The organism is Dysosmobacter sp. Marseille-Q4140, from assembly GCA_018228705.1.
GTDB lineage: Bacteria > Bacillota > Clostridia > Oscillospirales > Oscillospiraceae > Oscillibacter.
The window spans coordinates 1-114,617 of sequence record CP073694.1 but is presented as its reverse complement, the minus strand read 5'-3'; the positions used below and the strand labels follow the sequence as shown (position 1 = coordinate 114,617).

Here is a 114,617-nt window from a genome sequence, read left to right as displayed (position 1 = left end):
CTCCCGGCGCAGACGCTGGCGCAGGCGGTAGAGCCTGCCCTCTGCGGCGCGCTCCGTCATACCCATCTCCGCGGCGATCTGGGCTACGGGCTGCAAATAGTAGTAGCGGCGGTAGAAGAGTTTCCGGTCCGTCTCGCTGAGGCGGGCGATGGCCCCCTGCAGCCGCTCCGCCTGCTCTTGGCGGAGCAATGCGTCCTCGGGGGTGTCGCCGTGGACCGTCTCCGCCTCCGGCTCCGCCAGATGCCGCTGGCGGCGGAGCTTGGCCTTCAGGTGGTTCAGCGCGGTGTTCCGGGCCAGGGCGGTGAGCCAGGCGGTGAGGCTGCCCCGGGCCGGGTCGTAGTCTCCCAGGCGCCGCCAGAGGAGCTCCGTCACGGCGGAACAGCAGTCCTCGGCGTCCTGGGGATCCCGGAGGACGCCGCCCACCACGTACCGCAGCAGGGGACCGTAGCGGACAAGCAGGGCCTCCATGGCGGCATTCGGGTCCCGGTCCAGCAGGTCCAGCAGCGTGCGGTCGTCCATGGGCAGCCCTCCTCTCCGTAAAATCGCTTCTATGATACCATACAACGGGACAGGGGGAAAACCCACGAAAAAATCCCGGAGGAGCGGAAAAAAGCCGCTCCTCCGGGAAGCCGGTCCGGCAGGGGACCGGTCAGTTCTCGCTCAGGATCTCGCCCAGGTCCGCCAGCAGCTGCTCCACCGCCTCCGGGGGCGTGGCCCAGCTGGTGACGAAGCGGACGCAGGTGTGCTCCTCATCCACGGCGTGGTCCGCCTCGAAGCCGTAGCCTTTGGCCTCCAGGGCCGCCACGGCGCCGTTGGGCAGCACCGGGAACTGCTGGTTGGAGGGGGAGTGCACCGGGAAGGGAACCCCCACAGCCGCCATGCCGTCCCGCAGGCGGACGGCCAGGGCGTTGGCATGCCGGCCCAGGTCGAAGTAGAGGCCATCTTTGAGCAGCGCCTCGAACTGGATGCCCAGCAGCCGCCCCTTAGCCAGGACCGCGCCCCGCTGCTTCATGTGCCAGCGGAAGTGGTCATGGGGCCGGGCGAGGATCAGGGCCTCGCCGAAGAGGGCGCCGTTCTTGGTGCCGCCGATGGTGAAGGCGTCGGTCAGGGACGCCAGATCCGGCAGCGTCAGGTCATTGCCCTCCGCCGTGAGCGCCGAGCCTAGCCGGGCGCCGTCCAGATAGAGGAAGAGGCCGTGGCTGTCGCAGCAGCGGCGCAGGGCCGCCAGCTCCGCCCTGGTGTAGATGGTGCCGATCTCCGTGGTGTCGGAGATGTAGACCAGCTTGGGCGCGACCATGTGCTCCGTGCCGTTGTGCTGCGCCAGAACGGACTCCACCAGTTCCGGCGTCAGCTTGCCGTCGGGGGCGTAGGCGGTGCAGACCTTGTGGCCGGTGGCCTCGATGGCGCCGGTCTCGTGGACGTTGACGTGGCCGGTGTGGGCGGCGATCACCGCCTCGTAGGGCGCAAGATGCGCGGCGATGGTGATGAGGTTCACCTGGGTGCCGCCCACCAGGAAGTGGACGTCGGCCTCCGGCGCGGCGGTGAGGCGGCGGATGGTGTCCGCCGCAGCGGCGCAGTGGGGGTCCAGGCAGTAGCCCACGGTCTGGGTCAGGTTGGTTTCGGTCAGGGCTTCCAGGATGGCGGGATGGGCCCCCTCGCTGTAATCGTTGCGAAAGCTGTGCATGTTTCGTTCCTCGCTCTCCGGGGCGGAGGCCCCGCGTGTGTGGGCGGCCCGGCGGGCCGCCTCGTCTATCGTACCGCCGGGCGGAGGCAAAAGCAAGCCCAGAGGCGGCGGAAAAACCGTTAAAAGAAAAAATTTTGGAAATACTGTTGGGGAGAGGGGAACCTTTTGGGACGCCCCTGCGTCTGCATATCCGGAAAACAACAAGAGCGCCTGACGGCGCGGAAGGAGATCAAGATGATGAAAAGAATGACCCTGTTCCTGCTGGCCCTGTCCATAACGGTGGGCCTGCTGGCCGCCTGCGGCAGCAAGACCGACGAGTCCGGCGCCGCCGGCACCGACGTGGACCTGGAGGCCCTTTACAATGGCTGGGCCGAGACGTACAATTGGACTGAGGACGCCCAGAGCGGCGGGGAGAACACTCTGCTGCTGATGAACGTGGAGGGGGAGACCCTGGAGGGCTATTACCCCGGCCTGTCCGAGCTGGCCACAAAGCAGCTGGTGGCCAAGGCGCCCATGATCAGCACCGTGGTCAATGAGATCGTGCTGGTCCAGTGCGAGACCGAGGCCGACGCCGCCAAGGCCGCCGCCATCCTCCAGGAGCGCTCCGACGCCCAGGCCGAGGGCGGCGCCTTCTACCCCGAGTCCCTGGAGGCCTGGGGCCGGGCCACCGTGCTCCAGCAGGGCACCTATGTGGCCCTGATCGCCTCCTCCGAGCACCAGGAGGACCTGGAGACCTCTTTCAACGAGCAGTTCGCCTGATCCCATCACAACGACACGACTCCGCCGGGGGCCGCGGCCTGCGCCGCGGCCCCTGTGACGGAGCGGAAGGAGGACCGGAATGGTTTTCAGCAGTCTGACCTTTTTATTCGCCTACCTGCCGCTGACGCTGCTGGTGTACTTTGTCTCGCCGCTGCGGTGGCGCAACCTGGTGTTGCTGGTGGTCAGCCTGATCTTCTACGGCTGGGGAGAGCCGGTGTACATCACCATCATGGTCCTCTCCATCCTCATCGACTACTCCCACGGCCTGTTGGTGGAGAAGTACCGCCACAACGACAAAAAAGCCCGGTGGTTCGTGGCCCAGTCGGTGATCTTCAACCTCTTGCTGCTGGGCTTTTTCAAGTACGGGACCTTCCTGGCGGAGAACCTGTACCTGCTCACCGGCATCCAGATCCCCCAGAGCGTCACCGTGGCGGGGCTGACGATCCCGCTGCTGGGTATCCCGCTGCCCATCGGCATTTCCTTTTACACCTTCCAGACCATGAGCTACACCATCGACGTCTACCGCCGCGACGCCCCGGTGCAGCGGAACATGGTGGATTTCGGTGCCTTCGTCACCATGTTCCCCCAGCTGATCGCAGGCCCCATCGTCCGCTACAAGACCGTGGCGGCGGAGCTCAACCGCAGGACCCACGCCTCGGAGCAGTTCGCCCTGGGGGCCAGGCGCTTTTGCGTGGGCCTTGCCAAGAAGGTGCTGCTGGCCAACGCCGTGGGCAAGCTCTGGGACGAGTGCCTGGCGGCCCAGGGGGCCGGGACGCTGACCGCGGCGGCGGGCTGGCTGGGCCTCGTGGCCTTCGGCTTTCAGATCTACTTCGACTTCTCCGGCTACTCCGACATGGCCATCGGCCTGGGGCGGATGTTCGGCTTCACCTTCTGCGAGAACTTCGACCACCCCTACTGCGCCGCCTCCGTGACGGAGTTCTGGCGGCGGTGGCACATGTCGCTCACCACCTGGTTCCGGGAGTACCTGTATATCCCCCTGGGGGGCAACCGGTGCGGCGCGGCCAGGACGCTGCGCAACATCCTGATCGTGTGGCTTTGCACCGGCTTCTGGCACGGGGCCAGCTGGAACTTCGTACTGTGGGGCCTGTACTTTGCCGCCTGGCTGATTTTGGAGAAATACGTGTTCCGCGGCTTGCTGGAGCGGACCCCGGCGGCGGTGCGGCATCTCTACACGCTGCTGGTGGTGCTGGTGGGCTGGGGCCTCTTCGCCATGGAGGACCTGAGCATCTGCGGCAGTTACCTCGCCGCCTGCTTCGGCGCCGGGGACCTCTGGAGCGCCGCCGACGGCTTCCGCCTGCGCAGCTACGGCCTGACCTTGGTCGTGCTGGCCCTGGCGTCCACGCCCTGGGGCGGGCGCCTGTGGGCAAAGCTGCCCAAAAAGGCGGAGCTGATCGCCGCACCGGTCCTCATGCTGGCGGCCCTGGTGCTCTCCACCGCGTATCTGGTGGACGGCAGCTACAATCCCTTCCTGTATTTCCGGTTCTAAAGAGGAGGCAGAGACCATGACAAAAGCATACAGCCGCGCCGTCACGGCGCTGTTCTGCCTCTTTCTGGGGGGGCTTCTGGTGTGGCACGTGCTGCTGCCGGACCGGGACCGCTCCGAGGTGGAGAACCGGACCCTGGCCCAAAAGCCGGAGTTTTCCTGGGCGGCGCTGAAGGACGGCAGCTACACCGCCGCCGTGGAGGAGTACTTCGCCGACCAGTTCCCCCTGCGGGACGAGTGGACAGGCCTGAAGGCCCGGGCGGAGCAGCTGATCGGAAAGCACCTGTTCAACGGCGTCTACCTCTGCGGCGACACCCTGATCTCCAAGGTGGAGGCCCCCTCCGACGGCCTGGACGAGAAGAACCTGGGGTACGTGGCCCAGCTGGCGGACAAGACTGATGCCCCGGTGTACCTGGGCCTCATCCCCTCTGCGGCGGAAGTCTGGTCCGATTTACTGCCGGAGGGCGCTGAGAACTTCGACCAGGCGGCATACCTGGACCGGGCGGCGGAGCTGGGCCTTCCCATGGTGGACTTCCTGGGCGCCCTGGAGGCCCACGCCGGTGAGCCCGTTTTCTACCGCACCGACCACCACTGGACCACCCTGGGGGCCTTCTACGGCGCCAACGCGGTGCTGGAGGCGATGGGGAAGGAGCCCCTCTCCCAAGGGGACTTCGCCCCGGAGACCGTGACGGAGGACTTCAACGGCACCCTTTACTCCACCTCCGGCGTCCACTGGCTGACGCCGGACACCATGGAGTTCTGGGTGGAGGACGCGGGTCTGGAGATCACCTCCTGGCGCACCGGCGCGCCGGAGCCCGGCGTCCTCTACGACCGCAGCTACCTGGAGCAGAAGGACAAGTACTCCGCCTTTCTGGGGGGCAACCAGCCCCTGTGCGTCATCCGCAACGAGGCGGCGGCAGGGCAGGGGAAGCTCCTGCTGATCCGGGACTCCTACTCCGACGCTCTGGCGCCCTTCCTGGTCCAGCGGTTCGAGGAGGTCCACCTGCTGGACGCCCGGTACTACCGGGCCCCGGCCTCGGCGTACGCCGCCGACAACGGCATCGACGCCGTGGCGGTGGTGTACAGCGTCCCCAACTTCATCACCGACCGGAATCTGGTCCTGCTGGGCCAGTGACCGCAATGACAACGCCGCTCGCGCTTTTGGCGCGGGCGGCGTTTACTGTGTGTGCGGCGCGGACAAAGCCTGTCCGTTGGGGCGGCCTCAGTCGGTGACGGTCTCCCCGTCCCAGGCCAGGATGCCGCCGGCGAGGTCCGTGATGTCCTCGTAGCCCAGCTCCGAGAGGATCTGGGCTGCCTCGGCGCTGCGGTGGCCTGTGCGGCAGTAGACCACCAGCGGCGCGTGCTTGTCCGGCAGCAGGACGGTCAGGTCCCCGTCCGTCAGGGTCTCCACCGGCAGGCACACGGCCCCGGCCAGATGGCCCTGGTCGAACTCCTCCTGGGTCCGCACGTCCAGGATCACGGCGTTTTCCGCCGCCAGCAGGGGAGCGGCCTCCTGAATGGGGACGGTGCGCCAGGGCTCCCGGTTTTTCGCCGGGGCGGCGTCCCGGTGCTCGGCGGTGCGGAAGCGGTTTCCGGCAAATTTCAAAACGGCCGCGCCGAAGCAGATCACGGCGGCCAGCAGCAACAGCTGTTCCATAAAAAGACCTCCTGTTTCGGGTATGTCTGACAGTATACCCGAAACAGGAGGAAAAGGGAAGTCCCTTTCAAAGGTTCAGCTCTCCAGCACCGTCAGGGAGACGGTCCGGGCGGCCAGGTCCACCTCATAGCAGTAGGTGCCCGCCAGGTGGAGCAGGGTCTGCCCCTCGTTGGTCACCGCCAGGTCGGAGAAGGTGACGGTGTAGACGAAGGTCCCGCCGGTGAACTCCATGGTGTCCGGCCTGGCAATGTTCACCTCGTTGGACCGGGGCAGGGGCAGATCCGCCATGGTCCCGTCGGGAAAGCGCAGGCACAGGCTGTACTGGTCCGCGTGGGGCGTGCCCACCCACTGGCCCAGGGCGGCCAGGCAGTTCTGGCCCTCCAGATACCGCCCGGTGGAGACGAAGGCCGTGCCCTGGGGGATCCCGGTGTCCGCCGCCCACTCCAGCCGCTCGTCGTAGGTCATCTCGTCGGCATAGGACTCCAGGGCCTGCCCGGAAAACTCCACGTCCGAGGGCTGGAAGGCCGCGGCGGGCACGGAGCCGGTGAGGGCGGTGAAATGCTTCACGGCGTCTTGCCGGCACTGCTCCATCAGCTCGTCCGCGATGGCCGTCACGGCGTCGGCGTCCAGCTCCTGCTCGGCGGCCTCCGGGGGGAACTTCTCCCGCAGGTCCCGGCCATAGGACGCCCCGTCGCCGGGGGTCCAGTACTCCGTCAGCCGCCAGGCCCCGCCGTCCCAGGTGAAGGTCAGGGCGGTGGGGATGCGGTCGCCGCCGGCCATGTCATACCGGCCGTCGGTCAAGGTAAAGGTGGCGCGCCAGGCCGTGAGATACACGGTGCAGGTCTCGCTGCTCTCCTCCCGGGCCAGGACCCGGTGGGCCTCGGTCTGGTAGACCAGGGAGTCCTCCGTCTCCTGGGCCGGATTGACCCGGGCGTAATCCGCCAGCAGCGCCGCGCGGATGGCGCCGTCCGTCAGCTCCTCCGCGGGAGCGGCGGGATCCGCCTCCTCCACGGGCTTCTCCGGGGTGACGATCAGGGCGCCGGTGTAGCGGTAGCAGCCGTCGGCGTCAGGGCAGAGGGGATTGGGGGCGATGTCATTGCGGACCAGGAAGTCCTCCAGCACCTGCTGGGACTGGGCCTTCAGGGTGGCGTAGGCCACGCAGCTGTTCAGATCCTCCTCCAGGAACTGCACGTCCGTGGGGGTGGAGAGCAGGTACAGATACGCCTCGTCGGAGCCGATGAGATAGCTGGAGGCCCCCAGGACCCCGGAGCCGTCGGCACCGGGCCAGTTGTGTTCAAAGGACTCCCGGGTAAAGGCCGACAGGTTCCACACCAGCCCCATGCCCGGGCTCTGCCCGTGGGCCGTCCGCTCATAGAGGGAGAACACCTGGACCGGCGTATCGGAGGAACCGCCGGAGTAGACCTCCGCCAGCTCCTCCCAGCCGGCGGGCGCCTGAAGGGAGAGGCCCAGCCGGGAGTTGGTCAGGATACTGCCGCCGGATGCCGTCCAGCTGTCCACAGCAGTGCAGAGAGCCGCCCACGCTCTTTGCGCCTGTGCCGACAGCGTCTCCGCCTCCATCTCCGAGGCGCAGGTCTCAAACTGTTCCCGGGCCGACGCGGCGGCCTGTGCCAGGGCGGCGATGGCCTGAGCCTGTTCCCACACGGCATGCTGGCCCAGCCGCTCCAGGAAGGCGGCGCGCTGGACCTCCAGCATCTCCAGCAGGGTCTGACCCGGCAGATACGCCAGGGACAAAATGCCCAGATCCGAGAGGGTGTTGATGAGGTCGGAGCGGAACAGCTCCGTGCCGGGGGTCCCCACCGGCCGGGACTCGTGGAACAGATAGGTCAATCCGCCGTGCTCCTCCACCCGGAAGTAGAAGTAGTCGCTGTCGGGATACCCGGCGCTGACCCAGCCGTCCTCGGTCATGTAGCGGCTGCCCGCCAGCACCACCGCGTCCGGCGTGGTGGTGTGGAGCTGGCAGTTCAGCCGCCAGATCTCCACCAGCAGCCCCGCCGTCTCCTCATAGTAAGGGCCGTCCACGGACAGGATGCGCCAGTCGTCGTACACCACCGGCGCGGGTTCGAACTCGCCGTCCACCAGCAAAAAGCCCTCCTCCGGCGTCTCGTAGAGGCCCCTGACATAGATTTTGCACCGCTCCAGCACCTCCGCCGGAATGTCCACGTCCTCGGCCACATGGTCCGTATAGGTCCGCTCGTCCCGGTAGACCAGGAAGCGGTCCCCGTCAAAGAACAGCCAGCGGAAGGCAGTGCCGCTGCGGCTGTCCGCGCCGGGAATGGGTACGTCGGCCCAAAGGGGCAGGAACCGCCCGGCGGCATCCCAGCTGTCAAAGGCCAGCTGCTCCGCCTCGGGCCAGGCCTCGCCCAGCAGGGCCGTCAGATCCGCCTGATACAGCCTGCCGCCGCGGCGGAAGAACACCTGGGCCGTGGAGCCGGAGGAGGCGCACAGCTCCATCTGGCCGTCGCCGTCCAGATCGATGTAGGAGGCGGTGCCGTAGACCCGCGCCAGCAGGGCGGGCCCACCGCCGGAGAAGAGGCCGTCGTCAAAGATATAGTAATCGCTGACGGTGACGGTCTCACTGCTCCCCGGCAGCTGGTCGGGGTAGGAGATCACCACACCGTCGTAGCCCAGCACGTCCCGGAAACCGCCCAGGGTGATGCCCTCCTCACCCGGGAAGGTGAAGAAGCAGCGCTTTTCCCCGTCGTACACCGCGTCCAGCAGGGAGGAGACGGGGGCATAGGAAGCGAGGACGCTGCCGTCGGTGGCGCGGTAGATCTCCACCGTCACCTGGTCCCACAGGTAGAAGTCCAGTCCCTCGTCCAGGTCCCCGGTGCGTACGCTCACCGCGGCCGCCTGGGGCTCATAGGCCGTGAGGTCCGACACCGGCAGTGTCAGCGCCGGGTCCCAGGCTGGGTAGGCCGTGGGGATGGCGGGCATATCGCACAGCCGGTGGGAGACGAAGTGATAGCTGCCGTCGGCCTGCTCCTCCAGGGTGACGCAGGCCCAGCTGTCCACCAGCTGATCGCCCAGGAAGGACCCGTAGGCGTCGTAGTAGAGGCGGACGGTGTCGCCCCGCCGCTCTCCGGCGGAGAAGGTCACCGTCAGGGCGTTGGTGTCGCCGTGAAAATCGTAGTAGGCGTCGGTGCTCTCCAGATAGGCAAACTGGTCCAGCCCCACCTCCCGGGTCCGGGAGAGGGTCAGCCCGGCGTACTGCTCCAGCACCGCGTCGGCCCCGTCTGCGGAGACCTTGATGAGGTCCGTGCCGGGATCACCGCCGGCGGCCTCCGCCGCCATCTGCCGCTCCGCCTCGTCCACACCCTCGGTCTCGCCGGTGCCGTTGTAGAACAGCTGGTAGAGGTCGATCTCCTCCGGGGCGTCGTACAGGGAAGTGAGGAATTGGTTGGGAAGGCAAAGGGCCTCGTCCTGATTGAACCACTCCTGGTTAAACCAGTCCAGCTCCTGGCTGGTCAGGGACCGGAACCCCGCGCTGCTGTCGGCGCCGGTGAAGGTCACGGCGCAGATGCCCGCCGCCAGGGCCAGCACAGCCAGCACGGCCGCCGAGCGGGTCTGGCGGTCCTCCGCGATCCGGGCCACCCGGTCCCGCAGCTGCCGCTTTCCCGCCGTCATGGTGGTGGCGGAGAGCAGCGGTGCGCCGGGCCCCCGGCGCACCGGGATCAAAGCCAGCAGGGTCTGACCGTAGGACACCCGCTCCCCGGGGCCCAGAGCCGCCAGGGCCGCCTCGTCGCAGGCCAGCTCCCCGTCGGTCTTGGAGACCGCCGCCGCCAGCCACACCAGCGGGTCAAACCAGTACACGCTCAGGCACACTCCCCGCAGAAGGGCCCACAGGGGGTCCAGGTGCCGGGCGTGGGCGCTCTCGTGGGCGGTCACGTGGCGCAGCCGCTCCGGCGCGGCCGCGGCGGGGGTGAGATAGATGGCCGGCCGCAGCAGGCCGAACAGGCAAGGGGAAGCCAGGCCCGTCTCCACCAGGTACACGGGGTATTTACAGCCCTCAACACTGTAAGGCGTTCTTGCTTTACGAAGTTTGCAGCTGAAGCGCAGGTTGACAGCCAACAGCCAAACCGCCATGACCGCCATGCCGCCGTACCACACCCAGCGCAGCAAGTCGGCAAGGTCCACCTGCCGCGCGTATTCCACCTCGTGGATGACGTCGCTGCCGTCTGTGAACACACGGGTGTTGTCCGGGGAGGACTGACCGACAGCCAGAGGGGCGTTGGGCGCGGGGGTGCTGTTCAGGATCTCGCCCCCCTCGGGCCCGATCACGGTCTCCCGAACAGGGGAGAGATAAAGCGCACGCTCCACCTCCAACTGCTGCACCACCGGCTCCGCCGCGGCCAGCAGGGAGAACTCCGCCTCCGGCAGGCTGGCGGGGATCAGCAGCCGCGCCAGCACCAGCAGCCACAGGGCGTACTGGACCCGACGGGAGATCCGGTTCCGGAAGAGCAGCCGCAGCACCAGCAGCGCCAGGATCAGTGCAGAGGAGGTCAGCAAAATCTCCTTCATCTTCCGTCACCTCCCGCACGCTCCAAAATGGCGGCCAGCTCCGCGATGTCCGCCGCAGTCAGGGCCCTCGTCTCCACCAGGTTGGACACCATCAGTCCCAGGGATCCGCCGTAGACCTTGGAGAGGAAACTCTCCGTCTCCGCCCGGGCGGCGGCGCCGCGGTCCACGGCGGGGAAATACAGCCGGGCCCGGCCGCCCTCCTGGTGGCGGACGGCTCCCTTGGCCTCCAGCCGGCCCAGCATGGTGATGACGGTATTCTTGCTCCAGCCGGTCTCGTCCTTCACCGCCGCGGTCAGCTCCGTGATGGTCCGGGGCGCGGACTGCCACAGCCGGTTCATCAGCTTCCACTCGCTGTCAGAGAGATTGACAGACACAGGATCGCCTCCTTTTTTGGTATACGCATGTCTACCTATACAGCCTCACCATACCAGAGAGGTAGACATTTGTCAACCGCAAAATGGTTACAAAAAAGAGACGATGGCGGCCTGCGGCATCGTCTCACGGCAAAAAACGCTCCCCCCGGACCGGAGCGGACCGGGGGGAGCGCGGGGCGATCACTGGGCGTCCAGATAGGCCCGGCGCAGGTTGCGGAGGGTGTGCTTTCCGATCTCCACATAGTCCCGGCCCTGGAAGCCTTTGAAGAAGTAGAATGTCTCGGCGAAGATCCAGCCCTGAAAGCCGATGTCGTGGATGGCGTCCACGGCCTCGGCGAAGTGGGAGTCACCCTCGCCCAGCACCGTCACCAGCTCCTCCTTCCGGGTGAGGACGCCGAACTCGTTGGCCCGGCTCTCCTTCATGTGGAAGTGGTCGATGCGGTCCCTTCCAAGGGCGCGGATCATGTCGGGGGAGTACCCCGTGCCGTAGAAGATGGGGTTGTTGGTGTCGAAGCAGGCCTTGAGACCGTGACCCACCTCGTCCAGGAAGGGGATCAGCTGCTCCACGGTCATGTCGTTTTCGATGGTGAGGCGGACGCCGTGCTGGGCGCAGATCTTCACGTACTCCTTGAAGTTCTCCTTGATGTTGTTGCGCTCGTTGGCGTCGCGGATCACCGTGGTGCCGATCATGATGCGGGGGATGCCCATGGCCTCGCAGGCCTCGGCGGCCCTGCGGACGGCGGTGCGGCCCTTTTCGGCCTCCCGGCTGTCGGGGTCGAAGTGGTCGTAGCGGCCGCGCAGGTTGCTCATGCTGAACAGCTGAAAGACTTCCAGGGAGACGTTGTACTTTCTGGACGCCTCCAGATACTGCTGCTGAATACACTTCTGGTTCAGCGGATAATTTTTCTCGCACCCGTAGAGATCGCCGATGCAGATCCCGTCAAACCCCGCCTCGCCGGCCAGCCGGATGGCCGGCGGGCCGGGGAAGGGGTAGCAGAAATCGAAGGTGCCAAACTTGTACTGCAATTTACTCATATCGGTCGTGCTCCTCTTTAGGGAAGTTCCGGGGCCGGATAGTCCAGCGGCCCGCGGCGGCGCCGTGCCCTTCACCGCCGCGGCGAAGGCAGGGGACTGCCTCCGGAGAACGGTCAGCTGAGATAGGCCCTGCGCAGCGCGGCCACGTCGCTCTTGCCCAGGGCGATGTAGTCCTGTCCCGCGAAGCCGTCCAGATACACCACGCTCTTGGCGAAGATCCAGCCGTCGTAGCCGATGTCCCGAACGGCCCGGGCGGCCTCCTCCAGCCTGGAGTCCCCCTGGCCCAGAGGTGCGGCCAGGTCGCTCCGGGCGGTGATGTAGCCGTAGCGGTTCATGCGGCTGTCCTTCATCTGGACCAGACCGATCCGCTCCCGGCCCAGGGAGGTGATGACCTGGGCCGGATCACCGGTGCCGTAGCGCAGGATGTCGCTGGTGTCCACGCAGGCCCTGAGGCCGTGGCCCACGCTGTCGAGAAAATCGCACAGCCGCGTCAGGGTCATATCCGTCTCGATCAGCAGCCGGATGCCGGCGTCCTCACAGATGCGGGCGTAGGCCTTGTAGTTTTCCAGGACGTTGCGCTTGTCGTCGCCGTCGAACATCCCCGTGGTCTCGATCTTGACGAAGGGGATCCTCATGGCCGCGCAGATCTCCGCGGCCCTGGAAACGCTCAGCCGGCCCAGCTCGCCCTCCGGGGAGCCGGGGCTGAAATGCTCATAGCGCTGCTTGGGGTGGTTCATCTGGAGCAGCTGGTAGCCCTGGATCGTCACGCCGTACTGCCGGGCCGCCTCCAGGTACATCTCCTGGATCCGCTTTTGCAGAAGGGGGAAGTTGCGCTTGGCGCCGCCCAGGTCGCAGATGCAGACGCCGTCGTATCCGGCGGCGCCGGCCAGCTCAAAGGCGGCCGGTCCGATCACCGGATAGCAAAAATCGTATGTGCCGAATTTATATCCGCTCATTTCCGCTTCCTTTCTCGGTTCGTATCAGGCTGTGTGCCGGAAGGGGCGTTCAGTCCTCGCCGAAGGCGGCTTTCAGCGTCTCCACGTCCCGCTTGGCGGAGGAGACGTAGTCCATGCCGTTTTCGTTCATGTTGCGGCGGTTGTAGAAGGTCTCGGAGATGATCCAGCCCTCGTAGCCGATGTCCTTGATGGCCTGGACGGACTCCTTGAAGAACGTCCCGCCCTGGCCCAGCAGCACGATGGGAGCCGTCTCCTTGGTGACGAAGCCCTCGGCGTCGGGCTGGGACTCCTTCATGTGGAAGTGGTCGATGCGGTCCTTGCCCAGGGCCCGGATCATGTCGGGGGGATAGCCGGTGCCGTACATGACGGGGTTGTGGGTGTCGAAGCACAGCTTCAGCTTCCCGTCGAACTGATCCAGGAACTTGAAGTGGTTTTCCAGGGTGACGTCCGTCTCCATGGCGATCTGGACGCCGTAGTCCCCGGCCACCTGCACGGCGTACTTGTACATGTCCAGCACGTGCTGGTGCTGGGCGGCGCCGTACATGCGCATGCCCTCGATCATGACGGTGGGAATGTGCATCTCGGAGGCGGCGATGATGCCGTTTTTGATGCTCTCCATGCACTCCTGCCCCTCCGGGGAGCTCTGGCTGTACCGGATGAAGTTCTGGCGGACCAGGGTGTAGAGGTGGATGGACTGGAGCTGGATGCCATATTTGGCGGAGGCCTCCAGATAGCTGTCCTGGACCCGCTTGTTGTTCAGGGGATAGGCGTTGGTGGAGCCGCCGGCGTCCGCCAGCTGCATCCCCGTATAGCCCGCCTCGTGGGCCATCTGCAAGGCCAGGGGACCCCAGCAGGGGAAGCTGAACTCACAGACGCCGAATTGAAATCTGCCCATGGTATTTCCTCCTTGTCAAATCAGCGCTCACAATTCCGGCGTGACCACCGCGCGGATGACCTTGCGGTCGGCCACCATCTGCATGCCCTCCTCCAGCTGGTCCAGGGTGTAGGTGCCGGTGGAGAACTCGTCGAAGGGGTACTTGTGCTGGAACTTGTCCAGGAACAGCAGGGACTTGTGCAGATACTCCGGCAGATACCGGGCCACGCCGGTGACCGTCAGGCTCTTGCGGGTAATATAGCCGGGGGAGAGGGTGGCCTTGGCGGAGAGGACGTTGGTGCCGATGATGACGTACCGGCCCATGGGGGCCAGGTGGTGGAAGCCCTCCTCCACGGCGGCGGCCACGCCGGTGACCTCCACGGCCACGTCCGCGCCGCGGCCGCCGGTCAGCTCCCGCACGGCTCTCTCCCGGTCGGCCAGCTCCGGCAGGTCCGTCATGTTGATGACGTGGTCCGCGCCGAAGCGCTTGGCCATCTCCAGCCGGTCGGCGACGCTGTCGATAACGATGGTGGTGGCGCCGGCCTCCCTGGCGATGGCGGCGGCGTAGAGGCCCATGCTGCCGGCGCCCTGGATCAGCAGCGTCTCTCCGGCGGCCAGGCCCACATGCTCCAGACCGTAGTAGATCTGGGAGAAGCGGCAGTTGGCGCCGGCGGCCAGGGAGTCGGGCAGGGTGTCGGGCACCTTGTAGAAGTGCTGCTTGGGATGGATGTAGTAATGGGTGGCGAAGGTGCCGGAGAAGTAGGGGAAGTCCTCCGGGGACTGGCCCAGGTGGATGTAGGCGTTCTCGCACTGGTCATACCGGCCCATCTTGCAGGCCCGGCACTCGCCGCAGGTGATGTAGTAGGCCGCCACGATCCGGTCGCCCACCTGGATGGGCTGTCCGGCGTAGTCGGTGGTCACGCCCTCACCCAGCCGCTCGATGCGGCCCACGAACTCATGGCCCTGGCAGGTCTTTTCCCCGCCCACGCCCAGGGACACGCCGCTTTTCCAGTTCTTCACATCGGAGCCGCAGATGTTGCTGCTCAGCACCCGGGCCAGGAGAGCGCCGGGACCCGGCTCAGGGAGCTCGTGGCTCACGAAGCCCACCTTGCCGTCTTTTCCGAAATACGCGATCTTTCCAGTCATATTTTCGCTCCTCCCGTGGTCATTTGCGCTGCATGGAGGCCGTCTGGGCCGCCTGCATGGCGCGGGTGCCGCTGTATCCGCCGTCCACGGAGAGTACCTGAGCGGTGATCTGGCTGGCGCCGTCGGACACCAGGAACAGGCAGGCGTTGGCGATGTCCTGGGCCACGGTGATGCGCTGGGTGGGGGTGATGGCCAGGAAGTTCTCGTCGATGGAGGCGGGGACGTGGCCGTTGTTGTTGGTGCGGGTGAAGCCCGGAGCCACGCAGTTGACGTTGATGCCGTAGGGCCCCATCTCCAGGGCCAGGGCCCGGGTGAAGGCCATGATGCCGGCCTTGGTGGCGGAGTAGATGGTGGAGTTGCGCTCGCCCTGGAGGGCGGCGGTGGAGGAGATGTTGACGATCCGCCCGCCGGTACCCTGGGCCACCATCTGGGCGGCCACGGCCTGGGTCATGAAATAGGTGCCCTTCAGGTTGAGGTTGATGGAGCGGTCAAAGCCCTCCATGGTGGTCTCCAGGAAGGACGTCTTGCAGCCCCAGCCGGCGTTGTTGATGAGAATGTCCACCTTGGAATAGGCGTTCAGCGTCTCCCGCAGGACCGCCGTCCGGCCCTCCTCCGTGGTCAGATCCGCCGCCACCGGCAGAACAGTGCCGCCCTGGGTGGCGATCTCCGCCGCGGCCTTCTCGGCCGCGGTGCGGTCCGTGCCCACCATCACCACGCGGGCGCCCTGGGCGGCCAGCGTGCTGGAGATGGCGTATCCAATGCCCTTGGTGCCGCCGGAGACGATGGCGACCTTGCCTTCAAGTTGTTTCATGGTATCCTCCTTCTGTATCCTGCGGCGGCCGCCGGCCGCCGTCTTGTTTGTTGGATGGGAGCCCGGCGCTCAGACGGGCTTTCCGCCCCGGTCCCTGTAATAGGCCTCCGCCATGGGGCCCACCACCATCTCGCCGACCTCCGCGATGAAGCCGAACTGGCTGCGCAGGTCATAGAACGAGTAGCCCTTGTCCCGCATCTTGGCGCTGTGGAGCACCGGGACGCCCAGCTGCTCCATGTTCTCCACCAGGCGCTCCCGGTTTTCAAACTTCACGTTGATGTGGTGGATGCCCTCGCCGTGCTCCAGCAGCCAGTCGGAGAAGGGGTCCCCGCCGGCCTGATTGAGGGGCTCGATGTACTCGAAGTCGATCCCGCCGAAGCTCAGGCGGATGGTCTTGATGTAGAACTCCGCGGGCTTGCCCAGGTACTGGTTGTCGTGGAAGATCCCCTGCTCCGTCATGGTGCGGGTGTCCTTGACCACGATGCTGTCCTCTTCGAAGTCAAACCACTGTTTCAGGGCCCGGACCTTCTCCTCCGCGTCCCGGACCACCATACCTACCTGAAAGACCACTTCCGGTTTTGCTTTTTTCATGATCTCCGTCCTTTCCGTCTGTTCAAGCGCCCTGCGGGCGCCGCATTTTCTTACTTGGAATTATAGCCCCAACCGGGGGAATTTGTATAATAGCTCTCGCTTTGCCGCCGCCATTCCCGCCGGTTATACCTCCGGCCCGGCGGCGGAGAAAAGGACCGGGCCCGGCGCCGATGGGGCGTCAGACCCGGTCTTTTGGAAGGGAACGTCCTGATGGACCGGACCTCAGTTGAACAGGCTGGGCATCCAGGTGGACAGCCCGGGGATGAAGCACATCAGCAGCAGCACGATGATGCAGCAGAAGAGATACGGCCAGATGTAGTGGATCACATCCACGAACTTGACGTTTTTCAGCTTGGTGGTCACGAACACGTTGATGCAGAACGGGGGAGAGATGGCACCCACGCACAGGTTCACCAGGATGATGCCGGCCAGCTGCACCTGGTCGATGCCGTAGGCATCGGCGATGGGGGTCAGCAGCGGGACGAACAGCAAAATGGCGGCGTTGCTGTCGATGAACATGCCGCAGATCAGGAAGATCACGTTCACGATCAGCATGAACACGATGGGGGACTCGATGTGGGTGGTCATCCAGGTGACCAGCTCCTGGGACACGCCGGAGAAGGCGATGGCCTTGCAGGCGATGTTGGCGGTGGTCATGATGAAGAGGATGATGCCCGTGAGGCTGATGGTGAACTTCATCATGTCCTTGACGTTGCCGCTGACGGCCTCGGGCCGGACCCGCTTGCGGATCACATAGTACACAAGGCCGTACAGCGCGGAGATGGCGCCGGCCTCGGTGGCGGTGAATACGCCGCCGTAAATGCCGCCGAAGATGATGACCGGCATCATCAGCGCCCAGAAGGCGTTCTTGGTACTCACGCCGATGTTTTTGACGTAGGCGCCGGCGTGGAAGGGCTCGGTGACCTTCGGCTCCACCTTGCGGCGGTGGAAGAAGTTCACCACAGAGTACATAATGGCGATGAGGATGCCCGGCAGCAGGGTGGACATCCAGGCGTCGGCGATGCTGATGTTGGAGGCGGTGGCATAGACGATGCCCGTCATGCTGGGGGGGATCAGCACGCCCAGGAACCCGGCGGAGGCCATCAGCGCGGCCTGGTAGGCGGGCTCATAGCCCCGCTTGTCCATCTCCGGGAACACGATCTTGCTGATGGAGGCGATGGTGGCCTGGGTGGAGCCGGTCAGGGCGCCGAAGGCGGCGCAGGCGAACACGGCCACGGTGCCGGTGCTGGCCCGGAAGCGGCCCACAAAGGAGTCCACGAAGGCGAAGATGCTCCGGGAGATGCCGGAGTACTCCATCACCGCGCCGGCGAACAGGAAGAAGGGGATGGCCAGCAGGGAGAAGTTGTTGGTGCCGTAGAAGGCGGACTGGGCCATGGAGGTGGTGGAGAAGCCGTAGATCAGGAAGGCGCCCACACCGCCCAGGCCGATGGAAAAGCCCACGGGCATCCGGAACAGGAGGGAGGTGCCAAGGAAAATCACCAGAAATACAAGCAAGACTTCCATTAGTTCTCCTCCTCCTTTTCAGCGGTGTCCTCCTGCTGCTGCCCCTCCCAGTACTTCTTGGGCAGGATGGCATAGCAGAGGCTGTGGACCAGGATCAGGACGCCGCCGATCAGCACCAGGCTCATGGGGACCCACATGTCGCAGGGCAGGGTGGAAGAGGGCGTGCCCGTCTCATACATTTTAATGACAAAAATGGTGTAGAAATACAGAAATACCAGCAAAAACGCCAGGGACAAAATCTGGGAGATCCGGTCGGCCACCGCCAGGATCTTCTCTGGATTTTTGGACCGCTTCTGGACCACGGTGCTGATGATATCGATGTTGAGGTGATCGTTGTGGGAGGAGGCAAAGGCTGCGCCCATCCAGCCCAGCAGGATCAGAAAATACCGCGCCAGCTCATCGGCCCAGGGGGTGGGGATGTGGAAGATGAAGCGTGCGGAGATGAACACGACGCACACAATGATCAGCAGCCACAGGGTGATGATGGAGAGGATCTCCTCGATCTTTCCGAACACCCGGTTGAGTTTATAGACAAACTCATACAGCTTGTTGTCAAATTTCATTTGATTCACAGGGAACCTGCCTTTCTCTCAAAGGGGGGTGCTGACGGAAAGCGGCTCCATCAGCACCCCGGTCAGATTGCTCAGTCCGCAGGATAGAACTCCTCGAAGATCCGCTCCATAGCCACGGGATCGAACTTGTCGCGGTACTCCTCCCAGATCTGATAGCCGATCTCCTGCATCTCGGCCTTCATCTCATCGCTGATGTCGATGACCTCGATGTCGGGATTGTTTCTGCACTCCTCGACCCAGGTGTCGTTGACCTCGCGGTAGGTGTCGCGGATGTACTGGGCGGCCTCCTCGGCGGCGGTGTAGATGATCTCACGCTGGGCGTCTGACAGGGAGGCGGTGAAATCGCCGTTGGCGACCCAGAAGTTGTTGCCGTACATATCCCAGGTCAGGGTGATCCAGTCGATGACCTCCTCCAGCTTGAACAGCTCGGAGGCGGGGATGTTGTTCTGGACGGCGTCCATGGTGCCCTGCTGCAGGCCGGTGTACATGTCGATGCCGCTGACGGGCATGGCGCCCAGGGCCTCGATGTAGTCGTGGTGGAACTGCACGTCGGGGATCCGGATGATCTTGCCCTTGAAGTCGTCCATGGTGCGGATGGGCTCGCCGGTGCCCATGTAGACCTTCAGGCCGAACTCACCCGGGCAGATCAGGTCCACACCGTGCTCGGCGGCCACTTCCTTGTGGCGCTCGAACATCCAGCCGTTGTTGTAGTACTCGTCCACTTCCTCATAGGAGGTCAGAAGACCCGGCAGGCAGATCCAGGACATGCCCACGTCGGGGACCAGCCAGTCCAGACCGTCGATGGAGAACACGCCCATGTCGATGTCGCCCATCAGCAGCAGCTGGGTGGCCTCGCGCTCGGCGCCCAGGGTGCCGGCGGGAGTGATGTTGCAGGTGATCTTGCCGCCGGACAGCTCGGACACCTTGTCGGCAAAGATGGTGTAGGAGGTGTCGGTGACCTCGCCGGCCACGGGGTTATAGAGGTTGATGGTCAGTTCTTCCACCTCGGCGGCAGCGCCGTCGTCCGTGGTCTCGGCGGCAGCGCCGTCGTCGGTCTGCTCGGTTTCGCCGCTGTCGGAAGATCCGCAGGCAGCCAGGGACAGTGCCATTGCAAGGGCCAGGATCAACGCATACAATCTTTTCATAAATTCCTCCTAAAATCGCATATTTTGCACATTTGCATTGTGTTCCAGACGTCTTGGCATAGTCAAATTGTAGCAAATATTCGCGTAATTTCAAATTTCAAAAAGTTATTGCGGCACATTCCAAAAAATCATGTATTTTTCCATCAACATTATCGAGGCATTTAGAGACACACATCTGATTCAGTGAACTTTCGACAAAAAATTAACAGAGTTAACAGCTTCTTGACACCGCCCTTTCAGCAGATCCGATCCGCCTTCACAGCGCAGGCGGCGGCGATGCCGGCGGCCTATGCTTTTCTGGAATACAGCGGTATAAAAGCTGTGTATTTGAAAAAACCAAAAACTTGGCATACCATGAAATCCAAAGGGACGCACAGGGTCTCTCCGCATTTGTGCGGCCCTGTGTGCTTGATGCGTGCGTCTGCGGCGGGAACGACCCCGCAGGCGGAACGGAGAAGGAGGTATGGATGCCGATGGAAGAATTCGGCACAGCGCTGCAGCTGAAATTTTATGAGAATATGTACAAAAGCCGCCGCTTCGACGAGCGGCTGTGGGATGCGTATACCAGCGGAAAACCCCTGGGCATGACGCATCTGGGCATCGGGGAGGAGGCCTGCGGCACGGGGTCCATGATGGCCTTCCGGCCGGGGGACATCGTCTGTCCCCACCATCGGTCCCACGCCCATCAGATCTCCCGGGGCTGCGATCTCAAGACGCTTTTGTCTGAGACTCTGCTCAAATCCACCGGCACCTGCAAGGGCAAGGCCGGCGAGCCCCACTTTGTCGATGTGTCCAAGAATCTCTACGTGCTGGGCGGCACCCTGGGCCCCTGCTACACCGTGCCCGTGGGCTTTGCCTATCACCTCAAGCACGAGGGCAAGGGCAACATCGCCGTGGCCTATACCGGCGACGGCTCCGCCTGCGAGGGCGCCTTCCACGAGGGACTGAACATGGCGGCGGCCTTCAAGCTGCCCATGCTGGTCATCATCCAGAACAACTTCTTCGCCATCTCCGAGGACTTCCGGAAGATGACGGGCCTGGACCATCTCAGCACCCGGGCCAAGGGCTACGGCATCCCCGGCGTCACCGTGGAAAACGGCAACGACGTGGAGGCGGTCTATTCCGCCACCATGGAGGCGGCGGAATACGTCCGCAGCGGGAAGGGACCCATGATCCTGGAGCTGATGACCTGGCGCCAGATGGGCCACGCCCCCAACGAATCCGGCGTGAAGTACAAGGACCCGGCGGAGCAGGCCTTCTGGATGGCCCGGGATCCCCTGAAGGTCTATCCGGAGAAGCTCCGGACGGAATACGGGATCCGGGACGAACAGCTCAAAGAGATCCAGGACGCCGTGGAGCGGGAGCTGGACGAGGCCTGGGCCTTCGCGGAAGCGGCGCCTTACTCCGAACCCGAGGTCGCCCTTCAGGGAATCTACGCGGGCTGCTGAAGTGGAGGAGAGCAAGATGGAACAGACCAAGAAAATGACGTATATGCAGGCCATCCGCCTGGCGCTGGACGAGGAGATGGCCCGGGACGAGAAAGTGGTCATGATGGGCCAGGACATCGGCATCCTGGGCGGCGCCTACGGCGTGACCGGCGACCTCTATAAGAAGTACGGTCCCGACCGGGTGATCGACGCGCCGCTGTCGGAGAACGCCATCGTGGGCTGGGGCCTGGGCGCCGCCATGTACGGCTGGCGGCCCATCATGGACATCATGAAGATGGACTTCAGCATGGTGGCCCTGGACATCATCTGCAACCACCTGGCCAAGTACCGGTACATGTCCGGCGGCCAGATCAAGCAGATCCCCGGCGTGGTGCGCACCGCCATCGGCGGCGGCACCCGCAGCGGCCCCCATCACAGCCAGTCCATCTACCACCTGTTCGCCGGCTTCCCGGGGTTGAAGGTGGTCTGCGCCTCCTGCCCGGAGGACGCCAAGGGCCTTCTCAAGGCCGCCATCCGGGACAACGACCCCGTGTTTTTCTGTGAGGAGACCGCCGCTTACCGCCTCAAGGGCGAGGTCCCCCTGGACCCCGACTACCTGGTGCCCATCGGCAAGAGCCGCAAGGTCTGCGAGGGCGACGCCATCACGGTGGTGGGCTTCGGCACCGCCATTTTGAAGGCCACCAGGGCCGCCGAGCTGCTGCGGGAAGAGGGGATCCACATCGATCTGATTGACCTGCGGTCCCTGCGGCCCCTGGATCTGGACCCGGTTGTGGAGTCCGTGAAGCGGACCGGCCGGCTGCTGATCGTGGACGAGTTCACGGAGACCTTCGGCATCACCGGCGAGATCGCCTTCCAGGTCACCCAGAAGGCCTTCTCCTATCTGAAGGAGCCCGCCCAGCGCTACACGCTGCCGGACACCATCATCCCCGCCGCCCCCACCATGGAGGACTTCGTCATGCTCTCTCCCGAGAAGATCGCGGAGCGGGTAAAGGCGTGCATCCACGCCTGAGCGGCGCGGCGGAGGCCCCTGATACATCTGACAATTCACAAAACAAAAAGAAAGGGAGATTTTCATTATGGCAAGAGTCGTTGTAATGCCCAAGATGGGCGAGGCTATGGAAGAGGGCCAGGTGACCCAGTGGCTGTTCAAGGAGGGCGACAAGGTGGAGAAGAACCAGCCCCTGTTTGAGCTGATGACCGACAAGACCACCATGGAGTTCCCCTGCCCGGAGGACGGCACGCTGCTGAAGATCCTGGTGGAGTGCGACGAGGACTATCCCTGCGGCACCCCCATCGCCATCATCGGCCAGCCCGGCGAGGACATCTCCGGCCTGGTCTGAGGCGGGAGGCTGAGCGATGCTGCAAGTATCTGAGGAGATCGCCTACAAAGGCGTGCGCAAGATGATCGGCAAGCGGATGGAGATCAGCGGCGCGTATCCCATGACCTATCAGGGCATGTACGTGGACGTGACGGATCTGCTGGCCTTCCGCAAGCAGCTCAACGCGGAAAAGGGCTGCGGCCTGACGGTGAACGACTTCATCATCAAGGCCGTCAGCATCGCCCTTCAGCGCACCCCCATCATGAACTCGGCCTTCAACGAGGACATGACCAAGATCAACGTTTACAGCTCCTGCAATATCAGCGTCATGACCGCCTCCGACCACGGTCTGGTGGCCCCGGTCATCAAGGACGCCCAGTCCAAGGACCTCTACCAGATCTCCGCGGAGATGAAGCAGATGGTGGAGAAGGCCAACGCCGGCAAGCTGATGCCCGACGACTACTCCGAGGGCACCTTCGGCATCACCAACCTGGGCAAGCTGAACTCCTTTGACTCCGTGCCCCTGCCGCAGCCGCCCCAGCCCGCCATCATGGCCGCCTGCACCGCCAAGAAGATGCCGGTGGTCATCGAGCGGGACGGGGAGGACGTGATCGCCGTGCGGATGATGATGAAGCTGGTCATCGGCGGCGACCACCGGATCCTGGACGGCGTGCCCCTGGCCGCCTTCCTCAACGACATGAAGCTGCTGCTGGAAGATCCGAAAGCGCTGGTCTGAACAAGACCCAAGGTCCCCGGAAACTGTGGTTTTCGGGGACCTTTTGAAACCACGAAAGGGGGAGAACCCATGAAGCTCTATGTGCTGGACCTGGGGAAGATCGTCATGAAGGGGGCCAATCCCGTTCTGGATGAGCCGGACGCGGAGGCCGCCATCCCCATCCACGCCTTTTTGCTGGATACGCCGGAGGGCTGTATCCTCTTTGACGCCGGCTGCCACCCCAAGGCCATGGAGGGCGCCTGGCCGCCGGAGCTGTGCGGCAACCCGTATGTGACCGGCCCCGGCGAGAACCTGCCGGACCAGCTGGCCCGGATCGGAGTGGACCCCGGCCGGATAACCAAGGTGGTGCTGTCCCACCTGCATCTGGACCACGCCGGCGGCGTCCACCTGTTCCCCCAGGCCGACGTTTACGTCCACCAGCGGGAGCTGGAGCAGGTGATGTCCGACGCCGCGGCGGGCACGCTGGACCTGTTCCACGTCCAGTGCGACGTGGACAGCTGGAAGGCCGCCGGGACCCGCTGGGTGCCGGTGCCCGCGGACGCGGGGGAGACGCCCCTGTGTCCCGGCGTGACCATTCTGAACCTGGGCCCGGGCCATTCCTTCGGGATGCTGGGATTGTCCGTGGAACTGGACTGCGGCACCTTTTTGCTGGTGGCCGACGCCGCCTACTGCCGGGAGCATTTCGGCCCGCCGGCAAAGCTCTCCGGCGCGGTGGTGGACCAGGAGGGCTACTTTGCCGCCATGGAGTACCTGCGCCGGTACGCCGCAGAGCACCATGCCCAGATCCTCTTCGGCCACGACATGGAGCAGTTCCGCACGCTGAAAAAACCGCCGGAATATTACGCATGATCCAGCGTAAAATCAAGTTTTCCGCTGGAAATACTTGACTTTGGCGGCAGAAAAATGAGAGCCGGCGTCGGCCGGCTCTCATTGCGTTACCGGAGAGGGGAGTCACACAGTAAAGGGGTGATCGCCCATCTGCTCCATAACAAAGCTGATGAAGCAGTTGACGCTGCGGGAGATGTAGCTGTCGTGCTTGGTGACGAGGCCCAGCTCCGTGGAGCTCATGGGATCCTTCACCTCCAGCAGGCGGATGTCCGGGAAGGAGAACCGCCGGAACACGGACAGCGGAAGAAAGGCGATGCCGAAATTCCGCCGCACCATCTGGACCACGAAGTCCCACTGGGAGGACAGCAGCACGATGTTGGGCTCGAAGCCCGCCTGATGGCAGGCGGAGATGATGTCGTGATGGGTGGCGAAGTCCCGGCCCAGCAGGACGAAGGACTCGTCCTTCAGCTCCGCCAGGGAGACGATCTTCCGGTCGGCCAGGGGGTGGTTCTCGCTGACCGCCAGGCAGGAGGTGTCCCGGATGAAGGGCACATAGTCGAAATTCTGGGTCTGGACCGGTCCCACCACGCAGCCCACATCCAACGCCCCAGCCTCCACGCCCGCCAGGATCCGGTTGGCGCCCCGCTCCTCGATGTGGAGCTTGATGCCGGGGTATTCCTTGGCGAATTTGGCGATCAGATCGCAGAAATAGCACGTCCCGGCCACCGGGGGGAAGCCGAAGAACACCTGTCCCTTGTAGATGGCCTTGCCCGGAGGCGCGGTCTCCATCAGGCCCTCGTACTCGCTGACCACCCGGACGGCCTTTTCATAAAAGGCCATGCCCAGATCCGTCAGATTCTGGCGCTTTTGGAAGGTGTAGAAAAACTCGAAGCCCATCTCCTCCTCCAGCTTGTGGATGACCTTGCTGAGGGCAGGCTGGGAAATATACAGTTTTCTGGCGGCCACGGAGTAATTTCCGTCCTTTGCCACCTGGATGAAATATTTCAGCTCCCGAATATCCATTGTCTCTCTGCTCCCTGAAATCCCTGCTTCTGGCAAGCGGCGTCACGCCGCTGTTTCTATTATCATCAACCCCGCGGAGATTGTCAAGCAAAAAACAAACTTTTTGTCGCATTGCCGGAACTTGCAAAAAACTGGAAAATCCTTGGAAATTCGCAAGGTTTTATGAGAATTCTACGCGCAAAAAAACAGGAAAAACAAAACGGAGGACCCCCCGGGGCCCTCCGTTTTCTGCTTCTGCGCGCTTGCCAAACCTGCTGCGCCAGTCTCACACCGCCCGCCACAGCAGGCGGTTGTCATCAAATTCCGCCGCCGCGGCGCCCCGGTCCAGCAGGTAGGCCAGGTACGAGCGCACGGTGCTGCCCACCAGCACGTACTGGTTGAAGTCCATGGTCAGCTGATAGCGGGCGAACACGCCCTGCAAAATCTCCTCGAACATCTTCGGCTCCCGGCACAGCTCCAGGATCACCCCGGCGATCTCCAGCACCTTGGCCCGGTTCAGCTTCGCCAGGGGGCGGATGTCCTCCGCCGCCTCGGCGTGGGCGGGGACGAAGAGGCGGCCCTCCAGCTGGCACACCCTGTCCAGGGTCTCCAGATACGCCGCCACGTCGTAGATGAAGTTCACGTGGTACTTTTCCACGATGTTGGCCCCGGAGAGGCAGTCCGCCAGAAACCACACCCCGTCCGCCGTGCCGAAGCCGCACATGTCGAAGAAGTGGCCCGGCAGGGCCAGCTGTGTCAATCCCTGGGGGAGGTTCTCCGCCGTCAGTGGTTCGCACCGGCTGGGCTGGGAGAGGAGGAACTTGTTGCGCAGGGGCTTGGGGGGATAGCCGCCGTAGAGGAAGGCGGGCTCCAGGATGGGATACGTGGTGACGGCGGCGTCGATGCCCGGGGCGTAGGCCGGGGCATGGAGGCGCTGCTGGAGCAGGGCGTTGCCGCCGTTGTGGTCGGCGTTGGCGTGGGTGTTGAGGATGCAGGAGAGGGTCCAGCCCTGGGCCTCCAGGGTCTTTTGCACCTTGCGGCCCGCGTCCTTGTCGCCGCCGCTGTCGATCAGCACCGCCGACTTGCCGTCCGGCACCCACAGGCCCATCTTGGCGGGGCACTGGATGTAATAGGTGTGTTCCGCCGCCTGGATCAGTTCGTACATAATCGCGCCTCCCGTCATTTTTTTCCAGCGTAGCACAGCCGCCGCCAAATTACAACGGCCGGGGGCGAAAAATCCCAGGCATAAGCGGGGACAACCTCTCATACAGTGGACTAACCAAAGAAAGGGGGGTCACCCTTGCAGAAGGACAAGAACATTCTGCGCTATGAGGAGGCGGCCCAGTTCCTGCCGGCCCGGCTGCGCAAGGCCGCCCTGGCGCTGCCGGAGCAGCGCAGGGCCGAGGCGGAGGAGTTCCGGCTCCGGGCCGGGCGGCCCATGTCGGTGCTGCTGCCGGCGGGGGAGCTGGCGCTGGACGAGGCCGTGGAGCCGGAGGATCTGGAGACGCTGTGCGACCTGGCAACAGAGTTTTCCCGCTACGCCGCGGCGGAGACCATCCGGGACGGCTACCTGCCCGTCCGGGGCGGGTTCCGGGTGGGCCTTTGCGGCACGGCGGTGATAAAGGGCGGCGTGAACACGAACCTGCGGGAGCTCTCCTCGGCGGTGATCCGCATTGCCCGGGAGAAGCGGGGCATTGCAGAGCCCCTGGCCCCCCGGCTGTTCCGGGAGGGCGTGTTTTGCAGCACGCTGCTGCTCTCGCCCCCGGGCGGGGGCAAGACCACCTTGCTGCGGGATCTGGTGCGGTGCCTCTCCGCCGGGGCCGGGGGCGTGCCGCCCCAGCGGGTGTCATTGATCGACGAGCGGGGCGAGGTGGGCGTCTGCTGGCGGGGCACGCCCCAGATGGACCTGGGCCCCCGGACCGACGTGCTGGACGCCTGCCCCAAGGCCGTGGGCATCCCCATGGTGCTGCGGGCCATGAACCCCCAGGTCATCGCCCTGGACGAGATCACGGTCCGGGCGGACCTGGAGGCGGCGGCCATGGCCGCCGGGTGCGGCGTGGGGCTGCTGGCCACCATCCACGCCGGGAGTATGGAGGAACTGCGGGAAAAGCCCCTGTACGCCCGGCTCCTGGCGGACCGGGTATTCCGCCTGGCGGTGTGGATCCGCCGGGAGGGGGCCGTCCGGCGCTACGAGGTGGAGGAGCTGCCATGGTGAGGGCGCTGGGCGGGCTGCTGGTGGCCGGGGCCGCCCTGGGAGGCTGGCTGCGGCAGCGGGCGGAGCGCCGCCGGAGGATGGACACGCTGTGGGCGCTCTCGTCGGGCCTTTCCCGCATGGCGGAGGCCGTCCGCCTGGAGCGGACGCCCCTGCCCCGCCTTTTGGAGCGGCTGGGCCGGGAGAGCGATTTTTTCCGCCGTCTGGGGCCGGCCCTGGCGGCGGGGGAGGGGGCGGAGGCGGCCTGGCGGCGTCTTGCGCAGGAGCAGCCCCTGCCGCCGGAGGACCGGGAGGCCCTGGCGGAGGCCGCCTCCGGCCTCTCCGGGGACGAGGCGCAGGTCTGCCGGGCGCTGACGGCGGCGGCGGAGCGCCTGGAGCGGAGCCTGGAGGCGGAGCGGGCGGCCAGCATGGAGCGGGAGAAGCGATCGGCTGCGCTGTGGCTCTCCGCCGGGGCGCTGCTGGTGATCTTACTGATTTGAGGGCTGAGAACATGGATGTGGATTTGATTTTCAAGATCGCCGCCATCGGGATCCTGGTGGCGGTGCTCAACCAGCTGCTGATCCGCTCCGGGCGGGAGGAACAGGGGCTGATGGTGGTGCTGGCGGGTCTGGTGGTGGTGCTGATGATGATGGTCCGGGAGATCAGCGACCTGTTCGACCTCATCAAGACCCTGTTCGACTTTTAGCCATGGAGACGGCGGTGCAGGCGGCGGGGCTGTGCGTGATCGGGGCGGTGCTGGCCCTGGTGGTCCGCCGGGGCAGTCCGGAGACGGCGCTGCTGCTGGCCCTGGCGGCCACGGCGGCGGTGATCGCCCTGGTGGTGCCGGCCCTGGGGGAGCTGTGGGCGTTCCTGCGGCAGCTGGAGGCGTACAGCGGGGTGTCCGCGGAGCTGTTCGCCCCGCTGTACAAGACGGCGGCCATCGCCCTGGTGGTCCGGGCGGGGGGCGGCCTCTGCCGGGACGCCGGGGAGTCGCCCCTGGCGGCGGTGCTGGAGACGGCGGGCACCGTGTGCGCGCTGCTGGCGGCGCTGCCGCTGATGAGAGCGGTGCTGGATTTGTTGGTGGAGCTGATGCGATGAAAACCGTACTGATGTGTCTGGCGGCGGTGGTGGTGCTGACGGTGTCCGCCCGGGCCGCGGAGGTGCCGGAGGACCTGGTCCGCTCCGCCCCGGAGGCGGCGGAGGAGCTGCTCTCGGACGCGGACCTGACCGCGGGCGGCCTCACCGGCGCCCTGGCCTCGCTGGTCCAGTCCCTGGGAGACCAGGCGGGGGCCGTGGTGCGCCAGCGCCTGCGGGGCGCGGCGGCCATTTTGCTGGTGGTGGTGCTGTGCGGCGCGGCGGAGGGGTTCTTCCTGGGCAGCGGCATGAAGGCACCCCTCTTTCTTCCCATGGCGGGGGCGCTGTCTGTGACAGTGGCGGCGGCGGGAAGCCTGGATACCCTCATGGGCCTGGGGGCGGCCACCATCGACGACCTCTCGGCCTTCTCCCAGACCCTGCTGCCCACCCTGGCCGCCGCGGCCGCCGCCAGCGGCGCCGTCACCACCGCCACGGTCCAGCAGGTGGCCACGGTGTTCTTCGTGGACCTGCTGATCCGGCTGATCGACCGGGTGTGCCTGCCGCTGGTGTATCTCTACATCGGCGTGGTGACGGCAGCGGCCTGCCTGCCGGAAAACCGGCTGGGGGCCCTGGCGGAGGGGGTGAAGAAGGTGGTGACGTGGCTGCTGACGGGAGCGGTCCTGGCCTTCACGGCGTATCTGTCCGTGGTCCGGGTCATCACCGGCTCCGCCGACGCCGTGACAGTGAAGATGGCCAAGGCCGCCATCTCCGGCGTGGTGCCGGTGGTGGGCGGCATCATCTCCGACGCCTCGGAGACGGTGCTGGCCGGGGCGGGGATGCTGAAAAACACCATCGGCATCTTCGGCACCCTGGCGATCCTGGCCGCCTGCGCCTATCCCTTTTTGCAGCTGGGGGTCCAGTACCTTCTCTACAAGCTCACGGCCTTTCTGGCCGGGGCGGTGGGCGCCCCGGGCCTTTGCAAGCTGATCGACGGCCTGGGCGGGGCCTTCGGACTGATTTTGGGCATGACCGGCAGCTGCGCCCTTTTGCTGCTGGTGTCGGTCCTGGCCACGGTGGGGGCGGTGACACCATGATGGAGGCACTGGGACGGTGGCTGCTGGCGGTGTCCGCCGCGGCTCTGCTGGTGTCGGTGGTGCAGGCCCTGATCCCGGAGGGGGGACTGCGGCGGACGGCCACCTTCATCGGGGGGCTGCTGCTCCTGGCGGTGCTGCTGCGGCCGGCGGCGGAACTGGACCTGAGCGGCCTCTCCGCCGGCCTTTCGGACTGGACGGAGCAGGTGGAGCAGCGTCAATCGGAGCTGGAGGCCGCCCAGTCCGACGCCCTGGCAGCGGGCATAGCGGAGCGGGCCGCGGCATATATATCGGACAAAGGGGCCGCCCTGGGGCTGGCGGTGACGGCGCGGGTGGAGACGGAGAACAGCCCGGACGGCATCCCCGTCCCCTCCGCCGTGAAGCTGACGGGCCCCCGGTCGGCGGAGCTCTCGGCGTACATCGCGGAGGAACTGGGTATCCCGCCGGAGCGGCAGATTTGGAAGGAACAGGACGATGAAACTTGAAGGAGCGAAAAAACTATGGGACAAGTACAAATTCGTGGCGCTGGTGGCCCTGGCGGGGGCGGTGCTGCTGCTGTGGCCGGAGGGCGGCGGCTCCTCCGCCGGGGCGGAAAGCGCCTCCGGCCAGCCGTGCCTGGAGACCCGGGACCTGGAGGGGGAGATGGAGGACATCCTCTCCAAGATCAGCGGCGTGGGCCGGGTGCAGGTGCTGCTGACGGCGGAGAGCGACGGCGGGCGGCTGCTGGCGGAGGACGTGGAGGAGTCCTGGCAGGACTCCGCGCTCACCTCCCGTTCCGGCGAGACGGTGGTGGTGGACGACGGCCAGGGCCAGACGCCGATCGTGAAGCAGACCTGGTATCCCACCTTCCGGGGCGCCCTGGTGGTGTGCCAGGGCGGAGACCAGGCGGCGGTGCGCCTGTCGGTGACGGAGGCGGTGACGGCGCTGACGGGTCTTTCCGCGGACCGCGTCACCGTGGCAAAATGGCAGTGATCATCTGGAGGAGGAGAGGACCCATGAGAGGAAACTGGAAACGAAACGCAGTGCTTTTGACCATGGCGGTGCTGGTGTGCGCCGCCGCGGCGCTGAACTGGAAGTATTCCGCCCAGGAGGGGGCCGACGCGGCGGAGAGCGCCGAGGCCGGCACCAAGATCCTGGGGGAGGCGGCGCTGGTCTCCGGCGGCGAGGGGGCCGAGGGGACCGGGGACGAGACGGCGGTCTACACCGGCGGGGACTACTTCGCCTCCGCCCGGCTCACCCGCCAGCAGGCCCGGGACAACGCCATCTCCCTTTTGCAGGAGGCGGCGGCCCAGGAGGGGGCCGCTGAGACCGCGGCCACCGAGGCCTCCGAGGGCATCCAGGTCCTGGCCTCCTACACCCTGACCGAGGCCCAGATCGAAAACCTGGTCACCGCCAAGGGCTACGCCGACTGCGTTGCCTTCATGGGGGAGGACGGCATCAGCGTGGTGGTGTCCACGGACACCGGGGAACTGACCGAGGCGGACGTTGCCAAGGTGGTGGACATCGCCGTCAGCGAAAGCGGCTATCCCGCCAGCGCCGTGAAAGTCATGGCAGCAAATTAGCAGTTGTAATTTTGCCGGAGGCATGGTAGAATATTGATTCGGAAAACATCCCTCTTACAAAGGATACCAAAGGGTAAGGAGAATCATACGATGGGCGAGAGCAGAGAGTATATGACGCTGCCGGAGGAGAACGGGAGCATCAACATTTCCGAGGAGGTCATCGCCGCCATCGCCGTGGGCGCCGTCCGGGACGTGGAGGGCGTGTCCGGCATGATGACCAATCTGGGCGGCAGCGTCACCGACCTGGTGAACAACAAGCGCAACGCCCAGAAGGGCGCCAAGGGCGTGAAGATCGACATGACCGGCACGGCCCTGACGCTGGACGTGTACCTCACCGTCCAGTACGGCCACCCCATTCCCGAGGTGGCGGAGAACGCCCAGAAGGCCGTCATCAACGCCGTGGAGGCCATGACCGGCTGCTCCGTGGGCGCCGTCAACGTCCATGTGGGCGCCGTGACGCTGGCCTGAGAGCCCCCTTTTCACCAAACGACACAGAGAAACGAGAGTAAGATTTATGGTACGGAACACCGCGCGGGAGATCGCCGTTCATCTTTCCTATGAGCTCAGCTTCACCGACAAGACGGTGGAGGATCTGCTGGACCAGCGCCTGACGGCAGAGGCCTTCGAGACCCTCTCCGCCGAGGACGCCCTCTACCAGGAGACGCCCAACGCCAAGCAGGCGGACTATATCCGCCGCCTGGTCCGGGGCGTGGCGGAGCACGGGCCGGAGCTGGACGGCTATATCGCCAAATACGCCAAGGGCTGGAACTTCGCCCGGATCCCCCTGGTGGCCTCTGCCATCATGCGGGTGGCCATGTACGAGATCCTCTACATGCCGGAGATCCCCAACGGCGCCGCCATCAACGAGGCCGTGGAGATCGCCAAGAAGTACGAGACGCCGGAGACGGTGAAGTTCATCAACGGCATCCTGGGCACCTTCGTGCGGCAGGAGATCACGGAATAACACCATGCACGGCAGAGCGGGAGCGGTAGCAGCCGCCGCCCGCTCTGCGCTTTTTTTCAGTGCGGAAGGAGGGAAGCGGTGGAACAGCACGTATTCTCCGTCTCGGAGCTCAACCAGCTGGTCAAGGGCCTGCTGGACGCGGCGCCGCCCCTGCGGGAGGTGTTCGTCCGGGGGGAGCTGTCCAACTACAAGATCTATCCCTCCGGCCACCACTACTTCACGCTGAAGGACCCGGAGGGGGCCCTGCGGTGCGTCATGTTCAAGGGCTCGGCCCTGCGATTGCGGTTCCGGCCGGAAAACGGCATGCAGGTCATCGCCCGGGGCCGGGTCAGCGTGTTCCCCCGGGACGGGGCCTATCAGCTCTACTGCGACGCCCTGACGGCCGAGGGAGCCGGGGACCTGGCGGTGGCCTTCGAGCAGCTCAAGGCCCGGCTCTACGCCGAGGGCCTGTTCGACCCCGCCCATAAAAAGCCCCTGCCGCCCTATCCGGAGCGCATCGCCGTCGTCACCTCCGCCGCCGGCGCGGCGGTCCACGACATGATCCGCATTCTGCGGCGGCGGTATCCCATCGCCAAGGTCATCCTGCTGCCGGTCCGGGTCCAGGGGGCCGAGGCCCCGCCGGAGATCGCCGGGGCCATCCGGTACGCCGACAAGTGGAAGATCGGCGACGTCATCATCACCGGCCGGGGCGGCGGGTCCATGGAGGACCTGTGGGCCTTCAACGACGAGCGGGTGGCCCGGGCCATCTACGCCTGCGAGACCCCGGTCATCTCCGCCGTGGGCCACGAGCCGGACGTGACCATCGCCGACTTCGTGGCGGACGCCCGGGCCTCCACCCCCTCCAACGCGGCGGAGATCGCCGTGCCGGACCAGGGGGAGCTGCTGCGGTGGCTCCGGGGCGCCGGGGACCGCATGGCCCAGGCGGAGGGCGCCCGCCTGGCGGCGGCGCGGCGGCATCTGGAGGACCTGGCATCCAAGCGGGTCCTCCGGGACCAGAGCGCCTACGTCCAGGACAAGCGCATGGAGCTCCTCCACCTCCAGCAGCGGCTGGGGGACCTGGCGTCGGCGCAGATCGCCCGCAAGCGCCAGCGCTTCGCCGCCCTGGCGGCGGCCCTGGACGCCATGAGCCCCCTGGCGGTGCTGGGCCGGGGCTACGCCGTGGCCCGGGGCGCCGAGGGAACGATCCTGCGCTCCTGCCGGGACGTGTCGGCGGGGGACCGGGTGGACATCACACTGGGAGAGGGCGGCTTCACCGCCGTGGTGGACAGGCCCTATGAGAAGGAGGAACGGCCATGAGCGCCAAGAAGCAGACCTTTGAGCAGCAGATCGCCCGGCTGGAGGAGATCGTGGCTGCCCTGGAGAAGGGGGACGCCCAGCTGGCGGACTCCCTGGCCCTCTTTGCCGAGGGCACGAAACTGATCGCCGCCTGCACCCAGGAGCTGGACAAGGCGGAGCAGCAGGTGGTCAAGCTCATGAAGGGCGCCGACGGCGCCCCCGTGGAGCTGCCCTTTGAAGAGGAGGCGCAACGATGATGGACAAGCAGGCATTTCAGGCGCAGTTCGACGAATACCGCCGGGAGGTGGAGGGCGCGCTCAAGGCCCTCTTCACGGACAAGGACCCCTGGGGGGACCTCTATGAGTCCATGCGGTACAGCCTTCTGGCCGGGGGCAAGCGCATCCGGCCGGTGATGGTGCTGGCCTTCGCCCGGGCGGCGGGGCTGGCGGACTGGCGCAGGGCCCTGCCCGCCGCCTGCGCCGTGGAGCTGGTCCACACCTACTCCCTGATCCACGACGACCTGCCCTGCATGGACGACGATGACCTGCGCCGGGGCAAGCCCACCAACCACAAGGTCTACGGCGAGACCCTGGCCGTCCTGGCGGGAGACGCCCTCCAGCCGGAGGCCTTCCGCCTGCTGCTGACCGCCCCGGACCTGGACGCGGAGCGCCGCTGCGCCTGCGCCCTGTCCCTGGCCCAGGCTGCCGGCGCCGCCGGCATGGTGGCCGGGCAGGTGCTGGACACCCTCCATGCTCCCCGGACCCGGGAGGAGATCACCCAGGTCCACAACCTCAAGACCGGCGCCATGATCGCCGGGGCCTGCCGCATCGGCGTCCAGGCTGCCGGGGGAGACGGGGACCTGCTGGCCGCGGCGGAGGTCTACGGACGGGAGCTGGGCCTGGCCTTCCAGATCCGGGACGATCTGCTGGACGTGGTGGGCAACGAGATGGACTTCGGCAAGCCCATTGGCTCTGACGCCGAGGAGGGCAAGGTCACCTTCGCCAACCTTCTGACGCCGAAAGGCTGCCAGAAGGAGGTGGCTGCCTGCACGGAGCGGGCGGTGGCCGCCGTGGCGCCCTGGGACGGCGACGGGTTTTTGACTGCCCTGGCGGAGGCCCTGGCGGGGCGGGAGCGCTGACATCGGGGTCCGCCCCGGCGGGCGGAGGCGGGAGGTCCCGTGGGGATCCGCCCTCCGGGGGCGCGGGGGTCCTGCGGGGATCCGCCCCCCATTTTCTCTTTTTGCCAAAAAGAGAACCCTCCAGAGGGGCTTCTCTTGCCCCTTCGGGGCAATTCACCTTCCGGGCCGCGGCCGGTCCAAAAGAGAAAAACGCTATGACGAAAGGGCGGCCCATCCGGGTCGCCCTTTCGTGAGTGCGGGGATCGTGCGAAGCGGTCTGGCGGGCGTCGATGGCCCCGTCGTCCCTGCGCCGGACCGATCCCGCGAAGAGCCCGGTCTCCGCATAACGACTGCGGTGGGGAGACGGGGCGGGAAACGAATGGACCAGCGCCGCTTTCCGCTGCCGCTCACCTGGCGTTTGATGGAGGCTGGCAGCACGCTGCGGCAGGTCATGGGTTCCGCCTGCCGATACCGGTGCCTCGCAGCTGAGCCCCATTTTGCCGTAGGGGCGGATTTCTATATCCGCCCGCCGCTCAGGCTCTCGCCTGACTCCAGGCCAGCGGCAGCGGGAAGAGGAGCAGACCAAGTCGGCAAGCACCCTCATCCCTCCGCCGCACGCTCCACACGGCAGCAGAAACCTTCGACCGTCAGGGAAAGAGCAAGGCCGGCGGGACCGCCGGGCCAGCGCGTAGCAAAGCGGAACGCGCGGAAAGAGGAGCAGAGGCAAGTGCGATTTTTCACCCCGTCCCTCCGCCGCAGTCGTTATGCGGGGACCAGGCTCTTCGCCCGCCAGGGTAAGGCGCAGGGTCGACGGGGCCATCGACGCCCGCCGGACCGCTTCGCACGACCCCCGTATTCCGACAAAACGCCCCAGCCGGGGCATTTTGCCGCCCCGGCGGTTTTCTTTTGACCGGCCGCGGCCGTTTTCTTTTGTCAAGACAAAAGAAAATGGGGGCGGATCCTCTGCGGGTATCCCGCGGCCTCCCGCCGGGCAATGGCAGCGCTCACGATACGCCACCGCCCCCGGCCCCCTCATCCACCCCAGCGTGCGCGCCGTCCACCTTCCTCCAAGGGGAGGAAGGCTCTCCTGTGAGGGCCTAAAGAGACATTTCCGTCAGAGGAGAAGGCTGATCCCGGTCTGTCCGGCAGGGAGGGCCAAGAAGCAAAAGACCGCCCCCCGGCGGCGCCGCAAAAAAATCTCTCTCCCGGAAAACAAACGCCGTTGCCCGCGGCTCTAATGGGTACAAAGAGCAAGAAAGGAGGATCGCCCATGGATCAGATGGAATTCGCCGCCCGGGTGGAGGCCCTGCGGCAGCGGCTTTACCGCACCGCCTATCTGTATCTGGGCGGCGAGGCCGACGCCCTGGAGGCCGTGGACGAGGCGGTGTACCAGGCTCTGCGGGCCCTGAAAAAGCTCCGGGAGCCGGAGCATTTCGACACCTGGCTCACCCGCATCCTCATCAACACCTGCCACCGGGAGCTGCGCCGCCGCACCCGCCTGGCCGGAGAGGAGGCCCTGCCGGACACCGCCGGGCCCGACGATTACGATGCACTGCCCCTGAAGGAGGCCGTGGGCCGTCTGCCGGAGCAGCTGCGGACCGTGGTGATCCTTCGCTACTTCAGCGGATACACACAGGCCGAGACGGCAGCCGCCCTGGGCATCCCCCAGGGGACCGTGGCCACCCGGCAGCGCCGGGCCCTGGCACTGCTGCGGCTGGAACTGGGAGAGGAGGACAGACCATGAACCGAAACGCGGAGTACACGGCCCTGCTGGCGGAGCTGGAGCAGACCCCTCCAGCCCTGGAATATACGGTGCAGAGGGCGCTGGCAAGGAATCAAACTTCACAGAGAAAGCGGCGGCTCCTGGGAATCCCTCTGGGCAGTCTGGCGGTCTGTTTCACAGCGTTTGTGCTGCTGGTCAATCTGTTCCCACCCTTTGCGGCCGCCTGCGGGCGCATCCCGCTGCTGCGGGACCTGGCCCAGGCGGTGTCCTGGTCGCCCAGTCTGTCTGCCGCTGTAGAGAACGAGTACGTCCAGCCCATCGGCCTCTCCCGGACCGAAAACGGCATCACCGCCACCGTTCAGCACGTCATCGTGGACCAGAAGCAGGTGAACATTTTCTTCACCCTGGAGGGAGAGGGATACGAGAGCCTCTCCGCCGAGATGCCTGAGTTCTTCCCCGTCCAGAAGTGCGGCATCCTGGGGTCCGACTTCCGCCGGGCGCCGGGGACGCTGCTGCGCTTCTCCCTGGACTACGTGGACGGGGATGTGCCGGATGGGTTCACCATGACCTTCGCCGTTACCGGCGAGCGGGCGGAAGGGGAGGAGACCCCCGCCGCACCGGACCGGGCCTACGAGGACGAGCTGCTCTCTCCGGCCCCAGAGGGGGAGGCGGAGATCCTGGCGGAATTCACCTTCGACCTGACTTTCGATCCCCAGTTCACCGCCAAGGGGGAGCGGATCCCCGTGGACCGGGCCTTTGAGCTGGACGGCCAGACCTTCACCCTGACGGAGGCGGAGGTATATCCCACCCACGTCCGGATCAACGTGGTGGGGGACGAGGCCAACACCGCCTGGCTCAAGGGGCTGGACTTCTACCTGGAAAACGAGGACGGGGAGCGGTTCGACGCGGTCTCCAGCGGCATCACCGCCAGCGGCGACACAGACAGCCCCGCCATGGTGTCCTACCGCCTGGAGAGCAGCTGGTTCAGCGGCAGCGACCACCTGACGGTCCACATCACCGGAGCCAGGTGGCTGGACAAGGACCGCCAGCGGGTATACGTGGACCTGGCGCAGGGAACGGCGCCCTGGCTGCCGGAGGGGGTGGAGCTGACCTCTGCCCAGCTGCGGCCGGACGGCTGGCTGCTGGACTTCCGGCTGGACGGCGCCCTGATGAGCAGCCCCTTTGCCATGACCTTCTATGACGCGGAGGGAACGGCATGGGAGATGGGGCAGATGGGCATGACGGTCTCCGACGATGACCAGGACGGCTTTTTGACGCTGCCTCTGCCCGGCTACCGGGAGGATGAGGTCTGGCTGGAAGCCTATTACTCTCACGCCTCAGCGCTGGAGACCCCGGTGAGCATCCTCATCAAGTGAGCCTGCATGCAAAGGAGCCGCCTCCCCATTGGGGAGGCGGCTCCTCTTTGCCTATGATAAAGTCATTCCAGCGGCTCGTAAAAGCTGAAGCCGTCCTTTCCGGCGTTCTTGCTCCTGTACAGAGCAATATCCGCCTCCTTGATACAGCGGGTGTAGCGGAAGTTTTCCGACCGGACGAGGGTGATCCCCACGCTGCTGTACAGCGGCAGTTCCTTGTCGCTGCGCAGGGTCCTGAGCAGCAGCTCCACCCGGCGGGAGATACTGTCATAGTCGCACAGGCCTTTGGCAAATACCAGAAACTCATCGCCGCCCAGACGGCCGATGATGTCTTCGTGACGGAAGGTGGCGGTGAGGATGCCTGCCATCCGCTGCAGGGCCTTGTCGCCCTCCAGATGTCCCAGCTGGTCGTTGGTCTGCTTGAAGTTGTCGATATCCAGCATCAGCAGCGTGCCGCAGGGGGAGGTGTCCGCAGACTGCACGTATTGGCACAGCTCCCGCTCAAAAGCAGCCCGGTTGTAAAGGCCGGTCAGAGGATCCCGGCTGGCGGCCATCTCCTGAGAGACTTCCTTTTCCTTTTCGCTGTTGATATCCCGCAGGTAGATCAGCGCGTAGACGTTCTGGGTCACATCCTCCCGGAAAATGTGGATCACCAGCTCTACCCAGCGCATCTGCTGGCCCACAGGGCGGCGGTAGGAGAAGGCGCGGCTGGATACCTGCTTTTCAAACAGCTCCTCGCAGTATCGCTTGTTCCGATAGAGGCGGAATTCCTCCATGTCCTTTTCAGTCAGATAGTGCGCAAGCCGCTGCTCCAGTACCGAGAAGAAATGCCGATTATTGCGGCGGTAGTCCTGCTCGTAGCCGCTCCACAGGCCGCCGATGGATTTGAGCTGTCCGCTCTCCAGGTCCACCTCCGCATAGGCGATGGCCTCCGACAGCAGCACCTGATAGAACCGGCGGACCCGCATATTTTCCAGCTCCCGGACCCGCTCCATTCCGGTGGGTTCCACCACCGCCACCACGGTATCCCGGTCCTGCTGATCCTGTCCCAGATGCCGAAGCGTCAGACGGAACCACTCATAGGTACCGCTCTTGGATTTGAGCAGGACCTCCGGCAGCTCCGAGTCCGCTTTCAGCCGCACCCGGGAAAAGGTGTTGCGGAAGGTCTCGACAAAGTGGGGGTGGACGATCTCCTGGTCCAGCCAGCACTGGGGGAAGCCGGATTCATGAATATTTTCACCATACAGCAAGGACCGGTCCGTATGGAAGAAGATGGTCCGGTTCAGATCGTTGTACTCGAAGATCTCCCGGTTATGCACATCCGGCAGGAACTGGGTCTGCTGGATGCCGCTGAGGATGCGGTGATAACCCTCCAGGCAGATCTTCCCGTGACGGTCGGCGGTGCGGACGCCGGTGCAGCGGACCACCACCTCGCCCAGCAGGGGATGGTTCCAGGTATATTCCAGCTGAACGACCTGCCGGCTTTTGATCATGCTGTCCAGGGACTGATTGACATAGTGATAGTAGCCGTCGTTGATGCGGCTGTACCAGAACTGATAGCACTCCTCCGGGGAGAGCGGCTCCGTCTGGCCCAAGATCTGGCGCATGGTATCGTCCACCAGCATCTGTCCGGCGCCGGGATCCTTGTCCAGCAGGATGATCCACAGTCCCACGCCGACGTTGCCCAGGATATTCCGGTAGTCCGAACGCAGCAGCATGCGCAGGCGGGTCTCGTTCCAGTCCTGACGGATACGGTTGACCAGGAAATAGGAGAGGACCCGGATCTGGGAGTCGTCATGAATGGAGTAGCGGGGGTTGTCCACCCCCAGAAAGCCGATGATCCGGTCATCCATGCGCAGGGGAACCGCGATCAGGCGGGTGATGTCCTGCTGGCTCAGATCGGACCACTCCTGACGGTTGGTCTCCCGCAGGGTGTCCAAATTGTAGATCCTGACAGAACGGTTCACGCGGAAGTGATCCATCCAGCGGGCAAGAGACGTCGGCGGGACCATCTGGAGGTTCTGGGCCTGGGGCTCCACTCCTTCCCGGCACCACTCAAAGGTGTTGTTCCAGTACCCCTCGTTCTGCTTGTCCGGCTCGAAGAGATAGGCCCGGTCCGCCTGATAGAACTCACCCACGGAGGCCAGCACATGATTCACCGCCTGGCTGTAATCAGGATAGCGGGAAAGAATGGCGGTATAATCCACCACCTTTTCCGCAAAACGCAGCCGCTGGCGCAGATTCTCGCTGATGATCTCATGCTTGGTGACGTCCAGCATCACCTCCAGCCGCATCTGCTTGCCGCGGAAGGTGAGGATCTTATCCTTGAGGATGAAGCGGCGTCCGCAGTATTCGTTCTCCTGCTCCCAGATGAAGAAGTCGTCGGGCTTCAAGACCTTGTTGGTGCAGAAGGGACAAGGCTCGTCCCGCCCGTGGAGGACCTTGTAACACTTTTTGCCCCGGTAGACCCGGGTGCCGAAGAGCTTTTGCCCGGCGGGGTTGAGATAGTACAGTTCACAGGTCTCCAGGTCGCTGATGTAGAAGATGTCGTTCTCCGCGGCCAGGATGGACTTGACCAGCTCGTCCTCCCGGAATTCGTCGGCACAGGTCTCCGCCACGGCCAGAGGCTGCCGCAGGGACTGTTCCCGGGTCTGACGCTGACGGCAGGCGTCGCTGTCCGGCCGGAAATACAGCTCCTCGAACTGCTCCGGCGGCAGGGGACGGGAGAATAAAAACCCCTGGAGCAGCCGGGGATGGAGCTCCTCCAGCGCCGCCAGCTCCTCCGGCGTCTCCACGCCCTCGCAGCACACCCGGATGGAACTGGCGTCCGCCAGTTCGATCATGTTGCCCAGCAGACGGTAGTTGTACACGCTGCGCTGAATGCCGCTGACGAAGCTGCGGTCGATCTTGACCTCGTCCACATCCATGGCCTGGAGACGGCCCAGGCTGGAGTAGCCGGTGCCGAAATCGTCCACAGAGATCTGGATGCCGGAGAGCTTCCACAAGCGGAAGATCTCGTTGAGGGCAGGGTAGTCCAGAAGCTGCTTGTCCTCCGTGACCTCCACGATCAGGGCGCTGCCAGGCAGGCCGCTCTCCCGCAGGACCTCCAGCACGCGGTCGGCGATGTCCGCCTCGCACAGCTGGGTATAGGACATATTGACGCTGATGGAAAAATCCGGGACAATGCGGCGCCACTGCCGGCATTGCTCCAGAGCAGAGCGCAGCACCCAAAGCCCCACGGAGCAGATCAGGCGGCTGTCCTCCAGGATGGGGATGAACTCCACCGGAGACACGTCGCCCCGGCGGGGAGAGCGAAACCGAAGCAGTGCCTCCGCTCCGCAGAGCTGGTATGTGCCGGAGGCCACCTGCGGCTGATAGAACAGGGAGAAGCCGGCAAAATCCTGCTCGATGGCGTCCTCCAGCTCCTCGCGCAGCTCCAGAGCGGCCAGGTCCTTTTCATAGTCCTCGGCAGAGAAGAACCAGAGGGTGTTCTTTCCCTGGGCCTTGGCCCGGTCCAGGGCGTTTTCCGCGTACTGGTACAGCGTCCCGGCGTCCGGCACCAGATAGGTGCGGAAGGGAACGGCGCCGCCGGAGAGGGTGCATCGGCCGCTCAGGCGCCTGCGGATCTGGTCGAAGGCACCTTCCACATCCGCCTGCTCCCCGCCGGGGAACAGCACGGCAAAGCAGTCTCCGTTGGTCCGGTAGATCCGGCGCTCTCCGTCGGTGGCCTCCTCCATGGACTGGACCACCTGCTTGAGCAGACGGTCTCCGCTGGAGCGGCCGTTTTTCAGGTTGATGGATTTCAGTCCATCCACACCGGTCAGCAGCAGATAGCCGTCCGCACCGTCGGACAGCAGACTGTCCAGATCCTTCCGCAGCATGTCCAGATTGAATGCGCCGGTGAGCTGATCCGTCAGCTGGGCGGGCACCGCGTCGGAAATCCGGCCCACCATCCACAGCGGCACGCCGCTTTCGTCCCGATAGCAGCGACCGCGGCAGTGGATCCAGACGGTCTCGCCGGAGCGGGTGCTCACCCGATAGTCCATCTCATGGGTATCCTTTTTACCCTCCTGGACCTCCTTGAGGTCCTGCAAAAGCGCGGACAGATCCCGGGGATACACCAGGCTGCTCCACTCGTCAAAGGAGCAGAAGTTGCCCTTTTCCAAAAGCGCGTACTTGGACCGGACGTTTTCCGAGAAGTAGACGCGCTTGCTGATGACGTCCCACAGGAAGAAGTACTCCTCCGAGCTGGCGCCGAGCAAATTGAGGATATTGCGGAACAAGGCGATGGCCTGATCGCTCTTCTCCATTTCCATATTCATGCCGCATGGCTCCTTTAAAGTTTTCCGCTTTTTGTCGGATAGCGACAGCTGTCTAAAAAAAGCAGAAAATTCCTGAATATTTTTAGCGAATTATACCACTTTTGGCCTCTTTCGTCAATGAACTCGGGGGACACAAATGGTGGATGCCGGCAGGCGCCTGTATGGTGAGGTGATTTACCGCTTTCCGGTTGCGAAACCCCATTGGATTTGCTATACTATTATTTTGGAAACACAGCGGCGGAAGGAGGGACCCTATGCGCATCCTGGGCATCGACCCCGGCATCGCCACCATCGGCTTCGGCCTGGTGGAGGCGGAGCGGGGGCAGGCGCGGATGGTCACCTACGGCGCCGTCACCACGCCCGCGGGGCTGCCCCTCTCCCGGCGCCTCTACCAGATCGACCGGGACATGGAGGAGCTGATCGGGAAACTCCGGCCCGACGTGATGGCCATTGAGGAGCTGTTCTTCAACACCAACCTCACCACCGGCATCGCCGTGGCCCACGGCCGGGGGGTCATCCTCTGCGCGGCGGAGCGGTGCGGCGTGCCCCTGTACGAGTACACGCCGGGCCAGGTGAAGCTGGCGGTGACCGGCTACGGCAAAGCGGACAAGCGCCAGGTCATGGATATGACGAAGCGGCTGCTGCACCTGCGGGCCGTGCCCCGGCCGGACGACGCCGCCGACGCCCTTGCCCTGGCCCTGTGCCACGCAAGGAGTTTCACTTCACGGCTCCCGAAAAACGGGGATGTGAAGGAGACCATTTAGGAGGACACCATGTTTTACTATCTGGACGGCACCGTGGCGGAGATCGCGCCCTATCTGGCGGTGATCGACTGCGGCGGCGTGGGCTATGCCTGCAAGACCACCAACTACACCCTCTCCCGGCTGAAAAAGGGCCAGCGGGGAAAGCTGTACACCTATCTGAATGTGGGAGAGGGCATCTTCGAGCTCTACGGCTTCGCCACCCAGGCGGAACTGGGCAGCTTCCGGCTGCTGATCGGCGTCTCCGGCGTGGGGCCCAAGGCGGCCCTGGCCATCCTCTCCACCGGCACGCCGGACGCCCTGGCCATGGCCATCATCACCGGGGACGAGAAGGCCCTGACCGCGGCGCCGGGCATCGGCAAGAAGATCGCCCAGCGGATCATCCTGGAGCTGAAGGACAAACTGGCCAAGGAGTCCGCCGCCACGGGCCTGGACTTCTCCGGCGGCGGAAATACTGTGAATGTATCTGCCTTTACATCAAAGGCCACAGAGGCCGCTCAGGCCCTGGCGGTCCTGGGCTACTCCAGTACGGAGGTGAGCCTGGCCCTCAAGGGCGTGGACGTGGAGAACCTGCCTCTGGAGGAGATCATCCGCCAGAGTTTGAAGAAGATGGTGAAATAAATGTGTTTGGATATTTCACTCTGATGGCCTTCATACTCGGTTTTGGCATTCCTGCGATTTTCAAAGGAATGCGCTGGGCAGAGCTGAAGCAGCAGGAACGGCTTGTGGACCTGTCGGCCAGGGAACAGCAGGAGGCACATGACTGCTTCCGGGCCTTTGCCGGGCTTTTTACCGGCGAGCTGATCTGCGTGATCCTGCTGATCTATTGCCTCTTTACGCTGTAAACATGCAGTTTTCGATCCCTCACAAAAGGAAGTGACGATTTGAGCATCGATTTCGGCAATGACATCTATGAAGAACCCATCGTGGCCAAGACCTTTCTGCAGGAGGACGCCCAGGAGGGCTCCCTGCGGCCCAAGACCTTAAAGGAGTACATCGGCCAGGAGAAGGCCAAGGAGAACCTGTCCGTGTTCATCGCCGCCGCCCGCCAGCGGGAGGAGGCGCTGGATCACGTGCTGCTCCACGGCCCTCCGGGCCTGGGCAAGACCACCCTGGCCGGCATCATCGCCCAGGAGATGGGGGTGGGCATCCGCATCACCTCCGGCCCCGCCATCGAAAAGCCCGGGGACCTGGCGGCGCTCCTCACCAACCTGGGGGAGGGCGACATCCTCTTCGTGGATGAGATCCACCGGCTCAACCGCTCCGTGGAGGAGATTTTGTACCCCGCCATGGAGGATTACGCCCTGGACATCATCGTGGGCAAGGGCCCCAGCGCCAACTCCATCCGGCTGGACCTGCCGAAATTCACCCTGATCGGCGCCACCACCCGGGCCGGGCAGCTGTCCGCGCCCCTGCGGGACCGGTTCGGCGTGACGCTGCGGCTGGAGCTGTACACGCCGGAGGAGCTCTCCCGGATCGTCACCCGGTCCGCGGGGATCTTGAACGTGGACATCGAGCCGGAGGGTGCCTATGAGATCGCCCGGCGCAGCCGGGGCACGCCCCGCATCGCCAACCGGATGCTGCGGCGGGTGCGGGACTTCGCCCAGGTGAAGGCCGGCGGCGTCATCACCAAGGAGGTGGCGGACCAGGCCCTGTGCGCCCTGGAGATCGACCACCTGGGCCTGGACCCCATCGACCGGCGGATGCTGAGCGCCATCATCGAAAACTACGGCGGCGGCCCCGTGGGCCTGGAGACCCTGGCCGCCACCATCGGCGAGGAGTCCGTGACGCTGGAGGACGTGTACGAGCCGTACCTGATGCAGCTGGGCTTCCTGACCCGGACGCCCCGGGGCCGCTGCGTCACCCAGAAGGCCTACCGGCACCTGCACCTGCCGGTGCCCGGCGGCGCGGCGGCGGAGCCCATGGACCAGCTGACGCTGTAAAGGCGCCGTTTCCGCGCCGAATTTTGAAAAATCTGAACGTAACGAGGTAATTTGGATATGGGCAAGTTATTTGGAACCGACGGCATCCGCGGCGTGGTGGGGGAGAACCTGACCGCCGATCTGGCCTTCCGCACCGGGCAGGCCATCGCCTCCGTGCTGGAGGAGGAGACGGGCCGGCGGCCCCTGGTGGTCATCGGCAAGGACACCCGCATCTCCTCCGACATGCTGGAGTCCGCCCTGATGGCGGGCATCTGCGACCTGGGCGGCGATGTGATGCCGGTGGGCACCATCCCCACCCCGGCGGTGGCGTATCTGACCATGCAGGAGAAGGCCGACGCGGGCATCGTCATCTCCGCCAGCCACAACCCCTATGAGCACAACGGCATCAAGGTGTTCAGCGGCCAGGGCTACAAGCTCTCCGACGCCCTGGAGGCCCGGATCGAGGCCAAGATCCTCTCCGATGCGCCCATGAAGCACCGGACCCGGGAAAAGATCGGCCGCCGCCACCACGGCATGCGCCAGATGAAGCGGGACTACATCGACTTCGTGGCCTCCACCATCGAGTCGGACCTCTCGGGTCTGAAGATCCTGTGCGACTGCGCCAACGGTGCCGCCAGCGCCACGGCGCCGGAGCTGTTCGGCCGGTTCAAGGCCCATACGGACTTCATCCACACCCAGCCCGACGGCGTCAACATCAACAGCCGCTGCGGCTCCACCCACCTGGAGGACCTGTCCGCCCAGGTGGTCTCCGGCGGCTACGACATCGGTGTGGCCTTCGACGGCGACGCCGACCGGTGCCTGCTGGTGGACGAGAGGGGCGGCGTCATCGACGGCGACAAGGTCCTGGCGGTGTGCGCGCTGGACATGAAGCGCCGGGGAAAGCTCCGGGGCAACACCCTGGTGGCCACGGTCATGAGCAACCTGGGGCTCCACGAGTTCTGCCGGAACAGCGGCATCGACCTCATCTGCACCGACGTGGGCGACCGGAACGTGCTGGAGAAGATGCTGGAGAAGGACTTCCGCATCGGCGGCGAGCAGTCCGGCCACACCATCTTCACCGACGTGGAGACCACCGGCGACGGCGAGGTGACGGCCCTCCAGTTCCTCCAGGTCCTCGCCCGGTCCGGCAAGAGCGCCAGCGAGCTGGCGTCGGTCTGCGCCGTGTACCCCCAGGTGCTGGTGAACGTGGCGGTGCCCCACAGCGGCGGCGTCAAGGAGAAGATCATGGCCTCCGCGGAGCTGGCCGCGGCGGTGAAGCGGGAAGAGGAGGCCCTGGGCGAGACCGGCCGGGTGCTGGTGCGCCCCTCCGGAACCGAGGCACTGATCCGGGTCATGGTGGAGGCCAAGTCCACAAACACCGCCCAGGAAGTGGCAGACCGCTTGGCAGATTTCATAAAATCACAGGACCTGTGAGAAAAAGTCCCCGGCAATTTTAATAATTCGCTTGACATTTCGAGAGATTGATGCGTATAATGGCATATGCGTAACTCACAAGAGCAAACCCATCTGCCTCTGGACCGGCACAGCGATGAAGCCCTGTGCGCTCTGGCAGCCTCTGGAAATCGGGAGGCTGAGGAGGTCCTGGTGGCCCGGTATAACCGGCTGGTCCGCACCTGCGCCCGCCCCTTCTTTCTGATCGGCGGAGACAGCGAGGACCTGACCCAGGAGGGGATGGTGGGTCTCATCAAAGCCGTCCGGGAATACGACGCCGCCAAAGAGGCCTCGTTCCGGACGTTCGCGGAAATCTGCATACGCAACCGGCTGTATTCCGTACTCCGCGCCGCGGCGCGGGATAAGCATTCACCGCTCAATCAGTCGGTTCCCCTGGATACACCCTTCCTTGACAGCAACTCCTACACCTCTGGTACCAGTCATTTGGCGCAGCGCAATCCCGAGGATTTCCTGATCGACAGGGAGCACACAGCAGCCCTCTTAGCCGGTGTCCGGAAACAGTTGTCCGAGTTTGAAGCAGAGATTTTGGGGTACTATTTGGACGGTCTTTCATGCAGGGAAATTGCCGAGACGGTAGGCAAGCCCCCAAAGTCCGTGGACAACGCCGTGCAGCGTATTCGACGCAAGGTGGCGCGGCAGCTTCAATCCGGCGATCTCAGCGGAAGCTGAGCGCATATATATTTTTCTTTTCAAAGAGAGGGTAAAAACATGTACGAAGACAAGACTTTAGTGTGCAAAGAGTGCGGCCAGGAGTTCGTGTTCACCGCCGGTGAGCAGGAGTTCTACGCTGAGCGCGGCTTCCAGAACGAGCCCCAGCGCTGCAAGGCCTGCCGGGATGCCCGCAAGAACGCTGCCCGCGGTCCCCGGGAGTACTTCACCGCTGTTTGCGCTGCCTGCGGCGGCGAGGCCAAGGTTCCCTTTGAGCCGAAGTCTGACCGTCCGGTCTACTGCAGCGAGTGCTTCGCCAAGATGAGAGAGCAGCAGAGATAAGGACCATTCGGTTTTTATAAATGATGCTACAAGACGCCGCCCGCATGATGCGGGCGGCGTCTTTCTGCGCTTTTCAGCTCCGGTGTCCCGGGACCGCTGCTGCCCCTGTGACCCCGCCGCACCGGCACGGCATAGCGGTGGCTCCGCAGGGGCCGGATGAGGGACCGCTGACTGTCGCGCCTTTTCGGAGACCGCCCCGCCGGGCGGCGGGGGAAAGGGGAGGGGGCCGTGAAAGGGGAGACCGGCCGGGAGGCGTCCCTCCGGGCCGGTCACGTCTGATTTCCCTTGCGCTTGACTTTTGAGAGGGGATTGGCCTTCGCCGCCACCCGCAGGGCGTCGCTGTCGATGTGGGTGTAGATCTCCGTGGTGTTGAGATGGTCGTGGCCCAGGACCTCCTGGACCGCCCGGACGTCCACGCCGTTTTGCAGCATCAGCGTGGCGGCGGTGTGGCGCAGCTTGTGGGACGAGTACTCCGAGGCGTCGATGCCCGCCTCGGCCAGGCGCTTTTTCACCATGGCGTGGACCGTGGACCGGCTGACCCGCTCGTTCTGGGACGAGAGAAACAGTGCGTCGGCATCCCGGCCGGTGATGGGCCGCCGCACCGCCAGATACCGCCGCAGGGCCTCCTGGCAGGCGTCGTTGAGGTAGAGGATGCGGACCTTGTTGCCCTTGCCCAGGACCCGCAGGGTGTCGCCCTGGATGTCCCGGCGGTTGAGGCCCACCAGCTCGCTGATCCGCAGGCCGCAGTTGAGGAACAGCGTCAGGATACAGTAGTCCCGTTCCTGATTTTTGCCATCCACAGAACTCAAAAGCTGGATGCTTTCGTCCAAAGTCAGGTATTTCGGCAATGTTTTCTTCAATTTCGGAGAGTCGATATCTTTGACAGGATTTTCACGAAGTAGGTGCATCTTGTTGGTCAGGTAGTTGTAAAACGACCGGATCGTGGCGATCTTCCGGGCCCGGGACGCGGCGTTCAGACCGTAGTCAGACCGGGCGCTGTTTGGATGCAGGACCCGGTCCCGGCTGAGATAGGCCATGTAGCCGTAGATGTCCGTCAACGTCACGGCGGCCACAAAGTCCAGATCCACGTCCATAATGTCGATCTCGTCCAGCGCCAGGCCCGCCAGGGACGGATCGCGCTGCTGCTTGAGATAGCGGAAGAAATTCCGCAGGTCCAGGAAGTATTCGTCCACGGTGCGCCTGGAGTGGGCTTTGATGGTCTCGTGATACGCCAAAAAATCCCGCAGGATCTGCGGCGCCTGGGTGCGGTAGTCGATCATATCTCTGTATGCGGAGATGCGCCAGGCGGCGCGGCGGCCTGAGCCGGCCGGCGCTGGGCCCGGAAGGGGCCGATGGGTCCCGGAGGCCCCAAAGAGGCTCCCGAGCCGTTTTGCCCTCCCCTAAATTGAACAAAATTTTTATTTTGTTCAATTTATAATATCCCCGCAAAACCTCCTCTCTCAGCGTCTCCCCGGACGGAGCGCGGCTGTGAGCGGCATTCGTCCGGGGGTTTACACATTTTGCGTTTGCTTTTCCTCGTGGAGATCTGCCGGTGCGCCGCCGGGCGGCCTGCGCTGTCCGGCGTTTTTGCGCGCTGCGGTCCGCTGTGACGCCCGGCGTTGTCCGGATGTGCCCTTGCAGCTTTCCGCGGACATAAAACCGCCGCTGCCCGGCCAAGCTATGGATAATCTCTTTCAGAACGGATGATGCTCATGAGCCTGATCCCCTGTACCAGCCAGTGCGTGTACCAGCAGGACGGCGTGTGCACGTTGGACAGCGCCGCCGCCGCGGGCGTGCCGTCCCTGGGCGGCGCCTGCGTCCACTTCATCCCCGCGCGCCCAGCGCCGCTCGGATCGCCTCACCGATATTCCCGGCCGGAATCAGATCCAGACCCGGCGGCGCCGTCAGGGCCCCGGTCCGGCGGCGCGGGACCACACACCGGCGGAAGCCCAGCCGGTGGATCTCGCTGATCCGCTGCTCCAGATGGCTGACGCTGCGCAGTTCGCCGGTGAGACCCACCTCTCCCACGGCCACCAGGTCGCCGGGCACGGGCCGGTCCAGATAGCTGGAGGCCAGGGCGATCACCGCCGCCAGGTCCGCGGCGGGCTCGTCCAGCCACAATCCGCCGATGATGTTGAGATAGGCGTCGCAGGCGGAGACTTTCAGTCCCCCCCGCTTGTCCAGCACCGCCAGCAGCATGGCGAAGCGGTTGTAGTCGAAGCCGTTGCTGGTGCGGCGGGGATTGGAGCCTGCGGTGCTGACCACCAGGGCCTGGATCTCCGCCAGCACCGGCCGGGCCCCCTCCATGACACAGGTGACGCAGGTGCCCGGCGCATCCTCCGGACGGCCCGAGAGCAGCAGCTCCGAGGGGTTTTCCACCTCCACCAGGCCGCTGTCCCGCATCTCAAAGACGCCGATCTCGTTGGTGGCGCCGAAGCGGTTCTTGGCGGCCCGGAGGATCCGGTGGGCGGCGTGCTGGTCGCCCTCGAAGTACAGCACGCAGTCCACCATGTGCTCCAGCACCTTGGGGCCCGCGATGGAGCCCTCCTTGTTGACGTGGCCGATGACGAACACCGTGATGCCCCGGCCCTTGGCCACCTGCATCAGCGCCATGGCGCAGTCCTTTACCTGGCTGACGCTGCCCGCCGGAGAGTCCAGGGCCTCGTTCCAGAGGGTCTGGATGGAGTCCACGATCAGCACCTCCGGTGCCTCCGCCGTCACCGCCTCCAGGACCTCCCCCAGGCTGGTCTCCGACAGCACCAGAAGGTTGGGGCTGTCCACATGTAATCGCTTAGCACGCAATTTCAGCTGGTGCTCGGACTCCTCCCCGGATACATACAGCACCCGGGAGGACTTGCACAGCTGGTCGCAGATCTGGAGCATCAGCGTGGATTTGCCGATGCCCGGGGCGCCGCCTACCAGCACCAGCGAGCCCTTGACGGCGCCGCCGCCCAGGACCCGGTCCAGCTCCCCCATGCCCGTGGGAAAGCGGATCTCCTCGTCGGTGCGCAGCTCCGTCACCGGGCAGGCCCGGCGCCTGGGTCCTCCCGCGGAGCGGGAGGGCGGGGTCTTTCCCGCCGTCCGGGGCTGCTCCGGCTGCTCCACGATGGTGTTCCAGGCCCCGCAGGCCGGGCACTTCCCCGCCCACTTGGCGGTCTCATTGCCGCAGGACGTGCAGTAAAAGAGCGTTTTTTGCTTCATAATACCTCCCAAAAAGAACGGAGCGCCTGGCGGGCCTGTCCCCGGGCGGCCGCTGGGCCTTTGAAAGCCTTCCCCTGGGGGAAGGCGGCCCCGAAGGTGCCGGATGAGGGGCCCGCTTCGGGACAGACCTCCGTACGCCGCCCTCTCATCAGCCGCGCTGCGCGCCGCTTTTCCCGGGGGAAATCCTTGGGTGTCGGCCGCTGCGCACGCCGGCCCTTTACTCCGCGCTCAGCAGCCCCGCCGTGATGGCGGCGGCCAGGCGCAGCTGGTGCTCCGGCGTTTTCAGCTTTGCCGCCTCGGCCTCGTTGGTGAGAAAGCCGCACTCCACCAGCACGCCGGGGGCTGTGATGTTCTTCATCAGGTACACCGACGCGCCGATGGCCGCCGGGCTCTTGGCCTTCCCCTCATTGACCGCCTGGTTCAGCGCCTCCTGGACGCCGGACGCCAGGGGCGCCGCGCCCTCGGCGCCGTTGAAGAACACCTGGGCCCCGTGGGTCGACGGCGAGGACGGCAGGCTGTTCTGGTGGATGCTCAGCAGCACGGCGTTTTCCGTGGCTTCCACCAGCGCCGCCCGGTTGCGAAGGTCCGACACCTTTTTCTCCCGCAGCGTGGAACAGCCGGGATCGTAGATGGCGTCCTCTCCGGCGCGGGTCATGACGGTGTCCACCCCGGTGAAGGCCAGCAGGTCCCGGACCCGCAGGGCGACAGCCAGGTTCAGCCCCGCCTCCACCGTGCCGTCGGCGGCCACGGCGCCGCCATCCTCCCCGCCGTGTCCGGCGTCTACCACCACCGTGGGCCGCTGCGCTACGGTGCCGCCGGCAAAGGCCGCCGTATAGGCGCCGCTGCCCTGCCACAGCACCGCACCCAGCGCGGCCAGAAAGCAGAGGCACAGCCCCGCCAGGTACAGATGGCGCTTATGCAGTACGATCATCATCGTCCCCACCCCCGGTGGGAGCCTATGAGGACCTGCTTATCCCATATACCGCATTATAGCCGCCGCCGGGTCCAAAATCAAGGGCAGGTACCCTTCCCTCCCCTGCTGCATAGGATGGAGTGGGCGCGGGGACGCTCCCCGCGTCATGTGAACGTAAGGAGGAATCCCAAGGATGGAAAAACCCAACAAGCCCGATCTGCCCGCTCCGCAGCCCTGCGGCCCCGGCCAGGGGCAGCTGCCCGGCTGCTGCGGCGCGCTGGCATTTCCCTATATCCCCATGCAGGAGGAAAACCCCGTCCGGTACAGCCGGATGGAGGCCCTCCAGACCGGGACGCTGTTCCCGGGGCTGGACCTGCCCTTCAAGGCGGCCATCCAGGCCAAGACGAAGCTCGCCAACACCGCTCTGGTGGAGCTGATGGCCCTGGACTTTGCCATTGACGAGCTGGGGCTCTACCTCACCACCCACGCGGAGGACCAGGAGGCCCTGAACCTCTACTGGTCCTATATCAAGCTGGCCAAGGAGGGCCGGGAAAAGTACCAGCAGATGTACGGACCCCTGCTGCAGACGGATCTGACGCCGGAGGCGGGCTACGCCTGGCTGAAAGACCCGTGGCCCTGGGAGGAAGGAGGCAATGCCTGATGTTCGTCTATGAGAAAAAATTGCAGTACCCGGTGAAGATCAAGAACACCAACCCCAAGCTGGCGGCCCTCATCATCAGCCAGTACGGCGGGCCCGACGGGGAGCTGGGCGCTTCCCTGCGGTATCTGAGCCAGCGCTACTCCATGCCCTACCCGGAGCTCAAGGGCCTCCTGACCGACATCGGTACCGAGGAGCTGGGCCACCTGGAGATGATCGGCACCATCGTCCACCAGCTGACAAGGGACCTCACCGAGGACCAGATCAAGGCTGCCGGCTTTGCCCCCTACTTCATCGACCACACCGCCGGGGTCTACCCCACCGCCGCCTCCGGCTCCCCCTGGAACGCCGCCGGCATGGCCGTCAAGGGCGACACCATCGCGGACCTGACCGAGGATCTGGCCGCCGAGCAGAAGGCCCGGGTTACCTATGACAACATCCTGCGCATGAGCGACGACCCGGACGTCAGCGACGCCATCAAGTTCCTGCGGGCCCGGGAGATCGTCCACTTCCAGCGCTTCGGCGAGGGACTGCGCCTGGCCAAGGACAGACTGGACGAGAAGAACGTCTACTATATGAACCCCTCCTTCGACCGCTGAGCGGCCCCCGGAGCGCGCAAAAACGCCCGCCGTTCCTTTTCGGAACGGCGGGCGTCTGTCGTCTCGCGGTCCGCCGCCCCCCCAAAGGGACGGCGGGCGATCCTCTTCACGCGCTGCCGCCCCACCGGGGGCGGCTTGCGGAGTTGGCGCTTTGGGGGATCAGGACACGGCGGGAATGGTACCGCTGGACAGATCCGCCACCAGGTGCATCAGACGGGCCCGGTCCTCCCGGCGGGAGGCGAACAGCTCCAGGCTGTCGCCCTCCTCCTGGATCAGACGGCCCACCGCGATGTAGCGGGAGAGAGAAGATTTCAAATTAAAAATGTCTCCCTCCGGGCTCTTCAGATACACGTCGCCTTCGCAGGACTCCACGGTGTCCAGGAACTCCTGGATGTCAGCCTCAGAATGCAATCTCACGGGAAACACACATCCTTTCTGGAATTGATTTGGCAGCCGTTTCCGGCTACGGTTATGGTATATCATGAAGGAGCCGTCCGTGTCTATGGAGGATGTCAATAAGATTTCCCACCACCCTCCTCTGGAATTTTGGAGGTCCGTACAAATTTGCGTAATTATTTTGTAACAAATCAAAATACGTAATCGATTTTTCAAGAAAAAATCAATATAAAACAGTCCCGACTGCCGATCAGCTGTCCGGCAGTCGGGACCGTGTTTGCGGGGATTTGCGGAGTGGTCGTACCTCAGGGGGCGGGCGTTTGTGCCTGGTCCAGGGATGCCAGCACCGCGGCGGCATCCCCCTCCCCCTCTCCGATCAGGGTCAGGAAGGCCGCCTCGTCGATGACGGGGACGCCCAGCTCCTGAGCCTTGCGCAGCTTGGACCCGGCGGCCTCGCCGGCCACCACGCAGAAAGTCTTTTTGGACACGGACCCGGAGACCTTGGCGCCCAGGGCCTCCAGCTTCTCCCCCGCCTCCTTCCGGGAGAAGGCGGTCAGCTCCCCGGTCAGCACGAAGGTCCGCCCGGTAAGCAGGTCCCCCACCGGCGCCGCCGTGGAGGTCATGTTGACCCCCGCCGCCGCCAGGCGGGCGATCAGGTCCCTGGCCTGGGCCCCGGCGAAGTACTCCGTGATGCACCGGGCGGTGATGGCGCCCACGTCGGGGATGGCGGTCAGCTCCTCCTCCGTGGCGGCCATCAGGGCCTCCATGGAGCCCAGCCGGGCCGCCAGGACCTTGGCGGCCTTCTCCCCCACCTGGCGGATGCCCAGGCCGTAGAGCAGGCGGCTCAAATCGTTGGCCTTGGAGTTCTCGATGGCCCGGATCAGGTTCTCCGCGGACTTGTCCCCCAGCCGGTCCAGCTTGGCAACATCCGCGGCGTGGAGGGTGTACAGGTCCGCCGCCGTGCGGACCAGGCCCGCGTCCACCAGCTGCTGCACCACGGCGGGGCCGCAGCCGTCGATGTCCATGGCGCCGCGGCTGGCGAAGTGGGTGAGGTTGCGCAGCAGCTGGGCCGGGCACTCGGCGCCGGTGCAGCGCGCCGCCGCGCCGTCTTCGTCCCGGACCACCGGCGCGCCGCACACCGGGCAGGTGTCCGGCAGCACGTAGGGCACGGTGCCCTCCGGCCGCTTCGTGAGGTCCACCTCCAAGATCTCCGGGATGATCTCCCCGGCCTTCTGGACCAGCACCGTGTCTCCCACGCGGATGTCCTTCTCGGCGATGAAGTCCTGGTTGTGGAGGGTGGCGTTGGTGACGGTGGTGCCCGCCAGGCGCACCGGCTCCAGCACCGCCTTGGGGGTCAGGACCCCGGTGCGGCCCACCTGGACCACGATGTCGGTGACGCGGGAGTACTTCTTCTCCGGCGGGTACTTGAAGGCCACGGCCCACTTGGGGAACTTGGCGGTGGAGCCCAGCCGCTCCCGGTCCGCCAGGTGGTCCACCTTGACCACGGCGCCGTCGATGTCAAAGGGGTAGTCCATGCGCTCGTCGTTGATGCGCTCGATCTCCGCCTGGACCGCCGCCGTGCCGGTGAGGGTCTTGTGGGGGATCACCTTGAAGTGCTGGCTGGCCATGTAGTCCAGAGTCTCGGCGTGGGAGGAGAAGGTCTTTCCCTCCGCCAGCTGGAGGTTGAACACCTGGATGTCCAGCTTCCGCTCAGCGCAGACCTTGGGGTCCAGCTGCCGCAGACTTCCGGCGGCGGCGTTGCGGGGGTTTGCCATCAGGGGCTTGCCCTGGAGCTCCCGCTGGGCGTTGAGCTCGGCGAACACCGCCCGGGACATGTAGACCTCCCCCCGGACGATGAGCCGGGGGAGCTTGTCCGGCAGCGTCATGGGGATGGAGCGGACGGTTTTCAGGTTCTCCGTCACGTCCTCGCCCACCCGGCCGTCACCCCGGGTGGCGCCCCGGACGAACACGCCGTCCCGGTACTCCAATGCCACGGAGAGGCCGTCCACCTTGGGCTCCACGGAGTAGGCCACGGCCTCGCCCAGGGCCTCGGCCATGCGGCCGCAGAACTCCGCCACCTCGTCGCCGTTGAACACGTCCTGGAGGCTCTCCAGGGGCACCGGGTGGTCGTAGGTCTCAAAGCCCTCCAGGATCTTGTCCCCCACCCGCTGGGTGGGAGAGTCCGGCGTGATCTCCTCCGGGTGCTCTGCCTCCAATTCCTCCAGGCGGCGGTTGAGCCGGTCGTACTCGTAGTCCGGGATCACCGGCGCGTCCAGTACATAGTATAGGTAGCTCTGCTGGTTCAGAAAGTCCCGCAGCTGTTTCATTTCCTCCCGGTAGTCCATGGGATACCTGCCTTTCTTTGGTGCGGGGGAGGGCCGCAGGCCCTCCCCCTGCCGTTGCGTTTTAGTTGCCGTTGAGGATGTAGTCCTTCAGATCCTCCTCGTAGGTGTCCGGATCCGTGCTGAAATAGGTGTAGCTGTCCGGCACCGAGCCCACGATCACCGTCTCCGCCACGATGAAGGAGTTGGAGACCTTGGTGGCGGTGGTGAAGCCCGGCAGCAGGATGCTGACGTACACGTCGATGGTCAATATGATCTGGTGCTTGGTCTGGTTGATGCCCGCGGAGGTGAAGGCGTTTTGAAAGCTGGCCTGAGAGGACCCCACGGACTCCATCCGCACGGTGATCCGGGGCCCCCGGCCGGCCAGCAGCGCCGAGCCCGTCAGGCTCCCGATGGGGATGGACAGGTCCTTGGCGGACACCTGGTTGATCCGCTCCAGCACCGTCTGCAGGATGTGGGACTGGAGCAGGTTGAAGGCCGCCATGTTGCTGCGCACGGCGGTGATCTTTCCGTCGTTGTCCTTCTCGAAGTTCACCAGGTTCTCATAGTCCAGCTCGCCGGAGGCGATGGCCTCGTCCACCGACTGGGTCACGATCTGGGTCACGGCGTTGGACACCCGGGTGGTGGCGAGAGAGGTCAGCAGCGGCTTCATCTGCGCCGCCGCCAGGGCCAGCGCCGTCAGGGCCGCCGCCACGGCAGTCAGCGCCGCCAGCCGCCCCAGCCGCAGCCGGGCCAGCCGGCGGCGGTAGTAGTGAAATCCCAGAGCCATGGCACATCGCCCCCCTTCCCGCCATCCTATGCGGGCAGGGGTTGACCCTAGGCCGGAAACTTATTTCAGGGCGTTCACCAGGTCCTTGAACACCCGACCCCGCTCCATGAAGTTGGCGAAGCGGTCGAAGGAGGTGCTGGCCGGGGACAGGATCACCACGTCCCCTGCTTTGGCGCGGCTGTCCGCCAGGGCCACGGCGGCAGGGTAATCGCTTACCTCCAGGATCTCCAGCCCGGCGTAGTTGTCCGCCTGCTCCACGGCGGCGCGGATCACTCCGGCGGTGGCGCCGCAGAGGATCAGCAGCTTCACGTGCTCGTTGACCTCCGGGCCCAGAGGCGCGTAGGAGATGCCCTTGTCCTTGCCCCCGGCGATGAGGATGACCTTCTCCGGGAAGCTGCGCAGCCCCGCGATGGTCCGGCTGGGGCTGGAGGCGATGGAGTCGTTGTACCAGCGGACGCCATTGCGCTCCCGGACCAGCTCGATCCGGTGCTCCACGCCGCCGAATTCCCGGGCGAAGTCCCGGATGGTCTCGTCGCTCACCAGACCGTCCACGGCGGCGGTGGCCGCCAGGTAGTTCTCCACGTTGTGGACGCCGGGCAATTTGATGTCGGCGGTGTCCATCACCACCCGCTCGCCCCGGCCGTCCCGGACCACCACGCTGGTGCCCCGGAGGAACGCGCCCTCGTCCACCTCTTTTTGCCGGGAGAACCACCGCACCCGCCCCGGGGCCTTGGCGGCGGAGCGGACGGTGTCGGCGTTGTCGGCATTGAACACGGCCAGGTCCCGGGCGGACTGGTGTGTAAAGATATTTTCCTTTGCAGCAATGTACTCGGCGTAGTCCTTGTGGACGTCCAGGTGGTTGGGCGAGAGGTTGGTCACCACGGCGATGGCCGGGCTCTTTTTCATGGTCATCAGCTGGAAGGAGCTCAGCTCCAGCACCGCCCAGTCCGTGGGCGCCATGGCGGCGGCCTCGCTGAGCAGCGGGTGGCCGATGTTTCCGCCCACGTGGACGGTCCGTCCGGCCCGGCGCAGCAGCTCGGAGATGATGGTGGTGGTGGTCGTCTTGCCGTCGCTGCCGGTGACGGCGATCATGGGACAGGGGCACACGTCGAAAAAGGCCTCCATCTCACTGGTCAGCCGGCTGCCCCGCTCCACGGCGGCGGCGATGGGCGGCAGGTCCGGCCGCAGGCCCGGGGTCCGGAAGATCACGTCCTCGGTGAGATCGGCCAGGTAGTCCTTCCCCAGCTTCAGCGCCACGCCCCGGGCGGCCAGCTCCGCGCCGAAGTCCCCCAGATCGGTCTTTTTGTCCCGGGCGGTGACGGCGCAGCCGTGGTCCGAGAGCAGCTCGATCAGGGGCCGGTTGCTGACGCCCACGCCCAGCACGGCGGCGCGCTTGCCCCGCAGGGAATTCATATAGGTATCCAGATCCATGGAATCGCTCCTTTTATCCCCCGCGCAGCGGAGGCTTATACGATGGAAATGATACCACAAACAGGCGGAAAATACAACGGGGCCGGAGATTTTCCGCGTTGACTTTCTCCCCGCCGTCGGTTACAATAGCCTTTGCGAGGAAGACAGACAGTCGCGTGGGCAGGCCGAAAGGCCGTCCATGAGGAAAGTCCGGGCTCCACAGGGCAAGGATAACGGGTAACGCCCGCCGAAGGCGACTTCAGGAAAAGTGCAACAGAGAGATACCGCCAGAGCGGCTGATCCGTGCCGGCAAGAATGGAATAAAGGTGAACAGAGATGGAATGCGGCGTCCGGGTCCTGCGGGGTCCGGGCAGGCGGTGAGCAGGCCGAAGGCTCCCTCCTTCCGCCGAACAGCGCAACGGCCTCTGCGCGGGACAGCGCAGGGGTGTTGTGTGAAGAGGGACGAAGGGTCCCTCTTCACCATTTCGATCAAACCCGCCGAAGGCGGGCGGTCCCGCAGGGACCGATGGCACCTTTCCACCCTTACCAGTGCGGCTCAGCCGCCCTGGTAAGGGTGGAAAGGTGCGGTAAGAGCGCACCCGACGGCTCGAGAGTGTCCGTCGCTGTAAACTCTATCCGGAGCAACACCGTGGAAAGGACAGATGGCCGGCCCGGCCGTCCTTAGGAGGTGGCTTGAACGCACCGGCAACGGCGCGTCTAGATAGATGACTGTCAGATACAGAACCCGGCTTACAGTCTCCCTCGCAAGATACGGCCCCGGCTGCGCAACGGCAGCCGGGGCCTTTTCGCATATGAAGGCTTCCCCTCGGGGGGAAGCTGGCGCGCAGCGCCTGATGAGGGGCCGATCCGGGATAGACTCCGTGCCCCCTGCGGCGGCCTGCCCGTCTTCCGATGATCGCCAGGCCAGCGGCAGCGAAAACCGGTGCTGTTTCTTTCGATGTGCAGCCCGTTGAGCCCCGCTGTGCGGGAGCGCAGCTCTTCGACCGCCGGTGGAAGGCGCACGGACGGCGGGGCCGCGGTCCGGGACAGGCCGATTCGCACGACCCCCGTAACCACAGACAGGCGGACCGGACGGTCCGCCTGTCTGTCTTCCGTTTTTCTCTTTTGGACCGCCCCGCGGCCCGGAAGGTGAATTGCCCCGAAGGGGCAAGAGAAGCCCCTCTGGAGGGTTCTCTTTTTGTAAAAAGAGAACATGGGGGCGGGATCCTCCGGGAGACCCCCCGGCGGGCGCCCACGTCACTGATACCGGTACTTCTCCCCGGTGTAGCGGTCCACGCACCGCAAAAACAGCTCCCGGCTGCGGAACTCCAGCAGGCGGAACCCGGCCTCCGGGTGGAAGGAGACGATCTTCCGCTCCGGGCAGACCCACATCCGCCAGGGAGCGCTGGGATTCATCTGTTCCATGGGGTGCCTCCTCTCGGATCACTGCTCCCAGATTCGGACCAGTTTCTCCCGGACCTCCTCCGGTACGGTGTCCGGCCAGGTCTGTACGAACTCGCCGTCCACATAGTCGTAGACGGTGTAGGGTTTCTCCGGCCATCGGGTACGGACCACCAGCTCATTGACGCCGTCGTCGTCGGTGTCCCAGGGGACGGCGGACACGCAGTCCTCCACCCGCAGGATGTCCTCAGAATCAAAGGGGGCCAGATTGGTATAGACCCAGCAGATGATGTCGCAGAGATAGCCGTTTCCAGAAGGATCGGGATAAAACTGTTCACTCTTTCGATACACCATGGGAAAGCCAAACAGGGGGCTCTCGCCCTCATCCATCCGGGACTCTGTGATTTCCCAGGAGAGATTGCCGGTGGATTGGAGTTCCGACACGGTCCCCTCCCGAGTCAGCCGATTCCAGCGGCAGGTTATTTGATAGGTCAGCGAATGTCCCCATTCATCTTTTCCCGTCTGAATATCGTTCAGATCCACGGTATTTTCGCATTCCAGTTTCAGCAGGTGGCCGTCTTCCTCCACATAGATGTAATTGACGCCTTCCACCGTCTCCTTCAATTCGATCACATCCAGGCGATCTTGGGATACATACAGGGCGTTCCAGGCGATCACCAGCCCCGCCGCGATCAGCAATGCCAGCACCGCGCCCACGCGGCTCCAGATCCGCCGCCGCTCCCGCCGGAGGCTGTCACTGGAAATGGTCAGCAAATTCTTCACAGGGTCCTCCTCTCCGCCCGGTACGGCCTGCCTCCGGCAGGCCATCAGTTCCTCCACCCCCAGCTCCAGCGCCGCCGCCAGGGGCTCCAGCAGCGTCACATCCGGGTAGCTCAGGCCCCGCTCCCATTTGCTGACGGCCTTGTCGGTCACATGGACCTTCTCCGCCAGCTCCCGCTGGGTCAGTCCCAGCTCCCGGCGGCAGTCTCCGATAAAGGCGCCCAGCCGCTCCTTGTTCATGCGCATCACCTCTTGCCCCAAAGTGTACCCCGGAACGGAAAAAATGGCAACCGACCGGTGGTCGAGTCACGGTTTGTCCCGCTGATCGATGTACGGCTTCATCCACGCCACGTCCTCTATGTCCGGTTCTTCCTTTCCGGCGGCGCCGGAGGGGCGCGCCTCCCACCGCCGGACCGCCGCGGCCTGATAGCGCCGCTGCTTGTCCTTCCACTTCTCCGTGTCCCGGCGGATGGTCTCCCCAATAAAGGTAAACGCCACCCGGGTCTCTGGCGTCAGGTCTCCGCGGCGCTCCAGAAAGGCCAGCGGGTCCAGCCCGGTCTCCTCTGTCTCCCTGGCAAATTGGAACAGCAGCGTCAGCAGGATCCCCCGCTGTTCCATGGACAGCACTTCAATGGACGGATACGCGTCAAAATATAGGACAAAGCTCCGTTTGTGTTCCTCTGCCATCTCATTCCTCCCTTCACAAGTCGGCGGGCAAGCGCCGTTTGTTGCACGAAAGGATGCAACTCCCGGGAGAATTTTATAAAATTCTCCCGTTACTGTCACTGTCACTGTAAATGGAACTGTTACTGCTACTGTGACTGTAAATGGGACGGTTCCCGGACCCGCCAGGGTGTGCCGCGGCGGCACATTGCACAAAAGAAAAGTTTTGTTGAATATAGCGGCGTAAAAAAGAGGAGCGGCGTTCGCCGCTCCTCTTCTCTCCGCGATGGACGGGACCCGCTCAGTCGTTGTCCCAGTTGTGCCAGACGTTCTGCACGTCGTCGCTGTCCTCCAGCATATCGATCAGCTTCTCCATGTTCTTCACGTCGCCCTCGGCGGTGAGGGTGATGTAGTTCTGGGGCACCATCTCGATGTCGGCGTTGACGAACACGTAGCCCTTGGCCTCCAGGGCCTTGACCACGTCGTTGAAGGCGTCGGGATCGGTGGTGATCTCCAGGGCGCCGCCCTCGGACTGGAAGTCCTCGGCACCGGCCTCCAGGGCGTCCATCATGACGGTGTCGTCCTCCAGCTCGCCCTCGGAGTTGTCGATGACGATGACGCCCTTCTTGTCGAAGGACCAGCTCACGCAGCCCTGGGCGCCCATGTTGCCGTTGCACTTGTCGAAGGCGTGACGGACCTCCGGCGCGGTGCGCTGGCGGTTGTCGGTCAGGGCCTCCACGATGACGGCCACGCCGCCGGGGCCGTAGCCCTCGTAGGTGACGGCCTCGTAGTTCTCGGTGCTGCCGGCGCCCAGAGCCTTGTCGATGGTGCGCTTGATGTTGTCGTTGGGCATGTTCACGGCCTTGGCCTTGGCGATGACGGTGGCCAGGCGGGAGTTGTTGTTGGGGTCGCCGGAGCCGCCGCCCTCTTTGACGGCCACGATGATCTCCTTGGCGATCTTGGTGAAGGCGGCGGAGCGCTTGGCGTCGGCCGCACCCTTGGTTTTCTGAATGTTATGCCACTTGGAATGTCCGGACATGGTGATTACTCTCCTTCAACACAGTATTGGATCACTTCCCGGTGGGAAGCGGATTTGAAAACGGTCAGTTCGGGGAACCGATCCGTCAGATACGAGACCAGGCGGGCGCAGACGGGGTCCTCCGTCGGGAAGTGGCCGGCGTCGATCAGATTGACGCCCATCCCCTCTGCGTCCAGGAATTGGTGGTAGCTCAGGTCCGCCGTCACGAAGGTGTCGCACCCGGCGGCGACGGCGTGGCGGATGTAGTCCGAGCAGGCGCCGCCGCCCACCGCCACGTGGCGGACCGGCTTTCCGCACCCGGCGTACCGGACGCCGTTGGCGTGGAGATCGCGGCAGACCTTGCGGGCAAAGTCCTGTAAGGGCATGGGACTTGACAGCGTTCCCACCCGGCACAGGCCCGCCGGGTCCCCCAGGGGCCCAGGGTCCTCCAGCCCCAGGGCGGCGGCGAAGGCGTCGTTGACGCCGCCGGGGGCCACGTCCAGGTTGGTGTGCATGCAGATGGCGGACACGCCGCTGCGCAGCAGCCGCAGCAGCAGGTGGCCCTGGGCCGTGTCGGAACGGACGGTCTGCACCGGCAGCCACTTGCAGTTCATGACGGGGTGGTGGCTCACGATCAGCTCACAGCCCTGCGCAATGGCCTCGGCGGCCACGGCCTCGGTGATGTCCAGGGCCACGCAGACCTTGGTCACTTCCCGGTCCGGGTCGCCCAACAGGTGGCCCACATTGTCCCAGTCCATGGCGCCCTCTCTGGGGGCCAGGTCGAACAGGGCCTGTTCAATTTCCCGTACCGTTGGCATGGCGCCACTCCTCTCTCAGCTCCAGCAGCTCCGTCAGCACGTCCCGGACGGCGTCGGCCTTCGCCGCGTCCTCCGGCCGGGCGGAGCGTCCCAGCCCCGCCGCCGCCGCTTGCAGCTGGATGATTTTCTCGATCAGATACCGGTCCCCCAGGGGGTCGGAGGCGATGCAGGGGCCGCACAGCAGCCGCCCCGGAGACAGGGTCATCTCCCCTGCCCCGGCCTCCAGCACCGGATAGATGTGGCCCCGGTCCTCCACCAGGGCCTCCCGGCGGATGGCGTAACCGTGGTCCGCCAGGAACGCCCGCAGCGTCTCGCCCCGGCTCTGGGGCTGGAGCAGCAGGGTGTGGCGGCCGTCGGCGGTCCAGGGGGCCGCGGCCAGGATGGCGGCGATGTTCTCGCCCCCCATGCCGGCGATGGTGACGGTGTCGCACTCACCGGGGCCCACGGCGGCCAGGCCGTCGCACAGGCGGAAGTCGATGCCGTCCGCCCCGTAGGCGGCGGCGTTTTCCCGGGCCCGGCTCAGGGGGCCGGGACGCAGGTCGCTGGCCACGGCGGAGCTGATGCGCCCCCGGAGCCGCAGCCAGATGGGCAGGAGGCCGTGGTCCGTGCCCACGTCGGCCAGCCGCGCCCCCTGGGGCACCCAGTCCGCCAGCAGCGCCAGCCGCGCCGACAGTTCCAGTCGTTTTTCCACGCGCTACCTCCGGAAACCGGCACAGGGACGCATACGGAGCAAAAGCTCCGTATGCGTCCCTCGGTCGTTGTTGGGTTTACTGAGGCTTGTTGGCCTCCTCGTTCACCAGGGCCAGCAGCTTCTCGCAGTCCACGCCGTGGACCATGCAGGCCTCCTCCACGGTCTCGCCCCGGGAAGAGGGGCAGCCCAGGCAGTGCATGCCGATGGACAGGAAGATGGGGGCGGTGTGAGGGGCGATATCCAGAATATCACCGATGATGGTGTCCTTGGTAATGGTGATCATGGGAGATTCCTCCAGTTGTGAAATTGCGGGGCCTGTCCCCTGTGGGACGTCTGCGGACCGCCGCCGGAATATTATACCCCATCATAGCCCGGATTTCAATAGAAAATCAGAGCGGTTCCGATTTTTCTCCGCTTTTTTCAGGAAAGCGGGGACGCATCGGCGCGGGTCCTCCGGCTCCGTGACCTTGGCGGTCACATCGTGTCAGCCATATCGCCGGTAATGAAGGTTTTTCTCTGCTAAAAGTGAATCTGATTCATTTTCAATCGATCACCAGATCAATAAAAACGATTGGAAACCGAGAATTTCCATAGTTTTGATCGATATAGCCTACCGAAACGACTTCGCCATTGCCTTCAAAAACCTCTGCTTGGGGATGGGCCATTTTCCCATCTTCCGTTCCATAGGAAAAAACGTTCCGCCCACTGAAAGCTCGATGTATTTTGGCTGGGATGTATCAGGCCGCTTATTATAATGTTCGACTTCTCCTGTGACGATCTGGTATTCACCACGCCGATATAGCAAATAGATATTTACAATGTCAGATATGTAAGTATAAGCGCCTAAAACTGCACATAAAGATATCAATACCGAAAAAATACGGATTGGGCGAAACTTTTTGAGGGGAGACCAGAAAAAGCATACCGCAGTCAGAATGATCCCCGCTGAAATAAGGGAGATGTACAGCGGCAATGTTGAAAATGGATCGATCTGAAAAACACGTTGGGCGTGCATTTCACTCCTCTTCCATCAAAAACATCCAGAGTATTTCCGGCTTCGTCCACGATCATGTGACACGACCATTCTGCTCCCTTTCTCTGTGCCTCTCCGCGCGGCCCGGCTATTTTCTCCGTTCAGTTCAGGGCCTCCGTCCAGCTCCAGTTGCCGTAGGCGGGCACGGTGCCCAGGCGCCACACGGACACGCCGGTGATGCCCAGGAGCTTGGCCGCGTCGATCCGGGAGCGGACGCTCTCGGCGTCGTCGTACCAGACGAAGCAGGCGCTGCCGTCCTCGGTGGTGTAGACGGCGTAGGGGCAGCGGAAGGTGTTGGACCGGCCCCGGACGGTGCCGGCCTGGCCCAGCCGCTGGGCCAGGGTGTCGTTGGAGATGTAGAAGGGCGCGGCGGCGGTGAGGGTCAGGTCCGTGGTGCTGCTGACCTTCCACGCCACGTTCTTGCAGCTGATGCCCAGCACCAGCTTGTCCGCGCTCTGCCCGGCGGCGGTCACCTGATCCACGGCAGTCTTGAGGGACCAGTACACCTGGTCCATGGGGGACGTGGGGGCGGCGGTCAGGGCGCTGGCCCCGGCGGCCATGCTGCGGTCCTCGTAGTCGTAGGCCATGAGGATCACCTTATCGGCCAGGGCGGCGATCTTCCCCAGCTCATAGCCGTCGTAGTAGCTGCCGGTGGTCAGGGCCGGGGACACGCACACGTACAGGCTCTTGTCCAGGGCCCGGACCTGCTGGGCAAGGTCTGTGAGGAAGGCGGTGAAGGCCGCGGCGTCGGCGCTGCGCAGGCCCTCGAAGTCGATGGTGACGCCGCTGTACGGATTTCTGCCCACGGTCTTGTAGGACACGGTCAGCTCGCCCAGGATCTGCTCCACCGCCTGGGCCCGGCCGTCGGCGGAGGAGAGCAGAGCCTTCAGGTCCTCCCCCTCCATAAAGACGTTCAGGTGGAGCTTGACGCCGTTGTTCTCCGCCTGGGCCACCACTTCCTCGTAGCCCTGGGGCACGGCGTACTCGTTGCCGTCGGCGGTGGTGGTGGCGAGAAGCGCCGTGGTGCCGTCCCAGGTCATGCGGCTCCACCCGGCGCTGACGGCGTCCATGGAATTCATCAGGCTCAGCTGGCTGTAAGAGGAGATGGCGTAGAAGCCGTGGAGGAAGCCGGTGTCCTGCCGGAGCTTCTCGTAGATCCGCACCAGCATGGCCGCCGCCTGGGCCCGGGTGGCGGTCTCATTGGGGCCGAAGGTGGTGGCGGTGGTGCCCTTGGTCATGCCGATGTCATAGGCCACGGAGATGTACCCCTTCCCTGCCGTCACATCGGTGAAGGGCAGGTCGGCGTTTTTCTCCGCGATGGCGGCGGCGCCGCCCAGGCCCAGGGCCCGGACCAGGATCTCGGACATCTCGCCCCGGGTGATGGGGTCCGTGGGCCGGAAGGGCTCGTCGGTGTCCACCCAGCCGTATTCCGCCGCGGCGTCGATGGAGCTGTAATAGGCCCTGACGGCGTCGTACTCCACCTGCATCTCCGGGGTGATGTGGCCCACCAGGGTGGTGTCGCCGTCCTGGGGCAGCAGCATCCGGTCCAGCACCGTGACGAACTGGGCCCGGGTCATGGGGTCGGCGTAGCCGAAGGTGCCGGCGCTGTACCCGTTCATGAGGCCGTAGCCCACGGCTTTCTCCACCTCGGAGGCCAGGGCGCTGCCGGAGGGCACATCGCTGTACGCCGCGGAGGCGGGCACAGCCGCCAGGGCGCACAGCAGCGCCAGGGACAATAGACACGAACACAGCTTTTTCATGGTGGTTCCCCCCTGTTTGATTTGGGATTATGGTAACCCCGGCGGGGCGGAAAATCATGAACAAACTGTGAACTCACGGTATGAGCGTGCCCAAAATATGGAGAAAGCGGATCTTCTGGAAGGTGTAGGTGGAAAGGGGCCGGTTGTCGGCGTCGTAACTGTGGGCGGCGATGAGCACGTCGCTTAAGGCGCGGACGGGCCGCCGCAGGGCCACTACCACCGGCGTGTGCTGGAAGGTCTCGCCGCTGAAAGACAGCTGCACCAGGTCCCCCGGCCGCAGATCGGCCAGGTCGCACTCCACCCCCACGGGGCCCTGGGAGATCTCCCGCCGGGTCATGAAGTTCCAGAAGAACTCCACGCCGGTCCAGGCGGGGGCCTTCTGGTTGGCGTCGATGTAGTACCAGCCCAGGTCCGGGGTGAAGTTCATGACGCCGCTGCCGGCGAACACGCACTGGGAGGCGAAGTTGGTGCAGTCTCCGCCCACCTCCTCGTAGTCGTAAAAGGCCGGGTTGCGGCCGTAGGCCCAGCGGTGGGCGTAGCGGACCACCGCCCGGCGGTCGTAGTTGGGGACAAAGCGCATAGAGGGGCCCTCCTTCCGTTTGGCACAGTCTATGCGCCGGGCGGGACGGAGGTGCGGGGGGCGGCTCTTCTCCCCTGCCGGAGACGCCGCCGTGATTTTTGGCGAAGAGCCTTCCCCCTTAGTGGAAGGTGGACGGCCGAAGGCCGGACGGATGAGGGGGCCGGGAACGGAGGCGTATTGTTGAGTGCCGTCCCTTGCCCGGCGGGCCAGGTGGGCGCGGGGTCCCCGCGGGGGATCCGCCCCCGGCATCACAGCCCCTTCCGGTAGGCCTCCGCTGCGTCCAGCAGCTCCCCGGCGCTCTCCAGCAGGGCCGGCGTCACTGCCGCGCCGCCGGTGATCCGGGCCAGCTCGGCCTTCCGCTGTTCCCGGTCCAGCAGCACAACGTGTGTAAAGGTTCTCCCCTTTGCTTCCCCCTTCTCCACAGAGAAGTGGGTGTCCGCCATGGCGGCCAGCTGGGGCAGATGGGTCACGCACAGCACCTGCTTGCGGCGGCTGACCTGGGCCAGCTTCTCCGCCACCTTCTGGGCCGCCCGGCCGCTGACGCCGGTGTCCACCTCGTCAAAGACCAGGGTCCCCACGGACTCCTGCTCCGCCAGCACATTCTTCAGCGCCAGCATGATCCGGGCCAGCTCGCCGCCGGAGGCGATCCTGGCGATGGGCCGCAGGTCCTCCCCCACGTTGGCGGACATCAAAAAGCGGATGGCGTCGCAGCCGTCGGGCCCCGGCTGACGGGGCGTAAACTCGATGGCAAAGCGCACCCGGCGCATGTCCAGGTCCCGCAGCTCGCTCTGGATCCGCGCCTCCAGGGCCGCCGCCGCCTGGCGCCTGGCCTCGGTCAATGTCGCGCCGGCGGCCAGTACCGCCTGCTGCGCCTTGGCGTGCTGCTTTTCCAGCCGGAGCAGGGTGTCGTCCGCCGTCTCCATGGCGTCCAGCTCCTCCCGGCACCGGTCCAGGTAGGCGATGCAGTCCTCCACTGTGGCGCCGTACTTCTTCTTCAGCCGGTACAGCAGGTCCGTGCGGCTCTCCACCGCGTCCAGCTCCGCCGGGGAGAAGTCGAACTCCGCCCGCTTGTCCCGGATGGTCTCGGCAAGGTCATATACTTCACAGCGGACCTCTTCCAAGCGTTTGTACAGCTCCGCCAGGTCTCCGCCCAGGTTCCGGACGGAGGCCATGGCCGCCTCGGCCTCCCGCAGGGCCGTGACGGCGCCGCCGCCCTCGTCGTCGCCGCTTAAGGCATAGTCCGCACCGGAGAGGGCGGAGAGATACTTCTCGCCGTTGCGCAGCAGCTCCCGCCGCTCCAGCAGGGCCTCCTCCTCCCCCGGCGTCAGTTCCGCCCGCTCCAGCTCGCCGATCTGGAACCGGAGGGAGTCCATGCGCCGGGCCTTCTCCGCCTCGTCCATCCGCAGGGCGGCCATCTTAGCCGCCAGGTCCGCCATGACGCCGTAGGCGGCGCGGTAGGCCTCCAGCGGCGCGTCGGTGCGGCCGAAGCGGTCCAGATAGGCGCAGTGGCGCTCCTCGTCCAGCAGCTGCGCGCCGTCGTGCTGGCCGTGGATGTTCAGCAGTTCCCCGCCGATCTGCCGCAGCTGGGCCACGGTGACAGGGCGGCCATTGGCTCGGCAGGCGTTCTTGCCGTCCTCATAGATCTCCCGCTGGAGCAGCAGCTCGCCGTTCTCATCGGGCGATACGCCGCAGGCGGCAAGACCCGGCAGGTCCGCCGGAAGGTTGGAAAAGCAGGCGCTGACGAAGGCCCGGTCCGCCCCGGTGCGGATCAGCTCCCGGGAGGTCCGGCCGCCCAGCACGGCGCCCATGGCGTCGATAACGATGGACTTTCCGGCGCCGGTCTCGCCGGTGAGGGCGTTGAAGCCGGGGCGGAAGCGGATGTCCGCCTCCTCGATGACGGCGATATTCTCGATGTGCAGCAGGTCCAGCATGAAAACTCCTCCTTGGGGAAGGATATGCCCTCCCCCGGGGGAGGGCGGGTGGCCGGAAGTCTTCCGGGGAGATCCACCCCCATTTTCTTTTCGGTCTTGCCGAAAAGAAAACGGGCCGTGGACGGTCCAAAAGAAAAGGCGCTGAGACGGACAGGCGTCCCGCCTGTCCGTGGGACGGGGGTCGTGCGAATCGGTGCGGCGGGCGTCAAGGCATCGCCGTCCCTGCGCCTTACCATGGCAGGCGAAATACCCTGGAACCGCACAGACCGTGCGGCGGGCAGACGGGGTGCAATACCGCTTTTGCCCCTGCTCCATTCTCCGCGCGTTACGCGCTGCCCCGGTGGTCTCTGTGGACTTTCCCATTTGGTCGCAGGGGCGGATAGCGGGCGTTCCTTCACCTGGCTGGCTGGCTTCCGGCCAGCCGCGCCTTCCCCGGAGGGGATGGCGCGCACCAGCGACCGGCGTATCTGATCGTCCCGGCGGAATTCACTTCCGCCGGGACCCCTCTGCCCGCGAAAGCAGCCAAAAGCCAGAAACCACGGGTCTTTCGCCTCCGGCGGGAAAGGGATTCATTTTCGGCAGGACATGTGCCTGCCGAAAATCCCCCGGCCTGCGCGCCCTTGGGGCGCGCGCACCAGTGACCGACGGTATCGGACTGTCCCGGCGGAATTCACTTCCGCCGGGACCCCTCTGCCCGCGAAAGCAGCTGAAAGCCAGAAACCACGGGTCTTTCGCCTCCGACGGGAAAGGGATTCATTTTCGGCAGGACATGTGCCTGCCGAAAATCCCCCGGCCTGCGCGCCCTTGGGGCGCGCGCACCAGTGACACCGGTCACTGGTGGTGGGGTGGTTAGGAGGGGAGCCTGCTCCCCTCCTACTTCACTCACAGCATCTCCTTGATCTCCTCGCAGAAGGTGGCGGCGGAGTCCGCGTCCTTCATGACCAGAAAGGCCGTGTCGTCCCCGGCCAGGGACCCCACCATATAGGCGATGTCCATGTCGTCCAGGGCGGCGCAGGCGGCGCTGGCCAGGCCCGGCATGGTCTTGACCACCACGATGTTCTGGGCGCTTTCGATGCTGGTGATGCTCTCCCGGAAGATGGTCCGCAGCTTCTCCGCGAAGTTCAGCCGGGTCCGGTTGCCGGAGACGGCGTACTTGTACACGCCCCGGCCCACCGGCTCCTTGATCAGGTGCATCTGCTTGATGTCCCGGGAGATGGTGGCCTGGGTGCTGGAGATGCCCCGCTCCTGGAGCCGGGTGAGCAGCTGCTCCTGGGTCTCGATGTTTTCCTGGGAAATGATCTCGAGGATCATGCTTTGACGGTCATTTTTCATGGTCTACAAACCCTCCCGGCAACATTTTTTGGGCAAAGATCTCGCAGAAGCTCCGCTCCGACAGCCGCACCAGCTTCACGGCGTGCTTGGAGCGGCGGACAAACACCTTGTCGTCGGACTTCAATGCGAAGGCGCGGCTCTCGTCCACGCACAGGTACACCGGCTTGCGGCCGTTGCGCTCCAGCTCGATGGTCAGCGTGTGCTCCGGCGAGAGGACATAGGAAGAAAAGCGCATATTGTGGATGCAGATGGGACAGACCACCATGGTCTGGGCCACCGGCTCCACCACCGGTCCCCCGGCGGAGAGCGAGTAGGCCGTGGACCCGGTGGGGGTGGCGATGATGACGCCGTCCCCGGCGATGTCCGCCAGGTGCCGCCCGTCGGAGGCGATCTTCAGATGGATCACGTGGGAGATGGGACCCTCCCGGATCACCGCGTCGTTGAGGCCCAGGTTCGTGTAGATCTGGCGGCCCTCCCGCTGGACGGACACGTCCAGCATCATGCGCTGCTCCGTCTGGAAGTCCCAGTCCTTCAGCCTGCGCAATGTCTCCAGCTCCCCGGCCTCCAGTTCCGCGATGAACCCCAGCCCGCCCATATTGATGCCCAGCACCGGGATCTTGTTGAGGGCCACCAGCTTGGCAAGGTGCAAAATCGTGCCGTCCCCGCCGAAGGTGATCAGCAGGTCCGCGGTCTTGAGCTCCGCCGTCAGGGGCTTCACGTCGTAGTCCCCGAAGGCCCCCTCCTTCTGGTCCCGGAAGGGCGAGCACACCACGGTCTCAAAGCCCAGCTCCTTCAAAATGGCCTCCGCCTGGCGGGTGCAGACCATGCCCCGGTCCCGGTTGGGGTTGGGACAGAGAATGATCTTTTTCATGACGCCCCTCCTTCCCCGTGCTCCCGCAGGACCTGGTGGGACTCGGCCACCAGGGCACTGAGGTCCGGGATCTGATCCGGGGCGTCGCTCTTTTCCAGATACCCCAGATATTCGATGTTGCCCTCGGGCCCCCGGATGGGAGAGTATGTGATCCCAAGGACTGACAAGTGGTTTTCCTTTGCATGCTCCAGGAAGTGCTCCAGCACCTCCCGGTGGACGGCCGGGTCCCGGACGACGCCCTTCTTGCCCACCTTCTCCCGTCCGGCCTCGAACTGGGGCTTGATGAGGCAGGCGATATGGCCGCCGTCTTTCAGCAGCTCCCGCAGGGCCGGGAAGATCAGCTTCAGGGAGATGAAGCTGACGTCGATGGAGGCAAAGTCCAGCATCTCGGGGATCTGCTCCGCGGTCAGATACCGGGCGTTGGTCCGCTCCAGGCACACCACCCGGGGGTCGGACCGCAGCTTCCAGGCCAGCTGGCCGTAGCCCACGTCCACGGCGTAGACCCTGGCGGCGCCCTTTTGCAGCATGCAGTCGGTAAAGCCGCCGGTGGAGGCGCCGATGTCGGCGCAGACGGCGCCGGTCAAGTCGATGGGGAACGCGGCCATGGCCTTTTCCAGCTTAAGGCCGCCCCGGCTCACGTAGGCAAGGCCGCCCCGGACCTCGATCTCGGCGTCCTCCGGTACGGCGGTGCCGGGCTTGTCCACCCGCGCTCCTCCGACGAACACCTGGCCGCTCATGATGGCGGCCTGGGCCTTTTGCCGGCTCTCCTGGAGCCCACGCTCCACCAGCAGCACATCCAGCCGCGTTTTCTTCACACTCATGGGTCTCTCTCCTTCATTACGGCCTCCGCGATGCCCGCCGCATCCAGGCCGAAGCTGTGTTCCAGCTGGGGCACGGTGCCCTCCGGGGCGAAGGTCTTGCCCAGGTTCTTCAAAATCACATGTCTGGGGGCCTTCCCCGCCTCCGCCAGGATGGACGTCACCCGCTGCCCCAGGCACCCGGCGCCGAAGGCGTCCTCCGCCACCAGCAGGGTCTGCGTGTCCGCCAGAGGCTCCGCCAGCGTCTCATAGTCCAGGGGCGAGATGCGGTTGAGCTTCACCACCCGGGCCTCCACGCCCTGCTTGGCCAGCAGCTCCGCCGCCTCCAGCAGGTGGTTCACCATGATGCCGCAGCCCAGCAGCGTCACGTCCTTCCCCGGCCGCAGGCACACGGCGGGGCTGTCCGCGGTGTCGTCCCGGAAGGCGCCCTCTCCCCCTCTGGGGTAGCGGACCGCCACGGGGCCGGTGATGGCAAAGACCGCCTGGCGGACCATGTGCCGCAGCTCCGCGAAGTTGGACGGGCACAGCACAGTGAACCCCGGGATCTGGGAGAGGAACATGGCGTCAAAGCAGCCGTGGTGGGTCTCGCCGTCGGCGCCCACCAATCCGGCCCGGTCCACGCCCAGCACCACGTGCAGCCCCAGCAGGGCCACGTCGTGGATCAGCATGTCGTATCCCCGCTGGAGGAAGGAGGCGTACACGGCCAGGGCCGGGATCATGCCCTGCTTGGCAAGGCCCGCCGCCATGGCCACAGCGTGGCCCTCGGCGATGCCCACGTCGAAAAAGCGCTCCGGGAACTCCTTTGCAAAGCCGGTCAGGCCCGTGCCGTCCGCCATGGCGGCGGTAATGGCGCACACCCGGCGGTCCTTTGCCGCGCAGGCGGAGAGGGCGGCGCCGAACACGGAGGAGAAGTCCTCTCCCCCGCTCTTTTTCAAGAGGCCCGTCTCCGGGTCGAAGGGGCCGATGCCGTGGAACCGGTCCGGGTTCTGCTCGGCGAAGGGGTAGCCCTTGCCCTTGACGGTGTTCACATGGACCACCACGGGGCCACCCAGCTCCCGGGCCCACTCCAGCACGTGGATCAGCCGGTCCAGGTCGTGGCCGTCGATGGGCCCCAGGTAGGTAAAGCCCATGTCCTCGAACAGGGTGCTCCCCGGCCAGATGGCCTTTTTCAGGGAGGATTTCACCCGGTGACTCAGCCGGTAGAGGCCGTTTTCCATGGGGTGGGCGCCGAAGAGGCCCCGGTACCACTTCTTGAAGTGGTAGTAGGCGGGCTTGGTCCGCAGGCGCCCCAGGTGGGTGGGCACGGCGCCCACGTTGGGGTTGATGGACATGCCGTTGTCGTTCAAAATGACGATCAGCGGCTCCCCGGAGGCGCCGGCGTTGTTGAGGCCCTCATAGGCAAGGCCGCCGGTCAGGGCCCCGTCCCCGATCAGGGCCAGGACGCTGTAATGTTCATGGCGCAGGGTCCGGGCCCGGGCCATGCCCAACGCCACCGACACGGAGTTGGAGGCGTGGCCGGCGATGAAGGCGTCGTGGACGCTCTCCCGGGGCTTGGGGAAGCCGGAGAGGCCCCCGAACTGCCGCAGGGTGGCAAACAGCTCCTGGCGCCCGGTCAGGGCCTTGTGGACGTAGCACTGATGGCCCACGTCGAACACCAGCCGGTCCGACGCGGTGTCGAACACCCGGTGGATGGCCACGGTCAGCTCCACCACGCCCAGGTTGGAGGCCAGGTGTCCGCCCGTCCGGGAGACGCTCTGGACCAGGAATTCCCGCAGCTCGGCGCAGAGGGGGGCCAGCTGCTCCTTGGGCAGGGCCTTCACGTCGGCGGGAGAGTGGATTGTCTCTAAGATCACAGGTGATCGCGCTCCTCTCAGCGATGAAACAGGTGCAGAAAGCGGCCGGCCCAGTAGACCACCTTGGTGCTGCGCTGGATGGCGAAGGTCTTGCCCAGGGCCTTGCCGCCGATGGTGAGGCCGGAGATCAGGGCGGTGACCGCCACGCTGACCAGCACATTCCGCAGGTCAAAGGCCTCCTGGAGGCGGGTGACGATGACGGCGGCGGTGGTGCCGCTGACGATGCCGCAGATGTCCCCCACCACGTCGTTGCAGACGCTGGAGACCTTGCCGGCGTTGCGCAGCAGCATCAGCGCCTCCTTGGCGCCCTTTTCCTTGTGGGCGGCCATGGAGTGGAAGGGCTTGGGGTCCGCGGCGGTGACGGCCACGCCGATGATGTCGAACAGGATGCCCAGGGCGATGAACAGCGCCAGGATCAGCGCCGCCGCCAGGATGCCGGCGCCGGACAGGGGCCCCTGGGAGGCCAGGCTCAGCGCCGCGGAGAGGCCGATGGCCAGGAAAAAGACCTGGATGGGCCAGGCGTAGCGCCCGGCCTGCCTGTCCCGTTTTTTCCGGGAGGTGGGATGTTCTTTCAAGGAGCTTCTCCTCTTTATCTGTGGTGGGATGGAAAAGACAGGGGGCGCCCCCCCTGGAATGGATGGGTTCGCTAAGCCGGCGGCGGCAGAAAAGGTAAATCTTACGGCTTAGGTCCGGGTTGGATTTCCCCGCGGCGCACCTCCCGTTGCCGGTGGAGGCGGTTCCCCCTTTGGCGCCGCGGCGCGGTGTCGCCGCTCCGCGCGACCCGACTGCCACTTAGTCCGCACTGCAATCCCTTTTCTGCCTCGGAAGGAACAGCCTAGGTGTTTTCCACCGCAGTCCATCCGCTTCTTTAGCCTCTTTTGCAGGACGGGTTTCAAGGAGCGATCGGGGTGTCCGTTCCGGCCGGAACGGCAGCCCCCGTTGATCCCCTATTCACCCGGCCCACGTCAAGGCAGGCTACGTCTGCACACAGCGTTACGGCCCCGCAGGACCGATGCACCGCATTGCAGGTTCACAATCTGCTTCGTACACAGGCCGAAAATACCGCGATGGGAGTACGTCTGTGCACAACAGCAGGTCTCCACGGAAACAGGGTCGGGATAACCATGCCATTGGAAAGCGCCCTGAGACCGCAAGCGCGGGGACTCCCGCGCTTCCCCCCAGCACCCACCCGAAACTGGGCGTAACAAGCAGGCACCAGAGGTTTCATCGATGTGCCCTTCGAAGGATTTTTAGGCCCTCCCTGGGAAACGGCAGATCTGACTAGGATACTGCGCCGCCGCTTAGCGAGGATTAGTATAGCACGCTCTCAATAAATATACAACATATTCCGTATATACAAACTATGAATTTTTTGTGGCCGGAGCGGCGGTCTTTGCGCAGAAGGACGAAGGGGCGGCGTCGAAGGGGCCGCGCCTCCCCCTCTTCTGCCGGAAATGACTCTGTAAGCCCCGGCGGAGAGCCCTCCCCCGAGGGCAGGAGTCAACGGTCAGGTGGATGGCCGCGGGCCGGAGGGATGAGGGGGACGGGACGGAGGCGTATCGTCAGGTGCCGTCCCTTGCCCGGCGGGCCGGGCAGGGGCGCGGGGTCCCCGCGGGGGATCCGCCCCCGTTTTCTTTTCGAGGCATCGAAAAGAAAACGGCCGCGGCCGGTCAAAAGAAAAGATGCTGTGACGAAAGAGCGGCCCATCTGGGCCGCCCTTTCGTGATGCGGGAGTCGTGCGAATCGGTCCGGTGGGCATCGATGGCCCCGTCGGCCCTGCGCTATACCCCGGCAGTCGAAATACCCTGTCTCCGCATAGACCCTGCGGCGGAGGGGCGGGGGTACTTGTCGACTTGTTCTGCTTCTCTTTCCGCTGCCGCTGCCTGGGCGCTCGCGAAAAGCCCCGGAAGCGGCTCCGGACCCGGAACTGCGCTGCCGCGTAGGCCCTGCGGCGGAGGGGCGGGGGTACTTGTCGACTTGGTCTGCTTCTCTTTCCGCTGCCGCTGCCTGGGCGCTCGCGAAAAGCCCCGGAAGCGGCTCCGGACCCGGAACTGCGCTGCCGCTGGCCCGGTGCCGGTCAAAAGCCTGAGCGGCAGGCAGGTCCTCCATCCGCCCCTACGGCAAAATGGGACAGTTGGCTGCGCGGCACCGGTATCGGTAGGGCGGAACCCATGCCCCGCCGCAGCGTGTTGCCGGGCTCTCCTCAAACGCCAGGTGAGCGGCAGCGGAAAGCGGCGCTGGTCCATTCGTTTCCCACCCCGTCCGCCCACCCAGAGTGGTTATGCGGAGACCAGGCTCTTCGACCGCCAGGGTAAGGCGCAGGGACGACGGGGCCATCGACACCCGCCCGACCGATTCGCCCGACCTCCGCGCACACGAAAGGGCGGCCCGGATGGGCCGCCCTTTCGTCACAGCATCTTTTCTTTTGACCGGCCGCGGCCGTTTTCTTTTCGATGCCTCGAAAAGAAAATGGGGGCGGATCCCCCGCAGGACCCCCGCGCCCCCGGAGGGGACCCCCCTCCTCACGCCCGGGGATGAGCCTTCTGATACACGTCCTTCAGCTGGCGCTTGACCACATGGGTGTAGATCTGGGTGGAGGAGATGTCGGCATGGCCCAGCATCTCCTGGATGGACCGCAGGTCCGCGCCGTTTTCCAGCAGGTGCACGGCAAAGGAGTGGCGCAGGGTGTGGGGCGTGATGTCCTTCTGGATCCCCGCCTTCTCCTGATAGTGCTTGATGATCTTCCAGAAGCCCTGGCGGCTCATGCGCTCGCCGTTCATGTTGACGAACAGGGCCGTCTCGCCGCTGTCGGCGATCAGCTGGGGCCGGACGTCCCGGACGTAGTCCCCGATGGCCTTGACGGCGGTGTGGTACAGGGGAATGATCCGCTCCTTGCCCTTGCTCTGGCACCGGAGGAACCCGGCCGCCAGGTTCAGATCGTCCAGATCCAGGGAGATCAGCTCGCTGACCCGGATGCCGGTGGCGTAGAGCAGCTCCAGCATGGCGTGGTCCCGGAAGCCCTTGGCGTCCACGCACTGGGGCTGCTCCAGGAACATCTCCACCTCCTTGGCGGTGAGGATCTCCGGATACTTCCGCTCCGCCCGGTTGGCGGTGATGCCCTTGGCGGGGTTGGATTTGACGGTGCCGTTGGCCGTCAGGTAGTTGTAGAAGGACTTCACCGACGCCAGGAAGCGGGTGATGGAGGCGGCGGACTTGCCCCGCCCCTGCATCCAGCTCATATAGCTCTGGACCATCTCCGGCTCGGCCCGGCGCAGGTCGCTGTCCTGATAATCCCGCAGGTATTGGGAGAACTGGGACACATCCCGCAGATAGGAGCTGACGGTGTTCTGAGAGGCGTGCTTTTCCTCCGTCAGATAGGCGCCGTACTCCGCAATCAAATCAGCAGCCAGGATGCTCCCCCCTTTTCTTCAGCTACAAGATCCGCTCCAGGATCATCCCCAGCAGGGCCGGGGCCAGCAGCAGATCCGCGCACACGCCCGCCAGCAGCGCCGCCGCGCTGAGTCCCAGCCGCAGCCAGCAGCTCCGGCCGTAGATCACCGGAGCGCAGCGCCGTCCGCTCCCAAACGAGACGGCGGCCAAGGCCGCGGAGGTCCCCCAGGAGGGCACCGCCAGCAGGAAGTAGCAAGGCACCGTCACCGCGCACCGCAGCCCGAACACCGCCAGGGCCAGCAGCACCCCGTCGGCTCCGAAGGCCGCCGTGAAGCAGCACACGGAGAAGGACAGGAAAAACCCGTAGGCCACGGTCACGCAGGGCAGCAGCACCACGCCGATGGAGGCAAAGCCCAGCAGAAAGGCCAGCAGCGGGTATCGGAAATAGATCACCACCGCGGACAGCGCCGCGGCGGCGGACCGTCCCGTCTGCCCGCCCACGCGGACATAGTCCTCCAGATATCTGTTCAGTTCCGCTCCGGTCTCCGCCGGCACCCGTCCCGCCAGGACCTGTCCCAAAATCACGCCGGCCAGGAAACAAAGAGCCAGCAGGAGCAGGCGAGGCAGTGAGTGCGCCGGAGACAGCGGGTGTTTGTTGCGTCCGTTCCCCTTCAATCCGCCTCACCTCGCTCCACTATATGAGCCGGGCGGCGGATTTATGAAACGGTTAACGTAAACCTTGCTCTGTTCTAATATAGTGCAAATCCCCTGATTTTTCAAGGAATTTACTGGAAGTTTGCGTTTTTTGTGATTTATGACAAAATATTATGTAAACTGTATTATGTTAACTTATGCAACAGACACCTGCCGCGTCCCGGAGACCGGGCCAAACAGAGGCAACATCTTGTAGACATAACGACGGCGGCGCCCCATATTTGCCGGCGCCGCCGTGACCCATCCCGGCCGCGCTCCCCCCTCCCCTCCGGGACGGAAACGCAGGGCCGCTGTGAAATTTCGGTAAAATGCACAAGAGCCGCTTACTTCCGCCGGGGCCGCTTCCGGGTCCGCTTGCCGCCCTTCCGGCCCAGCAGACCGCCCAGTCCACCGGCTCCCAGGGCGCACAGCAGCACCACACCGCCCCGGCCGGTCCAGGCCACCTGCTGCCAGCACAGCACCCCCAGCGCCGCCAGCACCGCCGCCACTCCGGCCCCGCAGCCAAGTCCGCTGACCAGCGTGCCCCAGGGGCATTTTGCCGCGCTGTACAGCGCCCCCGCCAGGGTGGCCAGGACGCAGGCCGCAGCCACAGCCGGGAACGTCTGGCTCTCCCCCAGCACGCCCTTCACCGCCAGCAGCGCCAGCAGGGGCTGGGCCAGCAGATCGATCCCCAGGGCCAGACCGATCCCCTGGGCCAGCGGCACCCAGGCCGCCCTCTTCCCTTTTGCCATAAAAAAGCCCTCCCTCGTCCAATGCTCTCACTGGAGCATATGACGGGGGAGGACGGTTTTATGAGGGAGATCTTACTTTTCCTCTTCCTCGGGGGCGGGGATCTCGTCCACAGGCTCCTCAGCGGGCTCCTCGGCGGACTCCTTCTTCTCCTTCTTCTCCTTGACGGGCTCGGTGGAGGCCTGAACGCCGGTGGTGGAGATGGCCCACTTGGTGATCTCCATGCGGACGCGGTCCTCGCTGGTCTCGATGACCAGGGTGTCGGGGTTGACCATGACGATCTTGCCGACGATGCCGCCGATGGTAGTGATCACGTCGCCCTTCTTCAGGCTGTCACGCATCTCCTGGGCCTTCTTCTTCCGCTTGTTCTCGGGCCGGATCAGCAGGAAGTAGAACACGGCGATCAGGACCACCAGCATGATAATGGATTCGTAAGTCATAGTACGCGAAGCTCCTTTTTCTTATAATCAGAACGGGACTATTATACCAAATATCCCTATATTTGCAAGCACTTTTTTGTCCTCAGGCCCGCCGCTCCAGCTGTCCGCTGTACCGCTGCCGGAAGTCCGCGAAGGTCCCCTCCTCGATGGCGGCGCGGATCTTCGCCATCAGCTCGTTGTAGAACCAGAGGTTGTGCAGCACCGCCAGCCGCAGCGCCAGCACCTCGTCGGCCTTGAAAAGGTGCCGCAGGTACGCCCGGGAGTGATTGCGGCACACCGGGCAGCCGCAGCTGCCGCTGACGGGCCGGTCATCGGTGGCGTACTTCTCATTCATGATGTTGACGGTGCCCTCCCATGTGAAGAGCTTGCCGTGGCGGCCGTTGCGGGAGGGCATGACGCAGTCGAAGAAGTCCACCCCCCGGCTGACGGCCTCGATGATGTTGCTGGGGGTGCCCACGCCCATGAGATACCGGGGCTTGTCCGCCGGCATGTGGGGCTCCACGGCGTCGATGATCTCGTACATCACCTCCGCCGGCTCCCCCACGGCAAGGCCGCCGATGGCGTAGCCGTCGCAGTTTAGCTTTGCGATCTCCTTCATGTGCCACACCCGCAGGTCCGGGAAGGTGGCGCCCTGGTTGATGCCGAAGAGCATCTGCTTGGGATTCACCGTGTCCGGCAGGCTGTTCAAGCGGTCGTGCTCGGTCTTGCACCGCGCAAGCCACCGGGCCGTCCGCTCACAGCTGGCCTTGGCGTACTCGTAGGTGGCCGGGTTCTCCACGCACTCGTCGAAGGCCATGGCGATGTCGCTGCCAAGGTTGGACTGGATGCGCATGGACTCCTCGGGGCCCATGAAGATCCTGTGGCCGTCGATGTGGGAGGCGAAGGTGACGCCCTCCTCCTTGATCTTCCGCAGCGACGCCAGGGAGAACACCTGGAACCCGCCGGAGTCGGTGAGGATGGGGCCGTCCCAGTTCATGAACTTGTGGAGCCCGCCCATCTGCCGGACGATGTGGTCGCCGGGCCGCAGGTGCAGGTGGTAGGTGTTGCTCAGTTCGATCTGGCAGCCCACTTCTTTCAAGTCCAGGGCGCTGACGCCGCCCTTGATGGCCGCCTGGGTGCCCACGTTCATGAACACCGGCGTCTGGACCACGCCGCCGTGGGCGCAGGAAAACTGACCGCGCCGGGCGCGGCCCTCTTGTTTGAGAACCTGAAACATAGTGATCCTCCTGTGGATATGGGCCGCCTCCGCCCCGCCGGGCCGGGCAGGCCATTCAAGTTATTATAGTCCATCCCGCCGCCGGGCGCAAGACAAAAAGCGCCGGAGCCAATGGCTCCGGCGCTCCAAACGCCATTTTCAGCCCTCCACCCGGGCGGGATTCACGTGGACCATGCAGTGCTTGATCTGGGGGAAGCCCGCCTCCAGGGCGTCGTGGACGGCCTGAGCGGTGGCGTGGGTCTCGTTGAGGGTCAGCTCCCCGTCGGCCCGGATCTCCACGTCCACGTAGATCCGGTCGCCGAAGAGACGGGTATTCAGGGTGTCCACCCCCAGCACGCCGGGCTGGGACAGGACGGAGGTGGCCATCTCCTCCGCCAGCTCCGGGGCGCAGGCGTGGTCCGTCATCCGCTCCAGGGCATCGGACAGGATATCCCAGGCGGCCTTGAGGATGAACAGGCAGATCACCACGGAGGCGATGGGATCCAGCACCGGCCAGCCCAGCCGGGCGCCCAGGATGCCGGCGAAGCTGCCCACGGAGGACAGCGCGTCGGACCGGTGGTGCCAGGCCTCCGCCATGAGGGCGCTGGAGTCGATGCGACGGGCCGCGGCCCGGGTGTACCAGAACATGGCCTCCTTGACCACGATGGACACCACCGCGGCCGCCAGGGCCAGGGCGCCGGGCGACGCCAGCTCCTCCCCGCCCAGGATCTTCTGCACGCCGGACCAGCCGATGCCAACGCCCGTGGCGCCCAGGATGATGCCCAGCACCAATGCGGCCACGCACTCCAGCCGCTCGTGGCCGTAGGGATGGTCCGCGTCGGCGGCCCGGCCCGCCAGCTTCACCCCCAATATCACGATGAGGGTGGCCAGCACGTCGGAGGCGGAGTGGACGGCGTCGGACACCATGGCCCCGGACCGGGCCAGGATGCCGGCGGCGAATTTGAACAGCGACAGCGCCACGTTGATGACGATGGTGACAGTGGACACGTTCACGGCCACCCGCTCATGCTCCCTTGGATTCATAGTCGTTCCTCCCTGCTCCGGCATTCCGCCGTCCCGTCCGGTGTGCCGGACTGCCGCGTCCGCGGCCCGACCCGCCCCGAAAGGCGTCAGGTCTGCGTGGCTGCCTCCGCCGCCGTCTGCGGCATTGGCCCGCCGGGAGTTTTCTAATTAAGATACCATACGCAAACCGCACTGTCAAGGTGTTTTGCAAACGTTTGTCTTGACAAACTCCATCTTTTTTTAACTTTTTCCGGCAAAAAGCCCCTGGCCGGAGGCCAGGGGCGCGCAGGCGGCTTTCTCAGCTGAGGAACATGGCGTCTCCGAAGGAGAAAAACCGGTATTTTTCCCGGACCGCCTCGGCATAGGCGGTCAGGACGTGCTCCCGCCCGGCGAAGGCGGACACCAGCATGATGAGGGTGGACTCCGGCAGGTGGAAGTTGGTCACCAGGCCGTCCATCACCTTGAACTTGTAGCCGGGGTAGATATAGATATCCGTCCAGCCGGACCGGGGCTCCATGTGGCCGTCCTCCGCCGCCCAGGACTCCAGGGTCCGGCAGGAGGTGGTGCCCACGCAGATGCACCGGCCGCCGCCGGCACGGGTGCGGTTGATGAGGTCCGCCGTCTCCTGGGAGATGGTGCAGAACTCGCTGTGCATGGGGTGGTCCTCGATGTTGTCCTCCTTCACGGGCCGGAAGGTGCCCAGGCCCACGTGGAGCGTCACATAGCCGATGCCCACGCCCTTGGCGGCGATGGTCTCCAGCAGCTCCGGCGTGAAGTGGAGCCCCGCCGTGGGGGCGGCGGCGCTGCCCAGGACCTTGGAGTAGACGGTCTGGTAGCGCTCCTGGTCCTGAAGCTCCTCCTTGATATAGGGCGGCAGGGGCATCTTGCCCAGTTTTTCCAGGGTCTCCAGGAAGATGCCCTCGTAGTCGAAGCGCACCAGGCGGTTGCCGCCCTCCAGCACGTCCACGATCTCCGCCGTCAGGGCCCCCTCGCCGAAGGTCAGGCGGGTGCCCGGGCGCAGCTTCTTCCCCGGGCGGACCAGGCACTCCCACACCTTGTCCCCCTTGTCGGTCAGCAGCAGCACCTCGCAGGCGCCGCCGCCGGGCAGCCGGGAGCCCAGCAGCCGGGCGGGCAGCACCCGGGAGTTGTTCAGGATCAGGCAGTCGCCGGGGTTGAGGAAGTCCGGCAGGTCATAGAAATGGTGGTGCCCCACCGCGCCGGTCCGCCGGTCCAATGTCATGAGCCGGGAGGCGTCCCGCTTCTCGATGGGGGTCTGGGCGATCAGCTCCTGGGGCAGGTCGTAGTAAAAATCATGGGTCTGCATCTTCGGGTCTCCTTATCCGATGGTCACACCGGTGTAATAGAAATTGAGGATATCCACATAGGTATATCCCAGCTCCGCCATGGCCTTGGCGCCGTACTGGCTCATGCCCACATTGTGCCCGTTTCCGGTGCCGGTGATCACGAACTGGCTGCCGCCGGAGGAACCGGAGGCGCCGGAGGCGCTCAGCGTCACGGTGCCGGAGGAGGTGACGGCGCTGTGGGTCCCCTCCTGCAAGGAGGAGAGCGTCCCCTTGCCGGAGATCACCGAGGCGCCGGTGAGGCTCTGGAGCGAGGAGGAGCCGTTGACGGAGAAGCCTCCGCCGCCGGAGCCGCCGGAGATGGTGAACCGGAGGCTGGCCACGTTCTTATTCAGCGTGGTGCTGTAAAAGGCGTTGGAGCACGCCTGGCCGGTGACGGTCAGGCTCTTGCCGGTGTCGTCCACAAAGACCACCTTGGTGACGTTGCCCAGGGCAGACCGCTCCGCCACGTACACGTCCACCACGTTGCCGATGGAGTAGCCGCTGTTCTGGAGGACCCAGGTCAGCTCCGTCGGGGTATATGTAACGGTGTAGTTGTAGTTGGGGATGGTGGTCTGGGCCTCATAGGGGTCCGTCTTGCCCTTGAGGTAGGGCGTGTCCCCGCCCCAGACCTTGGCGCCGTCCTCCGTGGCGCCGCCGTCGGAGGAGTGGTACACCGCCTCGATCAGCTGTCCGTTGTACCGGATGCACTGCCCGGCGGTCTCGTTCACCGCCTGGTCGCTGAGGGGCGTGGAGGTGGAAACGCCGTTGTAGACCTGGCAGTCGACGGTGGCGCAGACGTCAAAGCCGTAAGAGGCGTGCTTGGTGCTGCGGCAGGCGAAGGTCCGGGCACAGACCGCCTGGGCCTTCAGCGCCTCCAGGGGCCAGTTGCCGTTCATCTCGTGGGGGATGACGCCCTTGACGTAGTCCTCCAGCCCCACCACGTTGACCACCTGGAGCCCGCCGTTGGAGCAGGTGTACTCAAACCCGCCCCGGTAGCGGTAGCCCTTGAACCAGGTGATGGGGTCTCCCCCCGGGTCCTGGGGCATGACGCCCAGGGTGCTGTCCATGCAGGAGTAGACCACCTGGCTGGTGCCGGTCACCGTCACAGTGATGCCGCCCCAGACGTCGGGGGTCATGGTGATGGTGGTCACGTCGGTGTACCCCATGGGCACGAACTGGCGGTTGCCGTCGAAATAGCCGAAGGCGTAGCCGCTGCCCTGGGCGTTCTCCAGGTTGGCGGACTCCATCACCGACGAGCCGTACCGCAGCCCCACCTTCACCGTGTTGTTCGTCACGGCGGCCGAGGCGGTCACAGCGCTCAGGGTAAAAAATATCACAACGAGCATCACAGTCGCAAGCAGTTTTTTCATGAATCCTCCCCAATATCCGCGGCCTTGACTGGGGCAGAAAAGTATGCTAATATACATACAAATGTCCGTCCCACAAGTACAGGCCATGGTCGTTCCCAATGGAACCCATTATAGTACAAACCGGCGACACATTCAACCAAAAATCGACGGGGGCCGGTTCCGGCCCCCGCCGCAACATCGCAGCAGGAGGAAACGCATATGAAAGAGTACAAAGTGGGCATCATCGGCGCCACCGGCATGGTGGGCCAGCGGTTCATCACCCTCATGGAGAACCACCCCTGGTTCCGTCTGACCGCCCTGGCGGCCAGCGCCCGCAGCGCCGGCAAGCCCTATGCCGAGGCCGTGGCCGGCCGCTGGGCCCTGGATGTCCCCATGCCGGAGGAGGCCAAGAGCATCGTGGTCCTGGACGCCGAGGCCGACGCGGAAAAGCTGGCCTCCATGGTGGACTTCTGCTTCTGCGCCGTGGATATGAAGAAGGAGGAGATCCGGGCCCTGGAGGAGAAGTACGCCAAGCTGGAGTGCCCCATCGTCTCCAACAACTCCGCCCACCGCTGGACCGACGACGTGCCCATGGTGGTGCCGGAGATCAACGCCGACCACATCGCCGTTATCGAGTCCCAGCGCAAGCGCCTGGGGACCAAGCGGGGCTTCATCGCCGTCAAGTCCAACTGCTCCCTCCAGAGCTACGTCCCCGCCCTGCACCCGCTGAAGAAGTACGGCCTGGAGAAGGCGCTGGTGTGCACCTATCAGGCCATCTCCGGCGCCGGCAAGACCTTTGAGCGCTGGCCCGAGATGGTGGACAACTGCATCCCCTTCATCGGCGGCGAGGAGGAGAAGAGCGAGACCGAGCCCCTGAAGCTCTGGGGTCACATCGAGGACGGCAAGATCGTCAAGGCCGCCGGCCCCGCCATCACCGCCCAGTGCTTCCGGGTGGCCTGCCAGGACGGCCACATGGCCGCCGTGTTCATGAAGTTCGCCGACGGAAAGGCACCCTCCATGGAGCAGATCAAGGCCGACTGGGCCGCCTTCCGGGGCCCCGCCCAGGAGCTGGACCTGCCCTCCGCTCCCAAGCAGTTCCTCCACTACTTTGAGGAGGAGAACCGGCCCCAGACCCGTCTGGACCGGAACCTGGAGCACGGCATGGCCGTGTCCATCGGCCGCCTGCGGCCCGACAGCCAGTACGACTACAAGTTCGTGTGCCTGAGCCACAACACCCTCCGGGGCGCGGCCGGCGGCGCGGTGCTCCTGGCGGAGCTGCTGTGTGCCAAGGGCTACATGGACTGATCGGTTTCCTGTACACAGTGACGAAGGAGCCGGGCGCCCAAAAGGCGCCCGGCTTTTCCGTCGGGACAAGGCAGCATGTTTTGCATGGTTTTCGGCACAAATTCGGATTATCCCGCATAGAATGATCCTATACAATGGAGACAACATCCGGGCGGACTTGTATAGGAGGTACATATCATGCGCAAACCCCTGTTTACCGGCTCCGGCGTGGCCATCGTCACGCCCTTCACCAATGAGACCGTGAATTTTGCCGCACTGGGCCGTCTGCTGGACTTCCAGCTCCAAAACGGCACCGACGCCGTCATCGTCTGCGGCACCACCGGCGAGGCCACCACCATGAGCTACCACGAGCGGATGCGGACCATCGAGTTCTGCGTGGAGCGCGTGGACGGCCGGGTGCCGGTGATCGCGGGCAGCGGCTCCAACGCCACGGAGACCGCCGTCACCCTCTCCCGGGACGCGGAGCGGGCCGGGGCCGACGGGCTGCTGGTGGTGACTCCCTACTACAACAAGGCCAGCCAGAAGGGCCTGATCCGCCACTACACCGCCATCGCCGACGCGGTGGACCGGCCCGTCATCCTCTACGACGTGCCCTCCCGCACCGGCGTCACCATCGCGCCGGAGACCTACGCGGAGCTCTCCAAGCACCCCAACATCAACGGCGTCAAGGAGGCCGGGGGCAATTTCAGCAATATCCAGAAAACCCGGAACCTCTGTCCCGCGGACTTCTCCATCTGGTCCGGCAACGACGACGAGACGGCGGCCATCTGCATGCTGGGCGGACGGGGCGTCATCTCCGTGGTGGCCAACGTGCTGCCGGCCCAAATGCACCGCCTGACGGAGCTGTGCCTCGCCAACGACTACGCCGCCGCCGGGAAATTGCAGCTGGAGCTGAAGGACTTCTGCGACGCCATGTTCTGCGACGTGAACCCCATCCCGGTCAAGACCGCCCTGAACCTGCTGGGCTGGAACGCGGGCCCTCTGCGGCTGCCCCTGTGCGAGCCCGACGAGGCCGTCACGGAGCGCATCCGCCGGGCGCTGGAGCGGTACGGGCTGCTGGAGGCCGAAGCCGTCTGAAGCGCCTCCTCTCCGAAAGAAGCCGCCCGGTGGTCCGGGCGGCTTTGTCATGGGGCGGCCGCCCTTATGCCGCGGCCCCAGGAGGCGTCAGCCGTCACAGGGCGTCCTCCCCCTCCTCCAGCGCCTGTGTCAGGCGCTTTTTGGCCCGGCGGATCACCTGGGACACCGCCTCCGGCGTGGTGGAGAGAAATCCGGCGATCTCCCGGTGGGAATAGCCGTTGCAGTATTTCAGCAGCAGCGCCTCCCGGTATCGGGGCGGAAGGTCCGCCAGGGCGGCCGCCAGTGCGCTGTCCGGCAGCGGCGCGGAGCGGCATGCCAGCGCCACCTCGTCCAGTTCCACCTGGGGATGACGGCGGCGGCTGCGCCACAGGTCGATGGCCTTTCGCTCCGCCACGGTCACCGCCAGGCTCTGCATCCGGGGTCCGGGGCCGTCGGGCAGGCGCCCGGCCTGCTCCGCCAGCTTCACGAAGGACTGATGCACCGCATCCTCCGCGTCCTGACGATTTTTCAGGATCTGATAGGCCACACGGTACATCAGCCCCCGGTATGTGAGATACATCTCCTGGAACCGGGCCCGCTCCGACGGTGTCTCAATGGCCTGCAAATAGATCAGCAATGATCTCCCTCCCCTGTCTGTTTGCTCTTATAAACGCTCCGGCGGGGCCAAACTGGACACCTGCCGGAAGATTTTTTCTCTCAGGCCGTTCCCGAGCAAAGAGGCGCCGCCCGGATCCAGGTAGATTCCCGGGATCCGGGCGGCGCCTCCGACCGTGAGAAACCGCCGCGGGGAAAACCGCTCAGCCGCCGTCTCCCCCGCGGCCTGCGGGGCCGGCAGACGGTTGCTTCTCTTACATCGCAATCTCTGACAAGGGCTTTTGCATTACAGATATCCGTCCGCCTCCAGCGGGCCGTCAGCCGCGCGATTCCGCCGCAAGCGCCTCCAGATGGGCCCGGACGGAACCGGTATCCCCGTAGTCCACGCCCTCCCCCAGGGGCAGCTCGCCCCAGCCGGTGTCCAGCAGGGGCCGGGCGCCGTCCAGCAGGCCGTGGATCTCAACGAGGAAGGCGGCGTCGGCCTCCGTGTCGAAGGCGTGCCAGGGCTGGTCCCAGTTGAGGTCGAACTCCACGCTGTTCTCCCGGAGGGTCACCGGCCGGAAGGCGTCGTCCAGGGAGAAGATCTCATAGTGATAGGTGCAGTACCCCTGCCCCATATAGGGCACGTAGCGCAGCAGGCAGTCCTCCCCGTCCAGACGGACGGCGCACAGGGTCTCCGCACCGGCGTGGGAGTGGTCCGCTCCCTCCGTCCAGGTCCGCTCCCCGTCCGAGATCCGCAGCTCGTGCCAGACGGGGACCCCCTCGTTCTCCGGGTCCAGCACCGTGGTCACCTCCACGGTCTCCGCCGTGCCGTCGTGGTCGAAGTCATAGGCGCCCGGCGGGACCTCCGTGGTCTGTTCCTGGACGGAGCCGGAGAGGGTGCCGTCCTCACCGGGCCGGAGGATGCAGCGGTAGGTGTGCTGCTCTCCGGCGTCGCCCCCCTGCCCCACCGTCACCAGCAGGGTGTTTTCATCCAGCCACCGCCCCCAGTCCTCCGGCAGGAAGGTATAGTCCGGGATGGAAGTCCCGTCCGGCAGGGTGAACTCCCAGGTGGTCCAGAAGGCGGTGCTCACCACATAGACCGTCTCCCACGTCCTTGCCCCGCAGGCCATGGCCACCAGGTTGTTCCCCGGGGACCACAGGACGGACTGTCTGACATACCCGGCGTCCTCCCACCGCACTTCCCCGGTTTCGGTATCCACGATCTCAAGTGCCTCCGGGATCCGGACGCCGCTGATCCAAAGATCGCTCTCCCCCGCGGTCCGCACCTGGAACCGCCCGTTGGGAGAGCAGGTCTCCCCCTCCGCTTCCGCCAGCGGCAGCGCATCCAGGTACGCCTGATACGCCGCCTCCTCCGCCGCCCGTTCCTCCGCCTGCCGGGACGCCGCATATCCAATGGCCCCCGCCGTCACCGCCGCCAGCAGGACCACCCCCAGGATCCGCCCTCTCTCCACAAAAACACCGCCCCCATACCGAGTATACGCTCAGTATAGGGGCGGTGTAACGTTATGTCAACTACAATTCGGTGACAAGGTTTCAGCCCTTGAGCCGGGCAAGCATCTCCTCCCGGGCGCCGGCGATATACTCGTCGTAGGTGCACATCTTGTCGATCAGCTTGCCATCCACCAGCTCCATGATCCGGTTGGCCACGGTCTGAACGAACTCATGGTCGTGGGAGGCGAAGAGCACCACGCCCTTGAAGTCGATGAGGCCGTTGTTGACGGCGGTGATGGACTCCAGGTCCAGGTGGTTGGTGGGCTGGTCCAAAATCAGCACGTTGGAGCCGAAGAGCATCATGCGGGAGAGCATGCACCGGACCTTCTCGCCGCCGGAGAGGACCTTGACCGGCTTGAACACGTCGTCGCCGGAGAAGAGCATCCGGCCCAGGAAGGACCGCTTGAAGGACTCGGTCCCCTCCTCGGCGTTGTCGGCGGTGTACTGGCCCAGCCAGTCCACCAGATTGAGGTCGCAGTCGTTGAAGAAGGCGGAGTTGTCCAGGGGAAAGTAGCTGGTGGTGATGGTGGTGCCCCACTTGAAGGTGCCCTCGTCCGGCTCCAGCTCCTCCATGAGGATCTTGAAGAGGGTGGTCTTGGCGATCTCGTCCTCCCCCACGAAGGCGATCTTGTCCCCCTTGTTCACCCGGAAGGACACGTTGTCCAGCACCTTCCGGCCGTCCACGGTCTTGGAAAGACCCTCCACGCTGAGGATCTCCTTGCCCGGCTCCCGGTCCATCTTGAAGCCCACGAAGGGATAGCGCCGGGAGGAGGCAGGCATCTCCTCCACCGTCAGCTTGTCCAGGAGCTTTCTCCGGGCCGTGGCCTGCTTGGACTTGGACTTGTTGGCGGAGAAGCGGGAGATGAACTCCTGGAGCTCCTTGATCTTGTCCTCCTTCTTCCGGTTCTGGTCCTTGATCATCCGCTGCATCAGCTGGCTGGACTCATACCAGAACTCGTAGTTGCCCACGTACATCCGGATCCCGCCGTAGTCCACGTCCACGATGCTGGTGCAGACGGTGTTGAGGAAGTGGCGGTCGTGGCTGACCACGATGATGAGGCTCTCGCAGTCCATGATGAAGTCCTCCAGCCACTCGATGGCCTGGATGTCCAGGTGGTTGGTGGGCTCGTCCAGGAGGATGATGTCCGGCTTTCCGAAGAGGGCCTGGGCCAGCAGGACCTTCACCTTCTCCTTGGCGGTAAGGGTGCTCATCTCACTGTACAGGATGTCATTGGAGAGGCCCAGGCCCTGGATCAGGCGGCTCACGTCGCTCTCGGCCTCCCAGCCGCCCATCTCGGCAAACTCCGCCTCCAGCTCGCTGGCCCGGACGCCGTCGGCGTCGGAGAAGTCCTCCTTCTCATACAGGGCGTCCTTCTCCTTCATCACGTCGTAGAGGTGCTGGTTGCCCAGGATGACGGTGTCCAGCACCGTGTAGGCGTCGTACTGGAAGTGGTCCTGCTTGAGGACGCTCATCCGGTCCTCCTTGGAGATCACCACCTCGCCGGTGGTTGGCTCCAGGTCCCCGGAGAGGATGCGCAAAAAGGTAGTCTTGCCGGCGCCGTTGGCGCCGATGATGCCGTAGCAGTTGCCGGGGACGAATTTCAGGTCCACGTGCTTGAACAGGGTCTGCCCGGAGAAGTTCAGGGAGACGTCGTTGACTGTGATCATGGCGGTTCCTTTCTGGTCGAAACGTAAATTTCACAAAACGCCAGAACAGGCGCGGCGCCGTGGGCGCCGCGTCTGTCCCGTCGTTGGATGCGTTTATTCGGACAGCAGGGCCTTGTGGTAGACCTTCTTGCCCTTCTTGATGACGGCGCCCTCGCCGCAGCAGTCCTTGCAGGAGAACTTGGCCTCGATGTCGGCCACCTTCTGCCCGCACACGGACACGCCGCCCTGCTGGACCAGCCGCCGGGCCTCGCCCCTGGAGGCAGCCAGGCCGCACTTGACCAGCAGCGTCAGAATGTCGATCTCGCCCTCGGCGGTGAAGTCCGCCCGGCAGAGCTTCGTGCAGGGCATGTCGGCGGAGTCGCCGCTGCCGCCGAACAGGGCCCGGGCGGCGGCCTGGGCCTTCTCGGCCTCGGCCTCGCCGTGGACCAGCTTCGTCAGCTCGTAGGCCAGGATCTCCTTGGCGGTGTTGAGCTGGGCGCCCTCCCAGGTGTCCATCTCGTCCACCTGCTCCAGCGGCAGGAAGGTCAGCATCCGGATGCACTTGAGCACGTCCGCGTCGCCCACGTTGCGCCAGTACTGGTAGAAGTCGAAGGGAGAGGTCTTGTTGGGGTCCAGCCACACGGCGCCGGAGGCGGTCTTGCCCATCTTCTTGCCCTCGGAGTTCAAAAGCAGGGTGATGGTCATGGCGTAGGCGTCCTTGCCCAGCTTGCGGCGGATCAGCTCCGTGCCGCCCAGCATGTTGCTCCACTGGTCGTCGCCGCCGAACTGCATGTTGCAGCCCAGGGTCTGGAACATGTGGTAGAAGTCATAGGACTGCATGATCATATAGTTGAACTCCAGGAAGGAAAGGCCCTTCTCCATGCGCTGCTTGTAGCACTCGGCCCGCAGCATGTTGTTGACGGAGAAGCAGGCGCCCACCTCGCGGAGCAGGTCGATATAGTTCAGCTTCAGCAGCCAGTCGGCGTTGTTGACCATCATGGCCTTGCCCTCGCCGAACTCGATGAACCGCTCCATCTGCTTTTTGAAGCACTCGCAGTTGTGCGCTATGGTCTCCACGGTCATCATCTGGCGCATGTCGCTGCGGCCGGAGGGGTCGCCCACCATGCCGGTGCCGCCGCCGATCAGGGCGATGGGCCGGTTGCCGGCCATCTGCAGCCGCTTCATCAGGCACAGAGCCATAAAGTGGCCCACGTGCAGGGAGTCGGCGGTGGGGTCGAAGCCGATATAGAACACGGCCTTGCCGTTGTTCACCAGCTCCCGGATCTCGTTTTCGTCGGTGACCTGGGCGATCAGGCCCCGGGCCTTCAGTTCCTCGTAGATCTGCATGTTTCGTTCTCTCCTGTTCAAAGGTTTTTTCGGAACAGAATCAAAACCCTCTGTCCCGTGTTTGGGACAGAGGGCGAATGGTCGTTCGCGGTACCACCTCTGCTTCGCCGCCCTCTCGCGAGGACAGCCTCACGCCGTGCCAGCACACGGCCGCGCGGTAACGGGCGCTCCCGGAGCACGCCTACTGGGCCCATGGGCCGTTGGGGTGCCAGCTCCAAGGTGTATTCGCCGCCGTCTGCTCTCCCCTTTTCACCGTGCCAGGGGCTCTCTATGCAGCATCGTGGCGGGTACTCCTCCTCTTCCTCGCTGTATACGGGTGGGATTATACCGGATTTGCGCCGGAATGTCAAGAGCGCTGCGGAAACGCCCGGCGGGAGATGGACGCTCCCGCCGGGCGGTCATGGGAAAGGGACTTCGCCTCAGCCCTCCATGGCCTTGGCGGACTCCTCCAGCTTCGCGATCAGCTCCCGGAACTTGGCGGCCTTCTCCCGCTCCACGTTGACCACGGCCTCGGGGGCACGGGAGACGAACTTCTCGTTGGAGAGCTTCTGCTCCACGATCCGCAAGCCGTTGCGGGCCTTCTCCAGCTCCTTGGCGATGCGCTCCCGCTCCGCCGCCAGATCCACCAGCTCGCTCAGGGGCAGGTAGGCGGTGGCGTTGTGGGTGACCACGGTGACAAAGCCGCTGACGTCCGCCGGGGCGGCGTCGGCAAAGGTCACGGCGCTGGCGTAGGCCAGGCGCTCGATGAAGTGCAGGCCCTGGCGGTAGATCTCCGGCGTGGCGGTGACCAGCAGTACCTCCGCCTTCTTGGAGGGGGCCACGTTCATCTCGGCCCGGCGGGTGCGGATGGCCTTGATGGTGTCCATGACGGCCTCCAGGCTGGCCTCCTCCTCCGGGAAGCGCAGGTCCTCCCGGTACTTGGGCCAGGCGGAGGTCATCAGGTAGTCACCCTCGTGGGGCAGGGCCTGGAAGATCTCCTCGGTGATGAAGGGCATGAAGGGGTGCAGCAGCTTCAGAAGCTCTGTCAGCACGTAGCAAAGGACGTTCTGGGCCGTGAGCTTGGCCTGCTCGTCGGTGCCGTTCAGGCGGGTCTTGGTCAGCTCGATATACCAGTCGCAGTAGGTGTCCCACAGGAAGTCGTAGACCTTGGCGGAGGCCACGCCGATCTCGTAGGCGTCCAGGTTCTCGGTGACCTCCTTGACCAGGGTGTTGAGCTTGGAGAGGACCCACTTGTCCTCCGGGGCCAGGGCCGCGGCGTCCGGCAGGGCGCAGGCGTCAATGGTGAGGTTCATCATCACGAACCGGCTGGCGTTCCAGATCTTGTTGGCGAAGTTGCGCATGGCCTCGCACTTTTCGGTGTAGAACCGGGTGTCGTTGCCCGGGGAGTTGCCGGTGATGAGGTTGAAGCGCAGGGCGTCGGCGCCGTACTTCTCCGCCATCTCCAGCGGGTCGATGCCGTTGCCCAGGGACTTGGACATCTTGCGGCCCTTGTCGTCCCGGACCAGGCCGTGGATCAGCACGGTGTGGAAGGGGATCTTGTGCATCTGCTCGCAGCCGGAGAAGATCATCCGGGCCACCCAGAAGAAGATGATGTCGTAGCCGGTGACCATGACGGAGGTGGGATAGTAGAAGTCCAGGTCCGCGGTCTTTTCCGGCCAGCCCATGGTGGAGAAGGGCCACAGGGCGCTGGAGAACCAGGTGTCCAGCACGTCCGGGTCCCGGGTCAGATGGGTGGAGCCGCACTTCTGGCAGACAGTGGGGTCCTTCCGGTCCACGTTGATGTGGCCGCAGTCGTCGCAGTACCAGGCGGGGATCTGATGGCCCCACCACAGCTGACGGGAGATGCACCAGTCGTGGACATTCTCCATCCAGTTGATATAGGTCTTGGAGAACCGCTCGGGGACGAACTTCACCTCGCCCTCCCGGACGACCCGCAGCGCCTCCTCGGCCAGGGGCGCCATCTTCACGAACCACTGGGCGGAGATCAGGGGCTCCACGTCGTTGTGGCAGCGGTAGCAGGTGCCCACGTTGTGGTTGTAGGGCTCGGTCTTGATGAGGTAGCCCTGCTCCTCCAGGTCCTTGACGATCTGCTTGCGGCACTCGTAGCGGTCCATCCCGTTGTAGGGCCCGCCGTTTTCGTTGATCTTGCCGTCGTCGCCGATGCAGCGGACGGTCTCCAGGTTGTGGCGCAGGCCCACCTCGAAGTCGTTGGGGTCGTGGGCGGGGGTCATCTTCACGGCGCCGGTGCCGAAGCCCAGCTCCACGTACTCGTCGGCCACAATGGGGATCTCCCGGTTCATGATGGGCAGGATGCAGGTCTTGCCCACCAGGTGCTTGAACCGCTCGTCCTCCGGGTTCACGGCCACGCCCGTATCGCCCATCATGGTCTCGGGCCGGGTGGTGGCGATGACCAGATCGCCGGAGCCGTCGGTCAGGGGATAGCGGATATACCACAGGTGGCCGGGCTTGTCCACATACTCCACCTCGGCGTCACTCAGGGCGGTGGTGCAGTGGGGGCACCAGTTGATGATGCGGCTGCCCTTGTAGATCAGGCCCTTGTCGTACAGCTCGCAGAAGGTCTCCCGGACGGCCTTGGCGCAGGTGTCGTCCATGGTAAAGCGGGAGCGGGACCAGTCGCAGGACACGCCCATCTTCTTCTGCTGGGCCACGATCCGGTCGCCGTACTGCTCCTTCCACTTCCACACCCGCTGGAGGAACTTCTCCCGGCCCAGGTCATAGCGGGTCAGGCCCTCCTTGGTGCGCAGCTCCTCCTCCACCTTGATCTGAGTGGCGATGCCGGCGTGGTCCACGCCGGGCAGCCACAGCGTGGAGTAGCCCTGCATCCGCTTGAAGCGGGTCAGGATGTCCTGGAGGGTGCAGTCCAGGGCGTGGCCCATGTGCAGCTGGCCGGTGACGTTGGGGGGCGGCATGACGATGGAGAAGGGCTCCTTCTTGGGGTCCGGGTCGCCGTTGAAGCAGCCGGCCTTCTCCCACATCTCGTAGATGCGCCCCTCCACCTGCTGGGGCTCATACACCTTTGGCAGTTCTTTTCTCATGAGTCGATCCTCCTATGCTCTTGGACCTGGGGTCCTGATTCGTGAAGTTAGATGGATACAAGGCTAAGGCCCGTCTTTTCCCGGAAAAAGTCCGGGAAGGCCTCTGGATCTCCCTGGGTGAAACAGTCTTTGGGCAGCGACTGGTACCGGGTGGTCTCGCCCTCCAGGCCCACTACGTAGCTCCCCCGGCAGAGCAGCAGATGGCTGAAGCTCTCATAGGGGACCGTGGTCACGATGCCGTGGACCGTCTTGCGCATGCCGTCGCCATCAAAGGTGATGCACACCGGATGGCAACTTTTGAGGTCCTTCTTCAACATGTTATCCGCCATGCGGACAGCCATGCGGGGGAGACCGGCTCCCAGGAGCAGCAGCAGTATCCCCATCACCACCGGGGCCAGGGCCAGGACGTCCAGGGAGACCAGGAGGCACAGGGCCCCCACCAGCAATGACAGCACCCCCAGCACCAGGAGGAAGATGCGCCAGACCCGGAGCAGGCGGAATTTTCCCAGCTTTATCTGGAAAAAAGTGACCGCGCCTATGACCGGCGTCCCTGCAGGGATCTGTATCTCGAACAACGCGCTCCCTCCTCCCTCCAAACAAAAACGCCCCGGGCCTCTTCGGCCCAGGGCGAACAAATGTCCGCGGTACCACCTGGATTCGTGCCATGCACGCGCTCAGCGGGCGCTGCCGCGCCCCTCCCCGGTAACGGTGGGATGCCGCCGCAGCCTACTCCTCCTTCGGCTCCGGTGCTCCGGGACGACTTCCCCGGCGGCCTCACGGGCGCTTCCACCATCCGCGCTCTCTCTCGGCTTCCGCCCTCCGGGTACTGCTTCCCATCTCCGCAGTTCAATATACCGCTCTAGTATATCCTTCCCCGCCGGGATTGTCAAGCCTCCTCCCTTTCACCGGATAAATGGAAAGTGCGCTTGACATTTTTCCGCTGCTGTGGTACGCTGATGATGGAAAGCAAACTTTCCATTTCACAAAGAGAGGGGGCGCGCCATGAAAAACCGGCTGGAGCATCTGCGAAAGGCGCGGGGCCTGCGGCAGGAGGAGCTGGCGGAGGCCCTGGAGGTCTCCCGGCAGACCATCGGCTCGTTGGAAAACGGGCGGTACAACCCCTCCATCCTGCTGGCCTTCAAGCTCGCCCGGTACTTTGACTGCGCCATTGAGGACATTTTCATCTACGAGGAGGATGAGGGATCATGAAGCGGACCACCCTTGCGTATTGCCTGGTAATGGTGTTGGGCGTGGCCTTGGTGGCCGTGGGCCTGCTGGATATCCGGGCCCAGTTCCTGCCCACGGCCGTGTCCGAGATCCTTGCCCCTCTGGGGGGCCTCGCCATCGGCCTGGGCATCGCGGGCCTGATCGGACAGAGCATGATCCAGTCGGACCCGGTGCTTCAGCAGCGGGAGAAGGTGCGCAATGACGAGCGCAACACCGCCATCCGCTACCGGGCGGAGGCCTGGGCGGGCAACGTCACCACGGTGCTGCTGGCTCTGGGTGGCGTCGTGTCCAGCTACCTGGACGTGCCGGAATGGATCACCTGGACGCTGCTGGGCATTGTCGCTTTCAACGTGCTGCTGACCGTGGTATTCACCCTGTGGCTGCGGCGGAGAATGTGAGGAGGATCGGACCATGAACAAGAAACGCACGCTGTACCGGACGCTGCTGATCCTGGGCCTTGGGCTGCTGGCGGCGGCACTGGCATTGACGGCCCTGCTGGGCGACGCTCTGCCCGACACGGCGGGCGGGGCCATGGTGGGCGTCAGTTCGGGCCTTGCCGCCATGGGCCTTGCCAACCTCTTGATGCTGCGGCAGGCGGAGAAGGACCCCCGGCTGGCCCGTCAGACGGAGATCGAGGAGAAGGACGAGCGCAACACCGCCATCCGCCGCCGGGCCAAAGCCGTCTCCGGCGAGGTCCTCCAGTGGACGGTGCTGGGAGCGGCGTGGCTGTCCATCGCCCTGGGGGCTCCGCTGTGGGTGACGCTCACAGCGGTGGGGGTGTTCGCAGGCAAGTCCGTGCTGGAGTGGTGCCTCATGGTCCGCTACCAGGGGCAGATGTAAGGGGACGGGCGGACCCGGCCGGGAGGCGCCCCTCCGGGGAGGCCGGGAGGTCTCCCGGCGGATTCCGCCCCCATTTTCTTTTCGAGGCATCGAAAAGAAAACGGCCGCGGCCGGTCAAAAGAAAAGATGCTGAGACGAAAGGACGGCCCGAATGGGCCGCCCTTTCGTATGACGGGGGTCGTGCGAATCGGCGTGGTGAGGGGTGGCTGCACCGTCGGCCCTGCGCCGGACATTGGCGCTGGAAGAGCCTGGTCCCCGCACAACGTCCGCGGGTGGATGGACGGGGTGGCAGACGAATCGACCAGCGCCGATTTCCGCTGCCGCTCCCCCGGCGTTCGACGAAAGTCAGCACCACGGGCGGATCCCCCATCCGCCCCTACCCCCCAATGGGAGGCCTGCATCAACCGCCGGGGCAGCGCGTAACGCGCGGAGATCGGAGCAGGGGCAAATCCGACAACCACCCCGATCACCCGCCGCACCGTCTATGCGGCTCCAAGGTCTTTCGACTGCCGGGGTCCGGCGCAGGGACGATGGGGCCATCGATGCCTGCCGGACCGATTCGCACGCCCCCCCGTTACACGAAGATGCGGCCCGGATGGGCCGCATCTTCGTCAAAAGCGCCTTTTCTCTTGGACCGGCGCAGCGTTAAGAAAACTTGCCGGGGGCAAGTTTTTAGCGCAGCCCCGGCCGAACTTATTTCGGCCGGGGGGAACCACGCTGGTGCTGAAAATGGGGTGCACTCTCCGGGGACCTCGCACCCTCAGGAGGGGCCGCCCCCGCAGGGCCTCACTTGTGGCAGCAGCAGCCCTTGGCCTCCTCGTAGCACTCCGGCGCCTTGACGGTGTTGGGCGGGAAGAACTCGCCCACCGGGAAGTTGATGGTACGGAAGAGGGCGCAGGGATCCTCGCAGCCGTCGCCGCAGGCGCACTCCTTGTCGGGCATGCAGTAGTCGTACACCGGCACCAGCAGCTGGGTGTCCCGCTCCAGCCGGACGATGGAGAACTGGCCCAGGGTGACATAGACCCGGCGGCAGTCATCGCCGCTGGAGAGCTCCCCGGCGAAGCACTCGTTGATGAAGCTGGGCACCTCGCACAGGTCGCAGTCGCACTCCCGGCGGCCGCAGCAGTCCACGATCCGGGCGTCCAGGACGATGGGGTCCACGGCCTCCACCACGGCGATGGGGGCGTTGGCCTGACGGGTCAGCTGGACGTCGCACTCCCCCGCCCGCATCTGGGAGGAGAAGATCTTGGCGCTGCCCTCGCTGCCGAAGAGAATGGCCCGCTTGTCGAACACGCACAGGCCCTCCACAGTGACGGGGCAGGAGCAGTTCAGATAGGCCTGGAGGGTCACCTGGTAGAAAAACCGCATATCCACGGTGTAGAAGCCCCGGTTGAAGCTGACGGGCTCGGTGTCCACGTAGACGTACAGCAGCTTGGCGCTGCCGGCCTTGACGGACTGGGCGCGGTTGAGAGCCTCCACGCAGGACAGCTTCGGGTAGAAGCGCAGATCCTCGATGCAATCCTTATCATAACATGGAGCGGTTTATAACTATTCGCCGGGTCCGGCAGCATCGTCGACATTATTCCTCAGCGCCTCGATCATCTTCGACAACCAGGGCGGAATCGGAGCGCCCAAAGCGCCGGCGTTTTCGATGATGCTTCCGGCCTCGGTAAGAATATACCAAATAACCACCAGGGGGCCGAGGAGCACGCTGTACGTAAAAGGGAGCGTAATATTAGGGATGTTGGCGATAATCATGCCGATAACCATATCCAAAATGGCGGCCACCACCACAGCTACGATAGAGCCGACCTTGTGCCAGATGCCGTCTCTGGCGGTGGAACTGGACCACTCCCCTGCCCGCAGGGCAGCGAAAGAGCCGGTGATGTAGTCGATTGCCATACAGGCGATCCACGCCACCACGATCCATCCAAACCAGCCCCACAAGGCCGTCATAGCGGCCAGGATCGCGGTAATCGCCGCTTTGAACGCATTGATGTTCTCCATGTTGCACCTCCTTACTCAAGGATGATCCAGTCAGCCGCCAGCATATCCGCCTGAGATGCCAGCCAACCCATCTGTACTCCAGAGGTCCCGACAAAGGCAAAGGCTTTGTTCCCGATGGCGGCGTGCTCCGCGTTCACGGTTCTCCCGTCCGGCCCCACATAGCCGATGCCCGATGCCAGTTCCACATACTGGCCCTTGCCGTTCCACCCTTTCCGGGCAATCCGCTTTCCCTTCTTGGCAGCCTCGATTGCAAGCCCAAAACTCAAGGCATCCGTGAGCCGGTATGCCTCCTCGAATACCTCCTTCGGGCTCCAGCTCTCATAGCCGTCGGGATAGCGAACACGATAGCCGTCCTGGGCTGCCGCTTCCGCGCTCAGAATGTGGGGGCCTTTATAACAGTCTCCGCGCAATGCGGGCTCCGCCTGAATAATCTTAGTTCCGATGTATTGTTTCATACTCCCTCCTTATTTCAAACCCGCCGCCTTGATCCGGGCGTCGAAGGCACCGCCGCGGTAGCAGAACACCAATGTCCGAACCTGGTCATGGCTCAGGTCAATGACATCGCCGTTTCCCACGGGATCACTGCCATCCCCCTGGATAATGCCGGCGTTCATAAGTACCTCGATGGTGGAGCGGAACTTCTCCGGAACATCTTTCAGATACTTGTATCTCACCACGTCATCCTCCTCGCTTTCTTCGTCGTAGTTGGGGCGGACTGCCCCGATCACCTGCGAGAGCGACCGTGTCCTCCGCATGACCATGCCGCCGTTTGCGTCGTTGCCCACGGCGGTATTTCCCTCGATGGCAACCAGCGTGGCCGTGCCGACGGTCTCAATGATCCCGCAGTGGTCCGTGGCCGCCCCGCCGGGGAAATCATAGATCACCACATCGCCCGGCAGATACCCGGACGTGACCCACATTCCCGCCTTGATGGCATAATTGCGGAGGACGCTGCACGACGCGGTCCTGGCGGGCAGCGCCACCCCGGCCATGGCAAACACCCACTGTACGAACATCACACACCACGGGTAGCCATTAAGGCCGAACCAGGCCCCGTACTTGACCTTGTTGGAGCCGCTGGGGGTCTCCTTGACCCCCAGCTCCCCCACCGCAGCGGCCAGCAGTTCCTTAGCCGTTGCCATCGGTTGTTTCAGGATCCGCGGCGGGCACCTCCACCAGCGTCACCCCGTCATCGGCCAGCTGGTAGGTCTTCCCGGCGTAGTACACGTAATCCTGGTGAGGAACGCCGCCGGCACCGTTGGTCAGCTTGCCATCCTTGACCACGACAAACTCCGGGCTGCCCACACCGATGTCCAGCAGGGCGTTGCCCATCTTACCCTCGGTCAGCATCTGGGAGGACCCGGCCTCCTTGAGCATGGCATTGATCTCCTCCCGGCTCTTGCCCTCATTGACAGCGTTGTTGATGATTTCAGAAATGTTCTCGATCTTTCTCATGATGAAGTTCCCCTTTCAAAATATGGTGTAACTTCATCATTGCATAAGAAAATGCGGATTGCGTCAAACAATCCGCATTTTTTCTTATTGCCACCAGTATTTCTTGGTTTCTCCTGCAGCCCAGGGGTTATTTTTGTCGCTGTCGTACACGCTGCGGAACAGCTCGCTGCGCTGTTCGTCGGTCAGTCCCTCGATAGACGCAATGCCGGCGATCACCTTATCCTGTTTGGAGCCGGGGATGGTGTTCCCGTCCGCATCCTTGTCGGACGAGGCGGAAGAGTAAATGCTGTTGAACTCCGCCACATCCGCCAAGGGGATGTCTCCGTAGTCGTAATCCTGCACGATGGGAGCTCCGATCCGGCGCAGCACCCGGTTGACAGCCTGTTCCTTGGCAGTGTTTTTCGCTTCCTTCAAAAGCGCGGCCCGCTCCGCTGTACTTCCGCCATCGGAGAGAACATCCTCCGCGAGTTCCCAGTACAGTCCCAGATATTCCGTCTGGAACTCCACATACTGCACATCCGACAAGGTGTGCTGGATGTCGTTCCCGTCTTTCACGGTGATCTGCATGACACCCGGGAGATATTCCGTGCTGTTTTGCTCCTTGCAGACGGCATACACCGCCTCCTGCGCCTGCGTGGTGCTGTTCAGGTCATAGGCTTTCCGGTACTCCCGGATCATATCCAGAACGGTCTGCCGGGTAGAGCGGTGCGTGGTTGTATCCGGCTGGTCTTTGGCGAGGGCGTAATATCTGGAATAGAAGCTGGTCATATTGGCATCCATCTTCTTTTCGATGGCCTTCCCCAGGTCGGATGGGTCCGAATTGGCCGCCTGGGAGGATCTTTCCGCCTGATCGTACAGCCAGTTCACCAGATCCAGGGAATACTGGTTGTCCTTGATGTAGGTGTTCTGGATCCCCAGCGTGAAGTCCACGTTTTCCTTGCCAACGGGAAACAGGGCCTTTTGTGCCTTCCAGAAACCGCCCAAAACACTGTTGAAGAAATAGTCGATCTTCTGGGGGCTGATATTGAACGCCTGTCCCACCGCCCTTGCAATCTGACTGGTGCGGGTCGTATAGCGGTCCTTGGGCTCCAGATTGGAAAGTCCGCTGGATTCAATGGGCCGCCCCAGGAAGTCCCTGTTCGCCATCAGGTAAGCGCCGGTGCCGATCAGACCCAGGGAGCCGATTGCCCCCTCCCAGTCTCCCTGAGAAAGCTCAGAGAGGACCGGAGGCAGACCGTTGTCCAGCACATAGTCTATAAACTCATCAAATGCGTGTGGGTTCTCCCCTGCCAGGGCCTCTGCCGCTGTCTCGAAGAACGAGGACAGCACGGCCAGCTCCCGGGGCTTTGGGATGGCAAAATACTTGCCGTCCCCCAGGGGGATCAGCCAATAGGAGTTCTTTGTATAGTTGGACAGCTGCTGATAATCCGCCTCCTTTTCCTCGTCGCTGTTATTGAGGCCATAGAACGCAGCTGCAAGGGCGGCAGAAGCCACAAGGTAGGAGATCACTCTGGATCTCACGATTTTGAACCGCTGCGCCGGCGGCGCATCGGCCGCCCGGATCCACCGTGAAAACTTGTCCAGGCCCTGCACGCTGGCGTTGAAAAACGGAACTACTTTATTCACTTCCCGGGCCATTCTTCCTCCCCGCCGGAAGTTGACGGTGATGTCCATAGCCTCATAGAAAGCATCCTGCGGGATCATTCCCTTTTCCCGCATCATTTTGTAAGTTGCGAACCGGGGGCCCATCTCGATCATGTCGGACGTAAACGCGATCCACTCCATGGGATTTGCATAGGCGGATCTGCTGCCGGACATTTTCTTACGGGCAGTCCTCGTGAGGTCCCGGTCCGCGGTGTAGACGGAGGTCTGTCCGCCGCCCATGGCCAGGTATTCCATGAAAAGCGGATCTGCGCCGCCGCCTTTGATCTTGTTGGCGTAGGCGGCGCCGATCCCTCCGAACACATGGAGGGGATTTTTGTCTTTGGAGTAGGTAAAGAAGGTCATAAGATCCCGGGGCGCATTGGAGAAGATGGACCACAAGAGGTTCTTTCCCGTGATGTTCCCCGTCATAAACCGGGAGACAACGGCGTAAGCGTCCAGGATCCCGTTCAGCTTTCCAGGGCTCATGTTGGTAACGGACTGGAGAAGAAGCGGATCATTGATCTTCCAGAACTCCTGTGTTCCTCCCTTCATGACCGTAATCACATCGCCGTAGGCCCTTCCCCTCCCATACTGGATCAGGATATTATTCAGGCTGGAGACGATCTCCACCATCAGATCCTTGTCTGCGTCGGAAAGGGCGCTGTCCATGACGGACTCCGTCAGGCCCTTTTTCAGGTCTTTGGCGTCGAATTGCTTCTGCTTGAGCGGAACCGGAACCTTTTCCAGGAACACGGCGTAGTCCTCGGACCGCTCCGCCGCGTCGGTGATCCGGCGCATGACATTGTTCCGGACACCGGCGTTCACCATAGCCACCATATTGGCAATGATGTTGTCCACCGGGTGGATGATGTCCCGCCCGCTGCCCCTGGCCCGCCGGATGGTACTGTTCTGGTTGGCAAAGCCCCGGCGGGCGCCGCGCAGCTGCTGTTCATCCATAGCCCGGTTGAAGGGAACATAGAACTTCCACCGCTCTCCCCACTCCTTGGCGTTTTTGGCGGAGACGAGCCCCGTATTCACGCCCCAGGTCTGAAGAAGCTGCCGCTGGAACGCATAGAGCCGGTCGGAAACTTCCCGGAAATCCGGATACTGCACCTCCAGTTCATGCTGCCGGTTCTGCATCCATTGGGAGCTGTTTTTCCGGTCATCGGCATAAACCCGCATCCCCTCTTTCAGCCGCTCCGGCCCGTGCCGGACGGTCAGATACTCGCCAAAGGCCCTGTACTCCGCCTTGTCCCGGAGGTTGATCCCATGCAGCACCGTGGAAAGGCCGGGTCCTACATAGGCGCCCTCCGCGTCCCGCAGTTCATGCAGGATGATATTTGCCGCCATGGCATCGGCATAGGCCGCATTGGCAGCCAGCTTATAGGTGTCTGTCCCAACGGCCTCGTCAAAGAGTTTGATACCGTGGTTGATATCCACCCACGCCTGATACAGGCCATCCCCCTTGTCCCGGATCTTCTCCGAGAGGGTTCTGGCATCCGGTCCGCGCTCCTCCCGGAGCCGGATGGAACTGGCGGCGGAATCCGCTCCCAGGGAATAGTATGCGTTGATCTCGTCGGCCAGCTGGTCCAGGATCGCCGCGTCCTTGCCGGACAGTTTCCCCATGAAGTACTCTGTAAACCGGGGATAGTCAATGGCGGTCACTTCCCGGTTCTGAAGGAACTTTCGGACATACTCCGCCAGGCCCTCCGTCCCCCACTTCTTCTGCGGATAAGCGTCCCGCATATCAGGGCTTAACCCGTCGGTCAGCTCCCGCAGGGCATCGCGGCCGGCATCCATGGTCAGTCTGTATGTGTTGTCCAGGTGGTGTCCCAGCTCGTGGGAGATGGTCGGCAGGTCGTTGTGGATCTTGGACCGGATCCCCTGGCTCCGTCGGTTGTATGTTCCCAGGGTGCCTTTCCCCCGAATGTGCCCCGTGGTGATATTGAGGCCGAAGGAGTGCCGGATGTCCTCTGCGATCTCAGAGAGGGATTTCGGCGTCTTGTCCCGGTTTCCCACGCGGTCGGCAGACCACTGGCGGTCCCTGCCGCCGGGGGCCGCCATGCGTTCCTCCTCCGGCGCACTGCTGCGGATCTCCACAACAGGGTTATTCTTCATCAAGTCGGAGAGGATCTTCTCTCCGGCCTGTCCCGTTGGAATAAAATACCGGTACTCAAAGTTGATCCGCTCTGTGAGGATCCCCGGGTACTGCCGGGCCAGGTACCAGGTGTTCTGGCCCACGATTTCCATGCGCCATTCCCCACTGACCCGGCGGCGGACGATCCGCTGACGGTTATCCCGGAGGATCGCCTCCCTGCCCTGCCCCAGGACGGCATCTTGAATTTGCCCTGGAGTGTAGGTTTCCTTGGTCCGGTTTGCCCCCAGGTTCCGAAGAACCCCGTCAATCTGGGTGGGGGCGATCACCCGGCCCAGATACTGCCTGCCGTCGGATGTCACGACCCGCATCACGCGGGTGTTGTCCGTCGGCAGCCGGTCCCAGATGGGAAGCAGTGTGCCGGTGAGCATATGGAGCCGGGTCTCGGTAAATTCCGGAACCTTTGCCAACTGCTCCTCCCAGGCCGCTTTCCATTCCTTTTTTGGAATGTCGGCGGTCTTGGTGTTCATGGTATTTTCTGCGTAGATGCTGGTCTTGCCGATTTGGGGACTTTGCAGTTTGAAGCGGCGCTCGATCTCTCCTGCGGAATTGGTCCTGGGGGAGATCTCATAAACCGCCCGCACTTCTCCGTCCTCCATGCGCACCAGCTTTCGGAAGTTGTTGGAGGCCGTGGGAACACGGTCAAAGGAAATGGTATCCGGGCGCTTATAGGCAATCATCTGGACGTACTTGGTGTCAGCTCCGGTGGCATCCTTCCGGATCACCTTCTCATCCACCACGTCCACCTTCTCCGCCCGGTAGTTCTCCAGGCCCATGTCCACGGTACCGTTGGCAATGGCATTGTCCAGCATCCGCTCAAAGGTATCGTAGAAGCCCTGGAACACCTCGTTCTGCTCCTCCACCTCCAAAGAGAGGATCCGGTTGAGGAACTTGCTCACATTCCGCAGGTCCTCGGCGCTGTCGTTGATCCTGCCGTTTTCATCGTAGATCTTATCGTACAGGCCCAGCTTTTTGAGGATGGACCTGTTCACGCTCTTGTAGTACACAGAGAGCGCATCTGCTGCAATGGGGTTTTCCAGGTTATCCTTCTCACTGAACACACCGCTGCCCGCCTGCCGCTGTCCTTTGGTGAGAGCGCCCAGCTGATCCAGACGGCGTGCGATGGTGGAGGTGAACCGTTTTTGCCCCATGACATTGGTTGTCACCAGGCGGAAGATGGGCGCGCTGGCCTGGTTGCTGCGGTGTGTCCGGCCGAAGCCCTGCACAGCCTTACTGGCATTCCACCCGGCTTGCAGCAGGTAGTGGACCCGCTGCTGCTGGTTTTTGGCACGCAGGTCGGCGTGGTAGCTTCTTCCGGTTCCGCCGGCCTCGGAAAAGACCAGGATCCGCTTCTTGCCGTCCTGGAACAGTTTGGTGTCTGCGGTGCCGGACGTGGGTCCCCGCTTTTCGTGGACGCGGCGGAGCACACCGTTGGCATCCCGCTTTTCCACGATCCGCTGCGTTCTGCCGGTGACTTCCGCCACCTGATCCACCCCGAACGCATCAAAGAGCATTTCCAGGGGGCCGTCCGGGACCTTCATCTGAGAGAGCTCCTCAACGAGAGCATCCCGCATTCGCACGGCTTTCCGATCGATCACCGGATCCCCGTTGGCGTCCACCACCATCCTGGATCTGGTCCGTCCCTCATCATCGGTATATTCCTCATATACGGTCGTTGGGAAGGATTTCACCAGAAGGTCCCGAAGGGTCTCCGAGGGCGTCAGGTCGATATCGTCCAGGTCCCCGCCTTCCGCCTCGTTCTTGGCAATGGCCCGGGCAGCCTGGGCCTCGTTGGTGTTGGTCAGCTGAAGGACCACGCTGCGGCCGGCGGCCAGTTCCCGGCGCATATCCTCAATGACCGTTGGCATGGACATTGAGGTCAGGATCTGGTTGTAGAACCGCTGCTGGCCGCTGAAAATCGCGCTGTACGCGGCGCCCCGGGCCTGCCCGTTCTTATCTGCGCCGGTGATTTTCAGCGCCTCATTCACATTTTGAAGGACCTTCTGCCACGCGCGGCTCATGGTATTGTAGATCTCCGTCTGCATGGGCGTGAGATCGTGCTGGATCGTGTCGTACTTCACATCGTCGTAGGAGATGCTGCGGGCCATATAGACGCCCATGGACTTCATATCCCGGGCTACCAGCTCCATGGCGGCAAGCCCCCCATTGCTGATCTTCTCGATGAAGTCGTTCAGATCATTGAACGCGGTCCCCTTCCCCCAAAGGCCCAGCCGCTCCAGGTATCCATACTGGGAAATATCCGTGGCACCGGTGGCGGAGGCATAGACCACCCTGGCGTTGGGGAATGCCCGCTGGAGATCGATGCCCGCAAGAGCCTGGGCCGCCGGTTTGCTCTTTCCGCGCCCTCGCTTGATGGAAACGCTGTTTCCCATGTTGTGGGCCTCGTCCAGGGCAATCACACCGTCAAAGTCCTTCCCCAGCCAGTCCTCCAGCATTTTAAGGCGGGCCTCTTTCTGGGAGCGGAGCGTGGAGTACGGGCCGAATACGATGCCGCTGTCCGCCTGGATCCCGTTTTTCAGAAGATGGGGGTTTTTCAGATCCAGGATCTCGTCGGGGTTCCCGCCGAGATCCTTCCAGTCCCGTCTGGCATCCTCCAGGAGCGAGGCTTTTTCGGAGATCCAGACCGCTTTTCTGCGGCCCTGCAGGAAGTTGTCCATGATGATACCGGCGATCTGACGTCCTTTGCCGACGCCGGTGCCGTCACCAATGAAAAAGCCCTTGCGGCGCCCGTCGGCCAACTTCTGGCTGTGAGCTTGGCCGGCGTATACCACGTTCTCCAGTTGCGCGTCGGAGAGGACGCCTTCCTTTGCGATCCGCTCCGGCAGCGCCGGGGTATAGGCGGGGTCAGGCGGCTCCACGGCGGCCATGGCCGCACTCTCCACCAGCCTGGCCGGGTGGGGCCGGGCGCCCTTGATATGCACCTTGCGGGGTGCATACGCGGCATAGGTGCTGTCGGGGTTCTCCGCCGTTACGGCAGAAGATCCTCCGTCCACACCGGCTCCAGCGCCTCCAGACAGTGCCATCCGAGGTCCTGCATTGCCAGGGACAACTCCGCTTCCGTCTGCGCGCCCTGTACCGCCCGGAACAGGCTTTCGCTCTCCTCCGGGTCCAGAGCGTACTCCGCTGCGCTTTCCTCTCCCTGCCCCGTCAGGAGCGCGGAGACCACCAGCGCCGCCCTGCTGCCCTGCTGCCAGCTGTCCGGCAGCAGATCCCGCAGGATATCCAGAAGCTGTGCCTGCTTGAGAGACAGCTCTTGTTGCGGAAGTTCTCCCAGAGACAGGATCACTGTTTCGTACAATGCCTTTTCGTTCATTTCTGATACCCTCCATCAGCTCAGGGATTTTGGAAAGGTCTTTATAAGTTCCGGTCAATGTCTCCCCAGTGGTGGCCCCGGTCTTGTCGATCACCACCAGCTGCACATCAAAGTTCGTTCCGTACTTCTTATAATTGCTGCCGTCCAGCTGGATATTGGCCAGGACGTTATATTCCTTCTTAAGATCCGCCCACCAGGATTTGAAGGAGGCGGCGTCTTCGCTCATACCGCGGCCAAGGATGGCCACCAAGCGCCCGCGGGGCTCCAGCCGCTCCAGCGCCTGCTCGATATGGCGCTTGGCGTTTGCGGTCTTGTTGGTGCTGGTGCGTCCAGCGGTGGAAGAAAACGGCGGGTTCATGATGATCACCGTAGGCTTGATGGACTCCGGCAGCAGATTGTCGATCTGCTCGGCGTTGAGATTGAAGGTGCCGTCCAGGCCCAGTCGGTTCAGAAAAGCCAGGCGCCGTGTGGAAAGTTCGTTGGCATACACCGCAGCGCCCCACGCCTTGGGCCAGAGCGCAAGGCCTCCGATCCCGGCCGAAGGTTCCAAAACCACGTCGGTGGGCGCCACATTGGCCGCCCAGGCCGCCAGATACGCGATATTGGGCGGCGTGGAAAACTGCTGATAGCTCTCCATTTCCGCCGTCCGCTTCGTCTGGGTGGGCAGAAGGTTGAGCAGCTGCTCCATCCAGGAGAGGAACGCCCTGGCCTGGGCTGCGCTGCCGTTGGCGGACTTCGCCGGGCCGCTCATCAGATACTGATTGACCGCCAGCTCCATGCCGTCATAGGCGTCTTTGACCGTATAAGTCCCCTCCGCCATGGTCCCGCCGTAGGCTTTGTCCGCGATCTCAAACAGCCGCGCCGGGGAGAACTGCGTTCCCTTTTCCAGGTAGTAACGGACCTTGTCCGCGATCTGCTGCTGGGGGCTTACTTCCAGAACAGCTCCTCCGTCACGACCTGCTCCCCGTTGGGATAGTAGGCCATCTCGTCCACCGTCACGTTGTGGAGGCGCTTGTACTCCTCGATCCAATCCTCCATCTCCTGAACGGGAAGTTCTTCCCGTTCCACCTTCAGGGCGATCTGCTTCATTGCCTCGTTGGGGTCTTTGATCCCCATGATCTCCTGCCAATCCATAACTCTCCGCCTCCTGTGCATAAATAATCGGATGCCCGTCATTTGCCGTTCCAATGGAATTAATTTTCAGTTGCGTTCCAGGAAGGAAAATCACTTCCTGCTGCCGTGGAATCCCGTATGTATCCGCAATATCGGCCCCACTGGTTCCCTCGATTACCATATGAACCACATAGTCACCAAACTTCGGATAACCGTTTGGCCGTTTTGAAGTTGATGTAAATGCCTTGAGTGTTACTGTCTCCCCCTGCGCAAATTCAGAAAGGTAGGAGTTGAATGAGAGTTCATCCTGAAAAGACAGATTGCGATAGGTTTTTCCATCAAATGTCGGAAATTTTTTCAGCGCAGAGGTAATCCGGTCAACCATGGGTTGGTCTTTATCGGACATCGTTCCGCTGTAAAGCCGATTATTCAGGACGCGGAATAATGTCTTGACATAGTTTCCAAGAGACACACTTTCTCCCTGATCCAGGCCGAACGTTTTGTCTGCGGCGTCCCGACGCCTTTTCAAATCGGCAAAGTCTGCCGGTTCAATCTGCGCCTGCGCTCTGGTAGTGGCGAAAACAGGAGCTCCACTTTCATCAAACTCCTCAAACTGTTTCGGCGCATCATTCTGCCCGGCAAAATAAGCCGCCACGGCAACGGGTTCTCCGATATACCGGGGAGAGGGACGATCTGCTCCGCTTTTACCTGCATTGTATGCCTTGATGAAATCCTCGGCATAGTCCGCTGCGGGGATATCGCTGTCGTAAAAGGCCGTCATGGCCCTGCGTCCGCTCTGGCCCAGGGTCTTTGCCAGGGGTTCCAGATCCGCCGTGCTTCCGGTGGGAACCGTCATACCCGGCGTCTCCGGCTCCGGCGCCGGTTCCCGCTCGATATTCTCATAATACACCGGGGGAAACGCTTCTTCAACCGGCTGTTCCTGGTTCTGTGCGCCGGTGCCGGCATGGGAAGGAGGCGCTGTCTGCGGCGTCCGGGCGCCCTGTGCAGGCATCGTGGAGGCAGAGGCGCCCGACCCTGCCGGTACCGGAACGGGAGCCGCAGGAGCCACCGCAGGCGGCACCGTCTGCGATGAACCGGGCAGGACGTGGGAACTCCCGGCAGACGGCGCGCCCTGGGCCGCAGCCGGAGCGCGCACAGGCGCAGCCCCGGGAACAATCGCCGTTGCAGGACCGCTCACCGCTCCGGCCGCGGCTGTGGCGCCGTTGGGAAGATACTGGGCCATCTCGGCGTCGATACTGTTCAAAAATGTGCGAATGCTGTCCACCTGCTTCTGCGCGCCCACGAATTGCAAATCGTTCAGGGCGCCGCGCAGGCGCTCCACACCGTCCATAACGGAAGCGGCCCCCTGGGCCCTCTGCGCCGCATTCCCGCTGCGCAGGATCTCCTTTACCGTGGCATAGCGCTGCTGCACCTCCTGGCTCAGCCGCTCGACATAGGACTTGTTCTGGCTGCTGGACCGGGCGATCCGAACGGCGCTGCTGATGGCGCCGAAGGCAAAGGCCGCCACGGCGTCCGTGCTGATCTGTCCCCAGTCCGGCTGGTAGTTCTCGTCCGCCAGGGCCTTGGCAAGCTCACTGCCGCCGGTCATGCCGGCAGCAAATCCCACGCCGGAGAGGCCGCCGGTGATGATATTGGGCAGGATGTTGTTCTGCACGCCCGCGCTGCGCATGACCGAAAGGCCGGCCGAGCCCACCGCCCGGGAAAGTCCGGCCCCCGCCAGATATCCGCCAAGGCCAAGAGCGGCGGCGCCAAGGGCCTTTTGGCTCTCATACTCCTCCCCTGCCAACGCTCGGTACGTGCTGGCCGCAGATCCGGCAGCACCGGTCGCAACATTGACTGTTGGCAGAGGGCTCAGCCGCTCAACAGCATACTGCCCCAATCCGGTGCCAATATCCACGATTTTGGACCCAACGGCGCCAAGGCCATCTTTTGCGGCATCCCGCTGCTGCTGGGAATACTTTGCGGCCTGGTCTGCCGCCTCCACCGCAAGATCTCCTATGCCGCGATTTGCCCGGATTGCCTGCTCATAGGTGTTCTTCTGAGACTGCAGCTGGTCCAGATCTTCCCGGAGGAACTCCCGCATGGGATCATCCGCGGAGGCATCCCGCAGCTGTTTCTCCGCCGCTGCGATCCGCAAGTCGATGGACCGAAGCTGATCCTCATAAATATCCGTCATGGCGCTCCCGCCAGAAAGTTGAAACCATGTGCCCCATGCGCTGGCCGAATTGGATGCCGCTCCCGAAAAAGCGGACTTCGCCGCGCTCCCCAGGCGTTCCAACAAGCCGGGGGCTTCCTCAGAATCCGCTCCGCCGCCTGCGGCTGCCGTTCGGCTTTCCCTTGCCTTTTTGACGGCGGAATCGTACCGCTCCACTGCCTGCTGCCTCTGGGCGGCTGTCACATGGGGGAGGCTCCGTTCCGGGTCCGGGTCATAACTGATCCGTTCCCCGGTATCGATCCGCACAAGTGCACCGCCGCGCTTTGCGGTCTCCTGTCCGGTCTTGTCGGTGCTGGAAGTGATTTTTTTCAGAGTACCCATAACATCCTCCGTCAGCTGGCGCTGTATTGATACCCGTATTGCTTCAAAAGATTTTGGATGCCTGCACGCTGTTCCTCATTCATTTCGTCCCATCTTGCGTCAATATTGCCGATGGCGGCGTTTTCCTTGCCTGCATTCAGCTGCGCCATAATGGAATTTCCGAAAGCCCTGTAATGATCCGGGTTCATGCCGGTATCGCCTCCTGTCTCACTGGGTTCCTGAAAGGGCTCGCCATAGTAATACTCATAGGCGTCCAGCACCTGCTGGTTGCGAAGGCCGTTCTCCAGGGCCGTCAGGGTCTGGGCCGCCGTCAGGCGCGGTTTGGAAGTGCCGGAGGACCCGCCGGAGGAAGAACTGCTCTTTTTTCCGGAGGACTGGGCCGCCGCCTGAGACTGATACGCCGCCCGCATCTGCTGGATCTGTGCATCGGAGTAACCCAGAGCCTTATACCCGGAGAAATCTCCGTAAGCCGCCAGCGTCTCCGCCTGCAAAAGCGCCTGATTATAGTCCGTCTCATCCTGATACCGCTGGTCCTCCACCTGATCCCGGCCCAGCTGATAGAGCAGATTGAGCTGATCCATATACTGGTTGTAATCGAAATCCCGGTCCGTGTTCCACTGGCTCAGCTCATTGAGATACTGGTTGTAGTTTGTATTCTCCGCATCCGTCAGCACGCCCAGGTTCTGGAGCTGCTGGTTCAGCTGATCCTGGTACATGGCCCGTGCCGCTTCCTCCAACGTGGTCATGTAGTCGTTGAAGGCCTGTCCTGCCGAAGCGGAGGCATAGGACGAAGCATAGCCGCCGGTGCGGGCCGCCAGCTGACCCAGGGTGTCCTGCATGGCCTTCTGCCCGTTGGCGGAATACTGGTCATATAACCGGTCGTACTCGTCCCCCTGCCGGAAGTCCTGATAGGAGGAGCCCAGGATCTTTTGGATCAGGGCGGAGATTTCGCTTTCATACATCGGCGTGTACTCCGGCGCATCCGGATACGCCTGGCTCCCGCCCAGCTGGCCCATGTTCCCTAAAGTGCCGCCGGTCAGGCCCATCTGGCCCAGCAAAAGCGCGTTCCAGTCAGAAACGCTCATGCCGGGAGACTGTACCGCCCCCGCCTGGCCCTGTGCCGTATCGGCGGTTCCGGATGCCTGGGGCGCGGAAAGCCCCGCCAGTTGGGAGTTGAGAATGGGATTGATCCCCAGGGCCTGGAGCTGCGGGATCAGGGACCGGGGCGTGAAGTCCTCCTCGTTGAGCTGAAGGATCCCATTTTCGTCGTACTTGGCGCCGTTTCCGACCCGGTCCACGGCGTAGTTGTGGATCGTGTAGTAGTCGTTGAGATCAAATCCATTGGCGTAGTAATCCGCCAGGGCGTCGATCTCCTCCGGGGTATAGTTGACCCCGCTCCGGTCCTGCCAGTTTCCAACCGGGGATGCCAGCACCGGGTTTCCGTTTCCGTCCATGGTCACATAGTACATCACGCCGTCGCTTCCCATCCGCTGGACGGTCTTGTAGGCATTGTGCGACTGGCCGGCGCCGTCATGGGACCTCGCCACCGCCGCAAGGCGCTCGGCGTTTTTCTGTCGGCTGATCTCATACTGACGCTCCAGCTCGCCGGACCGGTCAAAGGCCTGCTGCACCAGCTGATAGGCCTGCGCCTGGGAAGTGCCTCCGCCGGAGCTGCCGGTGTCCGCCATTTTGTATCCGCGCTTTTGAAGGTTGGTGTAGGCGTCGGTGAGATTGCCGTTTCCGGCCGCCTCCAGCGCAAGGGCCAGATAATCCTGCCCCTCGCTCCACCCCTGTCCAAAATAATTTCCGCTCTGCCCAACCAGATTTCCAGCATAGAGCTGAGAGGTCATTTCATCCCGGCTCATCGTTCCCTGAGACGGTGAGCCGCCGGAGGGAGATCCATACTGGGCCAGGAGGCTCTGGTAGATGCTCTGGTTGCTCTGTCCCCGGTCGTTGCCTCCCTGGGCGTTGATCTTCTGCTGGCGGGCGGACAGGGCGGCATTCACCCCGGCCCAGTCTCCCCTGGAAGCGGCGTCAATGGCCTGCTGGTGGTAGTCCACGTTGGAAGAGTAGGACGGGCTGCCGCTTCCACCGCTTCCCCGGACGCCGGCGCCGCTCACGGTCCCGCCGGATGCTCCGCCGGACGTCGTTCCCCCGGAACGGCCCGCATTGGTCCAGGACCCGCTTTCATTTTTGGTGTATCCCTGCGCCTGCATGGCCGCAGCCACAGAGCCATGTTCCTTCACCAGCTGGTCAAAGGATTTTGCCATTATAGTCTCCTTTCCTGCGGGCGCCGTCAGGACGCCCCCTCCAGCGCCGCCACGCGCTCCTTCAGGGTATTGATTTCCCCCGAGAGCGATTGCAGCGTATTGGACATCGTTTCCATGGCGGATTTCCATTCAACAACCGCCGATCCCTGTGAAGCCACTTCACTTTTCAATGCCTGGAGCGCAGCGGCCAGCTGCAAAAAGTTCTCCTCACTGACCGCTCCGTTGATCCGGTTCTTCTGGTTGGACAACGTGAAGTCGATCAACTGAAGCACCTCAACCATGTAATTGCGGAATTCCTCCAGAGACTGGTCCAGCCGGGCGGGATCAATGAGCGGTGCGTTTTTTGCGATAATATCCATGAGCGTCCTCCGTTATTTCGGGGACTTCACGATGAACTCCCGCACCAGGGACTTCACCACGCACCCGCCCCGACCGGAGAGCTTGAGCTGGAACGTATCGCATCGCCCGGGGCGCAGCGGCGCGAAGATCGTCTCCCGGCGGGCATTGCTCCACAGGCCGATCTGCCGGAAGGGTCCCCCGTCCTGGGCCATTTCCGCCTTTACCCAGGCGCCGGGCGAAAGCTCCATCTTGATCCACAGCCTGGAGTACCCGCGCTTTCCGTACACCGTCTCGTCAAAGGGATAGAACAAAGCCTCCCAGGAAACCGCCTGGTCCGTCTCCCGGTCCAGCAGATACACATTGCCGTCGGCGGCATCCAGAGCGTGGAGCGCGGTGTTCTGCCGTGCAAAGTCGATGATGTGGGCATCGTCCTCCCTCAGCCAGATCCCGGTGGCCGTGTCCAGCACAAAAAGGTTCCAGCCGCCGTCCTCGTCCTGCATGGAGACGTAGTAGTTCACGCCGTCGCTGCCGCCGCGGGCATTGTTGAACGTCCGCTCTCCGAAGGCCTCGGTCAGAAGGGTCGGCGCGGCGCCGGTATAGGCATAGATCCCGGCGACGCCTTTGTAGTAGAGCACCTCGTTGATGACCTCCATGGACTTCTGGCTGCCCCTCTGCACCCCCGGAACCGTGTAGTCGTACACCCGGTACTCCGACGGCATGGTGCCCAGCACCTTATGCAGGGCGTTCTCCTTGAAAAACAGGACGTTGGAGGAATACCCGATGCACCCGGTAAAGTCCCCGTCGGTGCCAACCGCCACGGCAAAGGAGTCCGTGGCAAGTCCCTCGTAGTTGTAAAAGGTCAGGGGATCGCCCTGGGCGCTAGCCCAGATGGTTTTCCCCTCCGCCCCCCAGAGGCGGTTGGCGTTCTCACAGACGCACACGAGGTCCGGGATCTTTCGCTCCACTTTCACCGTCTGGGTCTCGCTCTGGGCGGAAAAGGCATTGGCGGAAACTGTCAGCGTGTCCGTGCTCACCTCCCGGATCACCACGGACTTGTTGTTGTCCGGCACGCCGGACCCGCTGATCTCCACGGCCTGCCCGGCGGCAAAGATCTCCGAAAGATCGCCCTTGCCGGTGATTTTGAGGGTGTTGGTCCCCCATGTGACAGCGGAGGCGGCGGCGGACACCTCCGCCGCCATATCCGCGAATTTGTCCGCCTCGGTGTCGTAGTATTTCTTATCCGGGAAAATCAGGATCTTGGAGTTGACGGAGCAGATCATCTTCTCCCCCGCCTCCACCTGTCCCACGGTCTCCCCGTCGTACAGGACGCTCGTCCCATCCACCACCAGCAGCTTCTCTCCCTTGGCGAAAAGGGCAGCGGCGGCCTTGTGGGTCTCCTCCAGCTCCCTGCCCCTCCGCTGGGAGAGGGCGGGATACCGGCGGGCGGAGAGGTTCAGGGTCTGAGAAAACTCCCCGTCGCTGCCGCCCCTTCCATAGCGGAGCCCGCCGAACGCCACCATCTGTTGGGTGGCGGTCCTGGCGGAATATTTCATCATCGGCACAAATGACATAGCCGCCTCCTTTACAGGGTACTGATATAAAAAGGTTCCGGCGGATGCTCCCGGCGGTAGGCCTTACGGAACTCATTCACGGCGTCGTTGTAAGCCGTCGCGGTGTTGTTGTACTGCTCATAGTCCTGCCGGAAGAAATCCATCTTCAGCTGTACATACAGGGTGTAGATCCCGTCATAGGGCGGCGGCGCCGTCAGAGGCACATCCTGGTCCTTCGGCCACTGCAGCGGCCGCTTTGTGTCCTCCGGCATATGTAATTCCCGGAACAGCTTCCCGTCCAGCTCCAACAGCCATCCGGCAAGGTCCCGGTCCTCCAGGGCACCGGGAGACAGCCGGTTCACCTGTTCGATCACCTGATTGATGGTCACGAGACCACCTCCTGTCAAATCAGTCTGTACGTGGGCCTCGGCCCTCTGCCGGACCAAAAGGCCACGAAGTCAAACATCACGATCACCGGCCCGGCCAGGGCCACCCACAGCGCCCAGAACCGGGGGCAGATCTGCCCCAGCAGGTTGAGCGGCAAATCGGAGTAGTCCCAGACGCCCCAGCCCAGCCACAGATTGACCACGCACCCCACCGCGAACTCCGCCGCCGTGATGACGCTGCCGCCGATGACGGCCTGGACCCACAGCGGCGTCCGCCAGGGAATGACGGTGTCGTTGGCGATGTCCAGGGGAATGGAGATCCCCGCCGCCAGCGCCACCATGGTCCAGTGGGTATATCCCCGCCAGAGGATCTCCAGGCCGCCGTACAGGATCCCGCAGCAGCACCAGGCGCAGATCCGCCAGAGGGTGATCTCCACGCCCCGGCCTGCCCGGCGGCCCGCAGGTGCCAATCTTGTATCACGCATCGGCGCCGCCTCCGGCCGCCGCCAGCACCTGGGCCATATTGGCCGCCAGATCCTCCGGCAGGCCCTCCGCCGTGTAGGCGATGCCCTCCAGCTCCTCCGCCGTCTCCGCCCGCCGTGCCCAGGTCAAAAGGTGGTTGCACAGGGTCGTGTGGTACAGCTTGTGCTCGATAGACGCTTGCGCAATGGCCTGGATCTCCGCTGCCGAGAACATGCGGCACAGCTGACCGTCCGCATGATAGGGATACCCGGCGGCCCCGGCCTGCACGGCGGAGAGAGCGGTGGTCAGGTTGATCTGGTCAGTTTCCTGGAGGCTGAAATGCTCCGCCCCCTGGCTGGTCTCCACGTCCATGCCCGCCACGATGGCGGCGTTGCA

At 64.3% G+C, this 114,617-nt stretch carries 103 protein-coding genes, 1 other RNA gene and 1 other annotated feature (1 of these 105 running past the window's edge); of the genes, 38 read left to right on the top strand and 66 right to left on the bottom strand.

Going from position 1 to position 114,617, the window contains the following annotated elements; all coding sequences use genetic code 11:
* Positions 1-519 carry the 5' portion of a sigma-70 family RNA polymerase sigma factor gene (locus tag KFE19_00520; protein QUO38048.1) on the bottom strand. 21 nt of this gene lie to the left of the window's left edge, so the window shows 519 of its 540 coding nt (coding positions 1-519); it begins with the start codon at positions 517-519; its stop codon lies off the left edge, out of view.
* A gap of 130 nt (positions 520-649) precedes the next feature.
* Positions 650-1,684 (bottom strand): threonine aldolase, encoded by a 1,035-nt coding sequence (locus KFE19_00515; GenBank protein QUO38047.1) that lies wholly within the window; start codon positions 1,682-1,684, stop codon positions 650-652.
* A 237-nt stretch (positions 1,685-1,921) separates the two neighbouring features.
* Here KFE19_00515 and KFE19_00510 point away from each other — a divergent pair, with 237 nt between their 5' ends.
* The 3 genes from KFE19_00510 to KFE19_00500 all read left to right on the top strand — a co-directional run bounded on the left by KFE19_00510 (position 1,922) and on the right by KFE19_00500 (position 5,082).
* The gene (locus tag KFE19_00510; GenBank protein QUO38046.1) at positions 1,922-2,443 is read left to right on the top strand and encodes a DUF4358 domain-containing protein; all 522 of its coding nucleotides are present in this window, start codon (positions 1,922-1,924) and stop codon (positions 2,441-2,443) included.
* Positions 2,444-2,522: 79 nt separating this feature from the next.
* Positions 2,523-3,950: an MBOAT family protein gene (locus KFE19_00505; GenBank protein QUO38045.1), complete on the top strand. Its 1,428-nt coding sequence runs from the start codon at positions 2,523-2,525 to the stop codon at positions 3,948-3,950.
* Positions 3,951-3,966: 16 nt separating this feature from the next.
* Positions 3,967-5,082, top strand: a complete 1,116-nt coding sequence (locus KFE19_00500) for a hypothetical protein (GenBank protein QUO38044.1) — start codon at positions 3,967-3,969, stop codon at positions 5,080-5,082.
* Between the two features lie 87 nt (positions 5,083-5,169).
* On the opposite strand, the gene KFE19_00495 is transcribed toward KFE19_00500, so the two are convergent.
* The 12 genes from KFE19_00495 to KFE19_00440 all read right to left on the bottom strand — a co-directional run bounded on the left by KFE19_00495 (position 5,170) and on the right by KFE19_00440 (position 19,171).
* Positions 5,170-5,604 carry a rhodanese-like domain-containing protein gene (locus tag KFE19_00495; GenBank protein QUO38043.1) on the bottom strand — a complete coding sequence of 145 codons (435 nt, stop codon included), beginning with the start codon at positions 5,602-5,604 and terminating at the stop codon, positions 5,170-5,172.
* A 75-nt stretch (positions 5,605-5,679) separates the two neighbouring features.
* Entirely contained in the window at positions 5,680-10,143 is a 4,464-nt protein-coding gene (locus KFE19_00490) for a M56 family metallopeptidase (GenBank protein ID QUO38042.1), read from the bottom strand.
* Positions 10,140-10,517, bottom strand: a complete 378-nt coding sequence (locus KFE19_00485; protein ID QUO38041.1) for a BlaI/MecI/CopY family transcriptional regulator — start codon at positions 10,515-10,517, stop codon at positions 10,140-10,142. The genes KFE19_00490 and KFE19_00485 overlap by 4 nt, the downstream gene beginning before the upstream one ends.
* A 180-nt stretch (positions 10,518-10,697) precedes the next feature.
* Positions 10,698-11,552 (bottom strand): sugar phosphate isomerase/epimerase, encoded by an 855-nt coding sequence (locus KFE19_00480; GenBank protein QUO38040.1) that lies wholly within the window; start codon positions 11,550-11,552, stop codon positions 10,698-10,700.
* Positions 11,553-11,665: 113 nt separating this feature from the next.
* A complete protein-coding gene (locus KFE19_00475; GenBank protein QUO38039.1) occupies positions 11,666-12,508 on the bottom strand; it encodes a sugar phosphate isomerase/epimerase in 843 nt (280 codons plus the stop codon).
* Positions 12,509-12,557: 49 nt separating this feature from the next.
* Positions 12,558-13,403, bottom strand: coding sequence for a sugar phosphate isomerase/epimerase (locus tag KFE19_00470; GenBank protein ID QUO38038.1), 846 nt, complete (start codon positions 13,401-13,403; stop codon positions 12,558-12,560).
* A 27-nt stretch (positions 13,404-13,430) separates the two neighbouring features.
* Positions 13,431-14,528: a zinc-binding dehydrogenase gene (locus tag KFE19_00465; GenBank protein ID QUO38037.1), complete on the bottom strand. Its 1,098-nt coding sequence runs from the start codon at positions 14,526-14,528 to the stop codon at positions 13,431-13,433.
* A gap of 19 nt (positions 14,529-14,547) precedes the next feature.
* Positions 14,548-15,339 (bottom strand): SDR family oxidoreductase, encoded by a 792-nt coding sequence (locus KFE19_00460; protein ID QUO38036.1) that lies wholly within the window; start codon positions 15,337-15,339, stop codon positions 14,548-14,550.
* Between the two features lie 69 nt (positions 15,340-15,408).
* The gene (locus KFE19_00455) at positions 15,409-15,930 is read right to left on the bottom strand and encodes a VOC family protein (GenBank protein QUO38035.1); all 522 of its coding nucleotides are present in this window, start codon (positions 15,928-15,930) and stop codon (positions 15,409-15,411) included.
* A 222-nt stretch (positions 15,931-16,152) separates the two neighbouring features.
* Positions 16,153-17,454 carry a TRAP transporter large permease gene (locus tag KFE19_00450; GenBank protein QUO38034.1) on the bottom strand — a complete coding sequence of 434 codons (1,302 nt, stop codon included), beginning with the start codon at positions 17,452-17,454 and terminating at the stop codon, positions 16,153-16,155.
* Positions 17,454-18,017: a TRAP transporter small permease gene (locus KFE19_00445; protein QUO38033.1), complete on the bottom strand. Its 564-nt coding sequence runs from the start codon at positions 18,015-18,017 to the stop codon at positions 17,454-17,456. Before KFE19_00445 ends, KFE19_00450 begins: the two co-directional genes overlap by 1 nt.
* 80 nt (positions 18,018-18,097) lie before the next feature.
* Positions 18,098-19,171, bottom strand: a complete 1,074-nt coding sequence (locus tag KFE19_00440; protein QUO38032.1) for a TRAP transporter substrate-binding protein — start codon at positions 19,169-19,171, stop codon at positions 18,098-18,100.
* Between the two features lie 467 nt (positions 19,172-19,638).
* Between KFE19_00440 and KFE19_00435 the strand changes: the two genes are divergently transcribed.
* The 5 genes from KFE19_00435 to KFE19_00415 all read left to right on the top strand — a co-directional run bounded on the left by KFE19_00435 (position 19,639) and on the right by KFE19_00415 (position 23,523).
* Positions 19,639-20,619, top strand: coding sequence for a thiamine pyrophosphate-dependent dehydrogenase E1 component subunit alpha (locus tag KFE19_00435; protein ID QUO38031.1), 981 nt, complete (start codon positions 19,639-19,641; stop codon positions 20,617-20,619).
* A gap of 16 nt (positions 20,620-20,635) precedes the next feature.
* Entirely contained in the window at positions 20,636-21,628 is a 993-nt protein-coding gene (locus KFE19_00430; GenBank protein ID QUO38030.1) for an alpha-ketoacid dehydrogenase subunit beta, read from the top strand.
* 67 nt (positions 21,629-21,695) lie between these two features.
* Complete coding sequence (locus KFE19_00425) at positions 21,696-21,959, top strand: hypothetical protein (protein QUO38029.1); 264 nt, start codon at positions 21,696-21,698, stop codon at positions 21,957-21,959.
* A 16-nt stretch (positions 21,960-21,975) separates the two neighbouring features.
* Positions 21,976-22,674 (top strand): 2-oxo acid dehydrogenase subunit E2, encoded by a 699-nt coding sequence (locus KFE19_00420; GenBank protein QUO38028.1) that lies wholly within the window; start codon positions 21,976-21,978, stop codon positions 22,672-22,674.
* Positions 22,675-22,743: 69 nt separating this feature from the next.
* Positions 22,744-23,523, top strand: a complete 780-nt coding sequence (locus KFE19_00415; GenBank protein ID QUO38027.1) for an N-acyl homoserine lactonase family protein — start codon at positions 22,744-22,746, stop codon at positions 23,521-23,523.
* A gap of 102 nt (positions 23,524-23,625) precedes the next feature.
* Here KFE19_00415 and KFE19_00410 read toward each other — a convergent pair whose 3' ends face one another.
* On the bottom strand, positions 23,626-24,525 hold the full coding sequence (locus tag KFE19_00410; protein ID QUO38026.1) for a LysR family transcriptional regulator: 900 nt from the start codon (positions 24,523-24,525) through the stop codon (positions 23,626-23,628).
* Between the two features lie 265 nt (positions 24,526-24,790).
* Positions 24,791-25,669 (bottom strand): MBL fold metallo-hydrolase, encoded by an 879-nt coding sequence (locus KFE19_00405; GenBank protein QUO38025.1) that lies wholly within the window; start codon positions 25,667-25,669, stop codon positions 24,791-24,793.
* Between the two features lie 135 nt (positions 25,670-25,804).
* Here KFE19_00405 and KFE19_00400 point away from each other — a divergent pair, with 135 nt between their 5' ends.
* The 15 genes from KFE19_00400 (at position 25,805) to KFE19_00330 (ending at position 36,877) form a co-directional block, all read left to right on the top strand.
* Positions 25,805-26,719, top strand: a complete 915-nt coding sequence (locus KFE19_00400) for a stage III sporulation protein AA (protein ID QUO38024.1) — start codon at positions 25,805-25,807, stop codon at positions 26,717-26,719.
* Positions 26,713-27,195, top strand: coding sequence for a hypothetical protein (locus tag KFE19_00395; GenBank protein ID QUO38023.1), 483 nt, complete (start codon positions 26,713-26,715; stop codon positions 27,193-27,195). Before KFE19_00400 ends, KFE19_00395 begins: the two co-directional genes overlap by 7 nt.
* Positions 27,196-27,206: 11 nt before the next feature.
* Positions 27,207-27,401 (top strand): stage III sporulation protein AC, encoded by a 195-nt coding sequence (gene spoIIIAC, locus KFE19_00390; GenBank protein QUO38022.1) that lies wholly within the window; start codon positions 27,207-27,209, stop codon positions 27,399-27,401.
* A gap of 2 nt (positions 27,402-27,403) precedes the next feature.
* Positions 27,404-27,793, top strand: a complete 390-nt coding sequence (locus KFE19_00385; protein QUO38021.1) for a stage III sporulation protein AD — start codon at positions 27,404-27,406, stop codon at positions 27,791-27,793.
* On the top strand, positions 27,790-28,863 hold the full coding sequence (locus tag KFE19_00380; GenBank protein ID QUO38020.1) for a stage III sporulation protein AE: 1,074 nt from the start codon (positions 27,790-27,792) through the stop codon (positions 28,861-28,863). The genes KFE19_00385 and KFE19_00380 overlap by 4 nt, the downstream gene beginning before the upstream one ends.
* The gene (locus tag KFE19_00375) at positions 28,860-29,345 is read left to right on the top strand and encodes a stage III sporulation protein AF (GenBank protein ID QUO38019.1); all 486 of its coding nucleotides are present in this window, start codon (positions 28,860-28,862) and stop codon (positions 29,343-29,345) included. Before KFE19_00380 ends, KFE19_00375 begins: the two co-directional genes overlap by 4 nt.
* Positions 29,335-29,832 (top strand): stage III sporulation protein AG, encoded by a 498-nt coding sequence (locus KFE19_00370; protein QUO38018.1) that lies wholly within the window; start codon positions 29,335-29,337, stop codon positions 29,830-29,832. Before KFE19_00375 ends, KFE19_00370 begins: the two co-directional genes overlap by 11 nt.
* A 23-nt stretch (positions 29,833-29,855) precedes the next feature.
* Positions 29,856-30,422, top strand: coding sequence for a SpoIIIAH-like family protein (locus tag KFE19_00365; protein QUO38017.1), 567 nt, complete (start codon positions 29,856-29,858; stop codon positions 30,420-30,422).
* Positions 30,423-30,512: 90 nt separating this feature from the next.
* Positions 30,513-30,890 carry an Asp23/Gls24 family envelope stress response protein gene (locus KFE19_00360; GenBank protein ID QUO38016.1) on the top strand — a complete coding sequence of 126 codons (378 nt, stop codon included), beginning with the start codon at positions 30,513-30,515 and terminating at the stop codon, positions 30,888-30,890.
* 46 nt (positions 30,891-30,936) lie between these two features.
* Positions 30,937-31,386 (top strand): transcription antitermination factor NusB, encoded by a 450-nt coding sequence (gene nusB / locus KFE19_00355; GenBank protein ID QUO38015.1) that lies wholly within the window; start codon positions 30,937-30,939, stop codon positions 31,384-31,386.
* A gap of 78 nt (positions 31,387-31,464) precedes the next feature.
* Positions 31,465-32,682, top strand: coding sequence for an exodeoxyribonuclease VII large subunit (xseA, locus tag KFE19_00350; GenBank protein QUO38014.1), 1,218 nt, complete (start codon positions 31,465-31,467; stop codon positions 32,680-32,682).
* Positions 32,679-32,918, top strand: a complete 240-nt coding sequence (gene xseB, locus KFE19_00345) for an exodeoxyribonuclease VII small subunit (GenBank protein ID QUO38013.1) — start codon at positions 32,679-32,681, stop codon at positions 32,916-32,918. The genes xseA and xseB overlap by 4 nt, the downstream gene beginning before the upstream one ends.
* Positions 32,918-33,799 carry a polyprenyl synthetase family protein gene (locus KFE19_00340; GenBank protein ID QUO39476.1) on the top strand — a complete coding sequence of 294 codons (882 nt, stop codon included), beginning with the start codon at positions 32,918-32,920 and terminating at the stop codon, positions 33,797-33,799. Before xseB ends, KFE19_00340 begins: the two co-directional genes overlap by 1 nt.
* A gap of 1,249 nt (positions 33,800-35,048) precedes the next feature.
* Positions 35,049-35,522 (top strand): sigma-70 family RNA polymerase sigma factor, encoded by a 474-nt coding sequence (locus KFE19_00335; GenBank protein QUO38012.1) that lies wholly within the window; start codon positions 35,049-35,051, stop codon positions 35,520-35,522.
* The gene (locus tag KFE19_00330) at positions 35,519-36,877 is read left to right on the top strand and encodes a DUF4179 domain-containing protein (GenBank protein QUO38011.1); all 1,359 of its coding nucleotides are present in this window, start codon (positions 35,519-35,521) and stop codon (positions 36,875-36,877) included. Before KFE19_00335 ends, KFE19_00330 begins: the two co-directional genes overlap by 4 nt.
* Positions 36,878-36,939: 62 nt before the next feature.
* Here KFE19_00330 and KFE19_00325 read toward each other — a convergent pair whose 3' ends face one another.
* A complete protein-coding gene (locus KFE19_00325) occupies positions 36,940-41,196 on the bottom strand; it encodes an EAL domain-containing protein (GenBank protein QUO38010.1) in 4,257 nt (1,418 codons plus the stop codon).
* Between the two features lie 254 nt (positions 41,197-41,450).
* On the opposite strand from KFE19_00325, the gene ruvC reads away from it, so the two are divergent.
* The 7 genes from ruvC (at position 41,451) to KFE19_00290 (ending at position 46,342) form a co-directional block, all read left to right on the top strand.
* Entirely contained in the window at positions 41,451-41,960 is a 510-nt protein-coding gene (gene ruvC / locus KFE19_00320) for a crossover junction endodeoxyribonuclease RuvC (GenBank protein QUO38009.1), read from the top strand.
* A gap of 9 nt (positions 41,961-41,969) precedes the next feature.
* On the top strand, positions 41,970-42,578 hold the full coding sequence (gene ruvA / locus KFE19_00315; protein ID QUO38008.1) for a Holliday junction branch migration protein RuvA: 609 nt from the start codon (positions 41,970-41,972) through the stop codon (positions 42,576-42,578).
* A 23-nt stretch (positions 42,579-42,601) separates the two neighbouring features.
* Complete coding sequence (locus tag KFE19_00310) at positions 42,602-42,802, top strand: hypothetical protein (protein ID QUO38007.1); 201 nt, start codon at positions 42,602-42,604, stop codon at positions 42,800-42,802.
* A 39-nt stretch (positions 42,803-42,841) separates the two neighbouring features.
* Complete coding sequence (gene ruvB, locus KFE19_00305) at positions 42,842-43,900, top strand: Holliday junction branch migration DNA helicase RuvB (GenBank protein ID QUO38006.1); 1,059 nt, start codon at positions 42,842-42,844, stop codon at positions 43,898-43,900.
* Between the two features lie 57 nt (positions 43,901-43,957).
* A complete protein-coding gene (locus tag KFE19_00300; protein ID QUO38005.1) occupies positions 43,958-45,313 on the top strand; it encodes a phosphoglucosamine mutase in 1,356 nt (451 codons plus the stop codon).
* A gap of 66 nt (positions 45,314-45,379) precedes the next feature.
* Positions 45,380-46,021: a sigma-70 family RNA polymerase sigma factor gene (locus KFE19_00295; GenBank protein ID QUO38004.1), complete on the top strand. Its 642-nt coding sequence runs from the start codon at positions 45,380-45,382 to the stop codon at positions 46,019-46,021.
* A 39-nt stretch (positions 46,022-46,060) separates the two neighbouring features.
* Positions 46,061-46,342: a zinc-ribbon domain containing protein gene (locus KFE19_00290; GenBank protein ID QUO38003.1), complete on the top strand. Its 282-nt coding sequence runs from the start codon at positions 46,061-46,063 to the stop codon at positions 46,340-46,342.
* Positions 46,343-46,611: 269 nt separating this feature from the next.
* Here KFE19_00290 and KFE19_00285 read toward each other — a convergent pair whose 3' ends face one another.
* From KFE19_00285 to KFE19_00275, 3 genes are all read right to left on the bottom strand, one after another.
* Positions 46,612-47,622 carry a tyrosine recombinase XerC gene (locus tag KFE19_00285; GenBank protein QUO38002.1) on the bottom strand — a complete coding sequence of 337 codons (1,011 nt, stop codon included), beginning with the start codon at positions 47,620-47,622 and terminating at the stop codon, positions 46,612-46,614.
* Positions 47,623-48,166: 544 nt separating this feature from the next.
* The gene (gene radA / locus KFE19_00280) at positions 48,167-49,543 is read right to left on the bottom strand and encodes a DNA repair protein RadA (GenBank protein QUO38001.1); all 1,377 of its coding nucleotides are present in this window, start codon (positions 49,541-49,543) and stop codon (positions 48,167-48,169) included.
* 217 nt (positions 49,544-49,760) lie between these two features.
* On the bottom strand, positions 49,761-50,477 hold the full coding sequence (locus tag KFE19_00275; GenBank protein ID QUO38000.1) for an N-acetylmuramoyl-L-alanine amidase: 717 nt from the start codon (positions 50,475-50,477) through the stop codon (positions 49,761-49,763).
* A 172-nt stretch (positions 50,478-50,649) separates the two neighbouring features.
* On the opposite strand from KFE19_00275, the gene KFE19_00270 reads away from it, so the two are divergent.
* A complete protein-coding gene (locus KFE19_00270; GenBank protein QUO37999.1) occupies positions 50,650-51,117 on the top strand; it encodes a spore coat protein CotJB in 468 nt (155 codons plus the stop codon).
* On the top strand, positions 51,117-51,713 hold the full coding sequence (locus KFE19_00265; GenBank protein ID QUO37998.1) for a manganese catalase family protein: 597 nt from the start codon (positions 51,117-51,119) through the stop codon (positions 51,711-51,713). Before KFE19_00270 ends, KFE19_00265 begins: the two co-directional genes overlap by 1 nt.
* Positions 51,714-51,872: 159 nt before the next feature.
* Here KFE19_00265 and KFE19_00260 read toward each other — a convergent pair whose 3' ends face one another.
* The 4 genes from KFE19_00260 to KFE19_00245 form a co-directional block, all read right to left on the bottom strand.
* Positions 51,873-52,130 (bottom strand): hypothetical protein, encoded by a 258-nt coding sequence (locus KFE19_00260; protein ID QUO37997.1) that lies wholly within the window; start codon positions 52,128-52,130, stop codon positions 51,873-51,875.
* 284 nt (positions 52,131-52,414) lie between these two features.
* Entirely contained in the window at positions 52,415-54,454 is a 2,040-nt protein-coding gene (gene ligA / locus KFE19_00255) for an NAD-dependent DNA ligase LigA (protein ID QUO37996.1), read from the bottom strand.
* A 61-nt stretch (positions 54,455-54,515) separates the two neighbouring features.
* Entirely contained in the window at positions 54,516-55,220 is a 705-nt protein-coding gene (gene yunB / locus KFE19_00250; protein QUO37995.1) for a sporulation protein YunB, read from the bottom strand.
* A 60-nt stretch (positions 55,221-55,280) separates the two neighbouring features.
* On the bottom strand, positions 55,281-56,651 hold the full coding sequence (locus KFE19_00245; protein QUO37994.1) for a UDP-N-acetylmuramoyl-L-alanine--D-glutamate ligase: 1,371 nt from the start codon (positions 56,649-56,651) through the stop codon (positions 55,281-55,283).
* Positions 56,652-56,786: 135 nt separating this feature from the next.
* Here KFE19_00245 and rnpB point away from each other — a divergent pair.
* Positions 56,787-57,399: RNase P RNA component class A (rnpB, locus tag KFE19_00240), an RNA gene on the top strand.
* Positions 57,400-57,887: 488 nt separating this feature from the next.
* Here the strand turns inward: rnpB and KFE19_00235 are convergent.
* The 24 genes from KFE19_00235 to KFE19_00120 all read right to left on the bottom strand — a co-directional run bounded on the left by KFE19_00235 (position 57,888) and on the right by KFE19_00120 (position 82,383).
* A complete protein-coding gene (locus KFE19_00235) occupies positions 57,888-58,055 on the bottom strand; it encodes a hypothetical protein (protein QUO37993.1) in 168 nt (55 codons plus the stop codon).
* Between the two features lie 18 nt (positions 58,056-58,073).
* A complete protein-coding gene (locus tag KFE19_00230) occupies positions 58,074-59,051 on the bottom strand; it encodes a helix-turn-helix transcriptional regulator (GenBank protein ID QUO37992.1) in 978 nt (325 codons plus the stop codon).
* Positions 59,052-59,117: 66 nt separating this feature from the next.
* A complete protein-coding gene (locus KFE19_00225) occupies positions 59,118-59,498 on the bottom strand; it encodes a hypothetical protein (GenBank protein QUO37991.1) in 381 nt (126 codons plus the stop codon).
* Between the two features lie 277 nt (positions 59,499-59,775).
* Positions 59,776-60,513, bottom strand: coding sequence for a YebC/PmpR family DNA-binding transcriptional regulator (locus KFE19_00220; GenBank protein QUO37990.1), 738 nt, complete (start codon positions 60,511-60,513; stop codon positions 59,776-59,778).
* Positions 60,514-60,518: 5 nt separating this feature from the next.
* Positions 60,519-61,310, bottom strand: a complete 792-nt coding sequence (locus tag KFE19_00215; protein ID QUO37989.1) for a Nif3-like dinuclear metal center hexameric protein — start codon at positions 61,308-61,310, stop codon at positions 60,519-60,521.
* On the bottom strand, positions 61,288-62,001 hold the full coding sequence (locus KFE19_00210) for an SAM-dependent methyltransferase (protein ID QUO37988.1): 714 nt from the start codon (positions 61,999-62,001) through the stop codon (positions 61,288-61,290). Before KFE19_00210 ends, KFE19_00215 begins: the two co-directional genes overlap by 23 nt.
* Before the next feature lie 76 nt (positions 62,002-62,077).
* Positions 62,078-62,284, bottom strand: a complete 207-nt coding sequence (locus tag KFE19_00205) for a DUF1858 domain-containing protein (GenBank protein ID QUO37987.1) — start codon at positions 62,282-62,284, stop codon at positions 62,078-62,080.
* Between the two features lie 327 nt (positions 62,285-62,611).
* Positions 62,612-63,016, bottom strand: coding sequence for a hypothetical protein (locus KFE19_00200; protein QUO37986.1), 405 nt, complete (start codon positions 63,014-63,016; stop codon positions 62,612-62,614).
* 119 nt (positions 63,017-63,135) lie between these two features.
* On the bottom strand, positions 63,136-64,794 hold the full coding sequence (locus tag KFE19_00195; GenBank protein ID QUO37985.1) for an S-layer homology domain-containing protein: 1,659 nt from the start codon (positions 64,792-64,794) through the stop codon (positions 63,136-63,138).
* A 73-nt stretch (positions 64,795-64,867) separates the two neighbouring features.
* Positions 64,868-65,374, bottom strand: a complete 507-nt coding sequence (locus KFE19_00190; GenBank protein QUO37984.1) for an amidase domain-containing protein — start codon at positions 65,372-65,374, stop codon at positions 64,868-64,870.
* Positions 65,375-65,622: 248 nt separating this feature from the next.
* Entirely contained in the window at positions 65,623-67,305 is a 1,683-nt protein-coding gene (gene recN, locus KFE19_00185) for a DNA repair protein RecN (GenBank protein QUO37983.1), read from the bottom strand.
* An 882-nt stretch (positions 67,306-68,187) separates the two neighbouring features.
* A complete protein-coding gene (locus KFE19_00180; protein QUO37982.1) occupies positions 68,188-68,637 on the bottom strand; it encodes an arginine repressor in 450 nt (149 codons plus the stop codon).
* On the bottom strand, positions 68,627-69,508 hold the full coding sequence (locus tag KFE19_00175; protein QUO37981.1) for an NAD(+)/NADH kinase: 882 nt from the start codon (positions 69,506-69,508) through the stop codon (positions 68,627-68,629). The genes KFE19_00180 and KFE19_00175 overlap by 11 nt, the downstream gene beginning before the upstream one ends.
* The gene (locus KFE19_00170; protein ID QUO37980.1) at positions 69,505-70,329 is read right to left on the bottom strand and encodes a TlyA family RNA methyltransferase; all 825 of its coding nucleotides are present in this window, start codon (positions 70,327-70,329) and stop codon (positions 69,505-69,507) included. Before KFE19_00170 ends, KFE19_00175 begins: the two co-directional genes overlap by 4 nt.
* Positions 70,326-72,179 (bottom strand): 1-deoxy-D-xylulose-5-phosphate synthase, encoded by a 1,854-nt coding sequence (dxs, locus tag KFE19_00165; GenBank protein QUO37979.1) that lies wholly within the window; start codon positions 72,177-72,179, stop codon positions 70,326-70,328. The genes KFE19_00170 and dxs overlap by 4 nt, the downstream gene beginning before the upstream one ends.
* A gap of 17 nt (positions 72,180-72,196) precedes the next feature.
* Positions 72,197-72,754, bottom strand: a complete 558-nt coding sequence (locus KFE19_00160; GenBank protein QUO37978.1) for a DUF21 domain-containing protein — start codon at positions 72,752-72,754, stop codon at positions 72,197-72,199.
* Positions 72,755-74,701: 1,947 nt separating this feature from the next.
* Positions 74,702-75,589 carry a site-specific tyrosine recombinase XerD gene (gene xerD / locus KFE19_00155; GenBank protein QUO39475.1) on the bottom strand — a complete coding sequence of 296 codons (888 nt, stop codon included), beginning with the start codon at positions 75,587-75,589 and terminating at the stop codon, positions 74,702-74,704.
* A 22-nt stretch (positions 75,590-75,611) separates the two neighbouring features.
* Positions 75,612-76,214, bottom strand: a complete 603-nt coding sequence (locus KFE19_00150) for a hypothetical protein (protein QUO39474.1) — start codon at positions 76,212-76,214, stop codon at positions 75,612-75,614.
* Between the two features lie 392 nt (positions 76,215-76,606).
* Positions 76,607-77,014 carry a TIGR04086 family membrane protein gene (locus tag KFE19_00145; protein QUO37977.1) on the bottom strand — a complete coding sequence of 136 codons (408 nt, stop codon included), beginning with the start codon at positions 77,012-77,014 and terminating at the stop codon, positions 76,607-76,609.
* Between the two features lie 72 nt (positions 77,015-77,086).
* Complete coding sequence (yajC, locus tag KFE19_00140) at positions 77,087-77,452, bottom strand: preprotein translocase subunit YajC (protein QUO37976.1); 366 nt, start codon at positions 77,450-77,452, stop codon at positions 77,087-77,089.
* An 82-nt stretch (positions 77,453-77,534) separates the two neighbouring features.
* Positions 77,535-78,668: a tRNA guanosine(34) transglycosylase Tgt gene (gene tgt / locus KFE19_00135; GenBank protein QUO37975.1), complete on the bottom strand. Its 1,134-nt coding sequence runs from the start codon at positions 78,666-78,668 to the stop codon at positions 77,535-77,537.
* A gap of 138 nt (positions 78,669-78,806) precedes the next feature.
* Positions 78,807-79,691 carry a cation transporter gene (locus KFE19_00130; protein ID QUO37974.1) on the bottom strand — a complete coding sequence of 295 codons (885 nt, stop codon included), beginning with the start codon at positions 79,689-79,691 and terminating at the stop codon, positions 78,807-78,809.
* 277 nt (positions 79,692-79,968) lie between these two features.
* On the bottom strand, positions 79,969-80,994 hold the full coding sequence (gene queA / locus KFE19_00125; GenBank protein QUO37973.1) for a tRNA preQ1(34) S-adenosylmethionine ribosyltransferase-isomerase QueA: 1,026 nt from the start codon (positions 80,992-80,994) through the stop codon (positions 79,969-79,971).
* A 12-nt stretch (positions 80,995-81,006) separates the two neighbouring features.
* A complete protein-coding gene (locus KFE19_00120) occupies positions 81,007-82,383 on the bottom strand; it encodes a SpoIID/LytB domain-containing protein (GenBank protein ID QUO37972.1) in 1,377 nt (458 codons plus the stop codon).
* A gap of 198 nt (positions 82,384-82,581) precedes the next feature.
* Here KFE19_00120 and asd point away from each other — a divergent pair, with 198 nt between their 5' ends.
* Positions 82,582-83,667 carry an aspartate-semialdehyde dehydrogenase gene (gene asd / locus KFE19_00115; protein ID QUO37971.1) on the top strand — a complete coding sequence of 362 codons (1,086 nt, stop codon included), beginning with the start codon at positions 82,582-82,584 and terminating at the stop codon, positions 83,665-83,667.
* A 177-nt stretch (positions 83,668-83,844) separates the two neighbouring features.
* On the top strand, positions 83,845-84,744 hold the full coding sequence (locus KFE19_00110; GenBank protein ID QUO37970.1) for a 4-hydroxy-tetrahydrodipicolinate synthase: 900 nt from the start codon (positions 83,845-83,847) through the stop codon (positions 84,742-84,744).
* A gap of 94 nt (positions 84,745-84,838) precedes the next feature.
* On the opposite strand, the gene KFE19_00105 is transcribed toward KFE19_00110, so the two are convergent.
* The 6 genes from KFE19_00105 to KFE19_00080 all read right to left on the bottom strand — a co-directional run bounded on the left by KFE19_00105 (position 84,839) and on the right by KFE19_00080 (position 93,457).
* Positions 84,839-85,360, bottom strand: coding sequence for a sigma-70 family RNA polymerase sigma factor (locus KFE19_00105; protein ID QUO37969.1), 522 nt, complete (start codon positions 85,358-85,360; stop codon positions 84,839-84,841).
* A 295-nt stretch (positions 85,361-85,655) separates the two neighbouring features.
* Positions 85,656-86,792 carry a hypothetical protein gene (locus tag KFE19_00100; GenBank protein ID QUO37968.1) on the bottom strand — a complete coding sequence of 379 codons (1,137 nt, stop codon included), beginning with the start codon at positions 86,790-86,792 and terminating at the stop codon, positions 85,656-85,658.
* 82 nt (positions 86,793-86,874) lie between these two features.
* Positions 86,875-88,500 carry an ATP-binding cassette domain-containing protein gene (locus KFE19_00095; GenBank protein QUO37967.1) on the bottom strand — a complete coding sequence of 542 codons (1,626 nt, stop codon included), beginning with the start codon at positions 88,498-88,500 and terminating at the stop codon, positions 86,875-86,877.
* A 93-nt stretch (positions 88,501-88,593) separates the two neighbouring features.
* Entirely contained in the window at positions 88,594-89,826 is a 1,233-nt protein-coding gene (locus KFE19_00090; protein ID QUO37966.1) for a tyrosine--tRNA ligase, read from the bottom strand.
* A gap of 66 nt (positions 89,827-89,892) precedes the next feature.
* Positions 89,893-90,139: a binding site (T-box leader), on the bottom strand.
* A gap of 106 nt (positions 90,140-90,245) precedes the next feature.
* Positions 90,246-92,882, bottom strand: a complete 2,637-nt coding sequence (locus tag KFE19_00085; GenBank protein ID QUO37965.1) for a valine--tRNA ligase — start codon at positions 92,880-92,882, stop codon at positions 90,246-90,248.
* 47 nt (positions 92,883-92,929) lie between these two features.
* Positions 92,930-93,457 (bottom strand): hypothetical protein, encoded by a 528-nt coding sequence (locus KFE19_00080; protein ID QUO37964.1) that lies wholly within the window; start codon positions 93,455-93,457, stop codon positions 92,930-92,932.
* A 427-nt stretch (positions 93,458-93,884) separates the two neighbouring features.
* On the opposite strand from KFE19_00080, the gene KFE19_00075 reads away from it, so the two are divergent.
* Genes KFE19_00075 through KFE19_00065 form a run of 3 tightly spaced genes read left to right on the top strand, consistent with a single transcriptional unit; the run spans position 93,885 to position 94,949 of the window.
* Positions 93,885-94,091 (top strand): helix-turn-helix transcriptional regulator, encoded by a 207-nt coding sequence (locus tag KFE19_00075; GenBank protein QUO37963.1) that lies wholly within the window; start codon positions 93,885-93,887, stop codon positions 94,089-94,091.
* A complete protein-coding gene (locus KFE19_00070) occupies positions 94,088-94,507 on the top strand; it encodes a hypothetical protein (protein ID QUO37962.1) in 420 nt (139 codons plus the stop codon). Before KFE19_00075 ends, KFE19_00070 begins: the two co-directional genes overlap by 4 nt.
* A 13-nt stretch (positions 94,508-94,520) precedes the next feature.
* Positions 94,521-94,949: a hypothetical protein gene (locus KFE19_00065; protein QUO37961.1), complete on the top strand. Its 429-nt coding sequence runs from the start codon at positions 94,521-94,523 to the stop codon at positions 94,947-94,949.
* A gap of 786 nt (positions 94,950-95,735) precedes the next feature.
* Here the strand turns inward: KFE19_00065 and KFE19_00060 are convergent.
* The 12 genes from KFE19_00060 to KFE19_00005 all read right to left on the bottom strand — a co-directional run.
* Positions 95,736-96,464, bottom strand: coding sequence for a hypothetical protein (locus KFE19_00060; GenBank protein QUO39473.1), 729 nt, complete (start codon positions 96,462-96,464; stop codon positions 95,736-95,738).
* Between the two features lie 33 nt (positions 96,465-96,497).
* Positions 96,498-96,956, bottom strand: a complete 459-nt coding sequence (locus tag KFE19_00055) for a phage holin family protein (protein ID QUO37960.1) — start codon at positions 96,954-96,956, stop codon at positions 96,498-96,500.
* An 11-nt stretch (positions 96,957-96,967) separates the two neighbouring features.
* A complete protein-coding gene (locus KFE19_00050) occupies positions 96,968-97,411 on the bottom strand; it encodes a DUF2829 domain-containing protein (GenBank protein QUO37959.1) in 444 nt (147 codons plus the stop codon).
* A 9-nt stretch (positions 97,412-97,420) separates the two neighbouring features.
* Positions 97,421-98,098 (bottom strand): CHAP domain-containing protein, encoded by a 678-nt coding sequence (locus KFE19_00045; protein ID QUO37958.1) that lies wholly within the window; start codon positions 98,096-98,098, stop codon positions 97,421-97,423.
* Positions 98,085-98,411, bottom strand: a complete 327-nt coding sequence (locus KFE19_00040; GenBank protein ID QUO37957.1) for a hypothetical protein — start codon at positions 98,409-98,411, stop codon at positions 98,085-98,087. The genes KFE19_00045 and KFE19_00040 overlap by 14 nt, the downstream gene beginning before the upstream one ends.
* A gap of 84 nt (positions 98,412-98,495) precedes the next feature.
* The gene (locus KFE19_00035) at positions 98,496-108,854 is read right to left on the bottom strand and encodes a strawberry notch family protein (GenBank protein ID QUO37956.1); all 10,359 of its coding nucleotides are present in this window, start codon (positions 108,852-108,854) and stop codon (positions 98,496-98,498) included.
* 371 nt (positions 108,855-109,225) lie between these two features.
* A complete protein-coding gene (locus KFE19_00030) occupies positions 109,226-111,484 on the bottom strand; it encodes a hypothetical protein (GenBank protein ID QUO37955.1) in 2,259 nt (752 codons plus the stop codon).
* Positions 111,485-111,510: 26 nt separating this feature from the next.
* Entirely contained in the window at positions 111,511-111,843 is a 333-nt protein-coding gene (locus KFE19_00025; protein ID QUO37954.1) for a hypothetical protein, read from the bottom strand.
* A 12-nt stretch (positions 111,844-111,855) separates the two neighbouring features.
* Positions 111,856-113,394, bottom strand: coding sequence for a hypothetical protein (locus tag KFE19_00020; GenBank protein ID QUO37953.1), 1,539 nt, complete (start codon positions 113,392-113,394; stop codon positions 111,856-111,858).
* 11 nt (positions 113,395-113,405) lie between these two features.
* Positions 113,406-113,762, bottom strand: a complete 357-nt coding sequence (locus tag KFE19_00015; protein QUO37952.1) for a hypothetical protein — start codon at positions 113,760-113,762, stop codon at positions 113,406-113,408.
* A 14-nt stretch (positions 113,763-113,776) separates the two neighbouring features.
* Positions 113,777-114,244, bottom strand: a complete 468-nt coding sequence (locus tag KFE19_00010; protein QUO37951.1) for a hypothetical protein — start codon at positions 114,242-114,244, stop codon at positions 113,777-113,779.
* Positions 114,237-114,617 (bottom strand): hypothetical protein (locus KFE19_00005; GenBank protein ID QUO37950.1); only part of this gene is annotated, 381 nt, incomplete at its 5' end. The genes KFE19_00005 and KFE19_00010, both read right to left, overlap by 8 nt.

What these genes read in the sequence shown, in the direction of transcription:
- KFE19_00515 (QUO38047.1), bottom strand. Translation starts at nt 1,684, where the DNA reads ATGCACAGCTTTCGCAACGATTACAGCGAGGGGGCCCATCCCGCCATC.
- KFE19_00510 (QUO38046.1), top strand. Translation starts at nt 1,922, where the DNA reads ATGAAAAGAATGACCCTGTTCCTGCTGGCCCTGTCCATAACGGTGGGC.
- KFE19_00505 (QUO38045.1), top strand. Translation starts at nt 2,523, where the DNA reads ATGGTTTTCAGCAGTCTGACCTTTTTATTCGCCTACCTGCCGCTGACG.
- KFE19_00500 (QUO38044.1), top strand. Translation starts at nt 3,967, where the DNA reads ATGACAAAAGCATACAGCCGCGCCGTCACGGCGCTGTTCTGCCTCTTT.
- KFE19_00495 (QUO38043.1), bottom strand. Translation starts at nt 5,604, where the DNA reads ATGGAACAGCTGTTGCTGCTGGCCGCCGTGATCTGCTTCGGCGCGGCC.
- KFE19_00490 (QUO38042.1), bottom strand. Translation starts at nt 10,143, where the DNA reads ATGAAGGAGATTTTGCTGACCTCCTCTGCACTGATCCTGGCGCTGCTG.
- KFE19_00480 (QUO38040.1), bottom strand. Translation starts at nt 11,552, where the DNA reads ATGAGTAAATTGCAGTACAAGTTTGGCACCTTCGATTTCTGCTACCCC.
- KFE19_00475 (QUO38039.1), bottom strand. Translation starts at nt 12,508, where the DNA reads ATGAGCGGATATAAATTCGGCACATACGATTTTTGCTATCCGGTGATC.
- KFE19_00470 (QUO38038.1), bottom strand. Translation starts at nt 13,403, where the DNA reads ATGGGCAGATTTCAATTCGGCGTCTGTGAGTTCAGCTTCCCCTGCTGG.
- KFE19_00465 (QUO38037.1), bottom strand. Translation starts at nt 14,528, where the DNA reads ATGACTGGAAAGATCGCGTATTTCGGAAAAGACGGCAAGGTGGGCTTC.
- KFE19_00460 (QUO38036.1), bottom strand. Translation starts at nt 15,339, where the DNA reads ATGAAACAACTTGAAGGCAAGGTCGCCATCGTCTCCGGCGGCACCAAG.
- KFE19_00455 (QUO38035.1), bottom strand. Translation starts at nt 15,930, where the DNA reads ATGAAAAAAGCAAAACCGGAAGTGGTCTTTCAGGTAGGTATGGTGGTC.
- KFE19_00450 (QUO38034.1), bottom strand. Translation starts at nt 17,454, where the DNA reads ATGGAAGTCTTGCTTGTATTTCTGGTGATTTTCCTTGGCACCTCCCTC.
- KFE19_00445 (QUO38033.1), bottom strand. Translation starts at nt 18,017, where the DNA reads ATGAAATTTGACAACAAGCTGTATGAGTTTGTCTATAAACTCAACCGG.
- KFE19_00440 (QUO38032.1), bottom strand. Translation starts at nt 19,171, where the DNA reads ATGAAAAGATTGTATGCGTTGATCCTGGCCCTTGCAATGGCACTGTCC.
- KFE19_00435 (QUO38031.1), top strand. Translation starts at nt 19,639, where the DNA reads ATGCCGATGGAAGAATTCGGCACAGCGCTGCAGCTGAAATTTTATGAG.
- KFE19_00430 (QUO38030.1), top strand. Translation starts at nt 20,636, where the DNA reads ATGGAACAGACCAAGAAAATGACGTATATGCAGGCCATCCGCCTGGCG.
- KFE19_00425 (QUO38029.1), top strand. Translation starts at nt 21,696, where the DNA reads ATGGCAAGAGTCGTTGTAATGCCCAAGATGGGCGAGGCTATGGAAGAG.
- KFE19_00420 (QUO38028.1), top strand. Translation starts at nt 21,976, where the DNA reads ATGCTGCAAGTATCTGAGGAGATCGCCTACAAAGGCGTGCGCAAGATG.
- KFE19_00415 (QUO38027.1), top strand. Translation starts at nt 22,744, where the DNA reads ATGAAGCTCTATGTGCTGGACCTGGGGAAGATCGTCATGAAGGGGGCC.
- KFE19_00410 (QUO38026.1), bottom strand. Translation starts at nt 24,525, where the DNA reads ATGGATATTCGGGAGCTGAAATATTTCATCCAGGTGGCAAAGGACGGA.
- KFE19_00405 (QUO38025.1), bottom strand. Translation starts at nt 25,669, where the DNA reads ATGTACGAACTGATCCAGGCGGCGGAACACACCTATTACATCCAGTGC.
- KFE19_00395 (QUO38023.1), top strand. Translation starts at nt 26,713, where the DNA reads ATGGTGAGGGCGCTGGGCGGGCTGCTGGTGGCCGGGGCCGCCCTGGGA.
- spoIIIAC (QUO38022.1), top strand. Translation starts at nt 27,207, where the DNA reads ATGGATGTGGATTTGATTTTCAAGATCGCCGCCATCGGGATCCTGGTG.
- KFE19_00385 (QUO38021.1), top strand. Translation starts at nt 27,404, where the DNA reads ATGGAGACGGCGGTGCAGGCGGCGGGGCTGTGCGTGATCGGGGCGGTG.
- KFE19_00380 (QUO38020.1), top strand. Translation starts at nt 27,790, where the DNA reads ATGAAAACCGTACTGATGTGTCTGGCGGCGGTGGTGGTGCTGACGGTG.
- KFE19_00375 (QUO38019.1), top strand. Translation starts at nt 28,860, where the DNA reads ATGATGGAGGCACTGGGACGGTGGCTGCTGGCGGTGTCCGCCGCGGCT.
- KFE19_00370 (QUO38018.1), top strand. Translation starts at nt 29,335, where the DNA reads ATGAAACTTGAAGGAGCGAAAAAACTATGGGACAAGTACAAATTCGTG.
- KFE19_00365 (QUO38017.1), top strand. Translation starts at nt 29,856, where the DNA reads ATGAGAGGAAACTGGAAACGAAACGCAGTGCTTTTGACCATGGCGGTG.
- KFE19_00360 (QUO38016.1), top strand. Translation starts at nt 30,513, where the DNA reads ATGGGCGAGAGCAGAGAGTATATGACGCTGCCGGAGGAGAACGGGAGC.
- nusB (QUO38015.1), top strand. Translation starts at nt 30,937, where the DNA reads ATGGTACGGAACACCGCGCGGGAGATCGCCGTTCATCTTTCCTATGAG.
- xseB (QUO38013.1), top strand. Translation starts at nt 32,679, where the DNA reads ATGAGCGCCAAGAAGCAGACCTTTGAGCAGCAGATCGCCCGGCTGGAG.
- KFE19_00340 (QUO39476.1), top strand. Translation starts at nt 32,918, where the DNA reads ATGGACAAGCAGGCATTTCAGGCGCAGTTCGACGAATACCGCCGGGAG.
- KFE19_00335 (QUO38012.1), top strand. Translation starts at nt 35,049, where the DNA reads ATGGATCAGATGGAATTCGCCGCCCGGGTGGAGGCCCTGCGGCAGCGG.
- KFE19_00330 (QUO38011.1), top strand. Translation starts at nt 35,519, where the DNA reads ATGAACCGAAACGCGGAGTACACGGCCCTGCTGGCGGAGCTGGAGCAG.
- KFE19_00325 (QUO38010.1), bottom strand. Translation starts at nt 41,196, where the DNA reads ATGAATATGGAAATGGAGAAGAGCGATCAGGCCATCGCCTTGTTCCGC.
- ruvC (QUO38009.1), top strand. Translation starts at nt 41,451, where the DNA reads ATGCGCATCCTGGGCATCGACCCCGGCATCGCCACCATCGGCTTCGGC.
- ruvA (QUO38008.1), top strand. Translation starts at nt 41,970, where the DNA reads ATGTTTTACTATCTGGACGGCACCGTGGCGGAGATCGCGCCCTATCTG.
- KFE19_00310 (QUO38007.1), top strand. Translation starts at nt 42,602, where the DNA reads ATGGCCTTCATACTCGGTTTTGGCATTCCTGCGATTTTCAAAGGAATG.
- KFE19_00300 (QUO38005.1), top strand. Translation starts at nt 43,958, where the DNA reads ATGGGCAAGTTATTTGGAACCGACGGCATCCGCGGCGTGGTGGGGGAG.
- KFE19_00295 (QUO38004.1), top strand. Translation starts at nt 45,380, where the DNA reads ATGCGTAACTCACAAGAGCAAACCCATCTGCCTCTGGACCGGCACAGC.
- KFE19_00290 (QUO38003.1), top strand. Translation starts at nt 46,061, where the DNA reads ATGTACGAAGACAAGACTTTAGTGTGCAAAGAGTGCGGCCAGGAGTTC.
- KFE19_00285 (QUO38002.1), bottom strand. Translation starts at nt 47,622, where the DNA reads ATGATCGACTACCGCACCCAGGCGCCGCAGATCCTGCGGGATTTTTTG.
- radA (QUO38001.1), bottom strand. Translation starts at nt 49,543, where the DNA reads ATGAAGCAAAAAACGCTCTTTTACTGCACGTCCTGCGGCAATGAGACC.
- KFE19_00275 (QUO38000.1), bottom strand. Translation starts at nt 50,477, where the DNA reads ATGATGATCGTACTGCATAAGCGCCATCTGTACCTGGCGGGGCTGTGC.
- KFE19_00270 (QUO37999.1), top strand. Translation starts at nt 50,650, where the DNA reads ATGGAAAAACCCAACAAGCCCGATCTGCCCGCTCCGCAGCCCTGCGGC.
- KFE19_00265 (QUO37998.1), top strand. Translation starts at nt 51,117, where the DNA reads ATGTTCGTCTATGAGAAAAAATTGCAGTACCCGGTGAAGATCAAGAAC.
- ligA (QUO37996.1), bottom strand. Translation starts at nt 54,454, where the DNA reads ATGGACTACCGGGAGGAAATGAAACAGCTGCGGGACTTTCTGAACCAG.
- yunB (QUO37995.1), bottom strand. Translation starts at nt 55,220, where the DNA reads ATGGCTCTGGGATTTCACTACTACCGCCGCCGGCTGGCCCGGCTGCGG.
- KFE19_00245 (QUO37994.1), bottom strand. Translation starts at nt 56,651, where the DNA reads ATGGATCTGGATACCTATATGAATTCCCTGCGGGGCAAGCGCGCCGCC.
- KFE19_00235 (QUO37993.1), bottom strand. Translation starts at nt 58,055, where the DNA reads ATGGAACAGATGAATCCCAGCGCTCCCTGGCGGATGTGGGTCTGCCCG.
- KFE19_00230 (QUO37992.1), bottom strand. Translation starts at nt 59,051, where the DNA reads ATGAACAAGGAGCGGCTGGGCGCCTTTATCGGAGACTGCCGCCGGGAG.
- KFE19_00225 (QUO37991.1), bottom strand. Translation starts at nt 59,498, where the DNA reads ATGGCAGAGGAACACAAACGGAGCTTTGTCCTATATTTTGACGCGTAT.
- KFE19_00220 (QUO37990.1), bottom strand. Translation starts at nt 60,513, where the DNA reads ATGTCCGGACATTCCAAGTGGCATAACATTCAGAAAACCAAGGGTGCG.
- KFE19_00215 (QUO37989.1), bottom strand. Translation starts at nt 61,310, where the DNA reads ATGCCAACGGTACGGGAAATTGAACAGGCCCTGTTCGACCTGGCCCCC.
- KFE19_00205 (QUO37987.1), bottom strand. Translation starts at nt 62,284, where the DNA reads ATGATCACCATTACCAAGGACACCATCATCGGTGATATTCTGGATATC.
- KFE19_00200 (QUO37986.1), bottom strand. Translation starts at nt 63,016, where the DNA reads ATGCACGCCCAACGTGTTTTTCAGATCGATCCATTTTCAACATTGCCG.
- KFE19_00195 (QUO37985.1), bottom strand. Translation starts at nt 64,794, where the DNA reads ATGAAAAAGCTGTGTTCGTGTCTATTGTCCCTGGCGCTGCTGTGCGCC.
- KFE19_00190 (QUO37984.1), bottom strand. Translation starts at nt 65,374, where the DNA reads ATGCGCTTTGTCCCCAACTACGACCGCCGGGCGGTGGTCCGCTACGCC.
- recN (QUO37983.1), bottom strand. Translation starts at nt 67,305, where the DNA reads ATGCTGGACCTGCTGCACATCGAGAATATCGCCGTCATCGAGGAGGCG.
- KFE19_00180 (QUO37982.1), bottom strand. Translation starts at nt 68,637, where the DNA reads ATGAAAAATGACCGTCAAAGCATGATCCTCGAGATCATTTCCCAGGAA.
- KFE19_00175 (QUO37981.1), bottom strand. Translation starts at nt 69,508, where the DNA reads ATGAAAAAGATCATTCTCTGTCCCAACCCCAACCGGGACCGGGGCATG.
- KFE19_00170 (QUO37980.1), bottom strand. Translation starts at nt 70,329, where the DNA reads ATGAGTGTGAAGAAAACGCGGCTGGATGTGCTGCTGGTGGAGCGTGGG.
- KFE19_00145 (QUO37977.1), bottom strand. Translation starts at nt 77,014, where the DNA reads ATGGCAAAAGGGAAGAGGGCGGCCTGGGTGCCGCTGGCCCAGGGGATC.
- yajC (QUO37976.1), bottom strand. Translation starts at nt 77,452, where the DNA reads ATGACTTACGAATCCATTATCATGCTGGTGGTCCTGATCGCCGTGTTC.
- tgt (QUO37975.1), bottom strand. Translation starts at nt 78,668, where the DNA reads ATGTTTCAGGTTCTCAAACAAGAGGGCCGCGCCCGGCGCGGTCAGTTT.
- KFE19_00130 (QUO37974.1), bottom strand. Translation starts at nt 79,691, where the DNA reads ATGAATCCAAGGGAGCATGAGCGGGTGGCCGTGAACGTGTCCACTGTC.
- queA (QUO37973.1), bottom strand. Translation starts at nt 80,994, where the DNA reads ATGCAGACCCATGATTTTTACTACGACCTGCCCCAGGAGCTGATCGCC.
- KFE19_00120 (QUO37972.1), bottom strand. Translation starts at nt 82,383, where the DNA reads ATGAAAAAACTGCTTGCGACTGTGATGCTCGTTGTGATATTTTTTACC.
- asd (QUO37971.1), top strand. Translation starts at nt 82,582, where the DNA reads ATGAAAGAGTACAAAGTGGGCATCATCGGCGCCACCGGCATGGTGGGC.
- KFE19_00110 (QUO37970.1), top strand. Translation starts at nt 83,845, where the DNA reads ATGCGCAAACCCCTGTTTACCGGCTCCGGCGTGGCCATCGTCACGCCC.
- KFE19_00095 (QUO37967.1), bottom strand. Translation starts at nt 88,500, where the DNA reads ATGATCACAGTCAACGACGTCTCCCTGAACTTCTCCGGGCAGACCCTG.
- KFE19_00090 (QUO37966.1), bottom strand. Translation starts at nt 89,826, where the DNA reads ATGCAGATCTACGAGGAACTGAAGGCCCGGGGCCTGATCGCCCAGGTC.
- KFE19_00085 (QUO37965.1), bottom strand. Translation starts at nt 92,882, where the DNA reads ATGAGAAAAGAACTGCCAAAGGTGTATGAGCCCCAGCAGGTGGAGGGG.
- KFE19_00075 (QUO37963.1), top strand. Translation starts at nt 93,885, where the DNA reads ATGAAAAACCGGCTGGAGCATCTGCGAAAGGCGCGGGGCCTGCGGCAG.
- KFE19_00070 (QUO37962.1), top strand. Translation starts at nt 94,088, where the DNA reads ATGAAGCGGACCACCCTTGCGTATTGCCTGGTAATGGTGTTGGGCGTG.
- KFE19_00065 (QUO37961.1), top strand. Translation starts at nt 94,521, where the DNA reads ATGAACAAGAAACGCACGCTGTACCGGACGCTGCTGATCCTGGGCCTT.
- KFE19_00055 (QUO37960.1), bottom strand. Translation starts at nt 96,956, where the DNA reads ATGGAGAACATCAATGCGTTCAAAGCGGCGATTACCGCGATCCTGGCC.
- KFE19_00050 (QUO37959.1), bottom strand. Translation starts at nt 97,411, where the DNA reads ATGAAACAATACATCGGAACTAAGATTATTCAGGCGGAGCCCGCATTG.
- KFE19_00045 (QUO37958.1), bottom strand. Translation starts at nt 98,098, where the DNA reads ATGGCAACGGCTAAGGAACTGCTGGCCGCTGCGGTGGGGGAGCTGGGG.
- KFE19_00040 (QUO37957.1), bottom strand. Translation starts at nt 98,411, where the DNA reads ATGAGAAAGATCGAGAACATTTCTGAAATCATCAACAACGCTGTCAAT.
- KFE19_00035 (QUO37956.1), bottom strand. Translation starts at nt 108,854, where the DNA reads ATGACGGATATTTATGAGGATCAGCTTCGGTCCATCGACTTGCGGATC.
- KFE19_00030 (QUO37955.1), bottom strand. Translation starts at nt 111,484, where the DNA reads ATGGCAAAATCCTTTGACCAGCTGGTGAAGGAACATGGCTCTGTGGCT.
- KFE19_00025 (QUO37954.1), bottom strand. Translation starts at nt 111,843, where the DNA reads ATGGATATTATCGCAAAAAACGCACCGCTCATTGATCCCGCCCGGCTG.
- KFE19_00020 (QUO37953.1), bottom strand. Translation starts at nt 113,394, where the DNA reads ATGTCATTTGTGCCGATGATGAAATATTCCGCCAGGACCGCCACCCAA.
- KFE19_00010 (QUO37951.1), bottom strand. Translation starts at nt 114,244, where the DNA reads ATGCGTGATACAAGATTGGCACCTGCGGGCCGCCGGGCAGGCCGGGGC.